Origin of the sequence: Bordetella saccharivorans, assembly GCF_045862855.1 — a bacterium.
GTDB lineage: Bacteria > Pseudomonadota > Gammaproteobacteria > Burkholderiales > Burkholderiaceae_B > Bordetella_A > Bordetella_A petrii_F.
The window spans coordinates 4,783,414-4,893,738 of record NZ_BAAFZO010000001.1; the positions used below are offsets into that span (position 1 = coordinate 4,783,414).

General features: G+C 67.2%; 108 protein-coding genes, 3 tRNA genes and 2 rRNA genes (1 of these 113 only partly in view). 46 read left to right on the forward strand and 67 right to left on the reverse strand.

The window, feature by feature from the left end; all coding sequences use genetic code 11:
• Both ACKTT0_RS22900 and ACKTT0_RS22905 read right to left on the reverse strand, forming a co-directional pair.
• Positions 1–363, reverse strand: the 5' portion of a protein-coding gene (locus ACKTT0_RS22900) for a UvrD-helicase domain-containing protein (RefSeq protein WP_407852039.1). The gene continues 1,899 nt to the left of window position 1, outside the view; only the first 363 of its 2,262 coding nucleotides appear in the window; it begins with the start codon at positions 361–363; its stop codon lies off the left edge, out of view.
• Positions 360–1,556, reverse strand: a complete 1,197-nt coding sequence (locus ACKTT0_RS22905; RefSeq protein WP_407852040.1) for a DesA family fatty acid desaturase — start codon at positions 1,554–1,556, stop codon at positions 360–362. Before ACKTT0_RS22905 ends, ACKTT0_RS22900 begins: the two co-directional genes overlap by 4 nt.
• Before the next feature lie 365 nt (positions 1,557–1,921).
• On the opposite strand from ACKTT0_RS22905, the gene ACKTT0_RS22910 reads away from it, so the two are divergent.
• Positions 1,922–2,233 carry a hypothetical protein gene (locus tag ACKTT0_RS22910; RefSeq protein ID WP_407852041.1) on the forward strand — a complete coding sequence of 104 codons (312 nt, stop codon included), beginning with the start codon at positions 1,922–1,924 and terminating at the stop codon, positions 2,231–2,233.
• Here the strand turns inward: ACKTT0_RS22910 and ACKTT0_RS22915 are convergent.
• Both ACKTT0_RS22915 and purN read right to left on the reverse strand, forming a co-directional pair.
• Positions 2,230–3,675, reverse strand: a complete 1,446-nt coding sequence (locus tag ACKTT0_RS22915; RefSeq protein WP_407852042.1) for an RsmB/NOP family class I SAM-dependent RNA methyltransferase — start codon at positions 3,673–3,675, stop codon at positions 2,230–2,232. The two genes, ACKTT0_RS22910 and ACKTT0_RS22915, sit on opposite strands and share 4 nt — an antisense overlap.
• Before the next feature lie 64 nt (positions 3,676–3,739).
• The gene (purN, locus tag ACKTT0_RS22920) at positions 3,740–4,342 is read right to left on the reverse strand and encodes a phosphoribosylglycinamide formyltransferase (RefSeq protein ID WP_407852486.1); all 603 of its coding nucleotides are present in this window, start codon (positions 4,340–4,342) and stop codon (positions 3,740–3,742) included.
• A 112-nt stretch (positions 4,343–4,454) separates the two neighbouring features.
• On the opposite strand from purN, the gene ACKTT0_RS22925 reads away from it, so the two are divergent.
• The 5 genes from ACKTT0_RS22925 (at position 4,455) to ACKTT0_RS22945 (ending at position 11,305) form a co-directional block, all read left to right on the forward strand.
• A complete protein-coding gene (locus ACKTT0_RS22925) occupies positions 4,455–5,420 on the forward strand; it encodes a bifunctional riboflavin kinase/FAD synthetase (protein ID WP_407852043.1) in 966 nt (321 codons plus the stop codon).
• The gene (gene ileS, locus ACKTT0_RS22930; RefSeq protein WP_407852044.1) at positions 5,410–8,271 is read left to right on the forward strand and encodes an isoleucine--tRNA ligase; all 2,862 of its coding nucleotides are present in this window, start codon (positions 5,410–5,412) and stop codon (positions 8,269–8,271) included. The genes ACKTT0_RS22925 and ileS overlap by 11 nt, the downstream gene beginning before the upstream one ends.
• Positions 8,272–8,275: 4 nt before the next feature.
• Positions 8,276–8,797 (forward strand): signal peptidase II, encoded by a 522-nt coding sequence (lspA, locus tag ACKTT0_RS22935; protein WP_407852045.1) that lies wholly within the window; start codon positions 8,276–8,278, stop codon positions 8,795–8,797.
• Positions 8,798–8,871: 74 nt separating this feature from the next.
• Complete coding sequence (gene coaBC, locus ACKTT0_RS22940; protein WP_407852046.1) at positions 8,872–10,071, forward strand: bifunctional phosphopantothenoylcysteine decarboxylase/phosphopantothenate--cysteine ligase CoaBC; 1,200 nt, start codon at positions 8,872–8,874, stop codon at positions 10,069–10,071.
• A 25-nt stretch (positions 10,072–10,096) separates the two neighbouring features.
• Positions 10,097–11,305 (forward strand): DUF418 domain-containing protein, encoded by a 1,209-nt coding sequence (locus ACKTT0_RS22945; RefSeq protein ID WP_407852047.1) that lies wholly within the window; start codon positions 10,097–10,099, stop codon positions 11,303–11,305.
• A gap of 39 nt (positions 11,306–11,344) precedes the next feature.
• Here the strand turns inward: ACKTT0_RS22945 and ACKTT0_RS22950 are convergent, their stop codons facing one another.
• Complete coding sequence (locus ACKTT0_RS22950) at positions 11,345–12,307, reverse strand: nucleoside recognition domain-containing protein (RefSeq protein WP_407852048.1); 963 nt, start codon at positions 12,305–12,307, stop codon at positions 11,345–11,347.
• 131 nt (positions 12,308–12,438) lie between these two features.
• Between ACKTT0_RS22950 and ACKTT0_RS22955 the strand changes: the two genes are divergently transcribed.
• A complete protein-coding gene (locus ACKTT0_RS22955; protein WP_407852049.1) occupies positions 12,439–12,897 on the forward strand; it encodes an Lrp/AsnC family transcriptional regulator in 459 nt (152 codons plus the stop codon).
• Here ACKTT0_RS22955 and ACKTT0_RS22960 read toward each other — a convergent pair.
• Positions 12,894–13,952, reverse strand: coding sequence for a metal-dependent hydrolase (locus tag ACKTT0_RS22960; RefSeq protein WP_407852050.1), 1,059 nt, complete (start codon positions 13,950–13,952; stop codon positions 12,894–12,896). The genes ACKTT0_RS22955 and ACKTT0_RS22960 overlap by 4 nt on opposite strands.
• Before the next feature lie 131 nt (positions 13,953–14,083).
• Between ACKTT0_RS22960 and ACKTT0_RS22965 the strand changes: the two genes are divergently transcribed.
• Both ACKTT0_RS22965 and ACKTT0_RS22970 read left to right on the forward strand, forming a co-directional pair.
• Positions 14,084–14,548, forward strand: coding sequence for a hypothetical protein (locus ACKTT0_RS22965; RefSeq protein ID WP_407852051.1), 465 nt, complete (start codon positions 14,084–14,086; stop codon positions 14,546–14,548).
• Between the two features lie 121 nt (positions 14,549–14,669).
• Positions 14,670–15,299 (forward strand): dUTP diphosphatase, encoded by a 630-nt coding sequence (locus tag ACKTT0_RS22970; protein ID WP_407852487.1) that lies wholly within the window; start codon positions 14,670–14,672, stop codon positions 15,297–15,299.
• Positions 15,300–15,312: 13 nt separating this feature from the next.
• Here the strand turns inward: ACKTT0_RS22970 and ACKTT0_RS22975 are convergent, their stop codons facing one another.
• The 7 genes from ACKTT0_RS22975 to ACKTT0_RS23005 form a co-directional block, all read right to left on the reverse strand.
• Positions 15,313–16,083 carry an amino acid ABC transporter ATP-binding protein gene (locus ACKTT0_RS22975; protein ID WP_407852052.1) on the reverse strand — a complete coding sequence of 257 codons (771 nt, stop codon included), beginning with the start codon at positions 16,081–16,083 and terminating at the stop codon, positions 15,313–15,315.
• Positions 16,080–16,751, reverse strand: a complete 672-nt coding sequence (gene ehuD / locus ACKTT0_RS22980; protein ID WP_407852053.1) for an ectoine/hydroxyectoine ABC transporter permease subunit EhuD — start codon at positions 16,749–16,751, stop codon at positions 16,080–16,082. The genes ACKTT0_RS22975 and ehuD overlap by 4 nt, the downstream gene beginning before the upstream one ends.
• Positions 16,748–17,389 carry an ectoine/hydroxyectoine ABC transporter permease subunit EhuC gene (gene ehuC, locus ACKTT0_RS22985; protein WP_407852054.1) on the reverse strand — a complete coding sequence of 214 codons (642 nt, stop codon included), beginning with the start codon at positions 17,387–17,389 and terminating at the stop codon, positions 16,748–16,750. The genes ehuD and ehuC overlap by 4 nt, the downstream gene beginning before the upstream one ends.
• Positions 17,390–17,404: 15 nt before the next feature.
• Positions 17,405–18,331 (reverse strand): ectoine/hydroxyectoine ABC transporter substrate-binding protein EhuB, encoded by a 927-nt coding sequence (gene ehuB / locus ACKTT0_RS22990; RefSeq protein WP_407852055.1) that lies wholly within the window; start codon positions 18,329–18,331, stop codon positions 17,405–17,407.
• Between the two features lie 188 nt (positions 18,332–18,519).
• A complete protein-coding gene (locus ACKTT0_RS22995; RefSeq protein ID WP_407852056.1) occupies positions 18,520–19,683 on the reverse strand; it encodes an ABC transporter substrate-binding protein in 1,164 nt (387 codons plus the stop codon).
• Positions 19,684–19,734: 51 nt separating this feature from the next.
• Complete coding sequence (gene lhpI, locus ACKTT0_RS23000; protein WP_407852057.1) at positions 19,735–20,697, reverse strand: bifunctional Delta(1)-pyrroline-2-carboxylate/Delta(1)-piperideine-2-carboxylate reductase; 963 nt, start codon at positions 20,695–20,697, stop codon at positions 19,735–19,737.
• 94 nt (positions 20,698–20,791) lie between these two features.
• Positions 20,792–20,977, reverse strand: a complete 186-nt coding sequence (locus ACKTT0_RS23005) for a hypothetical protein (RefSeq protein WP_038853922.1) — start codon at positions 20,975–20,977, stop codon at positions 20,792–20,794.
• Between the two features lie 236 nt (positions 20,978–21,213).
• On the opposite strand from ACKTT0_RS23005, the gene ACKTT0_RS23010 reads away from it, so the two are divergent.
• Positions 21,214–21,813 (forward strand): TetR/AcrR family transcriptional regulator, encoded by a 600-nt coding sequence (locus ACKTT0_RS23010; RefSeq protein ID WP_407852058.1) that lies wholly within the window; start codon positions 21,214–21,216, stop codon positions 21,811–21,813.
• 32 nt (positions 21,814–21,845) lie between these two features.
• On the forward strand, positions 21,846–22,880 hold the full coding sequence (locus ACKTT0_RS23015; protein WP_407852059.1) for an NADP-dependent oxidoreductase: 1,035 nt from the start codon (positions 21,846–21,848) through the stop codon (positions 22,878–22,880).
• Positions 22,881–22,892: 12 nt separating this feature from the next.
• On the opposite strand, the gene ptsP is transcribed toward ACKTT0_RS23015, so the two are convergent.
• The 6 genes from ptsP to thrS form a co-directional block, all read right to left on the reverse strand.
• Complete coding sequence (gene ptsP / locus ACKTT0_RS23020) at positions 22,893–24,602, reverse strand: phosphoenolpyruvate--protein phosphotransferase (RefSeq protein ID WP_407852488.1); 1,710 nt, start codon at positions 24,600–24,602, stop codon at positions 22,893–22,895.
• Positions 24,603–24,654: 52 nt separating this feature from the next.
• Positions 24,655–24,924 carry an HPr family phosphocarrier protein gene (locus tag ACKTT0_RS23025; protein ID WP_012249738.1) on the reverse strand — a complete coding sequence of 90 codons (270 nt, stop codon included), beginning with the start codon at positions 24,922–24,924 and terminating at the stop codon, positions 24,655–24,657.
• A 106-nt stretch (positions 24,925–25,030) separates the two neighbouring features.
• Positions 25,031–25,429, reverse strand: coding sequence for a PTS sugar transporter subunit IIA (locus ACKTT0_RS23030; protein WP_407852060.1), 399 nt, complete (start codon positions 25,427–25,429; stop codon positions 25,031–25,033).
• 13 nt (positions 25,430–25,442) lie between these two features.
• On the reverse strand, positions 25,443–26,399 hold the full coding sequence (gene gshB, locus ACKTT0_RS23035) for a glutathione synthase (protein WP_407852061.1): 957 nt from the start codon (positions 26,397–26,399) through the stop codon (positions 25,443–25,445).
• Between the two features lie 135 nt (positions 26,400–26,534).
• Positions 26,535–27,083 (reverse strand): translation initiation factor IF-3, encoded by a 549-nt coding sequence (infC, locus tag ACKTT0_RS23040; RefSeq protein WP_038853921.1) that lies wholly within the window; start codon positions 27,081–27,083, stop codon positions 26,535–26,537.
• 20 nt (positions 27,084–27,103) lie between these two features.
• The gene (thrS, locus tag ACKTT0_RS23045; protein WP_407852062.1) at positions 27,104–29,056 is read right to left on the reverse strand and encodes a threonine--tRNA ligase; all 1,953 of its coding nucleotides are present in this window, start codon (positions 29,054–29,056) and stop codon (positions 27,104–27,106) included.
• Between the two features lie 442 nt (positions 29,057–29,498).
• On the opposite strand from thrS, the gene ACKTT0_RS23050 reads away from it, so the two are divergent.
• Complete coding sequence (locus ACKTT0_RS23050; RefSeq protein WP_407852063.1) at positions 29,499–30,233, forward strand: response regulator transcription factor; 735 nt, start codon at positions 29,499–29,501, stop codon at positions 30,231–30,233.
• Entirely contained in the window at positions 30,230–30,583 is a 354-nt protein-coding gene (locus ACKTT0_RS23055; protein ID WP_407852064.1) for a hypothetical protein, read from the forward strand. The genes ACKTT0_RS23050 and ACKTT0_RS23055 overlap by 4 nt, the downstream gene beginning before the upstream one ends.
• A 15-nt stretch (positions 30,584–30,598) precedes the next feature.
• Here the strand turns inward: ACKTT0_RS23055 and ACKTT0_RS23060 are convergent, their stop codons facing one another.
• From ACKTT0_RS23060 to ACKTT0_RS23070, 3 genes are read right to left on the reverse strand one after another with little or no spacing between them, the layout of a single operon-like run.
• A complete protein-coding gene (locus tag ACKTT0_RS23060; protein WP_407852065.1) occupies positions 30,599–31,507 on the reverse strand; it encodes a LysR family transcriptional regulator in 909 nt (302 codons plus the stop codon).
• Positions 31,508–31,554: 47 nt separating this feature from the next.
• Positions 31,555–31,797, reverse strand: a complete 243-nt coding sequence (locus ACKTT0_RS23065; RefSeq protein ID WP_407852066.1) for a hypothetical protein — start codon at positions 31,795–31,797, stop codon at positions 31,555–31,557.
• A gap of 7 nt (positions 31,798–31,804) precedes the next feature.
• Positions 31,805–32,578 carry an SDR family oxidoreductase gene (locus ACKTT0_RS23070; RefSeq protein ID WP_407852067.1) on the reverse strand — a complete coding sequence of 258 codons (774 nt, stop codon included), beginning with the start codon at positions 32,576–32,578 and terminating at the stop codon, positions 31,805–31,807.
• Between the two features lie 233 nt (positions 32,579–32,811).
• Between ACKTT0_RS23070 and speG the strand changes: the two genes are divergently transcribed.
• The 6 genes from speG (at position 32,812) to ACKTT0_RS23100 (ending at position 38,408) form a co-directional block, all read left to right on the forward strand.
• On the forward strand, positions 32,812–33,378 hold the full coding sequence (speG, locus tag ACKTT0_RS23075) for a spermidine N1-acetyltransferase (protein ID WP_407852068.1): 567 nt from the start codon (positions 32,812–32,814) through the stop codon (positions 33,376–33,378).
• 9 nt (positions 33,379–33,387) lie between these two features.
• Positions 33,388–33,795, forward strand: a complete 408-nt coding sequence (locus tag ACKTT0_RS23080) for a YkvA family protein (RefSeq protein ID WP_407852069.1) — start codon at positions 33,388–33,390, stop codon at positions 33,793–33,795.
• Between the two features lie 196 nt (positions 33,796–33,991).
• Complete coding sequence (locus tag ACKTT0_RS23085; protein WP_407852070.1) at positions 33,992–34,357, forward strand: hypothetical protein; 366 nt, start codon at positions 33,992–33,994, stop codon at positions 34,355–34,357.
• Positions 34,358–34,461: 104 nt separating this feature from the next.
• Positions 34,462–35,610 carry a polysaccharide pyruvyl transferase family protein gene (locus ACKTT0_RS23090; protein ID WP_407852071.1) on the forward strand — a complete coding sequence of 383 codons (1,149 nt, stop codon included), beginning with the start codon at positions 34,462–34,464 and terminating at the stop codon, positions 35,608–35,610.
• 7 nt (positions 35,611–35,617) lie between these two features.
• Positions 35,618–37,027 carry an FAD-dependent oxidoreductase gene (locus ACKTT0_RS23095; protein ID WP_407852072.1) on the forward strand — a complete coding sequence of 470 codons (1,410 nt, stop codon included), beginning with the start codon at positions 35,618–35,620 and terminating at the stop codon, positions 37,025–37,027.
• Between the two features lie 118 nt (positions 37,028–37,145).
• Complete coding sequence (locus ACKTT0_RS23100) at positions 37,146–38,408, forward strand: hypothetical protein (RefSeq protein ID WP_407852073.1); 1,263 nt, start codon at positions 37,146–37,148, stop codon at positions 38,406–38,408.
• Between the two features lie 120 nt (positions 38,409–38,528).
• Here the strand turns inward: ACKTT0_RS23100 and ACKTT0_RS23105 are convergent.
• From ACKTT0_RS23105 to ACKTT0_RS23175, 15 genes are all read right to left on the reverse strand, one after another.
• Positions 38,529–38,605: transfer RNA gene (locus tag ACKTT0_RS23105), tRNA-Val, on the reverse strand.
• A 27-nt stretch (positions 38,606–38,632) separates the two neighbouring features.
• Positions 38,633–39,295, reverse strand: coding sequence for a phosphoribosylanthranilate isomerase (locus tag ACKTT0_RS23110; protein WP_407852074.1), 663 nt, complete (start codon positions 39,293–39,295; stop codon positions 38,633–38,635).
• Between the two features lie 4 nt (positions 39,296–39,299).
• On the reverse strand, positions 39,300–40,967 hold the full coding sequence (locus ACKTT0_RS23115) for a TRAP transporter large permease (RefSeq protein WP_407852489.1): 1,668 nt from the start codon (positions 40,965–40,967) through the stop codon (positions 39,300–39,302).
• 5 nt (positions 40,968–40,972) lie between these two features.
• The gene (locus ACKTT0_RS23120; protein WP_407849790.1) at positions 40,973–41,596 is read right to left on the reverse strand and encodes a TRAP transporter small permease subunit; all 624 of its coding nucleotides are present in this window, start codon (positions 41,594–41,596) and stop codon (positions 40,973–40,975) included.
• 205 nt (positions 41,597–41,801) lie between these two features.
• Positions 41,802–42,896 (reverse strand): TRAP transporter substrate-binding protein, encoded by a 1,095-nt coding sequence (locus ACKTT0_RS23125; RefSeq protein WP_028355578.1) that lies wholly within the window; start codon positions 42,894–42,896, stop codon positions 41,802–41,804.
• A 145-nt stretch (positions 42,897–43,041) separates the two neighbouring features.
• Entirely contained in the window at positions 43,042–43,845 is an 804-nt protein-coding gene (truA, locus tag ACKTT0_RS23130; protein ID WP_407852075.1) for a tRNA pseudouridine(38-40) synthase TruA, read from the reverse strand.
• A gap of 6 nt (positions 43,846–43,851) precedes the next feature.
• The gene (locus ACKTT0_RS23135) at positions 43,852–45,588 is read right to left on the reverse strand and encodes a type IV pilus assembly protein FimV (protein ID WP_407852076.1); all 1,737 of its coding nucleotides are present in this window, start codon (positions 45,586–45,588) and stop codon (positions 43,852–43,854) included.
• A gap of 191 nt (positions 45,589–45,779) precedes the next feature.
• Complete coding sequence (gene asd / locus ACKTT0_RS23140; RefSeq protein WP_407852077.1) at positions 45,780–46,910, reverse strand: aspartate-semialdehyde dehydrogenase; 1,131 nt, start codon at positions 46,908–46,910, stop codon at positions 45,780–45,782.
• 280 nt (positions 46,911–47,190) lie between these two features.
• Positions 47,191–48,267: a 3-isopropylmalate dehydrogenase gene (leuB, locus tag ACKTT0_RS23145; protein WP_407852078.1), complete on the reverse strand. Its 1,077-nt coding sequence runs from the start codon at positions 48,265–48,267 to the stop codon at positions 47,191–47,193.
• Positions 48,268–48,305: 38 nt separating this feature from the next.
• Complete coding sequence (leuD, locus tag ACKTT0_RS23150) at positions 48,306–48,956, reverse strand: 3-isopropylmalate dehydratase small subunit (RefSeq protein WP_407852079.1); 651 nt, start codon at positions 48,954–48,956, stop codon at positions 48,306–48,308.
• 10 nt (positions 48,957–48,966) lie between these two features.
• Complete coding sequence (gene leuC / locus ACKTT0_RS23155) at positions 48,967–50,370, reverse strand: 3-isopropylmalate dehydratase large subunit (RefSeq protein WP_407852080.1); 1,404 nt, start codon at positions 50,368–50,370, stop codon at positions 48,967–48,969.
• Positions 50,371–50,511: 141 nt separating this feature from the next.
• The gene (locus tag ACKTT0_RS23160; protein WP_407852081.1) at positions 50,512–51,354 is read right to left on the reverse strand and encodes a M48 family metallopeptidase; all 843 of its coding nucleotides are present in this window, start codon (positions 51,352–51,354) and stop codon (positions 50,512–50,514) included.
• Between the two features lie 59 nt (positions 51,355–51,413).
• On the reverse strand, positions 51,414–52,472 hold the full coding sequence (aroC, locus tag ACKTT0_RS23165) for a chorismate synthase (RefSeq protein WP_407852082.1): 1,059 nt from the start codon (positions 52,470–52,472) through the stop codon (positions 51,414–51,416).
• Positions 52,473–52,576: 104 nt separating this feature from the next.
• Positions 52,577–54,058 carry a protein adenylyltransferase SelO gene (locus tag ACKTT0_RS23170; RefSeq protein ID WP_407852083.1) on the reverse strand — a complete coding sequence of 494 codons (1,482 nt, stop codon included), beginning with the start codon at positions 54,056–54,058 and terminating at the stop codon, positions 52,577–52,579.
• Entirely contained in the window at positions 54,055–54,438 is a 384-nt protein-coding gene (locus tag ACKTT0_RS23175; RefSeq protein ID WP_407852084.1) for a DUF2069 domain-containing protein, read from the reverse strand. Before ACKTT0_RS23175 ends, ACKTT0_RS23170 begins: the two co-directional genes overlap by 4 nt.
• Before the next feature lie 17 nt (positions 54,439–54,455).
• Between ACKTT0_RS23175 and ACKTT0_RS23180 the strand changes: the two genes are divergently transcribed.
• A complete protein-coding gene (locus ACKTT0_RS23180) occupies positions 54,456–55,805 on the forward strand; it encodes a YihY family inner membrane protein (protein ID WP_407852085.1) in 1,350 nt (449 codons plus the stop codon).
• Positions 55,799–56,260, forward strand: coding sequence for a CBS domain-containing protein (locus ACKTT0_RS23185; RefSeq protein ID WP_407852086.1), 462 nt, complete (start codon positions 55,799–55,801; stop codon positions 56,258–56,260). Before ACKTT0_RS23180 ends, ACKTT0_RS23185 begins: the two co-directional genes overlap by 7 nt.
• 9 nt (positions 56,261–56,269) lie before the next feature.
• Here the strand turns inward: ACKTT0_RS23185 and dusA are convergent, their stop codons facing one another.
• Positions 56,270–57,277, reverse strand: a complete 1,008-nt coding sequence (gene dusA, locus ACKTT0_RS23190) for a tRNA dihydrouridine(20/20a) synthase DusA (protein ID WP_407852087.1) — start codon at positions 57,275–57,277, stop codon at positions 56,270–56,272.
• Between the two features lie 147 nt (positions 57,278–57,424).
• Here dusA and ACKTT0_RS23195 point away from each other — a divergent pair, with 147 nt between their 5' ends.
• Together ACKTT0_RS23195 and ACKTT0_RS23200 are read left to right on the forward strand one after the other, a co-directional pair.
• Positions 57,425–58,393: a homoserine kinase gene (locus ACKTT0_RS23195; RefSeq protein ID WP_407852088.1), complete on the forward strand. Its 969-nt coding sequence runs from the start codon at positions 57,425–57,427 to the stop codon at positions 58,391–58,393.
• Between the two features lie 57 nt (positions 58,394–58,450).
• Positions 58,451–59,266: a BPSS1780 family membrane protein gene (locus ACKTT0_RS23200; RefSeq protein ID WP_407852089.1), complete on the forward strand. Its 816-nt coding sequence runs from the start codon at positions 58,451–58,453 to the stop codon at positions 59,264–59,266.
• A gap of 20 nt (positions 59,267–59,286) precedes the next feature.
• On the opposite strand, the gene ACKTT0_RS23205 is transcribed toward ACKTT0_RS23200, so the two are convergent.
• The 12 genes from ACKTT0_RS23205 to ACKTT0_RS23260 form a co-directional block, all read right to left on the reverse strand.
• Positions 59,287–60,660, reverse strand: a complete 1,374-nt coding sequence (locus ACKTT0_RS23205; protein ID WP_407852490.1) for a replicative DNA helicase — start codon at positions 60,658–60,660, stop codon at positions 59,287–59,289.
• Between the two features lie 9 nt (positions 60,661–60,669).
• Entirely contained in the window at positions 60,670–61,500 is an 831-nt protein-coding gene (locus ACKTT0_RS23210; RefSeq protein WP_407852090.1) for a BUD32 family EKC/KEOPS complex subunit, read from the reverse strand.
• A 93-nt stretch (positions 61,501–61,593) separates the two neighbouring features.
• Positions 61,594–62,049, reverse strand: a complete 456-nt coding sequence (rplI, locus tag ACKTT0_RS23215; RefSeq protein WP_407852091.1) for a 50S ribosomal protein L9 — start codon at positions 62,047–62,049, stop codon at positions 61,594–61,596.
• Between the two features lie 15 nt (positions 62,050–62,064).
• Positions 62,065–62,337, reverse strand: coding sequence for a 30S ribosomal protein S18 (rpsR, locus tag ACKTT0_RS23220; protein WP_012249960.1), 273 nt, complete (start codon positions 62,335–62,337; stop codon positions 62,065–62,067).
• Positions 62,338–62,412: 75 nt separating this feature from the next.
• Positions 62,413–62,736 carry a primosomal replication protein N gene (gene priB / locus ACKTT0_RS23225; RefSeq protein ID WP_407852092.1) on the reverse strand — a complete coding sequence of 108 codons (324 nt, stop codon included), beginning with the start codon at positions 62,734–62,736 and terminating at the stop codon, positions 62,413–62,415.
• Between the two features lie 52 nt (positions 62,737–62,788).
• Positions 62,789–63,172, reverse strand: a complete 384-nt coding sequence (gene rpsF / locus ACKTT0_RS23230; RefSeq protein ID WP_028355558.1) for a 30S ribosomal protein S6 — start codon at positions 63,170–63,172, stop codon at positions 62,789–62,791.
• A gap of 145 nt (positions 63,173–63,317) precedes the next feature.
• The gene (locus tag ACKTT0_RS23235; protein WP_407852093.1) at positions 63,318–64,232 is read right to left on the reverse strand and encodes a DUF817 domain-containing protein; all 915 of its coding nucleotides are present in this window, start codon (positions 64,230–64,232) and stop codon (positions 63,318–63,320) included.
• An 8-nt stretch (positions 64,233–64,240) separates the two neighbouring features.
• Entirely contained in the window at positions 64,241–65,038 is a 798-nt protein-coding gene (folE2, locus tag ACKTT0_RS23240; RefSeq protein ID WP_407852094.1) for a GTP cyclohydrolase FolE2, read from the reverse strand.
• A gap of 149 nt (positions 65,039–65,187) precedes the next feature.
• Entirely contained in the window at positions 65,188–67,071 is a 1,884-nt protein-coding gene (gene dxs, locus ACKTT0_RS23245) for a 1-deoxy-D-xylulose-5-phosphate synthase (protein ID WP_407852095.1), read from the reverse strand.
• Between the two features lie 8 nt (positions 67,072–67,079).
• Positions 67,080–67,991: a polyprenyl synthetase family protein gene (locus ACKTT0_RS23250; protein WP_094806991.1), complete on the reverse strand. Its 912-nt coding sequence runs from the start codon at positions 67,989–67,991 to the stop codon at positions 67,080–67,082.
• Positions 67,992–67,995: 4 nt separating this feature from the next.
• Complete coding sequence (locus tag ACKTT0_RS23255; RefSeq protein WP_028355553.1) at positions 67,996–68,262, reverse strand: exodeoxyribonuclease VII small subunit; 267 nt, start codon at positions 68,260–68,262, stop codon at positions 67,996–67,998.
• Positions 68,263–68,344: 82 nt separating this feature from the next.
• Positions 68,345–69,169 (reverse strand): IclR family transcriptional regulator, encoded by an 825-nt coding sequence (locus ACKTT0_RS23260; protein ID WP_407852096.1) that lies wholly within the window; start codon positions 69,167–69,169, stop codon positions 68,345–68,347.
• A gap of 104 nt (positions 69,170–69,273) precedes the next feature.
• On the opposite strand from ACKTT0_RS23260, the gene ACKTT0_RS23265 reads away from it, so the two are divergent.
• The 4 genes from ACKTT0_RS23265 to ACKTT0_RS23280 all read left to right on the forward strand — a co-directional run bounded on the left by ACKTT0_RS23265 (position 69,274) and on the right by ACKTT0_RS23280 (position 73,482).
• Positions 69,274–70,239: a Bug family tripartite tricarboxylate transporter substrate binding protein gene (locus tag ACKTT0_RS23265; RefSeq protein ID WP_407852097.1), complete on the forward strand. Its 966-nt coding sequence runs from the start codon at positions 69,274–69,276 to the stop codon at positions 70,237–70,239.
• Positions 70,240–70,422: 183 nt separating this feature from the next.
• Entirely contained in the window at positions 70,423–71,430 is a 1,008-nt protein-coding gene (locus ACKTT0_RS23270; RefSeq protein ID WP_407852098.1) for an acyltransferase, read from the forward strand.
• A 142-nt stretch (positions 71,431–71,572) separates the two neighbouring features.
• Entirely contained in the window at positions 71,573–72,721 is a 1,149-nt protein-coding gene (locus tag ACKTT0_RS23275) for an aromatic ring-hydroxylating oxygenase subunit alpha (RefSeq protein ID WP_407852099.1), read from the forward strand.
• Positions 72,722–72,912: 191 nt separating this feature from the next.
• Positions 72,913–73,482 (forward strand): phosphonate degradation HD-domain oxygenase, encoded by a 570-nt coding sequence (locus ACKTT0_RS23280; protein ID WP_407852100.1) that lies wholly within the window; start codon positions 72,913–72,915, stop codon positions 73,480–73,482.
• A 9-nt stretch (positions 73,483–73,491) separates the two neighbouring features.
• On the opposite strand, the gene ACKTT0_RS23285 is transcribed toward ACKTT0_RS23280, so the two are convergent.
• Both ACKTT0_RS23285 and ACKTT0_RS23290 read right to left on the reverse strand, forming a co-directional pair.
• Positions 73,492–74,340: a sulfurtransferase gene (locus ACKTT0_RS23285; protein ID WP_407852101.1), complete on the reverse strand. Its 849-nt coding sequence runs from the start codon at positions 74,338–74,340 to the stop codon at positions 73,492–73,494.
• A 55-nt stretch (positions 74,341–74,395) separates the two neighbouring features.
• Complete coding sequence (locus ACKTT0_RS23290) at positions 74,396–75,250, reverse strand: DMT family transporter (protein WP_407852102.1); 855 nt, start codon at positions 75,248–75,250, stop codon at positions 74,396–74,398.
• Positions 75,251–75,398: 148 nt separating this feature from the next.
• Here ACKTT0_RS23290 and htpX point away from each other — a divergent pair, with 148 nt between their 5' ends.
• Positions 75,399–76,280, forward strand: a complete 882-nt coding sequence (htpX, locus tag ACKTT0_RS23295; RefSeq protein WP_407852103.1) for a protease HtpX — start codon at positions 75,399–75,401, stop codon at positions 76,278–76,280.
• Between the two features lie 42 nt (positions 76,281–76,322).
• Here the strand turns inward: htpX and ACKTT0_RS23300 are convergent, their stop codons facing one another.
• Both ACKTT0_RS23300 and ACKTT0_RS23305 read right to left on the reverse strand, forming a co-directional pair.
• A complete protein-coding gene (locus tag ACKTT0_RS23300) occupies positions 76,323–77,312 on the reverse strand; it encodes a quinone oxidoreductase family protein (RefSeq protein ID WP_407852104.1) in 990 nt (329 codons plus the stop codon).
• A gap of 78 nt (positions 77,313–77,390) precedes the next feature.
• Positions 77,391–78,338 (reverse strand): DMT family transporter, encoded by a 948-nt coding sequence (locus tag ACKTT0_RS23305; protein ID WP_407852105.1) that lies wholly within the window; start codon positions 78,336–78,338, stop codon positions 77,391–77,393.
• A gap of 67 nt (positions 78,339–78,405) precedes the next feature.
• Between ACKTT0_RS23305 and ACKTT0_RS23310 the strand changes: the two genes are divergently transcribed.
• The 5 genes from ACKTT0_RS23310 to ACKTT0_RS23330 all read left to right on the forward strand — a co-directional run bounded on the left by ACKTT0_RS23310 (position 78,406) and on the right by ACKTT0_RS23330 (position 84,151).
• A complete protein-coding gene (locus ACKTT0_RS23310; RefSeq protein ID WP_407852106.1) occupies positions 78,406–79,263 on the forward strand; it encodes a DMT family transporter in 858 nt (285 codons plus the stop codon).
• A gap of 50 nt (positions 79,264–79,313) precedes the next feature.
• The gene (locus ACKTT0_RS23315; RefSeq protein ID WP_407852107.1) at positions 79,314–79,817 is read left to right on the forward strand and encodes a MarR family winged helix-turn-helix transcriptional regulator; all 504 of its coding nucleotides are present in this window, start codon (positions 79,314–79,316) and stop codon (positions 79,815–79,817) included.
• A gap of 127 nt (positions 79,818–79,944) precedes the next feature.
• Complete coding sequence (locus ACKTT0_RS23320; protein WP_407852108.1) at positions 79,945–81,357, forward strand: efflux transporter outer membrane subunit; 1,413 nt, start codon at positions 79,945–79,947, stop codon at positions 81,355–81,357.
• Positions 81,358–81,377: 20 nt separating this feature from the next.
• Complete coding sequence (locus ACKTT0_RS23325) at positions 81,378–82,568, forward strand: HlyD family secretion protein (protein WP_407852109.1); 1,191 nt, start codon at positions 81,378–81,380, stop codon at positions 82,566–82,568.
• Positions 82,565–84,151 carry a DHA2 family efflux MFS transporter permease subunit gene (locus tag ACKTT0_RS23330; protein ID WP_407852110.1) on the forward strand — a complete coding sequence of 529 codons (1,587 nt, stop codon included), beginning with the start codon at positions 82,565–82,567 and terminating at the stop codon, positions 84,149–84,151. Before ACKTT0_RS23325 ends, ACKTT0_RS23330 begins: the two co-directional genes overlap by 4 nt.
• Positions 84,152–84,275: 124 nt before the next feature.
• On the opposite strand, the gene ACKTT0_RS23335 is transcribed toward ACKTT0_RS23330, so the two are convergent.
• Together ACKTT0_RS23335 and hemN are read right to left on the reverse strand one after the other, a co-directional pair.
• The gene (locus ACKTT0_RS23335) at positions 84,276–85,346 is read right to left on the reverse strand and encodes a tartrate dehydrogenase (RefSeq protein WP_407852111.1); all 1,071 of its coding nucleotides are present in this window, start codon (positions 85,344–85,346) and stop codon (positions 84,276–84,278) included.
• A gap of 131 nt (positions 85,347–85,477) precedes the next feature.
• Complete coding sequence (hemN, locus tag ACKTT0_RS23340) at positions 85,478–86,986, reverse strand: oxygen-independent coproporphyrinogen III oxidase (protein WP_407852112.1); 1,509 nt, start codon at positions 86,984–86,986, stop codon at positions 85,478–85,480.
• A gap of 176 nt (positions 86,987–87,162) precedes the next feature.
• Here hemN and ACKTT0_RS23345 point away from each other — a divergent pair, with 176 nt between their 5' ends.
• The 4 genes from ACKTT0_RS23345 (at position 87,163) to ACKTT0_RS23360 (ending at position 91,410) form a co-directional block, all read left to right on the forward strand.
• Positions 87,163–89,151, forward strand: a complete 1,989-nt coding sequence (locus ACKTT0_RS23345; RefSeq protein WP_407852113.1) for a ribonucleoside triphosphate reductase — start codon at positions 87,163–87,165, stop codon at positions 89,149–89,151.
• A 61-nt stretch (positions 89,152–89,212) separates the two neighbouring features.
• Positions 89,213–89,395, forward strand: coding sequence for an anaerobic ribonucleoside-triphosphate reductase (gene nrdD, locus ACKTT0_RS23350; RefSeq protein ID WP_407852114.1), 183 nt, complete (start codon positions 89,213–89,215; stop codon positions 89,393–89,395).
• Positions 89,358–90,119, forward strand: a complete 762-nt coding sequence (locus ACKTT0_RS23355) for an anaerobic ribonucleoside-triphosphate reductase activating protein (protein WP_407852115.1) — start codon at positions 89,358–89,360, stop codon at positions 90,117–90,119. The genes nrdD and ACKTT0_RS23355 overlap by 38 nt, the downstream gene beginning before the upstream one ends.
• 103 nt (positions 90,120–90,222) lie before the next feature.
• A complete protein-coding gene (locus ACKTT0_RS23360; RefSeq protein WP_407852116.1) occupies positions 90,223–91,410 on the forward strand; it encodes an NAD(P)H-dependent flavin oxidoreductase in 1,188 nt (395 codons plus the stop codon).
• Positions 91,411–91,439: 29 nt separating this feature from the next.
• Here the strand turns inward: ACKTT0_RS23360 and ACKTT0_RS23365 are convergent, their stop codons facing one another.
• Genes ACKTT0_RS23365 through ubiU form a run of 4 tightly spaced genes read right to left on the reverse strand, consistent with a single transcriptional unit; the run spans position 91,440 to position 94,167 of the window.
• Positions 91,440–91,829: a putative zinc-binding protein gene (locus tag ACKTT0_RS23365; protein WP_407852117.1), complete on the reverse strand. Its 390-nt coding sequence runs from the start codon at positions 91,827–91,829 to the stop codon at positions 91,440–91,442.
• 18 nt (positions 91,830–91,847) lie between these two features.
• A complete protein-coding gene (ubiT, locus tag ACKTT0_RS23370) occupies positions 91,848–92,264 on the reverse strand; it encodes a ubiquinone anaerobic biosynthesis accessory factor UbiT (RefSeq protein WP_407852118.1) in 417 nt (138 codons plus the stop codon).
• The gene (locus tag ACKTT0_RS23375; protein ID WP_407852119.1) at positions 92,261–93,145 is read right to left on the reverse strand and encodes a U32 family peptidase; all 885 of its coding nucleotides are present in this window, start codon (positions 93,143–93,145) and stop codon (positions 92,261–92,263) included. Before ACKTT0_RS23375 ends, ubiT begins: the two co-directional genes overlap by 4 nt.
• A 5-nt stretch (positions 93,146–93,150) precedes the next feature.
• A complete protein-coding gene (gene ubiU, locus ACKTT0_RS23380; protein WP_407852120.1) occupies positions 93,151–94,167 on the reverse strand; it encodes a ubiquinone anaerobic biosynthesis protein UbiU in 1,017 nt (338 codons plus the stop codon).
• Positions 94,168–94,332: 165 nt separating this feature from the next.
• Here ubiU and ACKTT0_RS23385 point away from each other — a divergent pair, with 165 nt between their 5' ends.
• Positions 94,333–96,141, forward strand: a complete 1,809-nt coding sequence (locus tag ACKTT0_RS23385; protein ID WP_407852121.1) for an alkaline phosphatase D family protein — start codon at positions 94,333–94,335, stop codon at positions 96,139–96,141.
• 18 nt (positions 96,142–96,159) lie between these two features.
• Here ACKTT0_RS23385 and ACKTT0_RS23390 read toward each other — a convergent pair whose 3' ends face one another.
• The gene (locus ACKTT0_RS23390) at positions 96,160–97,092 is read right to left on the reverse strand and encodes a 2-hydroxyacid dehydrogenase (RefSeq protein WP_407852122.1); all 933 of its coding nucleotides are present in this window, start codon (positions 97,090–97,092) and stop codon (positions 96,160–96,162) included.
• A 133-nt stretch (positions 97,093–97,225) separates the two neighbouring features.
• Here ACKTT0_RS23390 and ACKTT0_RS23395 point away from each other — a divergent pair, with 133 nt between their 5' ends.
• Positions 97,226–98,593 (forward strand): aspartate aminotransferase family protein, encoded by a 1,368-nt coding sequence (locus ACKTT0_RS23395; protein WP_407852123.1) that lies wholly within the window; start codon positions 97,226–97,228, stop codon positions 98,591–98,593.
• A gap of 43 nt (positions 98,594–98,636) precedes the next feature.
• Here the strand turns inward: ACKTT0_RS23395 and ACKTT0_RS23400 are convergent, their stop codons facing one another.
• The gene (locus ACKTT0_RS23400) at positions 98,637–100,154 is read right to left on the reverse strand and encodes a helicase HerA-like domain-containing protein (RefSeq protein WP_407852124.1); all 1,518 of its coding nucleotides are present in this window, start codon (positions 100,152–100,154) and stop codon (positions 98,637–98,639) included.
• A 133-nt stretch (positions 100,155–100,287) separates the two neighbouring features.
• On the opposite strand from ACKTT0_RS23400, the gene ACKTT0_RS23405 reads away from it, so the two are divergent.
• The 7 genes from ACKTT0_RS23405 (at position 100,288) to ACKTT0_RS23435 (ending at position 105,471) form a co-directional block, all read left to right on the forward strand.
• A complete protein-coding gene (locus ACKTT0_RS23405) occupies positions 100,288–101,019 on the forward strand; it encodes a YebC/PmpR family DNA-binding transcriptional regulator (protein ID WP_407852125.1) in 732 nt (243 codons plus the stop codon).
• Positions 101,020–101,110: 91 nt separating this feature from the next.
• Positions 101,111–102,418: a phosphoribosylamine--glycine ligase gene (purD, locus tag ACKTT0_RS23410; protein ID WP_407852126.1), complete on the forward strand. Its 1,308-nt coding sequence runs from the start codon at positions 101,111–101,113 to the stop codon at positions 102,416–102,418.
• Between the two features lie 17 nt (positions 102,419–102,435).
• Complete coding sequence (gene hemF / locus ACKTT0_RS23415; RefSeq protein WP_407852127.1) at positions 102,436–103,347, forward strand: oxygen-dependent coproporphyrinogen oxidase; 912 nt, start codon at positions 102,436–102,438, stop codon at positions 103,345–103,347.
• Entirely contained in the window at positions 103,344–103,931 is a 588-nt protein-coding gene (gene nadD / locus ACKTT0_RS23420) for a nicotinate (nicotinamide) nucleotide adenylyltransferase (protein WP_407852128.1), read from the forward strand. The genes hemF and nadD overlap by 4 nt, the downstream gene beginning before the upstream one ends.
• Before the next feature lie 41 nt (positions 103,932–103,972).
• A complete protein-coding gene (rsfS, locus tag ACKTT0_RS23425; RefSeq protein ID WP_407852129.1) occupies positions 103,973–104,368 on the forward strand; it encodes a ribosome silencing factor in 396 nt (131 codons plus the stop codon).
• 6 nt (positions 104,369–104,374) lie between these two features.
• The gene (rlmH, locus tag ACKTT0_RS23430; RefSeq protein ID WP_407852130.1) at positions 104,375–104,845 is read left to right on the forward strand and encodes a 23S rRNA (pseudouridine(1915)-N(3))-methyltransferase RlmH; all 471 of its coding nucleotides are present in this window, start codon (positions 104,375–104,377) and stop codon (positions 104,843–104,845) included.
• Between the two features lie 8 nt (positions 104,846–104,853).
• Entirely contained in the window at positions 104,854–105,471 is a 618-nt protein-coding gene (locus ACKTT0_RS23435; protein ID WP_407852131.1) for a Maf family protein, read from the forward strand.
• Position 105,472: 1 nt separating this feature from the next.
• On the opposite strand, the gene ACKTT0_RS23440 is transcribed toward ACKTT0_RS23435, so the two are convergent.
• From ACKTT0_RS23440 to ACKTT0_RS23460, 5 genes are all read right to left on the reverse strand, one after another.
• Positions 105,473–106,417: a glycosyltransferase family 9 protein gene (locus tag ACKTT0_RS23440; RefSeq protein WP_407852132.1), complete on the reverse strand. Its 945-nt coding sequence runs from the start codon at positions 106,415–106,417 to the stop codon at positions 105,473–105,475.
• Between the two features lie 213 nt (positions 106,418–106,630).
• Positions 106,631–106,743: ribosomal RNA gene (gene rrf / locus ACKTT0_RS23445) — 5S ribosomal RNA — on the reverse strand.
• 148 nt (positions 106,744–106,891) lie between these two features.
• Positions 106,892–109,774, reverse strand: a 23S ribosomal RNA gene (locus tag ACKTT0_RS23450).
• Between the two features lie 281 nt (positions 109,775–110,055).
• A tRNA-Ala gene (locus ACKTT0_RS23455) sits at positions 110,056–110,131 on the reverse strand.
• A 48-nt stretch (positions 110,132–110,179) separates the two neighbouring features.
• Positions 110,180–110,256 (reverse strand) — tRNA-Ile (locus tag ACKTT0_RS23460).
• Between the last annotated feature and the right edge of the window lie 69 nt (positions 110,257–110,325).

A 110,325-nucleotide genomic window follows, 5' to 3' on the forward strand; every position in this document is an offset into this window, starting at 1 on the left:
GCGCTTGATGGCGGCCAGCTGGTCGGTGGTGTCGAGTATCTGGAAAGTCTGTGGCAGGCCGGCGTCGCGATGGTGCGCGCGCAGCATGCGATTGCACAGGCCGTGGAAAGTGCCGATCCAGAGGCCGCGCGTGTCGAGCGGCAGCATGGCCGACATGCGCGCCAGCATCTCGCGCGCCGCCTTGTTGGTGAACGTGACGGCCAACAGGCCAAATGGACTGGCCTGGCCGGTTTGAATCAGCCAGGCCATGCGGGTGGTCAGCACCCGGGTCTTGCCGCTGCCCGCCCCGGCGAGGACCAGGGCATGCTGCGGTTCGAGCGTTACGGCGGCGCGTTGTTCAGGGTTGAGCTGCTCTAGCATCATGCCGCGTAGCGGCTCAGGCGTAGGGCGAATTGCTCGAGCCCGGCGATGCCGCTTTGCTGGGCGCGCTGGCACCAGGCCTGCAGGTCGTGCAGCAATTGCTCGCTGCTGGCGCTGGAGCTTTCCCACAGACGGCCGAGTTCGCGGCGCATCTGGACCAGGGTGGACAGCGAGTGGTGCTGCGCGATGGCCTGGTCGACCTCGGCGCGCTGTTCCGGTTGCAGGACTTCTTCGTTGCGGTGCAGCCAGCGGCGCACGCGCTGCAGGCGCGAGGCGGCGGCGCCGTCCTGGGCGGGCTTGAGCTTGGCCAGTTCCTCGCGCGCGGCGGTCTTGACGATGTCGGCGTAGCGCGCCATGACTTCGTAGCGGTGCGTGATGACGCCCTGCAAGGTGCGCAGGTCGATGGCCTTGACGCTGGATTCCAGCTTGAGCTTGGGCGCCACCTTCTTGACCTTGGCCAGGCCGAAGAACTTCAGCACGCTGATGTAGCACCAGCCGATGTCGAATTCGTACCACTTGGCCGAGAACTTGGCCGAGGTGCCGTGCGCATGGTGGTTGTTGTGCAGCTCTTCGCCGCCGATGATGATGCCCCAAGGGAACACGTTGGTGCTGGTATCCGGGCTGTTGTAGTTGCGATAGCCCCAATAGTGGCCGATGCCGTTGACCACGCCGGCCGCCCAGAAGGGGATCCAGGCCATCTGCACCGCCCAGACGGTCAGGCCGATGGCGCCGAACAGGGCCAGGTCGATGCCCAGCATGATCATCACGCCCAGCAGGCTGTGTTTGGAATACAGGTTGCGCTCGAGCCAGTCGTCGGGGGTGCCGTGGCCGAACTTGGCCATGGTTTCCTTGTTGGCCGATTCGAGGCGGTACAGTTCCGCGCCGCGGAACAGGACTTTCCAGACGCCGAACAGCATCGGCGAGTGGGGATCGCCCTCTTTCTCACATTTGGCGTGGTGCTTGCGATGGATGGCGACCCATTCCTTCGTGACCATGCCGGTGGTCATCCAGAGCCAGAACCGGAAGAAGTGCATGACCGCGGGATGCAGGTCGAGGCCGCGATGCGCCTGGCTACGGTGCAGGAAGACCGTCACCGACACGATGGTGACGTGCGTCAGCGCCAGCGTGTACAGGACGATCTGCCACCAGGTGGCTTGGGCAAGCCCCCCGGAAAGGAAGGAAAGGAATTGATCCATAAAGCTTTTTTAAGCCTCGCTTGAAGTTGGCAGGCAGTTTAGCCTACCTGGTTTGCATATGACAGCGTGGTTTCAAAATAGTTTTCAAATCAAGGGCTAAGCTTGCATTTTCGCACTGCGCCGACATGGCGTCCATGCACGGTAGATGGGGCCGGCCTGCCCTTTGCACACCCCCGATTGTACGTTTTGCTACACAATCGCTGGCAAAATGCTGGCTGCTTCGTCTGGGCCCGCGCACTGGCCCGCCTTGGACCATGATATTGCCGCAATACGCCCGAACTATATGTCCCTTTTTGTTCGCGGGGCTGCTTGCCGGCGCGGCCGCCCAGGAGGCCCCGGCCGCGGAAAGCCCCCGGACGATCGCCGTGGGCCAGGAGATCCTGCTGGCAAGCTACCATGAAGTCCATCCGGCCTCGTGCCGTCCTTTGCGCGCTCCGCTGGTGCGGATCACCACCCCGCCGCGGCTGGGCAGCGCCACTGTCGTACGCAGCCAACAGATGCCGGTCGACACCGGGCGCTGCCAGACAGTGGCGGCGCCGCTGGTGCAGGTACGCTACCGGGCCCGCCAGCCCGGCGCCGACTGGCTGGCCTGGGAGGTCGCCTACCAGGACCGCGCTACCGGCACGCAGCGCGTCCGCGCGCAGATCCAGGTGCGGCCGGACAACCGCGTCCGCTAGACGGGCTCCGCTTCGGTCCCGGCGGGCTCGACGGCCTGGGCCGGTTCGGCCCCCGCCGTTGCTTTCTTGCGCTCGAACACGGCCGCGAAGAACCCGTCGGTCCCGTGGATATCAGGCCGCAATTGCACATAGGGGCCGGTCAGCTCGAGGCCGGCGCAGCGGTTGGCAAGCAGCGCCGCGCCGTCGACCAGTTCAAAGTCGGGGTGGGCGGCCAGGAACTGCTCCGCCTGCACCTGGTTTTCCTCGGCCAGCAGGCTGCAGGTGGCATACACCAGGCGGCCGCCCGGGGCGACGCAGCGGGCCGCGCTATTCAGGATGCGCGCCTGCAGGGCGCCCAATTCGGCCAGGGCTTCCGGGTGCTGGCGCCACTTCAGGTCGGGATTGCGCCGCAGGGTGCCGATGCCGCTGCAAGGCGCGTCGACCAGCACGCGCTGGGCCTTGCCCGCGAGCCGCTTGACGCGCGCATCGTTCTCGCCATCGATCGCCACCGGCACCACATTGGACAGGCCGCTGCGCGCGAAACGCGGCTTGGCCCGGGCCAGCCGGGCGGCCGACACATCGAAGGCATACAGGCGGCCGGTTGAGCGCATCAGCGCCCCCAGCAGCAGGGTCTTGCCGCCCGCGCCGGCGCAGAAATCGATGATCATTTCGCCGCGGCGCGGCCCCACCAGCAGCGCCAGCAGCTGGCTGCCCTCGTCCTGGACCTCGAGGCTGCCGTTCTCGAATTGCGGCCAGCGGTTGACCGCGGGCCGGCCAGCCAGGCGGATACCCCACGGCGAATACGGCGTGGGCTGCGGGTCGAAGCGCGCCGCCGGGCCCTCGCGCAGCCCAGCCAGCACGGCGTCGCGCTCGGCCTTGAGCGGGTTGACGCGCAAGTCCAGCGGCGCCGGCCGGTTTAGGGCGGCCATCAGCGCGTCGGCATTGTCCAGGCGACCCAGGCGTTCGTCCAGCCAGTCCGGCATGCTGGCGCGCACGGCGCGCGGCAGCGCGGCCTGCTCGATGTGGCCGACGCGCTCCAGCCACTCCGCCTCGGCCGCGTCGAGCCCGTCGCCCAGGGCCTGGCCTCCCAGGGTGGCGGCCAGGCCCAGGATGGCCAGGCGCCGCGAGGCGGGACCGACGCCGCTTTCCGAGAGCCGGCGGTAGCGTCGCAGATGGCGCAGTACATCGTAGACGGCCTCGGCCACCTCGCCGCGGTCGCGCGCGCCCAGCGCCGGATGGGCGCGCAGCCAGTGCGACAGCGCGGCGTCGGCGGGATAGGTCCACTGCAGGATCTCGCCCAGCGCGCGCTGCACCTGGTCGATGCGGATCACCGCGGGCGGGGTGCGGGGCTGCGTGGCCGGCCGGCCAGCCGGCGGACGGCGGACGCCGCCGCGCGCCGGCGCGGGACGGCTGGAGGCGGAGGAGCCGGCGCTGCGTGGCCGGGAGGCAGGGTTCTTGCTCATGATTCTTCCAGTGAGGCCGGGGCCGCAGCCCCGGCCGGCAAAACTACCAGGGGATGCCGCCGGCTCAGGCCGCGGCCTCCCCCATGAACAGTCGTTGCGGCTCGCCATCGACCTCGACCCGCTGGTCGGGCGTCAGGCGCACCCGACCCTGCGCCAGCCAGCGCACGGCGGCCGGGTAGACCTGATGCTCCACGGCCAGCACGCGCGCGGCCAGGGCCTCCGGCGTATCGCCGGCCAAGACCGGCACGCAGCCCTGGGCGATGATCGGCCCGTGGTCCAGCACCGGCGTGACGAAATGCACGGTGCAGCCATGCAGGCGCACCCCGGTGGCCAAGGCCTGGGCATGCGTGTGCAGGCCCGGGAACATGGGCAGCAGCGACGGGTGGATATTCACCAGGCGACCGGCGTAATGATTGACGAAGGCCGGCGTCAGCACCCGCATGAAACCGGCCAGCAACACGTAGTCGGGGCCATGGCGGTCAATTTCCTGCGCCAGGGCCGCATCGAAGGCTTCGCGGCTGGAGAAATCCTTGTGGTACAGCGCGGCCGTGGCGATGCCCTGCTCTTGTGCCCACTGCAGCCCCGCGGCATCCGGGCGGCTGGCGATCACGGCGCCGACCTCGGCCGGCCATGCCTCGTCGCGGCAGGCGCGCACCAGGGCTTGCATATTGCTGCCGCGCCCCGAAATGAGGATGACCAGGCGGCGCGTGGACGAAGGCGATTGCGGCAAGATGAAATATTCCCAGGGCAGACCAACCCAAAATTGTAAACTCTCGGACGTGAAAACCTCGCTGCACCTTTACCGAACCGTGCCGCCGCCCGCGCGGCGCACCCCCTGCGCGCTGACCATCGGCAATTTCGACGGCGTCCACCGGGGCCACCAGGCCATTCTGGCGCGCCTGCGGCAAGCCGCCCAGGAGCGCGGGCTGGCGCCCACGGTGATGACTTTCGAACCGCATCCGCGCGAATACTTCGCCACGCTCAACCAGCGTCCGGAGCTGGCCCCCACCCGCATCACGGGCCTGCGCGACAAGCTCGAGGCGCTGGCCTGCCAGGGCGTCGCACGGGTCGTCATCGAGCGCTTCAATGCGCGCCTGGCCGATATGTCCGCCAACGCCTTCATCGAAGACCTGCTGGTGGGCGCCATGCAGACGCGCTGGCTGCTGGTGGGCGAGGATTTCCGCTTCGGCCGCAAGCGCAGCGGCGACCTGGACCTGCTGCGCGAGGCCGGCATGGTGCATGGCTTCGAAGTGCAGACCCTGGCCGACATCACCGACCGGCACGGCCACCGGGTATCCAGCTCGGAAGTCCGCACGGCCCTGGCGGTGGGCGACCTGGCCCGCGCGCAGCACCTGCTGGGCCGCCCGTTCCATATCAGCGGCCACGTCATCCACGGCCAGAAACTGGGCCGCACGCTCGGCTTTCCCACCATGAACCTGCGCGTGGCGCCGCGCTGCGCCGCCCGCTCGGGCATCTATGTCGTACGGGTCCACGGGCTGGGCGCAAGCGCCCGGCCGGCGGTGGCCAGCCTGGGCGTGCGCCCCACCGTCGAAGACCACGGGCGCGTCCTGCTCGAAGCCCACGTGCTGGATGGCCCCGTCGACGCATACGGTAAACTCGTGCGGGTCGAGTTCCTGCACAAACTGCGGGACGAAGAAAAGTTTCCCGACCTCCCTTCCCTGACTGCCGCCATCGCCGAAGACGCGCGAAACGCGCGCGCCTATTTTGCCGTTCATGGACTATAAAAAGACCCTCAACCTGCCCGACACCCCGTTTCCGATGCGGGGCGATCTCGCCCGCCGCGAACCCGCCTGGGTCGCGCAGTGGGAAGAAAACCACGTATACCAGGCCATCCGCGCCGCCAGCCGCGGACGCCCCCGCTTCGTGCTGCACGACGGGCCTCCGTATGCCAACGGCGACATCCATATCGGGCACGCGGTCAACAAGATCCTGAAGGACATCATCGTCAAGAGCCGCAACATGGCCGGCTACGACGCCCACTATGTGCCGGGCTGGGACTGCCACGGCATGCCGATCGAGATCCAGATCGAGAAGAAGTTCGGCAAGCACCTGCCCGTCACCGAGGTGCAGGCCAAGGCGCGCGCCTACGCGCTCGAGCAGATCGACCGCCAGCGCAAGGACTTCAAGCGGCTCGGCGTGCTGGGCGAGTGGGACCGCCCGTACCTGACCATGAACTACAGCAATGAGGCCAACGAGATCCGGGCGCTGGGCCGCATTCTGGAAAAAGGCTATGTGTTCCGCGGCCTGAAGCCGGTGAACTGGTGTTTCGACTGCGGCTCGGCCCTGGCCGAGGCCGAGGTCGAGTACGCCGACCGCGTCGACCCGGCGGTGGACGTGGCCTTCCCCTTTGCCGACAAGCCCGGCCTGGCCGCGGCCTTCGGCCTGGACAGCGTGGACGACGGCGCCGTGGTGATCTGGACCACCACGCCCTGGACCATCCCCGCCAACCAGGCGCTGAACATGCACCCCGAACTGGAGTACGCCCTGGTGCGCGTCACGCCGGCGCCGGCGCACGGCCCGCTGCTGCTGCTGGCGCGCGAGCGCGTCGAGGCCTGCCTGAAGGCCTGGGGCCTGCAAGGCGAGGTGATCGCCACCGCGCCGGGCGCGGCGCTGTCCGGCCTGCGCTTCCACCATCCGCTGGCGGCCGCCGATGCCGGCTACGCGCGCACCTCCCCGGTCTACCTGGGCGACTACGTCACGCTGGACGCCGGCACGGGCGTGGTGCATTCCGCGCCTGCCTACGGCATCGAGGACTTCGTCTCCTGCAAGGCGCACGGGCTGGCGGACGACGACATCATCAGCCCCGTCCTGGGCGACGGCAAGTATGCCGACAGCCTGCCGCTGTTCGGCGGGCTGACCATCTGGGACGCCAACCCGCGCATCATCGAAGCCCTCCAGGGCGCGGGCTCGCTCATGCACGTGCAGAAGCTGTCGCACAGCTACATGCACTGCTGGCGCCACAAGACCCCGGTCATCTACCGCGCCACCAGCCAATGGTTCGCGGGCATGGATGTCAAGCCGGCCGACGGCGGCCCCACGCTGCGCGAAAGCGCGCTGGCGGGTATCGACGCTACCGCGTTCTACCCGGCCTGGGGCCGGGCGCGCCTGCACGCCATGATCGCCAACCGCCCCGACTGGACGCTGTCGCGCCAGCGCCAATGGGGCGTGCCGATGGCGTTCTTCGTGCACAAGGAAACCGGCGCCCTGCATCCGCGCACCCCGGAACTGCTCGAACAGGTGGCGCAACGGGTCGAACAGCACGGCATCGAAGCCTGGCAATCGCTCGACCCGCGCGAATTGCTGGGCGACGAAGCCGACCAGTACGAAAAGAACCGCGACACCCTCGACGTCTGGTTCGATTCCGGCACCACCCATGCCACCGTGCTGGGCGGCCGGGACCAGGTGCTGGGCGGCTCGCACGGCGCCGAGTTGGCCTGGCCGGCCGACCTGTACCTGGAAGGCTCGGACCAGCACCGCGGCTGGTTCCATTCGTCGCTGCTGACCGGCTGCATGCTGTTCGGCCAGCCGCCCTACAAGGCGCTGCTGACGCACGGCTTCGTGGTGGACGGCCAAGGCCGCAAGATGAGCAAATCGGTGGGCAACGTGATTGCCCCGCAGAAGGTCTCGGACTCGCTCGGCGCCGAGATCCTGCGCCTGTGGGTGGCCTCGACCGACTACTCGGGCGAGCTGTCCATTTCCGACGAGATCCTCAAGCGCGTGGTCGAAGGCTACCGCCGCATCCGCAATACGCTGCGCTTCCTGCTGGCCAACCTGGCCGACTTCGATGCGGTCAACCAGGCGGTGCCGTACGGCGAGCTGTTCGAGATCGACCGCTACGCGCTGGCCATGACAGCGCAGATGCAGGCCGAAGTACTGGGCCACTACGAACGCTACGATTTCCATCCCGCCGTATCGCGCCTGCAGACCTTCTGCTCCGAAGACCTGGGCGCGTTCTACCTGGACATCCTCAAGGACCGCCTGTACACCACGGCGGCCGACAGCGCCGCGCGGCGCTCGGCCCAGACGGCGCTGTTCGACATCACCCAGGCGCTGCTCAAGCTGATGGCGCCGATCCTCTCGTTCACCGCCGAGGAGGCCTGGAAGACGCTCGCCGACTCGGCCCTGAAGCACCAGGCCGACGCCTCCCGCGTGACCATCTTCACCGAGGTCTATCACGTCCTGCCGCCGTTCGCCGACGCCGATGCGCTGGCCGCCAAATGGGGCCGCCTGCGCGCCATCCGGGCGGAAGTGCAGCGCAAGCTCGAAGAAGTGCGCACCGCCGGCGCGATCGGCTCGTCGCTGCAGGCCGAGGTGGACCTGTACGCGGCCGGTGCCGACCACGATTTGCTGGCCAGCCTGGGCGACGACCTGCGCTTCGTCCTGATCGTCTCGCGCGCCAGCGTGCATGCCGGCGCGGGCGAGTTGCGCATCGAGATCGCGCCATCCGCGCACAAGAAGTGCGAGCGCTGCTGGCACTGGCGCGCCGACGTCGGCAGCGATGCCGACCATCCCGAGATCTGCGGCCGCTGTGTCTCCAACCTGTTCGGCGCGGGCGAACCGCGCGCCAAGGCGTAACGCGATGGCGCCCGCCACCAGCCCGCCCGCGGACCGGCCGGGCCGCGCTCCGCGCCTGGCCCATTGGCTCGGCCTGGCGGCCGTGCTGATCGTGCTGGACCAGGTCACCAAGCTGTACTTCGACTCGGCTTTCGAGTATGGCGAGCGGCTCAATGTGCTGCCGGTTTTCGACCTGACGCTGGTGTACAACCGCGGCGCGGCCTTCAGCTTCCTGGCTTCGGAAGCCGGCTGGCAACGCTGGTTCTTCACCGCGCTGGGCATCGTCGCGGCGATCGTCATCGTCTGGCTGCTCAGGCGCAACCAGGACCAGCCGCGCTTCAGCCTGGCCCTGACCCTGATCCTGGGCGGCGCGCTGGGCAACGTGATCGACCGCGTGGCCTACGGCCACGTGATCGACTTCCTGCTGTTCTACTGGAACGACTGGTATTACCCGGCGTTCAACCTGGCCGATGTCTGCATCACCTGCGGCGCCGTCCTCCTGGTGCTGGACGAACTGCTGCGCGCGCGCTCGGCCCGCAGCCGGTAGGCGACCGTTGGCGCTTAAAATGGCGTTATTCTCCTCAACCCCTTGCTGACGGCGCCGCGCGCGCCGGCCCGCCCATGCTCGACCTCGCCCGCAAACGCATCGTCCTCGGCCTGACCGGCGGCATCGCCTGCTACAAGATCGCCGAACTGGTGCGACGCCTGACCGAACAAGGCGCCACGGTCGACGTCGTCATGACCGAGGCCGCCACTCATTTCATCACGCCCGTCACGCTGCAGGCCCTGTCCGGCCGGCAGGTGTATGTCGATGCCTGGGACGCGCGCATCGCCAACAACATGGCGCACATCGAGCTCACCCGCGGCGCCGATGCCGTGCTGGTGGCGCCTGCCAGCGCCGATTTCATGGCCAAGCTGGCGCACGGGCTGGCCGATGACCTGCTCTCCACGCTGTGCCTGGCGCGCGCCTGCCCGCTGCTGGTCGCGCCGGCCATGAACCGCGAGATGTGGGCCAACCCGGCCACCCAGCGCAATGTCGCGCAGCTGCGTGCCGACGGCATCGCCGTGCTGGGTCCGGCGTCAGGCGAACAGGCCTGCGGCGAGACCGGCGACGGCCGCATGCTGGAAGCGCACGAACTGCTGGCCGACCTGATCGCCTTCTTCCAGCCCAAGGTGCTGGCCGGCCGCCACGTGCTGCTGACCGCGGGGCCGACTTCCGAGCCGGTCGACCCGGTCCGCGTGCTGAGCAATCGTTCCTCGGGCAAGACCGGCTATGCGCTGGCCCGGGCCGCGCGCGAAGCCGGCGCCCGGGTTACGCTGGTCACGGGCGCCACCGCCCTGCCCCTGCCGCGCGGCGTGGTCGCCCTGCCTGTCACCACCGCTCGCCAGATGCACGACGCCGTCATGGCCAATGCCCACGACGCCGACGTATTCATTGCCGTGGCGGCCGTGGCCGACTGGCGCGTCAAGAACGTCAGCAGCCAGAAGCTGAAGAAGACCAGCGAAGGCGGCGGCGCGCCGGTGATGGAGTTCGAGCCCAATCCCGACATCCTGGCCGAAGTGGCCAAGCTGCCCGACGGCCCGTGGTGCGTCGGCTTTGCGGCCGAGACCGAAAAACTCGCCGAGCACGCCGAGGCCAAGCGGGTACGCAAGGGCATCCCGCTGCTGGTCGGCAACCTGGCCCACAAGGTCATGGATGCGGACACTACCGAACTGGTGCTGTTCGACGCCAACGGCACCCATCCCCTGCCGGCAGGCTCCAAGCTGGATGCGGCACGCCGCCTGATCGCCGAAATCGCGGCGCGGCTGCCTGCGGGCTGAAGTGGCGCAGGCCGAGGCTGGCCGCGTGTCCGGCGGATCGATCCGCGATCCGTACCGCCTGGCCGATGTCGACGCCCTGCGCGGTTTCGCGCTGCTTGGCATCCTGGTGGTCAACATCGGCGTCTTCGCCTCCCCCTATTACGGCACGGGCCTGGCCGACCCGGCATTCGACCGGCCGCTGGACCATGCCGTGCTCTGGCTGGTCGCGCTGCTGTTCGAGACGAAGTTCTACCTGCTGTTCTCGTTCCTGTTCGGCTACAGCTTCACCCTGCAGATCGCCGCCGCCGAACGGGCCGGCGCGCCGTTCGCGCCGCGCTTCAAGCGCCGCCTGCTCGGGCTGGCGCTGCTCGGCGCGGCCCACGCCGTGTTGCTCTACCAGGGCGATATCCTGCTTGCCTATGCGGTGCTGGGCGCGCTACTGCTGCGGTGGCGCGAACTGGAGCCCACGCGCGCGTTGCGGCGGGCCGCCTGGCTGGTGCTGGCCTGTGGCGCGGGCTGGCTGATACTGGGCGTGCTGGCGGCCATGACGCCGGCCGATCCAGCGGATCCCGCGTGGCAGCAGGCCGATGTCGCCGCGGCGCTGGCGGCTTACCGGGGCACAATTGCCACGACCGTGGCGCGCCACGTATACGAGTGGCGCGCCAGCATGGCATTCGCGCTGATCACCGTCCAGGGTCCCTGCGCCCTGGCGATGTTCCTGGCCGGGCTCGCGGCCGGACGCCGTGGATTGCTGGCGGATAGCGGCGCCCACGTCCGGCAGTTGCGCCGTACCGCACGGATCGGCTGGCCGGTCGGGCTGGCGGGCGCCGGCGTGTATGCCACCCTGTCGCTGCCGGCGGGGTCCTTCGACGGGGCCATACTGGGACTGGGCATCGGCCTGTTGAGCGCGCCGTTCCTGACAGCTGCCTACGTGGCCACGCTGCTGCTGTTCCTGCGCACGGGTCCGGGATGCCGCCTGGGCGCCGTGCTGGCGCCCGCCGGGCGCATGGCGCTGAGCAACTACCTGCTGCAGTCGCTGGCCTGCGCGGTCATTTTCAAGGCCTATGGATGGCGGCTGATCGGCCAGGTATCGCCGCTGGCCGTGCTGGGCATCGCCGCGGCCCTGTTCGCCGCGCAACTGCTTGGCTCGGCGGCCTGGCTGCGCCGCCACGACTACGGGCCGGTGGAATGGCTGCTGCGCGCGCTGACCAACGCCGCCTGGCCGCGCTGGCGCGCCCGCGCGGCCGGCCGATGAGCGGAGCCCGCGCATGCGGGCCTCTAGCGCGAGCAGCCTCTAGCCGGCGGCCGGGCTGAGCCGGGTGCCGGCCGGATCGCCGCCCCGGATGATCCGGGCCAGCGCCGCCACCACTGCCAGGGTCAGCAGCACGCGCCCCACCAGGATGATCCAGATATCCGCGCCCAGCGTCAGCAGCAGGGCAGTGTCCTCGATGAGCGAGTGCGACAGGGAAATCCAGGACAGCGCCAGGAACCGCGTGCGCGCGGGCAACTGGCGCTTGTCGGCTTCTTCGATGATCAGCGCCCCGCCATAGCTCAGCCCGAGCAGCACCCCGACCGTGGTGACCGGCGCCACGCGCGCATCCAGGCCCGACAGGCGCAGCAACGGCATCAGCACGGCTGTAATGGCGCGGGTCACGCCGGTGCGCTCGAAGATGTCCAGCAGCACCAGCAAGGCCACGATGACACCATAGGTGAGCAGCAGCGACACCGCGGTGCCGCTCAGCCAGCCCAGCAGCCCCCCGGCCTGCGTGTCGGATGCCAGCGCCGAACTCTGCAGCCATCCCAGCGATACGGGCTCCTGCAGCCAGCCAGCCCACCGGCAGGTCCAGGCCACCGCGGCGCCGTACAGGATGGCGGCCCCGACCCGCAAGCCGGTAGTGGCCCAGAAGCTGGCCCCGGCGCGCCGCACAATGGCCTGCTCCACTGGCAAGCCATGAGCGAACAGCACCATGGAGCACAGTACGCTGAGCTGGGCGGCATTCAAGTCCAGGACGGGCGCAAGCCCGATCAGCGCCGCGATCGCCCCGTAGACCCCGACGCACATCCCCGCGACCCATACGATGCCGGCCTCCGGCGGGAGGTCGAGCAGCCCCATGGCCGGCGCGATGGCGCGCCCCAGCACGTCGACCCAGCCCAGCCATTGCCCCACCTGTACCAGGACCATGATCGGCAACATGACTTTGAGCAGCACCAGGAACAGCCGGCGGCTGCGACGCCACAAGTTCAGCAGGTAGGACACGACAAGAGCTTCCGGAAAAATTAGCGCAGGTGCCAGCATAGAATGGACGGCCAGAAATAGGCATGCCTTTTATTGCTGGAAAAGAACGTTTATTGTGCAATTCACGGGCTTCCGCACACGAAAATTGCGCCATGGAACTTGATACCTTCGACCACCGCATACTGGCGTTATTGCAGCGCGATGCCGACCTGTCGAACGCCGCCCTGGCCGACCGCATCGGCCTGTCGCCATCGGCCTGCCTGCGGCGCGTGGCGCGCCTGAAACAACACGGCGTCATCCGCCGCATCGTCGCCGTGGTCGACCCCGCCCAGGTGGCCCATGGGCTGTCGGCCATCGTCACGGTGGAATTCGTGCGCCACGGGGCCGCCCACCGGCAGGAATTCATGGCGCGCGTGCGAGCCGAAGCGTCCATCACCCAGTGCTACCTGGTCACGGGCGACGTCTCGTGCGTGCTGATTGCCCATCTGCGCGACATGGATGCCTATCTGGCGCTGGCCGAGCGCCTGTTCGAGCAGGACGCCAATGTAGCGGCCTTCTACACCCACATCGTGATGCAGACGATCAAGCATGAGCCGGGCATCCGGCTCTAGAGGCCCTGCGGCACGCCCGACACTGCATGCTGCGCCCATTCGGCCAGGGGCAGCGGCGTGCCGCTGTCCAGGATACGCGCCAGCAATACCTGCATTTGCGGCCATCCGCCGCGCCCGCTGGGCCAGCGGCGCGGGGTGACGATCCGCCAGGCGCCGCCGGCATCGCGCTCGGCCATGACAAAGCGGAACGTATAGTAGCCGGCCACTCCCATGCGCAGGTCGGTGACCACCAGCGCGTCGTCCAGCACGTCATAGCGCAGCCAGTCGTTGGTGAACCAGCGCAGGCGCTCATGCAGGAATGCTCCCGCCAGCACGCCGGCCTGCTCGGAATGCAGCGGCAGGCGCAGCATTTCGGGCGGATCGCGGTCCAGCCAGCCGCTGGCCGCTTCGTAGTAATGGCCGTCGCCGGTCTTGGCAATGACGCGCCAAAGCAAGGTATTGAAGGGCATGGGCGTGGCCAGCACGGCGGTGGGCTGTACCCCCTGCTGGCGCAGCGCCTGCTCGACGCGCCGTTCGGCATGCCAGCGGCCGGCCAGCGACACGCCCAGGTAGGCGGTACTGACGAGCAGCGTCGCGGCCAAGGCCAGGCAGGTCCGGCGCGTGCAACCGGCCAGCGCCGCGACCGTCACCGCGGCCAGCAGCGGCAGCGTGTAGACGGGATCGATGATGAACACCGCCGACCAGCTCTCGGGGACGCGGTCCAGCGGCCAGAACAACTGCGTGCCATAGACCGTGAAGGCATCCAGCAGCGCGTGCGTGACCAGCACCAGCCACAGTGTCAGCAGCAGGCGCGCGCCGCTATAGGGCGCGTCCGGCCATCGCTTGCGCACCAGCCAGGCCAGCACGGCCGCCAGTGCGCTCAGGACGAACAAGGAATGGGAGAAGCCGCGGTGATAGGTCATCAGCGACACGGGATCGGGATAGCTGACCAATACGTCGAGATCCGGCACGCTGCCCAGCAGCGCGCCGTACAGGAGCGCCTTGCGGCCCTGATGGCGCCCCAGCAGCGCGCCCTGAATACCGGCGCCCAGCACCGCCTGAGTAAGAGAATCCATGTGGTCCGGCCGGCTCCGAGAGAATGGCTGCGTTCGCGCCGCCGCCCGCGCGGCGCCCGGGCCGGGGATGGCGACAGGCGTTAAGATACCGCATCGGCTGCCAGCCGTTTTCCCGACAGGACCCCGATCCCATGGCCATCGACGGCGAACCCAAGGACGGCGATTTCGTCCGCTACATCGAGATGCTGAACCGACAGGCCGGCGGCTCGCCCGGCCAGGTGCCGCCGCGCCAGCCACGCGAGGCCCGCCGGCGCCAGCCGGCCGCCGTGCCCGTGCCCGCGCCAGCCGCGCCGGATCCTGCCGTGCCGGACGACAAGCCTGCTCCCACGATGGCCGCGCGCAGCGGACAACGCCGCATCGCCCTGGGCCTGACCATCGCCGGCCTGGTCGCGGCCTGGCACGCGGCGCGCTTGTTCGGCGCAGCGCTGGAACAGCGGCCCGTCGAGATCGACGAGCTGATCCCGGCGATTTTCCTGGCCGTGTGCGCCTTCATGCTGTTCAAGGGCGGCAGCCGCCTGCGCGCCGCCCAGCGCAAGCCGCTGCCCGCGCTGCCGCCGCTGTCCACCCTGCCTGGCGGCCGGAATCGCTCCACCTGAACGGCGCGGCGATCCGCCGCGCGGTGCTAACATTTCGGCCCACGGCGTGCCGGCCCATCCATATTGCGGAGTAAAAGTGAGCGACATCCAGCCCGGATTGACACCAGCCCAGGCGGCGACCATGCTGAAATTGCAGGACCGCCTCAACAGCATCATCAACCCGGACTGGATCGGCGGCGGGGCGCGCTTCCTGCGCGCCGCGTTCGTGGAATCGGCCGAGGCGCTCGAGCACCATGGCTGGAAGTGGTGGAAGAAGCAGTCCATCGACCTGCCTCAGGTGCAGATGGAACTGGTCGACATCCTGCACTTCTACCTGTCGCACACCCTGGTGTCGGCCGGCGGGTCCGCCGAGGATGCGGCGCACCTGCTGGTGGCCGACCTGGCTTCGCCCGACGCGATCGCGCTGGACGGCAACACTTACAGGCTCGGCGAGCTCGACGTGCCGATGCTGCTCGAGCTCATCGGCGGCCTGGCGGTCTGCGGCCGGGCCAGCTACAAGGTGCTGGAATGCACCATGGCGCGCTGCGACCTGTCGTGGAACGACGCCTTCACGCAATACGTCTCCAAGAACGTCCTGAACATCTTCCGCCAGGAGCACGGCTACAAGGACGGCACCTACGTGAAGATCTGGCAGGGCGAAGAAGACAACGTCGTGCTGGCGCGCCTGATGGCCGGCCTGGACCCGGCGCGCGCCGATTTCGCCGAAGCACTGCACGCCGGACTGCAGCAGGCCTACGCGCAGGCGCGCTGAGCCCGCGAGGCCGCTAGGCGGCCTCGATCACCGTCTGCAGGAATTGCTGGGTGCGCTCCTCGCGCGGGCTGGAAAACAGCACGCTGGACTCGGCATCTTCGACGATATTGCCCTGGTCGAAGAACAGCGTACGATCCGAACTGCGCTCGGCGAAGGCCATCTGGTGGGTCACGATGATCATGGTCATGGTGCGCTTGGCGGCCAGGTCGCGCAGGATCTGCAGAATGCCGCCCACCAGTTCCGGATCGAGCGCGGAGGTCACTTCGTCGAACAACATGATCTCCGGATGCATCGCCAGCGCCCGCGCGATGCCCACGCGCTGCTTCTGGCCGCCCGACAGCTGCGCCGGATAAGCATCCAGCTTGTCGCCCAGCCCCACCAGTTCCAGGTATTCGCGCGCCCGCTGGGCGGCTTCATCGCGCGGCACCCGCGACACATGCACCGGCGCTTCCATCACGTTGCCCAGCGCGGTCTTGTGAGGGAACAGGTTGAAATGCTGGAACACCATGCCGATCTTGCCGCGCACGCGCCGCACGTGCGCCGAGTTCGGCCCCATCGCGCGTCCCTGGGCATCGACCCACATGGACTCGTCGTCGATCAGGATCTCGCCGCTGGTGGGTCGGTCCAGCGTCATCAGGAGACGCAGCAGGGTCGACTTGCCCGATCCCGACGGACCGATGATGGAGACGGTCTGGCCGGCGGGTATCTCCAGGTTGATGCCGCGCAGCACTTCCAGCTCGCCATAGCGTTTGCACAGATTGTTCAGGCGAATGCTCGCGCTCATCGTGTACCTCCGAATTGTTTCAACCACGCCTCCAGGCGGCGCACGCCCCAGGCCGCCGCCAGACTCAACACCAGGAACAGTGCGCCCACCAGGGTCAGCGGCTCGGTATAGCGGAAAGTGGTCGAGCCGATGATCTTGCTTTGCTGCAGCACCTCGACCACCGTGATGGCCGACAGCAACGGCGTATCTTTGAACATGGCCACCAGATAGTTGCCCAACGCCGGCACCACCGGCGGAATGGCCTGCGGCAGCACCACGCCCACGGCCGTGCGCCAGGGCGACAGGTTCAGCGCGGTGGCCGCCTCGAGCTGGCCGCGCGGCACGGCCTCGATGCCGGCGCGGTAGACCTCGGCGCAATAGGCCGCATAGTGCACGCCCAGCGCCAGGATGCCGGTGGCCAGCGGCGACATCTGCAAGCCGGTCTGCGGCAGCACGTAGAACAGGAAGTACATCTGCACCAGCAGCGGCGTACTGCGCACGAACTCGACCAACACCGCCACGGGCGCCGATATCCAGCGCAGCCGCACCCGGCGCAGCATGGCCAGCACCAGCCCCAATGTCACCGCGACCAGCATGCCCAGCAGCGTGGCCTGGATGGTGATCACCAGCGCCGACCCCAGGGCCGGCAGGATTTCCCAGGCGAAGGCCCAGTCGAAAATAGGCTTCATCGGACTCGGAACCTCCGCTCCAGCAGGCGGATGCCCGCCGTGATGACCAGCGCCACGGCGAAGTACAGCAGCAGCAGCAACAGGAAAATCTCAGTCGTGCGCAGCGTCTCGGCGCGCAGCATCTGGCCGCGGAAAGTCAGGTCGGTAATAGTGATCAGCGACACCAGCGCGGTGTTCTTCAACAGTTCGATGAACAGGTTGCCGGCCGGCGGCAGCATGGCGGGAAACGCCTGCGGCAACACGATGCGCCGCATGCACTGGGCCGACGTCATGTTCAGCGCCACGGCGGCTTCGCGCTGCCCCGGCGCGACCGCCAGGATCGCGCCGCGCACCACCTCGGCGCCATAGGCGCCGAAATGGGCCGCCAACACCACGATACCCACGGTCACGGCCGGCAGCTTCAGGCCGAACAGCGGCAGTACGTAATAAAACCAGAATAGCTGCACCAGCGCGGAAGTGCCGCGGAACAATTCGACATAGACCAGCGCCGGCCAGCTGACCCAACGGTGGGACGACAGGCGCGCCAGGCCGGCGGCCAGCGCCAGCGGCACCGCCAGCACGGCGGCGCCCGCGGTAATGCGCAGCGTCACCCATAACCCGTCCAACAGTGGCGGCAGCAGCGTTGCTAGACCTTGCATCGTGGTCGCCGCGCCTTACTGGCCGTTCGTCGCGCACAGCTTGGCGGCGGTCACGTCGCCGGGCAGCTCTTCCTTGGTGAAGCCGAATGGCTGCACGATCTTGGCGTGCTCTTCCGTGCCGATGAACTTGGCCAGCTCGGCGTTGAACGCATCCACGAATTCCTGGTCCTCGGTGCGGAACGCGAACGCGCCATAGCCGCGCACGCTCTTGCCGTCGACGACGGGATCGGTGAACGGGTCGGCCTTTTCCAGGTCGCCGGCGGCGGTCTTGTTCATCAGGTCATTGACGGTCAAGGCAGTGGCCGCGTACGCATCGGCGCGGCCGGCCTGCACCCCCGACAAGGCGCTGACCACGTCGGGGAACACCACCACGCGGTCGACCGGGATCTCCGACTTGCGGGCGTATTCGCCTTCGATGGCGCCCACCACCACGCCCAGCTTGGCGTCATCCTGCTTGGCGATGTCCTCGTAGCTGTGCAGGTTCTTGGGGTTGCCCTTCTGCACCAGGAACGACTGGCCGACGCCATAGGTGGGGTTCGAGAAGGCGACCTGCTGGCAGCGCTCGGGCGTCACATACATGCCGGCGGCAATGATGTCGAACCGCTTGGCCTGCAGGCCCGGGATCAGCGAGCCGAATTCAGTCAACACCCCTTCGACTTCATTGATGCCCATCCGCTTGAGCACCACCCGGGCAATCTCCACCGCCTCGCCCGTGATCTGGTTCTTGCTGCTGTCCATATAGGCGTACGGCGCTTCGTTGGCATAGCCGATGCGGATCTTGCCAGCCGCCTTGGCGGCGGCCAGGGTGCTTTGCTCGGCGGGAGGATTGCTAGCGGCGGGCTTGGCCGCCTCATCATCGGACCCCGAATCGGAGCATGCCGCCATCAGCCCGAGACTCAGTGCCAGTACGGCCCATTTCGTCGTGTTCAGAATGCGTGTCATGCGCCACTCCCTATCAAAATATTTATGTACAGAACTAATTCACGCGAAATAGTACGTCAATTAATCATTTCAACACAAAGTATATAGCGACAAAAAAGGCAGGCTCGCGGCCTGCCCCGAATGAACGCGCAGCTTCGTTGCACGGACAGGCCCGGCACCTGCAGCCGGGCCCCGATGTAACGGCGACCTTACTTGCCCGCGTAGGAGAAGCGGCCGTCGCGTATTACGCCCATGACGCGCGCGCGCTCGTCGAAGCCCTGGTGATCGGTCTTGGAAATGTTGAGCACGCCGTTGGGCACCACCAGGTCGCGGGTGTTTTCCAACGCATCGCGCAGCGCCGCGCGGAACTCCGGGGTGCCCGGCTTGGCGCCGGTCTTCAGGGCGCGGCCCACGGCCGAATCGAGCAGCATCCACGCGCCATAGGCGTCGCCGGCGAACTGGGTCAGCGTGTGCGGGCCATGTTCGGCCTCGTACTTGTCGGCGAAAGCCACCGCCACTTGCTTGACCGGATTGCTGTCGGGCAGTTCGCGCGCCACCACGCCTGGCCCCGTGGGAAACAGCGTGCCTTCCACGTCCTTGCCTCCCACCTGCAGGAATTCCAGCGTCCCGATGCCATGTGTCTGGTAGACCGGGCCCTTGTAGCCACGCTCCAGCAGGGTCTTCTGCGGCAATGCGGCCGGCGTGCCCGAGCCCGCGATCAGCACCGCGTCGGGCTTGGCGGCCATGGCCTTGAGCACCTGCCCCATCACCGACGCGTCGTTGCGCTGGAAGCGCTCGTGCGCCACCACCTCGATGTCGTTGCCCGCCGCCTTGTTGAATTCGCTCCACCAGCTGTCGCCATAGGAATCGGCGAACCCGATGAACGCGACGGTCTTGATGCCCTTGCCGCGCATGTCTTCCACCAGCGCGGTGGCCATCAGCGAATCGTTCTGCGGCATCTTGAATGCCCAGCGGCGCTTGGGATCGTCCGCCGGCTCGACGATGACGGCCGAGGCGGCCAGCGCCACCATCGGCGTGCCGGTCTCGGCCAGCACGTCCAGGCCGGCCAGCGCGGCCGCGGTGATGTTGGGGCCGACGATGGCATCGACCTTGTCCTCGGAGGTCAGCTTGCGCATGTTCTTGACCGCGCGGCTGACGTCGGTGCCGTCATCCAGCACGATGTAGCGGGCCGGCTGCCCGCCCAGCGTGGGCGGCCACAGGCGCAGCGCATTGTTGGTCTGGATGCCGATGGCGGCGGCCGGGCCGGTGGTCGAGACATCGACTCCGATCACGACTTCGGCGCGCGCCGACCAGGACAGCAGGGGCAGGACGACGGCGGCGAGCGCCGCCAGGCGTGGCAGGGAAATGGGCATGGCAAATGTCCGCTGGAAGAAGAAGATGGCGACACGTTACTGCGCCAGGCGCTATTTTGCCCCACCGGGGCGGCCCGCGTCGCGCGATTGCGCCTCGTAGACCATGGCGGCCAGGGTCAGGTCCTCGAGCGCGCTGCCCACTGCCTTGAACACAGTGACCTGGCTGCCGGCGGTGCGGCCCGGCGCGCGGCCCGAGATCAGGTCGACCAGCGTCCCGCGTATGGCGGCCGGCGCCAGCACGCCCGCCTCGAAGGCGGCCAGCAGGTCGCCCGACTTGGTGGGAGCTTCGTCCGTGTCCACGTAGACCTCGGTGCCGTCGAAACAGGCCGGGTCGGTTTCCTTCATGTCCGGCTTGAAGCTGCCGATCAGGTCCAGGTGAGTGCCGGGGCGCAGCCAGGCGCCGCGCACCAGCGGCTCGGTGGACAAGGTGGCGCAACTGACGATGTCGGCCTGCCGCACCGCCGGCTCGAGCGCCTCCACCGCCTGGGCATCGAACCCCTGGGCCGCGAGCGCCGCGGCCAGCGCCCGCGCGCCGGCCGGACGCACATTCCACACCAGCACGCGTTCGATCGGGCGCACCGCGCGCATCGCCGGCGCCAGCAGGCTGGCGATCCGGCCCGAGCCCACGATGAGCAGCACGCGCGCATCCGGCCGCGCCAGGTAGGAGGCGCCCAGCGCGGCCGCGCCGGCAGTGCGCCAGACCGTGACCACATCGCCGTCGACCTGTGCCAGCGGCACGCCGGTGCGCGCGCTGTACAGGGTATAGACGGCGTGCAGGCCCGGCAGGCCCTGGCGCGTATTGTCGGGAAAGATATTGATGACCTTGACGCCGAAATAGCCCTGCCCGTTCCAGGCCGGCATGATCAGCGACGTGCCGCGCGCATCGCCCGACTCAATACTGTGCACGTGGCGCGGCGGCACGCTGGCCCCCGCCTGGAAAGCATCGCGCAACGCGGGGATGACATCGGGAAACGCCAGCGCGCGGCGGGTCTGCTCGGTATCGATGATCAGCATTCAGGGCCTCCGTTGGGAGGCCTATTATCGCCCTGCCGCCGCACAGCAAAATGCCAGCCCGGAAGCTGGCATTTTGTTCGGTCCCGGGACCGGATCAGCGGCGGCGATCGTGGTAAGCGGAGATGGTGGGATGGACGCGCCGGCCTTCATCCATGGCATGCAGCACTTCGCCGACGGATTCCAGAAAGCGGGTGACACCCTGCCTGAAGCGCCGCCAGCCACCCGGCGCCCCGCCCGACGGCTTGCCCGATGCCGCGGCCTTGCGAGTGGAATCTTCCATGACCAACTCCTTGAGAAGAATGAAAGGGAACCACGTCAAACCATGTTAGACCTCAAATTGCTGCTTCACAACATCTATCGTCATTCAGACAGATTCGTTGCTTATTGGGCACATGGCAACCAACAGCCAGCCGTGGCCGGCCTCGATTTTTGCGTTGCAACATACCAAGTCCGGAACACCTTCCCGTCCGTGAGGTATTACTAGACGACCGGTCTAATAGCGGCTAGAGTAGCATCATGGATACGCATCCTCCTGCCGACGTGCGTCGGCACATCTTCGACATCGCCCGCCCGCTACTGCTGCAAAAGGGCTATACCGCCGTCGGGCTGGCCGAGCTCCTGGCCGCGGCGCAAGTGCCGAAAGGCTCGTTCTATCACTACTTCGGCTCCAAGGACGCATTCGGGCAGGCCGTGCTGGAAAGCTATTTCGCCGAATACCTGGCCCACATGGACATCCTGCTGGCACAGCCCGGCACGGGCGCGCAGCGATTGATGGCCTACTTCATGGACTGGCTCGAGTCCCAGACTGGCGATGCGGCACAAAGCCGCTGCCTGGTAGTCAAGCTGGGAGCCGAAGTCTGCGACTTGTCCGAAAACATGCGTTCGGCGCTCGAATACGGCACGCGGGCCATCACCGGGCGCCTGGCGCGCGCCGTAGCCGGCGGCCAGGAGGACGGCTCGCTGGCCGCCGTGGCGGACGCGGCGGCGCTGGCCGTCTCGCTGTACCAGACATGGCTGGGCGCCAGCCTGCTGGCCAAGATCACGCGCGACCGCGCGCCACTGGCCACGGCCCTGGCCGACACCCGTCAAGTGCTGGGCCTGGCATCCAGCGCATGACTTCCTTTGCTTCTCCTCTTGGAACCGACCCGATGCCGCAAAGCGACAACCTGAACCGCCGCATCGTCCTCGCCGCCCATCCGCGCGGCCTGCCGACGCCGGCGGATTTCCGCCTCGAGCAAGCCGCCGTTCCGGCACCCGCGCAAGGCGAGGTGCTGCTGCGCACCCTGTACCTGTCCCTCGACCCGTACATGCGCAACTTGATGGATGAAGTCGGCCCCGCCTATGCCGACGCGGTGCCGCTGGGCCAGCCCATGGCGGGAGGCACGGTCAGCCGCATCGTCGAATCCCGCAATCCGGCTTTCCGAGTCGGCGGACTGGTGCTGGCCAACGCCGGCTGGCAGGACTTCGCGCTGTCCAGCGGCGCGGACTTGCTGCCGCTGGATGGCATGGCCGAGCCCTCGCTGGCGCTCGGCGGCCTGGGCATGCCGGCCTTCACCGCCTATGTCGGCCTGCTCGATATCGGCCAGCCGCAGGCGGGCGAAACGGTGGTGGTGGCCGCCGCCACCGGCGCGGTCGGAGCGGTGGTCGGGCAGATCGCCCGGATCAAGGGCGCGCGCGTCGTCGGCATCGCCGGCGGCGCCGACAAGTGCCGCTATGCCATCGAGGAGCTCGGCTTCGACGCATGCCTGGACCGCCGTGACCCGCAACTGGCCGAACAGCTGCGCGCCGCCTGCCCGGACGGCATCGACGTGTATTTCGAGAACGTCGGCGGCACAGTATTCGACGCAGTACTGCCTCTGCTGAATATCGGCGCCCGCGTGCCGGTTTGCGGGATCATCGCGCATTACAACGACGAGGCGCCGCCCGCCGGCCCGGACCGCCTGCCGCAGACCATGGCGATCGTGCTGCAACGGCGCATCCGCGTGCAGGGGTTCATCATCCTGGACCATTACACCGGCCGCTTCGAAGCATTCCGCCGCGACATGGCTGGGTGGCTGGACAGCGGCCGGATCAGGTTGCGCGAAGACCGCGTGGACGGCCTGGAGAACGCCCCCGCCGCCTTCATCGGGCTGCTCGAGGGCCGCAACTTCGGCAAGCTGGTCGTGCGGGTGGCCGACGCCTGACGCCGGCCCTGGCTAGCCCTGCCCCAGCAGGTCGAGGTCGACCGGCAGGGCGCGGTTCAGGGCGGTCGCCACCTTGACCCGCAGGTCATTGGTGTGCGCGCGGCGGATTTCGCGCTTGACGTCCAGCAACTGCTGGGGGTGCATGGAAAACTCGGTCAGCCCCAGGCCCAGCAGCAACCGGGTCAGACGCGCGTCGCCGGCCATTTCGCCGCACACGGCGACCGGCTTGCCGGCGCGCACGCCTGCATTGATGGTATTGGCCACCAGGCGCAGCACCGCAGGATGCAGCGGATCATACAGGCTGGCCACGTCATGGTCGCCACGGTCGATGGCCAGGGTGTACTGGATCAGGTCGTTGGTCCCGATGGAAAGAAAATCCAGCGCCTGGGCGAACGGCTCGATGGCAATCGCGATGGCCGGCACCTCGACCATGGCGCCCACCTCCAGGCGTTCGGCATAGGCCTGGCCGCGCGCATCCAGTTCACGGCGGGCGGCCTCGATGGCGGCCAGGGCGGCCGTGACCTCGTGCATGTGCGTGACCATGGGCAGCAGCAGCCGCACATGGCCATGCGCCGAGGCGCGCAGGATGGCGCGCAGCTGCGTGGCGAACATTTCGGGCCGGGCCAGGCAATAGCGGATCGCGCGCTGCCCCAGCGCCGGGTTGGTGGCGACCGTGGCCTCGTCATCCAGGGTCTTGTCGGCGCCCAGGTCCAGGGTGCGGATGGTGACCGGCCGGCCGCCCATGATGCGCGCCACCGACGCATAGGCCTGGTACTGCTCTTCCTCGTCGGGCAGGGCCTGGCGCCCCATGAACAGGAACTCGCTGCGGAACAGGCCGATGCCGTCGGCGCCCGCGGCGAGGGCGGCCGCGGCCTCGTCGGGCAGCTCGATGTTGGCATTGAGCACGATGTCGATGCCGTCGAGCGTGACGGCGCGCTCGTCGCGCAGCAGCGCCAGCTCGGCGCGCTCTTGCGCGTACGAGACCTGGCGATCGCGATATTCCTGCAAAATGCGCGGCGCGGGGTTGACCAGCACGACCCCGGCGGCGCCGTCGACCACCAGCGTGTCCCCGTCGCGCACCAGGTCGCGCACGTTGCCCAGCGCGACCACGGCTGGCACGCCCATGCTGCGCGCCACGATCGCGGTATGCGAGGTGGGCCCGCCCAGGTCGGTGACGAAGGCGGCGAAGCGCCCGCCGCGCAAGCGCAGCATGTCTGCCGGCGAAATGTCGTGCGCCACCACCACCAGCGGGTCGTCGCCATCCAGGTCGCCGGCGTCGGGCAGCATGGCGGAGCTGCCGGACAGCACCTGCAGCACGCGTTCGATGACCTGGCGGACATCGGCGCCACGCTCGCGCAGGTATTCGTCTTCCATGGCGTCGAACTGCTCGCCCAGGATCTGCCCCTGGGTGGCCAACGCCCATTCGGCGTTGTAGTGGCGTTCGGCGATCAAGGCGGCGGTCTGCTCGGCCAGCAGCGGGTCGGCCAGCAGCAGGCGGTGCACGTTGAGCATGGCGCCCAGCTCGCGCGGCGCGTCGGACGGCAGGCTGTCGGCCAGTTGCAGCAGGTCGGCCTGGGCGGTCGCCAGCGCCTGGGTCAGGCGCGCGCTTTCGGCGGCGACATCTTCGGGCGCGATGCGATAGTGGGCAACTTCGAGCGAGGCGGCCCCCATGACGACCGCGCGGCCGATGGCGTAGCCGCGCGCCACGCCCTTGCCGTGCAAGGCCACCACGGCGCAACCCGCCCCCGCCGGGGCGGCCGGTTCTGCTGGCGCGTTATTCGTGCTCACCGAATTTGCTGTCGAACAGGTTCTGTATCTCGGAAAGCGCCTGGTCGGCGTCGCCGCCCGAGGCTTCCAGGCGGACGGTGACGCCTTGCCCGGCGGCCAGCATCATCACGCCCATGATGCTCTTGGCATTGACACGCTGCGCGCCGCGGGAAATGAAGATTTCGCTGCCGAACTTGCTGGCCAGTTGCGTCAGTTTGGCGGCCGCCCGCGCATGCAGGCCCAGCTTATTGGAAATGACGATGTCTGAAATAGGCATAGAAATAAAGTGATCACGGCCCGGCATGGCCATTCCCGCCGCGGCATCCGCATGCCGCCTTACGGCTCGTGCCATGCACCGACATAATAGGGCAAAAAACGCCCCGTCAGTCTACCCGCAGACAGCCCTGCACGCCGCCCGCCAGCGCCTTTTCGCGGGTCTCCGCCAAGGTCAGGTGGCGCGAGGTCAGCGCCCGCAGCAGCATGGAGGTATTCAGGCCCGCCACCACGCAGCATTGGGTGCCCAGGGCCTGGGCCTCGGACACCGCGCGCTTGGCGGTATTGGCCGGCGTGGCGCCGATCAGGTCGGTCAGCACCAGCACGCCGTCGCCGCTGTCGGCGGCCCGGATATCGCGCAACAGGGCCGGCGCGGCGTCCTCGGGGGAGTCGTCCGGCTGGATGTCGTGCACGGCCATCTGCACCGCGCCCTCGCCCAGCACGTGTTCGGCGAATTCGCGCATGGCCTGCCCCAGCGGGGCGTGCACGACGATGACAATCCCGGTCATGGAAGCTCCGCCTTCACGCCGTGGCGCGTTCCAGTGCGATGGCGAACATGCCGGCGACATCGAAGCCCGTCTGTTCGGCGATCTCGACGAAACAGGTGGGACTGGTCACATTTACCTCGGTGACGTAATCGCCGATGACATCCAGGCCCACCACCAGCAGCCCGCGTTCGGCCAGGCGCGGCGCCACGATGGCAGCGATCTCGCGGTCGCGCTCGGAGAGCGGCTGCGCCACGCCCCGGCCGCCCGCGGCCAGGTTGCCGCGCGTCTCGCCGGCCAGCGGAATGCGCGCCAACGCATAGGGCACGGCCTCGCCGCCGATCAGCAGAATGCGCTTGTCGCCCTGGACGATCTCGGGAATGTAGCGCTGCGCCATGATCGTGCGCGCGCCGTCGTCGGTGAGGGTTTCCAGAATGGCGTTCAGGTTGGGCTCGACGGCCTGCAGGCGGAAGATGCCGGTGCCGCCCATGCCGTCCAGCGGCTTGACGATGACGTCCTGGTGGCGCGCGTGGAAGGCCTTGAGGCGGGCCATGTCGCGCGTGACGAGCGTCGGGGCGGCCAGTTCGGCGAACTCGGTAATGGCGAGTTTCTCCGGGTGGTTGCGGATCGCCGCCGCGTCGTTGAAGACCTTGGCCCCCTGCGCCTGCGCATATTCGAGCATGTGCGTCGAATAGACATACTCCATGTCGAACGGAGGGTCTTTGCGCATCAGCACGGCGCCATACTGCGACAACGGCGCATCCTGGGGCGCGCCAGTGTCGCGCCACCAGTCGTGGCCGTGCAGGTCGGCGCCCTCGACCAGCTCGATGGGCGTGGCACGCACCTGCACCACGCCGTCGTCGATGAAGAGATCGCCCTGCAAAGCCACGCTGAGCGTATGGCCGCGCGCGACAAGCGCGCGCATCATGGCGACCGAACTATCCTTGTACGCCTTCAGCCGCGGCAAGGGATCGATAACGAATAAGACGTGCATTGTGATATCCCGGACGCGCGCCGTGCGGGAACATCGGCGCGCCGAACCGACATCGTAGCGTAAATGGGCATCGGCCGCCGGCCAGCAATACGGCCCGGCCCGCCGGAAGCGGACCGGGCCTGCCGCAGCGGCGCGTCAGCTCGCCGAGTCGCCTTTGCCGGGGCTGCTCTTCTTGCGCGGCGCCAACACCATGACCATCTGGCGGCCTTCCAGCTTGGGCATCGCCTCGACCTGGGCCAGTTCGGTCAGGTCGTCGCGCACGCGCTCGAGCACGCGCATGCCCAGTTCCTGGTGGGCCATTTCACGGCCGCGGAAACGCAGCGTGACCTTGGCCTTGTCGCCCTCTTCCAGGAAGCGGCGCAGGTTGCGCAGCTTGACCTGGTAGTCGCCCTCGTCGGTGGCGGGACGGAACTTGACTTCCTTGACCTGGATGACCTTCTGCTTGGCGCGGGCTTCAGCCTGCCGTTTTTGTTCCTGGTACTTGAACTTGCCGTAGTCCATCAGACGGCACACCGGGGGATCGGCATTGGGCGCGATTTCCACCAGGTCCACGTCGGCTTGTTCGGAAAGACGGAAAGCTTCGGCCAGCTTGACGATGCCCAGTTGCTCCCCGTCCAGACCTATCAGGCGCACCTCGGGGACGCGGATTTCACCGTTGATGCGATTGGCTTTTTCAGTGGCGATGTTGACGACTCCTAAAAGATTTAAGTAGCACTGCTTTCGGGTTGAACGACATTGCGGCGCGCGGCGACGTCTTCGGCCAGGCGGGCGGCGAAATCATCGAGCGCGATGACGCCCAGATCGAGCCCCCCCAGGCCGCGGACGGCAACCGTGCCATTCTGCTTTTCCTTGTCACCCACGACAAGAATGTACGGAACCTTTTGCAGGCTATGTTCGCGGATTTTACGAGTGATTTTTTCCCCGCGCAAATCCGACTGCACTCTAAAGCCTTGTTTTTTCAGGGTTTGTGTGATTTGCGCCGCATAATCGGCGGAAGGCTCGGAAATGCAGCACACCACCGCCTGCACAGGGGCCAGCCACGGCGGCATCGCGCCGGCGTGGTTTTCGATCAGCATGCCGATGAAACGCTCCAGCGAACCCAGGATGGCCCGGTGCAGCATGACGGGCGCGCGCCGCTGGTCATTGGCATCGACATACTCGGCACCGAGCCGCACCGGCATGGAGAAGTCCACCTGGATCGTGCCGCACTGCCAATGCCGGCCGATGGCGTCCTTCAGCGTGTATTCGATCTTCGGGCCGTAGAACGCGCCCTCGCCCGGCGAAATCTCGAATTCGCAGCCGGTGCGCCGCAGGCTTTCCATCAGCGCGGTCTCGGCCTTGTCCCAGATCTCGTCGCTGCCGATCCGCTTGTCCGGGCGGGTCGCCACCTTGTAGAGGACTTCGGTGAAGCCGAAATCACGGTAGACCTTCTGCAGCAGCGCGGTGAAGTCGGCGCATTCGTCCTGCAGCTGGTCCTCGGTACAGAAAATGTGGCCGTCATCCTGCGTGAAGCCGCGCACCCGCATCATGCCGTGCAGCGAACCCGACGGCTCGTTGCGATGGCACTGCCCGAATTCGCCGTAGCGCAGCGGCAGTTCGCGGTACGAATGCAGCCCGGCGTTGAAAATCTGCACGTGGCCGGGGCAGTTCATCGGCTTGAGCCCGTACACGCGGTTCTCGGACTCCGTCGTGAACATGTTCTCGCGGTAATTGTCCCAGTGGCCGGTCTTTTTCCAGAGCGAGATATCGAGGATCTGCGGCGCCTTGACTTCCTGGTAGCCATTGTCGCGGTAGACGCCACGCATGTACTGCTCGACCTGCTGCCACAGCGTCCAGCCCTTGGGGTGCCAGAAAATCAGGCCGGGCGCCTCATCCTGGAAATGGAACAGGTCCAGGTCGCGGCCGATCTTGCGATGGTCGCGGCGCTCGGCCTCTTCGAGCATGTGCAGGTAGGCCTCCTGCTCGTCCTTGGTGGCCCAGGCGGTGCCGTAGATGCGCTGGAGCATCTCGTTGTTGCTGTCGCCGCGCCAGTAGGCGCCGGCCACCTTCATCAGCTTGAAGACCTTGAGCTTGCCGGTCGACGGCACGTGCGGGCCGCGGCACAGGTCGATGAAATTGCCTTCGCGGTACAGGCTCAAGGTTTCATTGGCCGGGATGGAGGCAATGATTTCCGCCTTGTAGTGCTCGCCGATGCTCTTGAAATACGCCACCGCGTCGTCACGCGTCCATTCCTCGCGCGTCACGACCTCGTCCTTGCGGGCCAGCTCGGTCATTTTCTTCTCGATGGCGGCCAGGTCTTCCGGGGTGAACGGGCGCTTGTACGAGAAATCGTAGTAAAAGCCGTTCTCGATGACGGGGCCGATCGTGACCTGGGCGTCCGGGAACAGCTCTTTCACTGCGTATGCCAGCAGGTGGGCGGTGGAATGGCGGATCAGGTCGAGCCCATCCGGATCCTTCGCGGTGACGATGGCCAGCTGGGTATCGCGCTCGATGCGGAAGCTGGTGTCGACCAGCCTGGCCTCGCCGCCGGGCGGCGTGACGCGGCCGCCCAGCGCGGCCTTGGCCAGCCCGGTGCCGATGGACTGCGCGACCTCGGCGACCGTGACCGGCCCCGGGAACTGACGCTGCGAACCATCGGGCAATGTGATCTGTACCATCGGATATTTCCTGGCGAAAAAACGACAAACGCGGCTGTCAGCCGCGTTTCGTCTGGTTGCTTGTTGAGCCTTACCGTCTGCCTGACACGGCGAAACCCGACACTGGATAAAACTAACGCGACAAGGGGCGGAAGTTTCCGGTCGTAGTTCGGGTCGGGCGAAGCATCATGCTTGGGGGGTCATCCGGACGCGGCACGCAACACGCGCGCCGATCGTCAAACATTGTAGCACTACCCGGCCGGCCGTTGCCGGCGCGGCAGTCCGGTGCGCCGCTTGCCTATACGCCGATGGCTCGACCCTGGCAATTGTGCGGGCCCCAAGTCCGAAATGTCTGACACAAGACCAGTCTTATTTATTCGATACTGCCTTAAAACCACCCCCGTTCTTCAGTAGCCTGCGGGTAACACCGCGCCGACGGCGCGGCCGTCTTCTGCCACACGCCATGATCCACCCCTCTGTTTCCACGGCCTCGGCTCCGCCCCTGGTATCCGCCCCGCTCCCCGCGGCGCGGCGCTACCTGCTGCTCTCGCGGCCACGCCAGCGCCTGCGCATCGCCATCCTGGACGACCACCCCGTCATCACCCTCGGGGTGGCGGCCTATCTGCGGGCCCAGCCCGATTTCGACATCCTGCACGCCGAGACCACCGCCGACGGGCTGCTCGACGGCCTGAAACAGCAACCCTGTGATGTCGCGGTGGTCGATTTCTACCTGCCCAACCAGACCTGGGACGGCATGAACTTCATCCGCCGCCTGCGCCGCCTGTACCCGGGCATGGCCGTCATCACCTTCTCGGCCGGCAGGCCGGCCGAAACCGAGTACGCCGCCTTCCGGGCCGGCGCGGCCGGCTATCTGCCCAAGACCGCGTCGATGGCGGCGCTGGCCGACGTGATCCGCGCCGCCGCCCAGCGACCACGCGGTTTCGTCGCCTACGAAGACGGCGCCCTGCGCACCTCTCCCCCGCGCCACCCCGACTCGCGCCTGACCACCGCCGAGATCGAAGTCCTGCGCCAGATCGCCCAGGGACGCTCGGTGACGCAGGTCGCCGCGCGCCTGCTGCGCAGCAAGAAAACCATCAGTACCCACAAGCGGCGCGCCATGCGCAAGCTCGACCTGGCCGACGACCTGGCGCTCGCCCTGTACCTGAACGAGAAGTTCGACCAGAACACCGGCCCGTGAAGCCCATGCTCAACCTGCCCACCGTCCTGGCGCTGTATCCCGACGCCGCCGGCCGCCGGGCGTTTCTCGAAATGTCGGTGGCCCACGCCCGCGCCGACCTGGCCGCCATTCGCCAGGCGGTCGAAACCGGCGATTACGTCCAGGCGCGGCAGCAAACCCACCGCGCCAAGGGCACCGTCGGCTTCCTCAGCACCGACCCCGATGCCACGCGGCTCCTCGACGCCCTGACCGAAGCGCTGCGGGCTGGCGACGCCGCGCGCATAGCCCTGGCGCATGCCCCGGTCGAGGCAAGCCTGGCGCGGCTCGAAGCCGAACTGCTGCGACAGATCTCCGACCTCCCGGCCGCCTGACACCGCCCTCCCAGGTCAGGCTTCCAGGTGCGGCCGCATCAAGGTCCCGAACCAGTCCAGAAACACGCCCAGGCGCTCGGACCTCTGGCGCCTGTGCGGATACAGCAGCGATATCGGCATGGAGGGAGGCCGATGATCCGGCATGACCTCGACCAGGTCACCCGATTCCAGCAAATGCCTGACATCGAAGCGCGGTATCTGGATCATGCCCGCGCCCGCCAGGCAGCAGGCGATGTAGCTCTCGGCATTATTCACAATGACCCTGCTGGGCACTTCCAGTGCGTGCAGGCCGCCATTGCCCGCCAGGTACTCCCAGGGCGACTCCCGGCCTGTTCTGGCGGAGGCGTAGCCCACCGACCAGTGTCCCTTGCGCAGGTCCGCCGGCCGGACGGGTTCGCCATGCTCGCGCAAGTAGCCCGGGCTGGCGCAGTTGATCAAGCCCACCTGCCCCAGCGGCCGCACCACCAGGCTGCTGTCATGCAGCGCGCCAACCCGCACGGCGCAATCGACGCCCTCGCGCACCAGGTCGATGGCCCGGTCGGATGAGCCCAGGCATATCTGCAGCCCGGGATGGCTGCGCAGCAGTCCGGGCAGTGCCGGCGCGATCAGCCGCCGGGCGATGCGGCTGGGCACATCGATATTGAGCCGGCCCGACACCTGGCGCTGGCCACCCTGGAACAACTGGTCGATATCCTCCACGTCGGCCAGCAACGGGCGCACGCGCTCGAGCAATTGCATGCCATCGGCGGTCAGGCGCACCTGGCGCGTCGTACGGTGCAGCAGGCGCACACCGAGCTGCCCCTCCAGTTGCTGGATGGCGGCGGACACGGACGCGCGCGGCAGATCCAGCCGGTGGGCCGCCTTGATGAAACTGCCCATCTCCGCCACCTGCGCGAAGACGCGATATTGCTGGAATCTGTCCATGCGTTCCGATTATGCGCGGCCGGGCCCATGCGGGCCCGGTTTCGACGCTACCTCCTGCGCCACAGCAGCCAGGCCGCCGCCACGGGAATGCCGAACAGCACCGCGTGAATGGGCAGCTCTTCGGCCAGTGTGTAGCCATGCGACAGGCCGGTGGCCAGATTCCAGCACGACGCACCCAGCCAGACCACCGTGAACGCGCCGGCCGCCAGCGTGCGGCGGCTGGCCGGGGCCAGCCGCAGGAACAGCACCGCCAGCACGATTCCCACTGCGATCAGGACCAGGGTGCGCATGTCAACCTCACTTGGTGGTGTAGCCACCGTTGATCAGGATGGTCTGGCCGGTCATCCACCACGTATCGCTGACCAGGTGCCGGATGAACGGCACGACGTCCTCGATGTGGGTCAGGCCGGTCGGCGTGAAGGGCGACAACGCCGCCGCAGTCTTGTGGTATGCCACCGCGTCGTCGCTCTCGGCCGGGTAGAAGAAGGGAGTGTCCATGGGACCGGGGCCCACTGCATTGACCGAAATGCCGCGCGCGCCGAACTCCTTGGCGGCGGCGCGCGTGTAGTGCTCCACCGGCGCCTTGGTGCCGGCATAGGCGGAATAGAACGGCGTGAAGGCGCCCAGCAGCGACGTGACCAGGGTCACGATCTTGCCATTGTCATTGACGTGCTTGCCCGCTTCCTTCAGGAAGAAAAACGCCGACTTGCTGTTGATGGCGGCCATTTCGTCGTACTCCGCCTCGGTGATCTCCGTGAAAGGCTTCTTGAGCACCTTGCCGACCGTATTGATGGCGATGTCGGGTCGGCCCACGGCGGCGATGGTATCGGCGAACAGCTGCTCGACCGCGCCCGCGGTGGTCAGGTCGCCCTGCAGCGCGACGGCTTGCGCCCCGGCCGACTTGACCGCCGCCACGGTTTCATCGGCGGCGGCCTTGGACCCATTACTGTTGTAATGGACGACGACCGCGCGGGCGCCCTGCTCGGCAAGGTCGCGGGCGATCAGCCCGCCCAGATTCTTCGCGCCGCCGGCGATCAGCGCCACTTTGCCCTTGATGGAATGGTCAGCCATGGAAAGCCTCCTTCAGGTATCGATGGAGCTGCCAGATTAGGCCCCGGCGGCGGCTCGATAAACCAGTGAAGCCTGGATAGATTATCCAGAAACGGCGAACAATGAAAGCGCCGGACCGGTTCGTGCGCCGCGGCGATTCCCTGTCCGCGCGCGGTGGCAGTATTCTTGCATGGCAGGCCATGCGCGGCCATGCAACACCGTTCAGCGATCCTCTGCAATATTTGAAGAATCCCATGGCAAGCATCTCCGACATCAGGCTGCGTCCGCTGGAACGCGGCGACCTGCACTTCGTGCATACCCTCAACAACAACGACGCCATCATGCGTTATTGGTTCGAGGAACCCTATGAGGCCTACGATGAGCTCGCCGCGCTGTACGACCGCCATATCCACGACCAGTACGAGCGCCGTTTCATTATCGAACACGAAAGCGGCGAGCCCGCCGGGCTGGTCGAGCTGGTCGAAATCAACTATATCCACCGGCGCGCCGAATTCCAGATCATCGTCGCCCCGGCCTTCCAGGGGCGCGGCTACGCCAAGCGCGCGACCCGCATCGCCGCCGGCTACGCCTTCCGGGTGCTCAACCTGCACAAGGTCTACCTGGTCGTGGACAAGGACAACCAGGCCGCCACCCACATCTACCAAGGGTGCGGTTTCCAGATCGAGGGCGAGCTGAAAGAGGAATTCTTCTCCAACGGCCGCTATCGCGACGCCTATCGCATGGCGTTGCTGCAGCAGGATTACCTGGCTGCGTACGGCCCGGCGCCGGACGAGGCCTCGGTGCTGCATGACCGCGGCTAGCCGGCGGACATGGGCCTGGCTGCCACCTGCCGCGCCTGGGCCGCGCGCCTGAAGCGCGATGCCCTGACTCTCTGGTTCGCGGCGCGCCACCCTCGCACTCCCTGGTACGCCAAGGCGCTGGGGGCATTCGTGGTTGCGTATGCGCTCAGCCCCATCGACCTGATCCCCGATTTCATTCCGGTGCTCGGCTTCATCGACGACGCGTTGCTGCTGCCTGCGCTGATCTGGCTCGCGGTCCGGCTGACCCCGCCGGACGTGCTGGCGGCATGCCGGGCCCAGGCCGCCGAGTGGCTGGCAAGCTCGCGGCAAAGCCCCAGGAGCCGCGCCGGGGCCATCGTCATCGTGGCGCTCTGGCTGGCCGCGGGGTTGGCGATGCTGTGCGGGATCTCCTCCTGGCGCGGCCAGCCCCTGCAATAGGGCCGACGCCTCACTGCACGCACCCGGCTGGCGCCGGCAAATCTAAAGAATCGTCAAGAATGGCCAATTCTTGCGAATTCAGACACGTTCTGTGGCATTCGGCGGTCGTGTGCATTATCTGATTGCATATGGACGCCGATTTATCGATGCCGGCTTCATTAGACTGGGTCAGGTCGAAACTTCCATTGGCAATCCGATGAAGCTGCTCAACGATTCTCAGCGCGTCCAGAGCCTGCGTCCGCGGGTCATCGAAATCGACTACGGCCTTTTCCGCGGGTACGTAGACGTCCAGGAACACAGCGCGAACGCCGGCACGTCATGTAAAGCCCGATATTGCCGCGCGGCCGTCCCGTCACGCGAACTGGCCGAGCGCCAGGCGCTGGAACTGGCCCGGAGGCTCGGCGCACAGGCCAGGCAAGCCGGCGCGTCCACACAACTGATGTGCGACAGCCTGGGCGACGGCCTGGCGGGCCGGCGCGAACTCGACGGCATCCCCGCATCGCTCCTGCGGCACGAGACGAGCCGCGCGACGGCACGCAAGCACTTGCGCGCGGTCGCCTGATTTCCGGCGCCGGGGCACCGGCGTTTGTCGTTCCGGCACGCCATTTGCTGCATCCTGCGTCAAGCGGACATTGAACCGACCGCGGTACGACAGGGAGCATGAAAATGGCGAAACAGCGCCCTTGCCGGATCGGTATTTCGGGCTCATACGGCGGCCTCAACCTGGGTGACGAGGCCATACTCGAAAGCATCGTCGCGCAGCTGCGGGCCAGCACGGCGGCGGAGATCACGGTGTTCTCCCGCAACTGCCAGGACACCGAGGCGCGCCACCAGATCGACCGCGCCGTCCCCGTGCGTGAACTGAGCCGCGAGCAGGCCCGCGAAGAAGTGTCGCGCCTCGATGTATTCATCCTGGGCGGCGGCGGCATCCTGTTCGATGGCGAGGCCGATATCTACCTGCGCGAGGTGCTATTGGCCAATGAGCTGGGCGTGCCGGTGATGGTCTACGCCGTCAGCGCGGGACCGCTGTCGCGCACCTCCAACCGCGAACTGGTGTGCGAGGCGCTCCGGCCCGCGGCGGTGATCAGCGTGCGGGACCGCCAAGGCTTTCGCGTGCTGGAGGAGGCCGGCCTGCAACGGGAAATGCACATCACCGCCGACCCTGCCTTGCTGATGAAAGCGCGCCCGCTGCCCAGGACCGCCTTGACGCGCGAAGGACTGGACCAGTCCAGGCGGCGGATCGGATTCTCCGTCCGCGAGCCGGGACCAGCCGCGCCCGGGATCAGCGTCGACCACTATCACGAGCTGCTGGCGAACGCGGCCGATTTCATGGTGCAGCGTTTCGACGCGGACGTGGTGTTCATTCCGCTGGAGCGCGGCAACCAGGACCTGCAGCACAGCCATGCCGTGGTGGCGCGCATGCAATACGCCCAGCACGCCACGGTGCTCAAGGGCCAGTACAGCGCGGGACAACTGATGACCATCATGGGCGGATTCGAGTTCTGCGTCGGCATGCGGCTGCACTTCCTGATCTTCGCCGCGCTGCAGGGCGTGCCGTTCGTGGCGCTGCCGTATGCGTCCAAGGTGACCGGCCTGCTGCAGGCCCTGGACATGGAAACGCCGCCCTTGCATGACGTCAGCCCCGGCCAATTGCTCGCCTCGATCGATCATTCCTGGGACTTCCGCGCCAAGATCCAGAAGCACATCCGCCAGCGGCTGCCAGCCCTGCAGGAACGGGCGCGCGAGAACCATACCCTGCTCATGGACCTGCTCGGCGGCCTGGCGCCGGCGGAACCGGGCAGGAAAAAGGACTGACATGCCCATGCTCCAAAAACCCGCCGCAATGCCGGAACTCACCCTGCCCGCGCGCCGGGCCGGCCTGGCCGCCGAGACCGATGTCCTGGTAGTGGGCGGTGGACCGTCCGGCATCGGCGCTGCGCTGGGCGCCGCGCGCGCCGGCGCCGATGTGATCCTGGTCGAGCGCTACGGTTTCCTGGGCGGCAATGCCACGGCGGCGCTGGTCATGCCCCTGATGTCCTTTCATACCCAGCGCCCCGTCTTCGAAAAGCTGGGTGTCACCAACCTGCTGCCCAACGACCATGGCCCTGGGCATCCGGTCATCGCCGGCGTGCTCAAGGAACTGCTCGAGCGGCTGGTGCAAAGCGGCGGCGCGGTGGCGCCGTCGCTCGACACGGGGTACGTGGTGCCCTTCGACCCCGAGTTGTTCAAGTGGGTGGCGCTCGAACTCCTCGACCAGGCCGGGGTGCGCATGCTGTTCCATGCCTTCGCCAGCGGCGTGGTCGGCAATGGCGGCGTGGCGGGCGCAATATTCGAAACCAAGAGCGGCCCGCTCGTCGTCAAGGCAAGAACCGTGGTCGACTGCACGGGCGATGGCGACATCGCGGCGCTGGCCGGGGCCGATTACGAAATCGGCCGTGCCGCCGACGGCCTGGTGCAACCCATGACGCTGATGTTCCGCATGGCGGATTTCAACTCCGCCTCGTTCCAGGAATATGTCCGCCGCAACCCTGCCCAATGGCGCGGCGTGCATGGCCTATGGGACCTGGTCCAGCAGGCGTCCGCCAATGAGGAACTCGACCTGGCCCGGGAAGACATCCTGTTCTTCGCGACGCCCCATCCGCGCGAAGTCAGCGTGAACTCGACCCGCGTGACCCGGGTGCTGGGCACGGACGTCTGGGACTGGAGCCTGGCAGAATGGGAAAGCCGGCGGCAGATGAACCAGCTGGCGCGCTTCCTGCGCAGATATGTGCCTGGCTTCGAAGAAAGCTACGCGGTGCAGAGCGGCGTCCACGTCGGCGTGCGGGAAACGCGCCGCATCGTCGGCGAATACCAGCTGACCGCGGACGACCTGCTGAATGCGCGCAAATTCCCGGACGCGATCGCGCGCGGCACGTATCCGGTCGACATCCACAACCCCGCCGGCAAAGGCACCACGCTCAGGCGCATTCCGGAAGAGGACGCCTACGACATTCCGCTGCGCGCACTGATTCCCCAGCGCGTCGAGGGGGTGATCATGGCCGGGCGCTGCATTTCGGGCACGCACGAAGCGCACTCTTCATACCGGGTGATGCCTATCGCGATGGCCACCGGCCAGGCGGCGGGAGCTTGCGCCGCGGCAGCGTCGCGCGCAGGCGTCGTGCCGCGGGATGTGCCGGCCGGGGAGGTGCAGGAAGAGTTGCGGCGCCAGGGGGCGAATCTGGATCGGACGTGATAGGTCCCCGTGCGGGCGTAGGCCGGCAAGCGTGAACCATCGGAAGGATTGCCGGTCAATCACATCGGCTGTCTTGCTATAACGGTAAGCCCGCAGGCCCACTCGAACCTCCTGCCCCATGGACATCTACACTGATTACCAGCAGTGGCACACCGCCCACTACCAATACGAAGAAGCCGAAAAGCGCCCTGCCGACATGCTGCGGGACGGCGTTCATTCCGTACCGCTGGGACGCGGCTTGACCCTGGATTTTCTCTCTTCGGGATTTGGCAACCCGTCGCTCGACCAGCGGCATTTCCTGGTGGTATTCAGGGGCACGCTGCCTGACAAGACGCGCAAATCGCTCGCGCCGTTCTTTTCCGGAATGGAGTTGGGCAAGAAAAACCGCCTTCCCTTGCTGGCGGTTTCCGACCCTACCCTGGCGCTGGACCGCAGGTTGACGCTGGCCTGGTATGCCGGCAATGCCATTGCCCCCGACCTGTACGACCGGATCGCCCGCAGCATCGATGCGATTTCCCGCGCAACAGGCAGGACGCCCATCATCGTCGGCGGCAGCGGCGGCGGATACGCCAGCCTGCAGGCGCTGTCGCGCATCACCACGACGGGCACCGCCATCGTCTGGAACCCCCAGACGTCCATCGGCGGCTATTACGCCCGCCACGTCATGCGCTACATCAGCGTCGCATATCCCGGGCAGGCGTGCCAGCCTGGCAATCCGCCAAACCGGCAAGCCATCCAGGACTGCCTGGAAAAGTTCATGCCGGCCACGGTCCATCGCCTGCCGCCCGCGGCGCGGCTCGGCGCGGGCAAGCAACTTGTCTATCTGCAGAATTTCACCGATGCATTCCACCGGCGCGAGCATGCCGGTCCCTGGCTCAATGCGCTGGCCTTCACCAGCATAGGCAATGACAAAGTCTTCTTGTCCAAGGATCGCAATATCGTCTTTCTGCCGGGTGCATGGGGCAAGGGTCACGTCGGGCCGCCCGGCGCTGCGCTCGATACGCTCATCCAGAAGATATCGAACGGGGCAACGCTGCCCGCGGTCGCCGAAGGCTACCTGGCCCATGCCCCGTTTGCAGCGAGCCATCGGTGGCTCGCGGTGGCGCCTCCGCGGCCGTCCGAACTCGACGTGAAATTCACCCGCCATGGCACAGAGCTGACGGTCAGCGCCACGCCATCGGCCAGCCTGGGAAAACCCGGGGACTTCCAGTATGCGTTCTCGTTGTCGGCGGGCCGGAAAATCATCTCGCGAACCACCTACACGCCCGCCGCCTCGGCGACCTTCACAGTGCCCGGGAAAACCGGCGACCTGGCGATTCGCATCGGCTTGAAGGATCCGTTCTCGGCCGAGGGGTCGGTGACGGTCCCGGTTCCGCAGTGATCCGAGGACCCCTGCCCTGAATCGGCTTTCGACGGGTTTGCGTGCCTGCAAACAAAAAGCCGCCCAGTCAACGACTTAAGCGGCTTTCTTGGCCGTGCCGGGCACGGCTTGCAAGTATTCTGGTAGGCGGTATTGGAATCGAACCAACGACCTCTACGATGTCAACGTAGCGCTCTAACCATCTGAGCTAACCGCCTGCAAAGAAGAAAGATTATATAGGGCTTTTATTCGTCGCGCAAGCGCTCGTCGGCCTGGCGCACGGCGTCGAGCAGCGCGCGGATCTTGTCGGCCGACTTCAGGCCGGGCGCTGTTTCCACGCCGCTGCTGACGTCCACCGCCCAGGGACGGATTGCCTGGATCGCGGCGCCCACATTGGCGGCATTCAGGCCGCCGGACAGGACGAGCGGCCGTGCCGCCGGGTCGGCTTGCACGCCGGCCAGGAGCGCGTGGTCGAAGACCAGGCCGCTGCCGCCGTAGCCCGCACTGTAGCTGTCGAACAACCAGGCGGCCGCCTGCCCATAGGCCCGGCACGCGGCCGCCAGCGTGTCGGGGGTATCCAGCCCCGGCGCGCCGGCCCGGAACGCCCGCATGTAGCGGGCGCCGTGGCGCTCGCAATCCTGCGGGGCCTCGTCGCCATGGAACTGCAGCAGGTCTGGCCCGACCTGGTCCAGCACCGCCCGCACGTCGGCCGGCTCGGGATTCACGAACAGGGCCACCACGTCGACAAAGGCCGGCACCGTGCGGCGCAACTGCGCGGCCCGGGCCGGCGTGACATAGCGCTTGCTGCCCGGATAGAAAACGAAGCCGACCGCGTCCGCCCCGGCCTGCACGGCCGAGGCGATGTCTGCTTCGCGGGTCAAGCCGCAGATCTTGACGCGTGTGCGCATGATGCTATTTGAAGGCGGCGGCGGGATCGGCCGCGCTGTCGCCGTAGATGCTGGTGCCGTAGGTGGTGTCGATCTCGATCTTGATAGTACTGGGATCGACGGTGGACTGGCCAGCCTTGTAGTGCATGACCAGGCCGGGAAACAGCATGACCGCGGCCACCATCGCCAGCTGGATCACGATGAACGGCACCGAGCCCCAGTAGATCTGCCCGGTGGTCACCGGCTCGATGCGCTGGCCGGTGACCTTGTCGCGGTACGCGTCCTTGGGCGCGACCGAGCGCAGGTAGAACAGCGCGAAGCCGAACGGCGGGTGCATGAACGAGGTCTGCATGTTCACCGCCAGCAGCACCCCGAACCAGATCAGGTCGATGCCCATCTTGTCGGCCACCGGCCCCAACAGCGGCACGATGATGAACGCCAGCTCGAAGAAGTCCAGGAAGAACGCCAGCACGAAGGTCAGCACGCTGACCACGATCAGGAACCCCCACTCCCCGCCCGGCACGCTGGTCAGCAGGTGCTCGACCCACAGGTCGCCGCTCACGCCCCGGAAGGTCAGCCCGAACACCGTCGAGCCCACCAGGATGAACACCACGAAGCACGACAGCTTGGTGGTCGTGTCCATCGCCTGGCGCAGCAGGTCCAGCGTCAGCCGCCGGCGGATCAGCGCCATCACGATCGCGCCCACCGCTCCCATCGCCCCGCCCTCGGTCGGCGTGGCGATGCCGATGAAGATCGTGCCCAGCACCAGGAAGATCAGGAACAGCGGCGGGATCATCACGAAGGTCACCCGCTCGGCCAGCGCCGACAGCATCTTCAGCCGCAACAGCTTGTTGGCGATGGCGATCACGAACGCCGTCAGCCCCCACAGCAGCAGGCTGAGCACCACCTTCTCGTCGACCGGCGCGTCGGCCTTCTCGATCCACTGCGTGATCAGGTAGGCCGACAGCGCCGAGAGCAGCATCAACACCAGCAGCGAGCGCCCCCCGCGCGAGCCGTTCGGCTCGCGGAAGGCCCGCGCCTCCTCGGGCAGCGCCGGCGCGGCCGACGGCTTGAGCACCGACACCACCACCACGTACAGGATGTACGCCCCGGCCAGCAGGAACCCCGGCAGCATCGCCCCCCGGTACATGTCGCCGATCGAGCGGCCCAGCTGGTCGGCCAGGATGATCAGCACCAGCGACGGCGGGATGATCTGCGACAGCGTGCCCGAGGCGGCGATCACCCCCGTGGCCAGCCGCCGGTCGTAGCCGTAGCGCAGCATGATCGGCAGCGAGATCAGCCCCATGGAGATCACCGAGGCCGACACCACCCCGGTGGTCGCCGCCAGCATCGCGCCCACCACCACCACCGCGATGGCCAGCCCCCCGCGCAGCGGCCCGAACACCTGCCCGATCGTCTCGAGCAGGTCCTCGGCCATGCCCGAGCGCTCCAGCACCAGCCCCATCAGCGTGAAAAACGGCACCGCCAGCAGCGTGTCGTTGGCCACGATCCCGAACACCCGCTGCGGCAGCGCCTGGAACAGCGAGGCGTTGAACAGCCCCAGCTCCATGCCCACCAGCCCGTACAGGATCCCGTTGGCCGCCAGCGCGAACGCCACCGGAAAGCCCAGCAGCAGGAACACCACCAGCGTGCCGAACATGATCGGCGCCAGGTTCGCCAGAAAGAATTCCATCATGATCAGCGGCCCTTGTCCTGTTGGTGTTGCAGGGCCGCTTCGCGCGCCTGCGCTTCACGGGCGATCTCCTCGGCCAGTTGCTCCTCGGCGCTCTTGCCCTCGGCGCGCGCCAGCGGGTCCGGCGCCTGCCCCAGCAGGTACCCCACGCACTTGATCAGCCGCGACACGCCCGCCAGCACCAGCAGCCCGAACCCCACCGGGATCAGCAGCTTGACCGGCCAGCGCACCAGCCCGCCCGAATTCGACGACTGCTCGTTCGACACGTACGAGTCCATGAACATCGGCCACGACAGGTACATGATCAGGATCGCCATCGGCAACAGGAAAAACAACACGCCGAAGATCTCGATGTAGATCTGCGTGCGCTTGGACAGGCGCGAGGACAGGATGTCCACCCGCACGTGTTCGTTCTTGAGCAGGGTGTAGCCGGCCGTGAGCAGGAACATGGCACCGAACATGTACCACTGCAGTTCCAGCCACGCGTTCGAGCTCGTCTCGAACACCTTGCGGACCAGGGCGTTGCCGGCGCTCACCAGCACCACCAGCAGCGTGATCCACGTCACGGCTCGCCCCACCCGCAGGTTCAGCGCGTCTATGCCGCGCGAGATAGCGAGTAATGCTTTCATGATGGGAATAATGACCTAGAGTGAATTCGCCGCGCGCCCGATGTGGCGCGGGACATGGCATGCAATGGGTTCCCGGGGTGGCCGCGGTGCCGTCGGCATGCGAGGCCCCCGCCAGGCCGGCTTGTGGCGGGCGCCGCGGGGGCTGAATCGGACGATTTTATCGCGTCGTCGATCCAGCCCGCCCGGGGCCGCCCGGCACTGCCTGTTACTTGCGGCCGCTGACCGTGCCCATGAAGCCGTCGAAGCTGCCTTCGGCCACGCGGAACCACGGGATCTCGTTGTCGCGGAAGGCCACCATGTCCTCATAGATTTTCTTGAACATGGGATCCTTGGCCGAGAACTCCTCGTATACCTTGGTGGCCTCGGTGTAGCAGGCATCCATGACGGCCTTCGGGAAGGCCTTGAGCTGGGCGCCCTGCGACACCAGCCGGCGCAGCGCCGCGGGATTCTCCGCGTCGTACTTGGCAATCATGTCGGCAGTCGCCGCGGCGGCGGCCTGCGACAAGGCCGCCTGGTAATGCTTGGGCAGCTTGTTGTAGGCCTCCTGGTTGACATACAGAGAGACCTGCAGCGTGCCTTCCCACCAGCCGGGGAAGTAGTAGTTCTTGGCGACCTTGTGGAAGCCGAGCTTCTCGTCGTCGTAGGGGCCGATCCACTCGGCCGCGTCGATGGTGCCTTTTTCGAGCGAGGGGTAGATGTCGCCGCCGGCGATCTGCTGCGGCACCACGCCCAGGCGCGACAGCACCGCGCCCGCGAAGGCGCTGGCGCGGAACTTCAGGCCCTTGAGGTCGTCGACAGACTTGATCTCGTTGCGGAACCAGCCGCCCATTTGCGTACCGGTATAGCCGCAGGGAAAATTGACGACGTTGTACTTCTGGAACAATTCGCGCGTCAGCTTCAGGCCATTGCCATGCCGCATCCAGGCATTCATCTGGCGGGTATTCAGGCCAAAGGGCACGGCGCCGTCGAAGCACAGCGCCGGGTCCTTGCCGAAGTAGTAATACGAAGCGGTGTGGCCGCATTCGATGGTGTTGTTCTGCACCGCATCCAGCACTTGCAGGGCCGGCACGATCTCGCCGGCCGGGAAGGCGCGGATATTGAACTTGCCGTCCGTCGCCTCGGACACGTACTTGGCCAGGTTCTCGCCGCCGGTATAGATGGCGTCGGCGCTGCGCGGGAAACTGGAGGCCAGCCGCCAGTTCAGGGTCGGGGAATCCTGCGCCAGGGCTGGCGCGGCGAGAGTGGCGCCGCCGGCTGCGGCGCCCAGGGTGGCCTTTTTGAGGAACGAACGGCGTTGCATTACTGAAGTCTCCTGTTTGGAAGCGATGCAGAGCGTGCCGTTCGTGTGGAACGGCCGCGAAAACGGCAGCTCGTGTAGAGGCTGCCGTTTTTTTCGTTCGCAATAATATCGGGATTCCCGATTGCCGCGCTCCTGCTGATAACCCTTAAGTAAATGTAAAAGGTGACAGCAGTCGCGGCCCGCCATCGGTCTCGTTCAGCTGGAATTCAGCCGGATATTCGATCGCAGACAGATAGAGCCCGTCGGGCGAAAACGTCGGAGCGGCCAGCCGGCGGTCGCGCGCCGCCAGCACCGCGGCCATCCAGGCAGGCGGTTGGCGCCCCTGCCCCACCTGCAGCAAGGCGCCGATCAGGTTGCGCACCATGTGATGCAGGAAGGCGTTGGCGCGCAGGGTGAACACCAGGAACGGGCCGCGCTCGATGATGTCGAGCTGGTGCAGGGTGCGCACGGGATGGCGCGCCTGGCATTGCGATGAGCGGAAGCTGGAAAAGTCGTGCTCGCCGAGCAGCGCCCGGGCGGCCTGCCGCATGGCGTCGACATCCAGGGGCTGGAAACACCAGCCGGCACGCCCGGCCCACAGCGGCGGACGCACCCGCCCGCGCCACAACAGGTACAGGTAGGTGCGCGAACGCGCGGAGAAACGGGCGTGGAAAGTGTCCGGCACGCCCTGCGCCCACTGTACGGCGATACTGGGCGGCAGGAAGGCATTGACGCCGCGCACCCATGATTCGGGGCGGCGCGCCAGGTCGGTGTCCAGGTGGACCACCTGCATGGCGGCGTGGACACCCGTATCGGTGCGGCCAGCGCAGATGGTGGCCAGGCTGCCACCGCCGGCAAAGCTGGCCAGCGCGGCCTCCAGGGTATCCTGGACCGTCTGCCGGTGCGGCTGGGTCTGCCAGCCTTGCCACGGGGAGCCATCGTAGGCCAGCCCCAACGCCATGCGCGGCATGGGATGTCAGGCGCGCGGCCTGCCGGCGGGCGGCTCGTCGGAAGGCGGCTGGTCCAGGTCCAGGCTGATGCCGTCCAGCTTGCGATTGAGCGCGGCGGTGTCGAGCACCGGCTCGCCATACGACGCTTCGTCCTCGTCCGCGCGGCGCGCGCCGGCCCGGCGCAGCAACCAGGCGATGACGAGCACGATGAACGCCAGCGCCGCGGTGACGATGACCAGCAGGTTGTCGGCTAGCCAGCCGGGCATGCTGCTGGCGGATGCCGCGCGCGCGGGATCTGCCGCGGCCTTCCCCGGGCCGGCCTGGTCTTGCCCGCCAGCGGCGGCGGGCGCACCCGCCGCGCCCGAACCAGCCGTGCCGGCGCCTGGAGCGGCATCGGTCGTGCCCGAGCCATTCGTCCCGGCCGGGCCGTTCACGCCGGCGGCGCCCGGCGCCGCGGCGGATCCGCCTGCCGCGCCAGTGCCGTTGGCTGCGGCATCATTGGCACCAGCGGACGCTGCGCCCTGCTGGGCATTGGCGCCCGCAGCGGCACTCCCGGCCGCGTCCGCTTTGGCGCCGTTGGACGCGCCGGCGCCTGCCTGGGTGCCATTGGAAGAGGAGGCATCCGCCGTGCCGGGCGAACCGGCCTGGCCGGCTGCGCCAGCCGCCTGGGTACCAGACTGGCCCGCCCCGGCCCCGGTAGCAGCGGCGCCGGCCGCGCCCCCTGCCGCTGCGCCGTCCTGTCCGCCCTTGCCGCCGGCCGCCTGGCTCAGCGCATCGACGTTGCCCTGCAAAGTATCGACACGTTGTTGCGCGTCCTGCATGGCACGCTCGCCGGAAGTGCGCGCGTCGGCCTGCGCATCGGCGGACGAGGCCGCGCTCAGGCGCAGCCGGTCTTGCGGCGTCGAAGAGGCGCCGGGCCCGGACGAGCTGCCCTGGCTCACCTGGCCGGATGCGGCTCCGCGGGCGCCGGCCACCGCCGCGCCTGTCGCGGCATCCGCGCCGGCGCGGCCACGATAGCGCTCGAACGCCGCCACTTGCTCGGCGAAAATGCGGCGCGCGTCGGTGGGGTCGATGGCGCGCACGGTGGCCGCGTCGGGAATCGACAGCGTCTCGCCGGCGCGCACCAGGTTCATGTTGTTCTGGATGAAGGCCTGGGGATTGGCGCGCCACAGCGCCACCAGCATCTGGTAGACACTCGCGTCCGGCACCGCGTTGCGGCGGGCGATGCGGAACAGGTTGTCGCCCTGGCGGACCGTGACCGCGCCGGCCGGGGCGCCGGACGAGGCAGCGCCAGTGCCCACGCGCGCCGGCTGTACGTCGGCGCCCGAGCCTCGCGGCGGCACCAGGATGGTGACTTGCACCTGGCGTTGCCCGGCGCTGGAGCGCACATCGAGCAGCAAATCGACCGCTTGCGTGGCAAGCGGCCGGGTCGACACGATGCGTATGTTCTTGCGGGCGGCATCGGCGCCGTCCTGGATGCTGACCTGGGCGCTGTCCAGCGGCACGGGCGGCGTCAAGCCGGCACGCTGCCATGCCGCCGCATCGGCGAGCGATACCTGCAGCGAGGCGGCCTCTTCCGGGCTCAGGCCCTGCAGCGGCACCACCACTTGCAGGGGCGCGCCGGGCGCCGATACGACGCGCGAATGGCCCACGCTGGCAGCCTGGGCCACGGTGCCGAGCGACGCGCCGAGGGCCAGGGCCACCGCCCATTGCAGGGCTTTGGTACGAGGGGCGTGCAAGGGATGGCGCGAGCGCAAGGTCATAGTGGGAATCCTGCTGTACGAATCAAGTTACCGGCCAATGCTGGGCGAAAGTTTAATGTATGGGCCGTGATTCACAAATCTGCAAGCCCGCGCGGCACGCGCCATGCGCAACCGCGCCGGCCAGATAGCGCGAAGGCACCCGCAGGTGCCTTCGCCGCCGGCCCCGGCCAGCCCAAGTGGCCGGACGCCCGTCAGGCCTCGGCCAGGGCGATGCGCAGCATGCGCCGCAGCGGCTCGGCCGCGCCCCAGAGCAGCTGGTCGCCCACCGTGAAGGCGCCCAGGTATTGCGGGCCCATCGACAGCTTGCGCAGGCGCCCCACCGGGATGTCCAGCGTGCCGGTCACGGCGACCGGCGTCAGCGCGCGGATGGTGTCTTCCTTGGTGTTGGGCACGACCTTGGCCCATTGGGTGCCCTGGGCGATCAGCGACTCGATCTCGTCGAGCGGCAGGTCGCGCTTGAGCTTGATGGTCAGCGCCTGGCTGTGGCAGCGCATCGCGCCGATGCGCACGCAGAAACCGTCGACCGGGGTGGCCGGCGTGCCGAAGGCGGCGCCGCGACCGAGGATCTTGTTGGTCTCGGCCTCGGCTTTCCATTCCTCGCGCGACATGCCATCGCCCAGGTCCTTGTCGATCCAGGGGATCAGGTTGCCGCCCAGCGGCACGCCGAAATGTTCCTGCGGCAGCGCCGGATCCTGCTGCGCCGCGAGCACGCCACGGTCGATTTCCAGGATGGCCGAGGCCGGATCATCCAGCAACGGCTTGACGGCCTGGTTGAGCAGGCCGAACTGCGTCAGCAGTTCGCGCATGTGCTGCGCCCCGCCGCCCGAAGCGGCCTGGTAGGTCATGGAGGTCATCCACTCGACCAGGTCGTTGTTGAACAGGCCTGCCAGACCCATCAGCATGCAGCTGACCGTGCAGTTGCCGCCGACGAAGTTGCGCACGCCGCGCTTGAGCGCCGCGTCGATGACCGGGCGATTGACCGGGTCGAGCACGATGATGGCATCGTCTTTCATGCGCAGCGTGCTGGCGGCGTCGATCCAGATGCCGTTCCAGCCGGCCCCGCGCAGCTTGGGGAAGACTTCGGAGGTGTAGTCGCCGCCTTGCGCGGTGACGATGATGGGCAGTTTTTTCAGAGCATCGATATCGTAGGCGTCCTGCAACGGGCCCGCGCCGTCGGCCCAGGCGGGCGCCGCGCCACCGGCATTGCTGGTGGAAAAGAATACGGGATCGATCAGGGCGAAGTCGTTTTCGTCGCGCATGCGCTGCATGAGGACGGAACCGACCATGCCGCGCCAGCCGACCAGGCCTACTGCTTGCGTCATGTTCAATGCTCTTGAGGTAGATAGATGAAAAAAGCCTTCGATTCCGACAATTTATCAGAATGCAGGCTTGAATGTTGCGCTGCACGCTAAAAAATCGGGGCCGGATGTGAGCGCATATCGGGGGAAACCGGCGCCTGGTTGCCGTCAAAAGGTGCCAGGCACCCTCGGCGCGAAGGTGTCAGACACCCTGGAGACGCAGTGACAATCCGACGCTCGTCTCCGCAGGGTGTCTGACACCTCCCGAACACTTCCCGGCCCACGCCGGGCGCGCGAACGCGCGTCAGCCCAGCGCCTTGAGTACCGCGTCGCCCATCTGCGCGGTGGACACCTTGGTGGTGCCAGGTTCGTGAATGTCCGCGGTGCGCAGGCCCTGGGCCAGCACCGCGCGCACGGCGGCCTCGATGCGGTCGGCCTGCGGCGCGAGGTTCAGCGAATAGCGCAGCAGCATGGCGGCCGACAGGATGGTTGCCAGCGGATTGGCGATGCCTTGCCCGGCAATATCGGGCGCGGACCCGTGGCTCGGTTCGTACAGGCCCTGCCCCGAAGCGTTCAGCGATGCCGAGGGCAGCATCCCGATCGAACCGGTCAGCATGGCGGCTTCGTCCGAGAGGATGTCGCCGAACAAGTTGCCGGTCACGATCACGTCGAACTGGCGCGGATTGCGCACCAGTTGCATGGCGGCATTGTCGACATACATATGCGACAGCTCCACGTCGGGATAGTCGCGCGCCACTTCAATGACGATGTCGCGCCAGAACTGCGAGGTCTCCAGCACGTTGGCCTTGTCGACGCTGCACAGTTTCTTGCCGCGCTTGCGCGCCGATTCGAAGCCGATCCGCGCGATGCGGCGCACCTCCGTGTCGGCGTAGCGCATGGTATCGAAGCCTTCGCGCTCGCCGGCAAACGGCCCGTCGACCGCATCGCGCACGCCGCGCGGCGTGCCGAAGTAAATGTCGCCGGTCAGCTCGCGGATGATCAGGATATCCAGCCCTGAAACGATCTCGGGCTTGAGCGACGACGCGCTGGCCAGCTCGGGGTACAGGATGGCCGGGCGCAGGTTGGCGAACAGGCCCAATGCCTTGCGCAAGCCCAGGATGGCCTGTTCGGGCCGGAACTCGCGCGGCAGGCTGTCGTACTTCCAGTCGCCCACGGCACCGAACAGCACGGCATGCGAGTTGCGTGCCAGGTCCAGCGTGGCCGGCGGCAGCGGGTGCTCGAACTGGTCGTAGGCGGCGCCGCCCACGGGCGCATGCTTGATTTCCAGCGGCAGGCCCAGCGCGCCCAGCACGCGCACGGCCTGCTCGACGATCTCAGGCCCGATACCGTCGCCGGGCAGCACTGCGATGTTATGCGTCATGAAAAAACCTATGAATGAATGTCAGAAAAACTGGACGGTCACACGACCGGCCGGCTTTCCAGCCAGGGATGGCGGGCCAGGCGCTCGGCCTCGAACGCCCGGATCTTGTCCGACTGGCGCAGCGTCAGGCCGATATCGTCGAAGCCATTGAGCAGGCAATACTTGCGGAATGGCTCGATGTCGAACTTCAATTCGCGCCCCTCGCCGGTAACCACGACCTGCCGCTCGAGGTCGATGCGCAGCTTGTAGCCCGGGAATGCCTTGACCTCGTCGAACAGCCGCGCCACCTCGAGCTCCGACAGCACGATGGGCAGCAAGCCGTTCTTGAAGCTGTTGTTGAAGAAGATATCGGCGTAGGACGGCGCGATGATGGCACGGAACCCGTACTGGGTCAGCGCCCACGGGGCATGCTCGCGGCTCGAGCCGCAACCGAAGTTCTTGCGCGCCAGCAAAATCGATGCGCCCTGGTAGCGCGGCTGGTTGAGCACGAAATCCGGGTTCAGCGGCCGCTTGCTGTTGTCCATGCCGGGCTCGCCATGGTCCAGGTAGCGCAACTCGTCGAACAGGTTGGGACCGAAGCCGGTGCGCTTGATCGATTTCAGGAACTGCTTCGGAATGATGAGGTCGGTGTCGACGTTCTCGCGGTCGAGCGGGGCCACCAGGCCTTCGTGAGTGGTGAATGCTTGCATGATGAGGCTCTCAGCGGAAATTGCGGACGTCGACGAAATGGCCGGCCACGGCGGCCGCGGCGGCCATCGCGGGGCTGACCAGGTGCGTGCGTCCGCCCTGCCCCTGCCGGCCCTCGAAATTGCGGTTCGAAGTCGAGGCGCAGCGTTCTTCGGGTTCGAGGCGGTCGGCATTCATGGCCAGGCACATCGAACAGCCAGGCTCGCGCCATTCGAAGCCGGCCTCGATGAAGATCTTGTCCAGGCCTTCGCGCTCGGCCTGTTGCTTGACCAGCCCCGAACCGGGCACCACCATGGCCTGCCGCACATTGGACGCCACGCGCTTGCCGCGCGCCACGGCTGCCGCCGCGCGCAGGTCCTCGATACGCGAGTTGGTGCACGAACCGATGAAGACGCGGTCGACGCGGATGTCGGTCAAGGGGGTGTTGGGCTTGAGCCCCATGTACTGCAGGGCGCGCTCCATGCCGCTGCGCCGCACATCGTCTTTTTCACGGTCGGGATCGGGAACGCGCGCGTCCACCGGCAGCACCATTTCGGGCGAGGTGCCCCAGGTGACCTGCGGCTTGATGTCCTGGGCATTGACTTCCACGACGCGATCGAAACTGGCGCCGGGGTCGCTGTGCAGCGTGCGCCAGTAGGCCACTGCCTGGTCCCACAGCACGCCGCTGGGCGCGAACGGACGGCCGCGGAAATATTCGATGGTCTTGTCATCGACCGCCACCATGCCGGAACGGGCGCCGGCTTCGATGGCCATGTTGCAGACCGTCATGCGCCCTTCGATCGACAGGTTGCGAATGGTGCTGCCGGCGAACTCGATGGCATGGCCCGTGCCGCCGGCGGTGCCGATGATGCCGATGATGTGCAGCACCACATCCTTGGCCGTACAGCCGAAAGGCAGTTCGCCTTCCACCTTGATCAGCATGCTCTTGTTCTTTTTCATGAGCAGGGTCTGGGTGGCCAGCACGTGCTCGACCTCGGACGTGCCGATGCCGAACGCCAGCGCGCCCAGCGCGCCGTGCGTGCTGGTATGCGAATCGCCGCACACCACCGTCATGCCGGGCAGCGTGGCGCCCTGCTCCGGCCCGATGACGTGCACGATGCCCTGGCGCAGGTCGGCCATGCGGAACTCGGTAATGCCATACTTCTCGCAATTGGCGTCCAGCGTGTCGACCTGCAGTTTCGAGATCGGGTCGTCGATGCCGCGCGCCCGGTTCAGCGTAGGCACGTTGTGATCGGCCACGGCCAGGTTGGCGCCGGTACGCCAGGGCTTGCGGCCGGCCATGGCCAGGCCCTCGAACGCCTGCGGGCTGGTGACCTCGTGCAGCAGGTGGCGGTCGATGTACAGCAGACAGGTGCCGTCGGATTCCTGGTGGACGACGTGCGCCTCCCAGAGTTTGTCGTAGAGAGTTTGGGCCATGGGTAGACTCGCGGAAAATCCGGCCATGCCGGATGGGGACATCGGAAAGCGATGCCCTGATTATGCCCACGCTCCCAACCTAGTACAACGAGACTTGTTATCCTAGTATTGGAAGCACCACCCTGACCCGGCGCCCGCGCTCTACTTGGCCTTGCCGCCCGCCTGCTCGTACAGGGGCATGACGCGCTGCGAGGCCGCCTGCAACTCGGAAATCCGGGAAGCCGCGGACGGGTGGGTGGAAAGGAACTCGGGCGGCGCATTGCCGCTGTCCGCCGCCCCCATCTTCTGCCATAGCGTGACGGCGGCCCGCGGATCGTAGCCCGCGCGCGCGGCCAGCTCGACGCCCATCAGGTCGGCCTCGGTCTCGTGCGTGCGGCTGTTGGGCAAGGTGAACATGACGTCGGTGAGCTTGCTGCCCAGGTCGGCCGACACGCCGGTCGCGATGGACAGCACCGACAGCCCCAGATTGGTGACCATCTGCTGCGATACGCGCTCGCGCGCATGTTCGCGCAATGCGTGGGCGATTTCATGGCCCAGCACGGCGGCCAGCTCGGCGTCGGTGGGCTTGATCTGGTTGAGCAGGCCCGTATAGACGGCGATCTTGCCGCCCGGCATGCACCATGCGTTGACTTCGTTCAGCGACAGCACGTGGACTTCCCATTGCCAGTTCGCGGCATCCGGGCGGAATGTGCCCGCCTGCGCGATCAGGCGCTGCGAAATGGCCTTGACCCGCGCCACCTGCTTGGGATCGCGGTCCAGGGCGCCCTGGGCGCGCGCCTTCTGGATGATGTCGGCATACTGCTGGCCGGCTTCCTGCTCGAGCTCCTGCTCGGGCACCATGCTGGACATGTATTGGGTGCGCTCGATGCCGATGGCGCCCGACTGGGTCGTCTGCACGCTCGAGCAGCCCGCCAGCGCCACGGCGCCGGCCAGCGCCGCCGTGCGTAGCAACGTCCGCAAAACCAGTGGAATTCCAGCGTTCATCAGCGCTCCTCCCGTCGTAGGCATTGTCGAACCGGCGCCTGGCGCCGCGAATGGGTGTCTCAGCCGCATTGCCCCCGGTGGCGCAGCGCGTGGTCGATCAGCACGAGCGCCAGCATGGCCTCGGCAATGGGGGTGGCGCGGATGCCCACGCAGGGATCGTGGCGTCCGAGCGTCTGGACCATGACCGGCTCGCCCGCGCGGTTGATCGAGCGGCGCTCGACACGGATGCTGGACGTAGGCTTGATGGCCAGCGATACGGTGACCGGCTGCCCGGTCGAAATGCCGCCCAGCACGCCGCCGGCATTATTGCCGACGAAGCCTTCGGGCGTGATCTCGTCGCCGTGCTCGGAGCCGCGCTGCTCGATGCAGCCGAAGCCGGCGCCGATGGAAACGCCCTTGACGGCGTTCAGGCCCATCATCACGTGGGCGATATCGGCATCCAGGCGGTCGTACAGCGGCTCGCCCCAGCCCGCTGGCAGGTTCTCCGCCACGACCTCGATGCGCGCGCCAACCGAATCGCCATCGCGCCGCAACTGGTCCATATAGGCTTCGAGTTCGGGCACGATGCCCGCATTGGGCGCATAGAACGGATTGCCCGGCACGTCGTCCCACGATGCGAAAGGAATGACGATGGGGCCGAGCTGGCTCATGTAGCCGCGCACCCGCACGCCGTAGGTTTCGGCCAGCCATTTCTTGGCAATGGCCCCGGCCGCCACGGTAGGCGCGGTCAGGCGCGCCGACGAGCGCCCGCCGCCGCGCGGGTCGCGCAGGCCGTATTTGCGCGTATAGGTGAAATCGGCATGGCCGGGCCGGAAGGTATCGGCAATATTGGAGTAATCCTTGCTGCGCGCGTCGGTATTGCGGATCAGCAGCGCGATGGGGGTGCCCGTGGTGACCCCCTCGTACACCCCGGACAGGATCTCCACCTGGTCGGGCTCCTGGCGCTGCGTGACATGGCGCGACGTGCCGGGACGGCGGCGATCCAGTTCGGCTTGGATATCCGCGGCATCCAGCGCCAGGCCGGGCGGGCAGCCGTCGACCACGCAGCCGATGGCCGGGCCGTGCGATTCGCCGAAATTAGTGACGCAGAAAAGGGTACCGAGAGTGTTGCCGGACATAGACGGGTCGAGAAGCCAGTGGAGCAGGCTCGATTATGACACCGAGTGGGCCGCCGGCCGCTACCAAACGTATGCGGCGCGCCCGACCCGCGCCTGCGCCGTGCTCAGGAAGAGCAGCTGACCTCGATGCCGCCGGCCCAGTCGGGCGGCAGCGCGGCATAAGCCTCGCGGCCCGGCCGCTCGGTGTACGGATCGCGCAGCAGCTCCAGCAGGGTGTCGATCTCGCCGGCATCGCCCGCCTTGGCGGCCTGGATGGCCTGTTCGGCCAGGTGGTTGCGCAGCACATACAGCGGGTTGACCCCGTCCATGGCGCGGGCCCGCGCCTCGGGTTCGGGCGCCCCGCCCTCCTCGGCATGGCGCGCCGCCAGGCGCTCGAACCATGCCAGCGCCGCCGCGCGGTCGATGAACAGGTCCTGGAAACCCTGCGGCCGCCCGCGTACCGCGTCGGCCAGGCGGCGGAACGCCAGGGTGAAATCGGCGCGGTTGTCGTGCATGAGCCGCAGCAGGTCGTCGAGCAGCGGCTCGTCGTCGGCGCGCCAGCCGCAGAGGCCCAGCTTGGCCGCCATGCGCTGGTGGAAGGCCCGGGTGAACGTCGTCTCGTAGGAATCCAGCACGGCCCGCAGTGCCTCGACGTCGGGCACCAGCGCATGCAGGCTGCCCCCCAGCCGGTAGAGGTTCCACAATGCCACCGAGGGCTGGCGATTCCAGGCGTAGCGGCCTTCGGTATCGGAATGGTTGCAGATGTGGTCGAGCCGGAAGGTGTCCATGAAACCATACGGGCCGTAGTCGAGCGTGAGCCCCAGGATGGACATGTTGTCGGTGTTCATGACGCCATGGCAGAAGCCCACGGCCTGCCAGTCGGCCATCAGCAAGGCCGTGCGCCGCGTCACCTCGGCCAGCAGGCGTAGCAGCGGCTCGTGGGCGCCGTCGCCGGGCTGGCGGCAGTCCGGATAGAACTTGTCGATCACGTAGTCGGCCAGCACGCGCAGTTCGTCCGGCTGGCGGCGCGACGACCAGTGCTCGAACGAGCCGAAGCGCACGAAGCTGGGCGACATGCGGGTGACGATGGCGGCCGTCTCGACCGTCTCGCGCATGACGAGGTCGTCCGACACGACCAGCGCCAGCGCCCGCGTAGTGGGAATGCCCAGCCCGTGCATGGCCTCGCTGGCCAGGTATTCGCGCACCGACGAACGCAGCACCGCGCGACCGTCGCCCATGCGCGAATATGGCGTCATGCCCGAACCCTTGAGCTGCAATTCCCAGGAGCCGCGCGGGCCGGCCACTTCTCCCAGCAGGTGCGCGCGGCCATCGCCCAGCTGCCCTGCCCACACGCCAAACTGGTGGCCGCTGTAGACCGCGGCCAGCGTCTGCCCGCCGGGCAGCGGCTGCTGGCCCGAGAACACGCGCAGGAACTCGTCGGACTGCAGCGCCGCGGCCGACAGGCCGATCAGCGCCGCCGCCTGCTCGTTGGCGTGCAGCAGGCGTGGCGCGGTCAGCGGCCGGGGCTCGAGCCGCGAATAGAACACGGGCGGCAGCGCGGCGTAGGAATTGCGCACCTGCAGTTGCCCCAGGGTGGCGACGCTCATGACGGACCTCCGGCGCGCCGGGCGCGGGCGGCGCGCTTGGCGGGCCGCACATAGAAGATGGCGGCCAGGAAGAAGACCAGCGACAGCGCCGCCTCCATGCCCGCCAGCGCGGCCGACAACGGCGCCGGGTCCGACATGGCGCGCACCACGCCTTCCATCAGGTACAGCAGCGCCAGCATGGACGCCCACTGGTAGGTGTACACGTTGCCGCGCAGGATGCCGCGCAACGGGAAAGCCAGCGGCAGCGCCTTCAGGAACAGCCACGAACCGCCGGGCCGGATGGGCGCCAGCACGGTTTCCCAGGCTACGCACAGCAGGATCAGGCCCAGCAGCGAGGCCGACGCGAGGCGCCGCAAGGTGGGGTTGAGTTCGGGATTCATACTGCTATTATCGCCTGATGAGCCATTCCGCCGAGCCCGCCGCTCAGCCGGCGGCGGCCGCCGCCTCCCGCCCGCGCGCGCCCTGGATCGCGCGCGTGGGCAAGGTGTTCCGTTTCGCCGCGCAGCGCGCCGACGAAGAAAAACTGCTGCAAGTCGCTTCCAGCCTCACGTTCACCACCGTGCTCGGCATCGTGCCGATGCTGGCCGTGGTGCTGTCGCTGTTCACCGCCTTCCCGGTCTTCCAGGATTTCCGCGTGGCGCTGGAGGACTTCCTGGCCCATAGCCTGATGCCGCCGGCCGTGTCCGACAACATCATGGACTACCTCAACCAGTTCGCCCGCCAGGCCTCGCGCCTGACGGCAATCGGCGGCGCCTTCCTGGTGGTCACGTCGCTGCTGCTCATCATGACCATCGACAAGACTTTCAACGACATCTGGCACGTGACGCGCCAGCGCCCCCTGCCCCAGCGCGCGCTGGTGTATTGGGCGGTCGTGACGCTCGGTCCCGTGGTGGCCGGGGCCAGCCTGTGGGCCACCTCGTTCCTCGCGCGCGAATCCATGGGCCTGGTGCGCGACGTGCCGGAAATCGTCAGCCTGGCGATCTCGTTCGTGCCGCTGGTGCTCACCGGCCTCGGGTTCGCGGCGCTGTTCGTGGTGGTGCCCAATCGCCATGTGTACTGGCGCGACGCGCTGGCGGGGGGCTTCGGCACGGCGATCGTGCTGGAACTGATGAAGGCCGCCTTTGCCTATTACCTGACGCGCTTTCCCACCTATACCGTCATTTATGGCGCCTTCGCGACGCTGCCCATCTTCCTGCTCTGGATCTACCTGTCGTGGCTGGCGGTGCTGTTCGGCGCCACCGTGGCGGCCAGCGTGCCGTTGATCCGGCTGGGCCGCTGGGAAATCAACCGCAGCCCTGGAGCGCCCTTCATCGACGCGCTGGCCGTGCTGCGCTCGCTGCACGCCGCGCAGGGCATGCGGCCGTCCGGCCGCAGCACCAGCGCGCTGGCCAAGCGCCTGCACCTGCACCATGATGAACTGAACGCCGTCCTCGACAAGCTGGAAAGCCTGGGGCTGGTGGCCCGCACCGCCGGCCAGCGCTGGCTGCTGGCGTGCGACCCGCGCCAGACCACGCTCGAGCCGGTGTTCGACCATTTCCTGCTGGACCGGCACCAGCCCCGCCTACGCGACGACCCGCAGGTCGCCGCCGTGGCGGCCGCCGTGCTGGGCGCCGGCAAGGCGCCCACGCTGGAAGAACTGGCCGGGCTGGCGCACAATACACCTGACGGACTCGCGGCGATCGTGCCGCTCGAGGCGGGCAAGCATAGTAGAAGGGGGCCGCGGGCCCCGGGAGAATCATCATGTTGAAGGTCAGCGAAATTCTTCGTGTGAAGGGCGACACGCTCTATACGGCCTCGCCGGACATGCCGGTGGCGCAGGCGGTGCAAACCATGAGCGAGCAGGACATCGGCTCGCTGGTCATCATGGAGTCCGGCATGCTGACCGGCATGCTGACCTTCCGCGAGATCATCCGCCACCTGCACGATCATGGCGGCGAATTGGGCCAGACCACCATCCGCGCCATCATGGATGACGCGCCGGTCAGCGTGTCGCCCAATACCAGCGCCGACGAAGTACAGCGCCTGATGCTCGAAAAGCACGCGCGCTACATCCCCGTCATGGACGGCCCCACCCTGATGGGCGTGATCTCCTTCTACGACATGGCGCAGGCCATCGTGGCCGCGCAGCAGTTCGAGAACAACATGCTCAAGGCGTACATCCGCGACTGGCCGATGGACGGCAGCGCGGCCAGCAAGGCCTGAGCCACCGCCTCAGGATGCCGCCGGCAAGGCCTCGGCGCGCTCACGCGGCGCGCCCTGCAGGCTGCGCCACGCCTCGTAAATAAGTGTCGGATCATTGCCGGCCAGCCGCGCCGGGTCCGACAACAGGCGCCGCCAACGGCGCGCCCCCGCTTGCCCGTTCACCAGCCCCAGCAGGGGACGCACGATGACCCGCAACGGCACGCCCTGCGCGACTTGCGCAGCCGCATAGCGCACCATGGCGTCCACCACCTGGGCGTCGGTGGGCAGGCGGACAGCCGGCCACAGGCGCAGCGAGGCCTCCGACAGCACTCGCGGCGTATGCCAGGCTGCCCGCCCCAGCATCACGCCATCGAACTCCGCAGCCGCCGCCACCGCCTGGGCGGCGTCGGCCAGCCCGCCATTGAGCACGATGGTGCTGTCGGGAAAATCGGCCTTCAGCCGCTGCGCGACCGCATAGCGCAGCGGCGGAATCTCGCGGTTGTCCTTGGGCGACAGGCCCTTGAGCACGGCATTGCGCGCGTGCACGATGAATACCCGGCAGCCGGTATCGTGGATGGCGCCGACGAAGTCGCGCACGAAATCGTATGACTCGTCATAGTCCAGGCCCAGCCGGTGCTTGACCGTGACCGGCACATCCACCGCGTCCTGCATGGCCTTCATGCAGTCGGCCACCAGGGCCGGCTCGGCCATGAGGCAGGCGCCGAAGGCGCCGCGCTGCACCCGTTCCGAGGGGCAGCCGCAATTCAGGTTGATCTCGTCGTAGCCCCACTGGCGCCCCAGCCGCGCGGCATGCGCCAGCGCCTCGGGTTCGCTGCCGCCCAGCTGCAGCGCGACCGGATGTTCGGCGCCGTCGAAATCCAGGTGGCGCCCCACGTTGCCATGCAGCAGCGCCCCCGTGGTGATCATCTCGGTGTACAGGCGCGCGCGCGGCGCCAGCAGCCGGTGAAAGTAGCGGCAATGCCGGTCCGTCACGTCGATCATGGGGGCGACGCACAGTCGCCAGTCGGGAGAACTCAAAAATCGCTCGGGCAAGATGGTGAATCCGGTATTTTACGGTGCGCGCGCGGCGGCGTCCGGCCTCGCGGCGGCGGTAGACTAAAATTGGGGCCCGCCCGGGCAACCGCCGCCTCGGCATGCCCGGCCCCCCACCCCATCTGCTGATCAATGGCCGTATTCACCCCTGTTTCCGACGACGATGCCCGGGCCCTGCTGGCCCACTACGACCTGGGCGAGCTGGTGTCCCTGCGCGGCATCACCGCCGGCATCGAAAATACCAACTACTTTCTGGCGACCACGCGCGGCGAATACGTGCTGACCCTGTTCGAGGTGCTCACCCAGGCGCAACTGCCGTTCTACATCGAACTGATGCACCACTTGGCGGCCCGCGGCGTACCCGTGCCCCAGCCCCAGACCCTGCACGACGGCAGCCGCCTGACGGTCCTGCACGGCAAGCCCTGCGCCATCGTGACGCGCCTGCCAGGCGGCTACGAGCCAGCACCCGGGCCCACTCATTGCCGGCTGGCGGGGGACACGCTGGCGCGGGCCCACCTCGCCGCCCGCGATTTCCCGCTGCGGCAGCCGAATTTGCGCGGCCTGGCCTGGTGGACGGAAACCGCCCCCAAGGTGCTGCCGTTCCTGGCCCCCGCGCAGGCCGACCTGCTGCGGCGCGAACTGGCCGAGCAACAGCGCCTGGCGGGCACGCCAGCCTGGCAGGCGCTGCCGTCGGGCCCGGCGCACTGCGACCTGTTCCGCGACAATGTCCTGTTCGCCGGCACGTTCGAAGACCCGCTGATGGGCGGCATCATCGATTTCTATTTCGCGGGTTGCGACAGCTGGCTGTTCGACGTGGCGGTCAGCGTCAATGACTGGTGCATCGAACGCGATACCGGGGCTTTCGTGCCCGAATTGCTGCAGGCATGGCTGGCGGCGTATGCGGCACGGCGCCCCTTTACCGCCGAAGAGCGCCAGGCCTGGCCGCACATGCTGCGCGCGGCGGCGCTGCGCTTCTGGCTGTCGCGCCTGTACGACTATTACCTGCCCCGGCCGGCCCAGACACTCAAGCCGCACGATCCGCGCCACTTCGAAAGAGTGTTGCAAGCACGCCACCGCCCCGGGTTGGCGGCCTTGCCCTGACGGCCACGGCCCCCATAATTGAGTGTGAGCCCCCGTTTTCAATCCGTAACGAGACCTATGCAAGCAGCATCCCTACCCGCGTCCTACGGCTGGCAATGGGTACGCGACGGCCTGCGACTGTTCATGAAGCAGCCGCTGGCCATGTTTACCTGGGCCCTGGCCATCAGCTTGCTGGTGCTGTTCGCGACCTTCACGCCGCCGATCGGGCCGCTGTTCTTCGTCGCCCTGATGCCCGTGGTGACCCTCATGACCCTGTCCGCCTGCAAGCATGTCGAGGCCGACCGGATCATGCTGCCGTCCATGTGGCCCCAGCCGCTGACCCGCCCGGGCGTGTTCAAGAAACTGCTGATCCTCGGCGTGCTCTACGCGGCGCTGTGCATCACCGCCGGCCTGGTCTCGTTCCTGCCGTTTTCCAGCGCCCTGACCGAAGGCATGCGCATCGCCTCGGTCGAGCAGGACATCACGCCATTCATCAGCGCCATGCGCGTGCCGCTCGCGCTGTTCGGCATTCTCTACGTCATCATCGCGGCGCTGTTCTGGCACGCGCCCGTGCTGGTGGCCTGGCATGGCCTGCGCATCGGCCAGGCGCTGTTTTTCTCGGGCGTTGCCTGCTGGCGCAATAAATGGGCCTTCCTGGTCTACGGCACCGCGTGGGTGCTGGTGTTCCTGTTCATCGACCTGTGCGCGGGCCTGCTGGTCAGCGCGGGGCTGTCGCCGCAACTGGCCGGCACCCTGCAGATCCCGTTCAACATCGCGGCGGGCGGCGTGCTCTATTGCAGCTTTTATCCAGCCTATACCTCGGTCTTCGGCATCGAGGACTCCCACGCGCACCTGGACGGCGGCTCGAACGACCGCAGCGAATCCGAGGCCTGAGCGCGGCCCCGGAAAGGCGCCTAGTATTGCGGCGCTGCGGTGAAGTTCAGGAAGCGCGTGCTCGACCCCTGGAAAGTCAGCCGCACCGTGCCGATCGGGCCGTTACGCTGCTTGCCCACGATGATCTCGGCGGTGCCCTTGTCGGGCGAGTCCGGGTTGTAGACTTCGTCGCGGTAGATGAACAGGATCAAGTCGGCATCCTGTTCGATGGCGCCCGATTCGCGCAGGTCGCTCATCACCGGCCGCTTGTTGGGCCGTTGTTCGAGACTGCGGTTGAGCTGCGACAGCGCGATCAGCGGGCAATTCAGCTCCTTGGCCAGGCCTTTCAGCGAACGGCTGATTTCCGAGATTTCGGTCGCCCGGTTCTCGCCACCGCCATTGCCCGCCATCAGCTGCAGGTAGTCGATGATGATCAGGCCCAACTGCCCGCACTGGCGCGCCAGCCGGCGCGCGCGCGCGCGCACTTCCATGGCGCTGAGCGCCGGCGTCTCGTCGATGTAGACCTGGGCATCCTGCATGAGCTGCACGGCATGGGTGACGCGCGGCCAGTCGTCGGCGATCAGCTTGCCGGTGCGCATGCGATGCTGGTCCAGCATGCCGACCGAGCCCAGCATGCGCATGGCCAGCTGCACGGCGCCCATTTCCATGGAAAACACGGCCACCGGCAGGCCCTGCTCGATGGCCACGTGCTCGCCGATGTTCATGGAGAACGAGGTCTTGCCCATCGAGGGGCGGCCGGCCACGATGACCAGGTCGCCCGGCTGCAGGCCGGAGGTCATCTTGTCCAGATCGGTGAAGCCGGTGGGCACACCGGTGACGTCGGAGTCGCTGTCGCGGTGATACAGCTCGTCGATGCGTTCGACCACCTGGGTCAGGAGGGGCTGGATTTCCTGGAAGCCGGCCGAGCCCTTCTCGCCTTCCTGGGCGATCTTGAACACCTTCGACTCAGCCTCGTCCAGCAGCTGCCGCGCCTCCTTGCCCTGGGGGTTGAGCGCGGCCGCGGAGATCTCGTCGGCGATCGACACCAGCTTGCGTAGCATCGCGCGCTCGCGCACGATCTCGGCATAGCGCCGGATGTTGGCCGCCGACGGTGTGTTGTGGGCCAGGGCGTTCAGATACGCCAGGCCGCCGGTGTCCTCGGCCTTGCCCGCGCTGACCAGCGACTCATTGACGGTAATGACGTCGGCCGGGCGTGCCAGGCCCACCAGGCGGGCAATGTGATGCCAGATCAGCCGATGGTCGTGGCGGTAGAAATCCTCTTCGCCCAGCACGTCGGCGATGCGGTCCCAGGTGCTGTTGTCCAGCAGCAAGCCACCCAGCACCGACTGCTCGGCCTCGATGGAATGCGGCGGCACGCGCAAGTACTCTAGCTGGGAATCGGCGGGTGTATTCATCATGGACTACTAGTAAAGTGTACGCAGGGTGTCGGCCACCCGGAAAAAGCCTTGGATATCGCGCCCCGGCAGACGTCCGGCCACGGGGCGCAACACCGCGGCGCATGCGCCCACCACGCGCCCCAACCGGGCCAGGCGTGCCCGGACGGCCGGCGCGGGGCGGGCCTGGAAATACACATCGAGCATCAGCGTGCCCAGCCCCGGCAGATTATCATCCTCCAGCTTGCGCAGGGACAGCAGCGACGCCACGAGCTGGAATAGATCGTAAGCCTGCGCCAGCGGCAAGGACAAGGCGCCACCGATGTTTTCCTCGAAATCGATGCGCCACAGTTCGCCGTCGCGCAAAGTGATGTTGCGCACCTGGGCGCCCCCGTGCCAGTGGCCGCGCGCGTGAAAGGCCGCAAGGTCGGCCGCCAGGGCCCGCACCCAGTCGGCGCGCTGCGGCGGGCTGGCATGGCGGATCAGGTTGGCCAGGTCTTCGCCCACGTGCTCGAGCACCAGCAGCCCGGGTTCTTCCCACCACACATGCGGCACCCGGCAACCGGCCTGCGCCAGCCGGCGCAGCCGCTCCCCCTCGTACGCCAAGCCATTGCGCAGCAGCACGCCGGGCCGCGGGAACTCGCCCAGGAACAACTTGCAGCCCAGTGCCAGCCCGAGGGCGCGCACGTACCGCAGCGCATAGCCCAGGCCCTGCAAGAGGCCGGCGCGGCGGCGTTTCACCACGCAGGCAACGCCGTCGATGACGACCTCGCGCACCGACGGCTCGCGGGCGCCGTCGACGCTCTCGAGCCAGGCGCGCAAGCCGGCGGGCGCTTGTTGATGCTGAGGCGGCTGGCTCAAGAATATCCTCCGGTGCTGACTGGACACGAATCGGCGCGCCAACAAAAAAGCCGGCACCTGCGCCGGCTTTTTTGCGGTGCGAAAGCGGCAAGCTTAAGCGATGTCGCCTTCCACCACCACGGTCACGTCCGTCACGACATCGGCGTGCAGCGCAACTTGGATCGGGTATTCGCCCACGGCCTTCAGCGGGCCGGCGGGCAGGCGCACCTGGCCCTTTTCGACGGCGTCGAAGCCGGCCTTCTTCAGACCCTCGGCCACGTCGGCGTTGGTCACCGAACCGAACAGGCGGCCGTCCACGCCGGCCTTTTGCACCACCTTCAGCTGGAAGCCGGCCAGGCGGTTGCCCAGCGCTTCGGCGGCGGCCAGCTTCTCGGCCTGGATCTTTTCCAGTTCGGCGCGGCGCGCTTCGAATTCCTTCAGGGCGGCGTCGGTCGCGCGACGGGCCTTTTTCTGGGGGATCAGGAAGTTGCGGGCGTAACCGTCGCGCACCCGGACGATTTCGCCGAGGTTGCCCAGGTTGACGACTTTTTCGAGCAGGATGACTTGCATTTCAGTGCCCCCGGATCAGTTGTGGTTGTCGGTGTAAGGCAACAGGGCCAGGAAGCGCGCGCGCTTGATGGCGGTGTCCAGCTGGCGCTGGTAGTGTGCCTTGGTGCCGGTCAGGCGGGCCGGGATGATCTTGCCGTTTTCCTGCACGAAGTCGCGCAGCGTGTCGAGATCCTTGTAGTCGATCTCTTCGACGCCGGCGGCGGTGAAGCGGCAGAACTTGCGGCGCTTGAACAGCGGGTTCTGCTGCGTGAATTTGCGTTTCTCTTTGCGTTTTCCGAAGAAAGCCATGATGTGCCTCTTAGTCTAGCCGGGCCGGGGGTTCATCCCGTATGCCCGAAATCTGTGTCTGGGTCCGGTAGCCTGTCATCCCACCAACGGATCGTGCCCTGCGCTGCCGCCGACTTTACGGGCCAGCTGCATGTGCAGCTTGACCTTCACCGAATCCTTGCGTGCCGCGGCCAGAAAGCCCTGCACCTGCAATTCGGTCCCCAGCGGGGTGCCGGCCAGCAGTTGTGCCAGATCGCCCAGGGCCACGGCGGAAATCGTCACTTCGACGCGGCGCGGATGCCCCGCTTCGATGACTTCCGATTCGTGGGCCAGCAGCATTTCCAGCGCTGGCACGCCGGCGGGAGTGTGGCGCAAAGGCTCGCATTCGAGAACGCGGGCGCTGAGTTCCAGCTTGTTCATCCGGCCGGGTACTGATGTTTCAACGTCGGGTGGAACGACGGCGCTGGCCGGGTTACTGGGCCTGAGCCTGGGCCGGCGCGGCCGCTTCCGTGCTGGCCTTGCGGGCCTCTTCGCGCTCGACCGACTTCATCATGATCGAGGGCGAGGTCTGCGCTTTCTTGGTCTTGATGACCAGGTGGCGCAGCACGGCGTCGTTGTAGCGGAACGAATGCTCGAGCTCGTCGAGCGTGGCCTGGCCGCACTCGATGTTCATGCAGACGTAGTGCGCCTTGACAAGCTTCTGGATCGGGTAGGCCAGTTGGCGGCGGCCCCAGTCTTCCAGGCGGTGCACGGCACCGCCCTGGCCCGTGACGAGCGACTGGTAGCGCTCGACCATGGCGGGCACCTGCTCGCTTTGGTCCGGATGGACAATGAACACTACTTCGTAGTGACGCATGGGTAAAACTCCTTGAGGATGTCTTGCGGCAGGGGCGCCCGAGGAAAACCAGCAACGTCCGCGCCCGCAAGGGGCAGCCCGCCGCGTCCTTTCCGCGCCCTTTCACAGGCGGCAAAAGACGGCAGTCGAGCAAGAAAGCTCTCGATTATCGCCGATCTTGTACGGCAACGCAAGCCAAAGCCGCCGCCGAAGCCTGTCCGGGGCGCACGGGCCGGTTCACCAGGCTGACCATCACGTAGCTGATGATCATCAGCAGGAACCATGACCCCAATTTCGCGGGAGCGACCCAGTCCCAGCCCTGCGACTGGTTCGGGTAGCGCCAGGCATGGGCGAATGTGCCGATATTTTCGGCCAGCCAGATAAAGAGCGCGACCAGCACGAAGCCGAACAATAGCGGCATGCGCCGGTGCGCCCGCCAGATCCGGTAGTGGACCCAGGTGCGGCCGAACAGCAGCGCCGCCAGTGCGAACAGGGCGCCGCGCAGGTCGGCCATATAGTGGTGGGTGAAGAAATTAGCGTAGATCAGCGCCGACAGCACCAGCGTGGCGCCCAGCGGCGGATGCCGGGTGAAGCGGAAATCAAATAGCCGCCAGACGCGCGCCAGATAGCTGCCCACGGCTGCGTACATGAACCCCGTGAACAACGGCACGCCGCCCAGCCGCAACACGCTGGCCTCCGGATAGATCCAGGAGCCGACAGCCGTCTTGAACAGTTCCATGAGGGTACCCACCACATGGAACATCAAGATCACCTTGGCCTCGGCCAGGGTTTCCATGCGCAATGCCAGCAGCAAGGCCTGGATGGCCAGCGCGGCCAGTGTCAGGAAATCGTAGCGCGCCAGCCCGGCGCCGGCAGGGTACCACCAGTGCGTGGCGAGCAGCAGCGCGCACATCAGGCCGCCGAACAGGCACGCCCAGGCCTGCTTGACGCCGAAGCGGAAGAATTCGTAGCAGGCGGCCGCCAGCCGCCCCCGCGTCGTGAGCCGCTGCGCAAACCCCGACTCCCAGCCTTCCAGCCGGGCGATCAGCGGCCAGTCGCGCGCGGCCGGGGCGGGCGCCATGGCGGCGCTCAGCCCTCGACGACAGCGTAGGCGGAGTGGTTGTGGATGGACTCGAAGTTCTCGGCCTCGACGCGGTAGCGCGCCACGCCGGGGTGGGACGCCAGCCGCGCGGCCACGTCGCGCACCAGGTCTTCGACGAACTTGGGATTGTCGTAGGCGCGCTCGGTGACGAATTTCTCGTCGGGCCGCTTGAGCAGGCCCCACAGTTCGCACGACCCTTCATCCTCGACGAGCCGGATGATGCGGTCCATGGAGACCTCGCCGTCCAGCACGGCCGACACGGTGACATGCGAGCGCTGGTTGTGCGCGCCGTACTCGGAAATGGCCTTGGAACACGGGCACAGGCTGGTAACAGGCACTTGCACGACCAGCTCGAACTCGACCTGGTCGCCGGCGGCCCGGGCGATCCACTGCACCTCGTAATCGAGCAGGCTCTGCACGCCCGAGACGGGCGCCGACTTGTTGATGAAGTACGGGAAGGCCGCCGTGATGTCGCCGCGCTCGGCGTGCAGCAGCGGCAGCATGTCGCGCGCCATGGCCGCGAACAGCGCCGGCGTCATGGGCGTGCTGCGGTATTTCTCGAGCAGCGCCACGAAACGCGACATGTGCGTGCCCTTCTCTTCGGCCGGCAGCGCGACGGTCAGCGTCCAGTTGGCCACGGTGGGCTGCGCGGCACCGTCGGCGCCCGCCACCAGCATGGGATGCCGCACGCCGCGGATGCCCACGCGCTGAATCGGGATGTGCCGCGTGTCAGCCGAACTCTGGACGTCGGGCATCACGATGGCGGGATCGATCGGAGAATTCATAGGAGATTACCTGTCAGGGCGGAAAGAAATGAGAATCGCTGTGCCCTGAAATATGTTAGCGGAGCCATTATTACCGAAAAGGCGGGCCGGGAGGGCGGAAAACCCTCCTACTAGTAGGTTGGGAACCACACCCCGCCCCACCCCGCCGGTCAGCCGGCGGCGGCAGGGCCGCTGCCCGGCTGCGGGTCAAAACGGGTCCGGATCGACCGCTCGATGCCCGCGGCATCCAGCCCCACCCCGGCCAGCAACGCGGCCTGGTCGCCATGGTCGATGAACTGGTCGGGCAGGCCCAGCTGCAGCACGGGCACGCCGACGCCCTCCTGGTGCAGCACTTCGGTGACGGCGCTGCCGGCGCCGCCCATGACGGCGGCCTCTTCCAGCGTAACCAGCGCCTCATGGCGCGCCGCCAGCTCGAGAATCAGCGCACGGTCGATCGGCTTGACGAAGCGCATGTCGGCCACGGTGGCATCCAGCGCCTCGGCGGCCGCCAGCGCGGGCTGCAGCAGCGTGCCGAACGCCAGGATGGCGATGCGCCGGCCCTCGCGCCGCACCACGCCCTTGCCGAGCGGCACGGTGTCGAGTCCGGGCGAGACGGCGGCGCCGCAGCCGGCGCCGCGCGGATAGCGCACCGAGGCCGGGCCAGGATGGGCATAACAGGTGGACAGCAGCAGCCGCGCCTCGTTCTCGTCGGAAGGCGTGGCCACGACCATGTTCGGGATGCAGCGCAGATAAGCGATGTCGTAGTTGCCGGCATGGGTGGCGCCATCCGCGCCGACCAGGCCGGCGCGATCGAGCGCGAACGTCACGTCCAGGTTCTGCAGCGCCACGTCGTGGATCAGTTGATCGTAGCCGCGCTGCAGGAACGTGGAATAGATGGCAACCACCGGCTTCTGGCCCTCGCAGGCCAGGCCCGCGGCAAACGTGACGGCATGCTGCTCGGCGATGCCCACGTCGAAATAACGGCGCGGAAAGCGCTTTTCAAAGTCCACCAGGCCGCTGCCCTCGCGCATGGCCGGGGTAATGCCCACCAGCCGCTCGTCGCGCTCGGCCATGTCGCACAGCCACTGGCCGAACACCTGCGTGAATGTCTTGCGCGCCGAGGGCTTGCCCTGCTGGATGCCGACCGCCGGGTCGAACTTGCCCGGGCCGTGATACAGCACCGGATCGGCTTCCGCCAGCTTGTAGCCCTGCCCCTTGCGCGTGACCACGTGCAGGAACTGCAAGCCCTGCAGCGCCTTGAGGTTCTGCAGCGTCGGGATCAGCGCATCGAGGTCGTGGCCGTCGATGGGACCGACATAGTTGAAGCCGAACTCCTCGAACAGCGTGGCGGGAGTGACCATGCCCTTGGCATGCTCCTCGAAGCGGCGCGCCAGTTCCAGCACCGGCGGCACGTGCTGCAGCATGGCGCGCCCGACATTCTTGGCCGCGGCATAGAAGCGGCCCGACATCAGCCGCGCCAGGTAGCGATTGAGCGCTCCGACCGGCGGCGAGATCGACATGTCGTTGTCGTTCAGCACCACCAGCAGGTTGATGTCGGGCGTGACGCCGGCGTTGTTCATGGCCTCGAAGGCCATGCCGGCGGACATCGCGCCGTCGCCGATGACGGCGATGTGCTGGCGCTGCACGCCGGCGTTGCGCGATGCCACCGCCATGCCCAGGGCGGCCGAGATGGAGGTCGACGAGTGCGCCGTCCCGAAGGCGTCGTACTCGGATTCGCTGCGTTTCGGAAAGCCCGAGATGCCGCCCTCCTGGCGCAGGCGCGCCATGCCTTCGCGGCGCCCGGTCAGGATCTTGTGCGGATACGACTGGTGCCCGACATCCCAGACGATGCGATCATGCGGCGTGTCGAAGACGCGATGCAGGGCCAGGGTCAGCTCGATGGTGCCCAGGTTGGAGGACAAGTGCCCGCCCGTCCGGGATACCGATTCCAGCACGAAGCCGCGCAGCTCTTCCGCCAGCGTCTTGAGCTCGCGGCGGTCCAGCTGCCGCAGGTCGGCCGGGGTGTGAATACGGTCCAGTAATTCTGTCGTCATGCTCGATATCAGCGATCTCTGAGTACGATGTAGTCTGCCAGGCGGGCCAGCATGGCGCCGGAGTCGCCCAACGGCGCCAGCGCCCCGTGCGCCGCCGCGCGCAGCTCTTCGGCCAGCGCGCGGGCGCCATCCAGGCCCAGCAGCGAGACATAGGTGGGCTTGTTGCCAGCGGCGTCCTTGCCGGGTGTCTTGCCCAGGCTGGCGGAATCCGCGGTGACGTCGAGAATGTCGTCGACCACCTGGAAAGCCAGGCCGATGGCCTGCGCGTAGTCGTCCAGCGCCTGCCGCGTGCTGGAGCTCGCCCCCGACACGATGCCGCCCAGCGCGACACTGCAGGCCAGCATGGCGCCGGTCTTCATGGTGTGCATGGTCTGCAGTTCGTCGCGCGACAAGGCGCGGCCCACGCTGTGCAAATCGATGGCCTGCCCGCCCGCCATGCCCTGGCTGCCGGCCGCGCGGGCCAGGGCCTGCGTGGCCTGCACCACCAGCGCCGGCGCGATGGGCATGTCGGCCAGCAACTCGAAAGCCAACGGCTGCAACGCATCCCCGGCCAGCATGGCGGTGGCCTCGTCGAATTGCACGTGCGTGGTGGGACGGCCGCGCCGCAGCGTATCGTCGTCCATGCATGGCAGGTCGTCGTGCACCAGCGAATAGGCATGGATCAGCTCGACCGCGGCGGCGGCGCGGTCCATCGAGGCCTGGATGGCCACGGCGCTGCCGTTGACCGGACATGCCTGGCCGGCCGCATAGACCAACGCGGCGCGGACCCGCTTGCCGCCGCCCAGCACGGCGTAGCGCATGGCTTCGTGCAGGCGCGCCGGCAGTGCATCGGCGGCCGGCAGGAATTCGTCCAGGACGGCTTCGATGTGCTGCGCGCGGCCTTGCAACCAGTCCGCGAACGCAAGGTGATGTTGCTTCATCCGATTATTCGTCGTCGAGCGCGCGCGGGTCCAGCGGCCGCAGCAGGCCGTCTTCCAGGATCTTGACCTGCTGCTCGGCCTGCGCGAGGCGCTCCTGGCAGACGCGCGTAAGCTCGACGCCGCGGCGATAGGCGGCCAGCGATTGCTCGAGCGGCAGCGATCCGTCCTCCATGGCCGCGACCAGCGTCTCGAGTTCGGCCAGCGCCGTTTCGAAGTCCTGGGGCAAGGGGCGGTCGTCGTGCTGCGGATCGGTTTGCGGGGAAGTGGCCAAACGTGGCTCCGGGCGCGGGGTAGTTGAGTCGATCCGTGAATTGTACGAGATGCCGGCCCCGGGGCCGACGACGCAATGACGATCAGCGCGCCGCGCCCGATAGCAGGCCGGCGGCCGCACGCAGCGCCGGAGCCACGCGCGCGCGCAATTCCGCTTCCGGCAACAGCGACGCCGGCCCGCCGCAACTCATCACAAACAGGCCTTCGCCGGTCGCGGCCTGGAACGGCACGGCCACCGCATTGATGTCCGCGCGCCACTCGCCGATGGCAAAGCAACAGCCTGTCTCGCGCAGATCGGTGCAAGCCTGCTCGATGGCGGCGGCGCCTGGCGCTGGCTGCACCAGGCGCGCCAGCAGCGCGGCGCGCTGCGAGCCGGGCAACGCAGCCAGGTAGGCCCGCCCCATGGCGCTGTCCAGGCTGGCGCGGTAGCCCACCGGCAGGCGCAGGTAAAGCTCGGACGAGCCGTGCAGGGCTTCGATATAGACCATGGCGTCGCCATCGAACGCGCCGAGCGCCACGGCCCCGCCGGTGTCGCGCGCCAGTTGTGTCATCGAGGCCCGCGCCAGCTCGCGCACCTCCAGGCCCGCCAGCAAACCGAAGCCCAGCGCCAGCACGCCGTAGCCAGGCGAATACTTGCCGGTGTCGGCGTGGTAGCGCAGATAGCCAAGCCCGGTCAGCGTATGGGTAATGCGGCTGATGGTGGGCTTGGGCAGGCCGGTCAGGTTGGCTAGGTCCTGATTGCCCAGCGTGGCGGCGCCGGGACCGAAGCAGCGCAGCACCTCCAGCCCGCGCGCCAGCGCGGTGATGAAGCCCGGCCCGCCGCTGTCGGCGCCGCGGCGCCGGCGGGCCGGGCCGCTGCGGACAGTGGGGGCCGGCTTTGGAGACGGCGGGGTAACCGGGGGTTGCATCGTGTGCGCTTCGTTTTTATAGTTGATTTCGATTAACAAAATTAAATTCCATACAACGGAATTTACAACACGTCCACCGTCTTCACAACGCCCCAGGGGAAACCATGTTCAAACGCGTATCCACCCTCGCCGCCGCCGTGGCGCTCACGGCCTGCGCCAGCCTGGCCCAGGCCGCCTTTCCGGAACGGCCCATCACCATCATCTCGCCCTTTCCCGCCGGCGGCGCCACCGATGTGCTGACCCGCATCCTGGCCGAGCGCATGGGCAAGGCGCTGGACCAGACACTTATTGTCGAGAACAAGGCAGGCGCCGGCACCACCATCGGCGCGGCCTACGTGGCGCGCGCCCAGCCGGATGGCTACACGATCCTGATGGCCACCAATTCCACGCTGGTCACCAATCGGTTCCTGTACAAATCGCTGCCGTACGACCCGGACGGCTACGCGCCGATCGGCATGGTGGGCATCGGCCCGCTGGTACTGCTGTCGAATGACAAGCATGGCTTCAAGAGCACCGCCGACGTGGTCAAGCAGGCCAAGCAGCAGCCGGGCAAGCTGACCTTCGCCACCTTCGGGCCGGGCACGTCGTCCCACCTGGCCGGCGAACTGTTCAAGAAGGAAGCCGGCGTCGACCTGTTGCACGTACCCTTCAAGGGCGCCACGATGGCCCTGCCCGCCGTGATCAATGGCGACGTGGACATATTCTTCGACATGGTGGCCACCGGCATGCCGCAGGTGGAAGCCGGCAAGCTCAAGGTGTTCGGCATTACCAGCAAGAAGCGGCTGTCGACCCTGCCCGACCTCCCCACGCTGGCCGAGCAGGGCTATCCGGCGTTCGACCTGACCGCCTGGTTCAGCTTCGTCGCGCCCCAGGGCACGCCGCCCGAGGCGCTGGCGGCCCTGCAGCAGGCGCTGGCCACCACGCTGCAGGATCCGCAAGTACGCGACAAGCTGCTGGCCATGGGCATCGAGCCGCGCAGCGGCACGGCCCGCGAATTGACCGAGCAGATCCGCACCGAACAGCCGGTAATCGAACAACTGGTCAAACAGGCCGGGCTGGAGCGCCAATAACGGTCTGGCTTTGCAACAAAATGCCCCCGCAGCGCGGGGGCGACGGCGCATGTTTGCGTTTACATGCCGTACCTAACGGTTCGAAACATGCCGCCGGTGAGGCGCTGATAAGGTAAGGGTATACCCGCATCGCGTTGCCAGCCAGGCTGCGCGGCGGGCTCCCGAAACTTGCTACACCGCCTCATGCCTCATTCCCAGGAACGTCTCGACCGGCTCGACGCCGCCCGCTGGCTGGCGGCGCTGGCTGTCGTGCTGCTGCACAGCGCCGCCCAGGCCGTCTCGGATGCGGGCGCCTATGGCAGCAGCGACTGGCTGGCCGCCAACCTCTACGATTCCGCCGTGCGCTGGTGCGTGCCGGTTTTCGTCATGGTCAGCGGCGCCCTGCTGCTCGACCACGAGCGCCCCACGGACGCGCGCCACTTCTATCTGCGGCGCGCCACCCGCATCTGCGCGCCGCTGGTGTTCTGGACGCTGTTCTACCTGGCCTGGCGCACGGGGCTCGACTGGTGGGACGACGGCCGGCTCGACCTGTCGTTCTGGCCTCGCAAAGTGGCCGAAGGAGCCCCCTACTATCACCTGTGGTACTTGTACATGATCGTGGGGCTGTACCTGTTCGCGCCATTGGTGCGCGCCCTGTATGAGCGCAGCCAGCCGGCGGCGCGCCGCCTGTGGGTAGTCGGCATATTGGGCATCGCAATCCTGGATGCGCTGTACCGCCAGGCGCTGGGCGCCGGCCAGGGCTTCTTCCTGACGTGGTTCCTGCCGTACCTGGGCTATTTCGTGGCGGGCCGCATGATCTACACCGGCGAGCTGCGCATGCCGCGCCCCGGCCTGGTGCTCATGCTGAGCGTGCTGGCCACCGCCTGGGGGGTGTCGGCACTGTCCGACACCGGCCGGCTCAACCTGTATTTCTATGATTATTTCAGCATTACCGTGCCGTTCATGTCGCTGGCCGCGTTCCAGTGGATCATGAACACGCCGCGCGTCCCGCCGCTGTCGACCCTGGCGCCGCTGACATTCGGCGTATATCTCATCCACCCGTTGTTCCTGGACCTGGCCGATCGCGCCGGCGCCAAGGCCGGCCCGGGCGCGGCATGGAACGTACCATTGATGGCGGCGGCGGTGTTCGGGCTGTCGGCTGCCAGCAGCTGGCTGTTGCGCCGGCATCCGGTGACGCGCCGGCTGGTATAGGCCGCCGCCGCGGCGCAGCGCATGGGGTGCCCCGATGCAAGGGATGGGGTACAATTCACTGTTTGATCGGCCAGACCGATTTTTCTTCGCGCCAGAACGGGAACCCTGCCGTCCTGGCTTTTTTATCCGAGCGGAGGGAATCATGACCGACATTGGTCGGATGGCGCACCTGGCGCCAGCTCGCACCCAGCTACCCGTCAGCGCCTATTTTGACGAAGCCCGCTTCGCGCGCGAGCAAGAACTCATCTTCAAGCAATCCTCTTTGTACGTCGGCCACCAGAAGCTGGTGCCCGAGGTCGGCGACTGGCGCACCCTGCCCCACGAAGACGGCGGGCGCGTGCTCGTGCGCAACCCCCACGGCGTCGAACTCATCTCCAACGTCTGCCGTCACCGCCAGGCCCTCATGCTCGGCGGCGAAACCGGCAACGTCGCCAGCCCCGCCCACGGCCACGGCAACCTCAGGGACTCCGGCGGCAACATCGTCTGCCCCCTGCACCGCTGGACCTACAACAACCGCGGCGAACTGCTCGGCGCGCCCCAGTTCGACAGCACCCCCTGCATGAACCTGCAGCGCTTTCGCCTGCGCGATTGCCACGGCCTGCTGTTCGAGGGACCGCGCGACCCCGCCGCCGACCTCGCCCCGCTGTTCGCCCGCCCCGAGTTCGACTTCGGCGACTACGTCCTCGACCACGTCGAGGTCCACCAGTGCAACTACAACTGGAAGACCTTCATCGAGGTCTACCTCGAGGACTACCACGTCGGCCCCTTCCACCCGGGCCTGGGACGCTTCGTCACCTGCGACGACCTCGCCTGGGAATTCGCCGACTGGTACAGCCTGCAGCGCGTCGGCGTGCACAAGGCCCTGGCGCAGCCCGGCTCCGACGTCTACAAGCAGTGGCACGACCGCGTGCTCGACTACCGCGCCGGCGACGCCCCCGACTTCGGCGCCGTCTGGGTCACCTACTTCCCCACCCACATGATCGAGCTCTACCCCCACGTCCTGGTGCTCTCCACACTCTACCCCAAGAGCCCCCAGGAAACCCTCAACGTGGTCGAGTTCTACTACCCCGAGGAAATCGTCGCCTTCGAGCGCGACTTCGTCCACGCCCAGCGCGCCGCCTACATGGAGACCGCCGTCGAGGACGACGAGATCGCCGAACGCATGGACGCCGGACGCAAGGCCCTCATGGCCCGCGGCGTCAACGAGGCCGGACCCTACCAGTCGCCCATGGAAGACGGCATGCAGCACTTCCACGAGTGGTACCGTCGCATCATGCAGGAACCGGCCTGAACGGCGACCACGCCCGGGCCACGCAGGGCGGACCTCCGGGTCCGCCCTGTGCTTTTTGGGGGCCCGCCATACGCCATGGGCCACGGTCATCAAATCGTCAAATGCCGGCGGTCTACTGATCCCCCTGCCCCGTCGCGGCCCGGCCCGCGCGGCGCAGCACCGGGGAGGGGAACACCCCGAGGGGCATTGCCATGGCTTTTACTCTGCAAGATATCGAACGCCTGTTCCTGGAGCGCGGGCACCGCGCCTATGACGGCGAACCCGTCACTCAACTGCAGCACGCGCTGCAGACCGCCGCCCTGGCCGAGGAAGCGGGCGCCACGCCGCAGCTGATCACGGCCTGCCTGCTGCACGACCTGGGCCACCTGATCGCCGACCATCCCGCCACGCCGACACTGCGCGGCCTGGACGACAAGCACCAGTATTTCGTGCTGCCCTTCCTGCGCGGACTGTTCGGCGCCGCCGTGCTCGACCCGATCCGGCTGCACGTCGAGGCCAAGCGCTACCTGTGCTTCGTGGAGCCGGAATACGAAACCATGCTGTCGGCCGATTCGCGCCGCAGCCTGGCGCTGCAGGGCGGCAGCTTCGACGCCGGGCAGGCGGTCGATTTCGCCAGCATGCCGGGCGCGCCCGACGCCATACGCCTGAGGCGCTGGGACGACTTGGCCAAGTCGCCGGACCGGCTCACCGAACCGCTGGACTACTACCTGGACATCGCCGAGCGCGTCTCGAGCCGCGCCCGCCTCGCCGCCGTCTGGTAGCGCGCCGGCTCAGGCGCCGGTCGCCACCGGACGGGCCGGGTCGCTGCACCACTCGCTCCACGACCCCGGATACAGGCGCGAGCCGCTCAGCCCGGCGATCTCCATCGCCAACAGGTTGTGGCACGCGGTAATGCCCGAGCCGCATTGGTGCACCACGGCCTGCGGATCACGCTCGCCCAGCAGCGCGGCGAACTCGGCGCGCAACTCGGCCGGCGACTTGAACTGGCCGTCGGGCCGCAAGTTCTCGCCATTCGGACGGTTCAACGCGCCCGGGATATGCCCCGCCACCGGATCCATGGGCTCGACCTCGCCGCGGTACCGGTTGGCAGCGCGCGCGTCCAGCACCGTGAAAGCCGGCCGCGACAGGTTGGCCAGCACGGCGTCGGCGTCCACGGTTTCGACCAGCGGAGCGCCCGCCGCCGCCTGGCCGGCCGGCACGGCCGGCGGCGCATCGGTGCCGACCGGCAAGCCGGCCGCCGTCCAGGCCTGCCAGCCGCCATCCAGCACGGCGACGCGCTCGTGCCCCAGCCAGCGCAGCATCCACCACAGGTGCGCGGCGAACATGCCGCCGCTCGCGTCATAGGCCACCACCAGGGTCTGGGGGCCGACCCCGTGCGCGGCCATCAGCGCGGCCAGGTCGGCGCGCGCGGGCAGCGGATGACGGCCGTTCTTGCCGGTGCGCGCGGCGGCCAGCTCGGTTTCGTGGTCCAGGTAGCGCGCGCCGGGAATATGGCCCTGCTCGTAAGCGCGCCGGCCGGCCGCGTGGTCCGCCAGGTCGTGGCGCACATCGAAAATGCGCAAATCCGGCGCCTGCAGCCGGGCGGCCAGATCGGAAGCGGAAATCAGCGTCGTCGTCATGCGAAGGCTCCTTGCGGAAACGGATTGGGGAAACCGGCGCCCGGCCGGCGCGGCGTCAGGTTCCTGCGGGCGAGCGCATGGTGCGCCACACCGACAGCAGGCCGGCCGCGATGATCAGGCCGATGCCCGCCCAGGCCAGGCCGTCGAGGTGGTCGCCCCACAGGCCCATGCCCAGCAGGGCGGCAAATATGATCGTGGTGTACTGCAAGGCGGCCGTCAACAGGGCAGATCCCGCTCCAAATGCGCGGGTCATGGCCAGTTGCCCGAACAGGCCCGCCACCCCCACCCCGCCCAGCGCGGCATAGCCGAGCAGGTCGGCATAGCCCCAGCCTTCCAGGGCGAATCCGGCCAGGCTGCTCAGGCACACGCCCAGGGAAAAGAACAGCACGGTGCGCCATTCGGGCTCGCCGATGCGGCCGAGCTGGCGGATCTGCATCATCGCCACCGCCGACATGGACCCGGCACCCAGGCCGAACAGGGCCGCCAGCCATTGATCGTCATTGATGCTCGGCCGGAGCACGGCGATGACGCCGCCGAACCCGAGCGCCACCGCCGCGATGCGCACCGGATCGCGCTGCGCGCCGCCCCAACCGAGCATCCAGCAGGCAATGAACAGGGGCGCGGTGTAGTTCAGGCTGGTGGCGGTGGCCAGCGGCAGGTGCGACAGGGCAAAGAAGCCCAGCCACATGGAGGTCACCCCCGCCACGTTGCGCCACAGGTGCAGGCGCCAACTGGTGGGCACGATGGACTGGCGCGCGGCGCGGGCCCAGACCAGCAGCAGGATCACCGAGGGAAAGCCCCGGAACAATACGATCTGGGGCAGCGAAGCGCCGTGCTCGGTGGCCAGCTTCACGAACGACCCCATTACGGCGAACATGGCGGACGCCAGCAACATCCAAAGAGCCTGCATGGGGCGGAGAGACGAAAAAAGAGAAGGGAAATAGGGGAAAGCGATACTATACTCCGGGTCCGGAAAGCCTACCGTCCCCGACGGGGAACCGCCCCGCCGCGCGCCGGTCGAAACAGGCGCTCATCGCTCGCAGAGGAACACAACAAGCATGAAACGCATCTTTCTGTTCATCGTCACCAACCTGGCCGTCGTGGTGGTGCTGTCGGCTACGCTGCGCATCCTGGGGGTGGACCGCTACATCACGGCGCAAGGCATCAACATGCAGGCGCTGCTGATCATGTCCGCCGTCATCGGCTTCACCGGCGCCATCATCTCGCTGCTGATCAGCAAGCCCATGGCCAAGTGGAGCACCGGCGCCCAGGTCATCGACCCGAACGCCCCGCGCGGCCAGCGCGAGGCCTGGCTGCTCGACACGGTGCATCAGTTGGCCGATCGCGCCGGCATCGGCCGTCCCGAGGTCGCCATCTACGAAGGCGCTCCCAACGCCTTCGCCACCGGCGCGTTCAAGAACGACTCGCTGGTCGCCGTCTCGACCGGCTTGCTCGACAGCATGACCGAAGAGGAAGTCGCCGCCGTGCTGGGCCACGAGGTCGCCCACATCGCCAACGGCGACATGGTCACCCTGACCCTCATCCAGGGCGTGGTCAACACGTTCGTGGTGTTCCTGGCGCGCCTGGTCGGCTATTTCATCGATCGCGCGGTGTTCAAGAACGAACGCGGCGTGGGTATCGGCTACTACGTCACCGTGCTGGTCTGTGAAATCATCTTCGGCATCCTGGCTTCGATCATCGTGGCCTGGTTCTCGCGCCAGCGCGAATACCGCGCCGACGCCGGCTCGGCCCAGCTGATGGGCTCGCGCGAGCCCATGATGCGCGCGCTGGCGCGCCTCGGCGGCATCGAGGCAGGCGAGCTGCCCAAGTCGTTCGAGGCTTCCGGCATTGCCGGCAAGGGCGGGCTGGCAGCCATCTTCGCCTCGCACCCGCCCATTCCGGCCCGCATCGCCGCCCTGCAGCACATGCGCGTGGCCTGACGGCCATGCCGGGGCGGCCGCGCGGGGCCGCCCCATCCCGCCTCAGTCCAGCGTCAGCACCGTGGCGCCCGTGGTCTTGCGGGCGGCCAGCGCGGTCTGGGCCTGGCCGGCCTCTTCCAGCGGGTAGCGCTGGTCAATGCGCACCTTGATCTTCTTTTTCAACACCAGGTCGAACAGCTCGCTGGCCGCCGCGTTCAGTTTCTCGGGCGTGTTCACGTGCAAGCCCAGCGACGGGCGCGTGACGTACAGGCAGCCCTTCTGGTTCAGCGTGGCCAGGTTCACCCCGGACACCGGCCCGGAAGCGTTGCCGAAGCTGACCATCAGCCCGCGCGGCTCGATGCAGTCCAGCGAGGTTTCCCAGGTGTCCTTGCCCACCCCGTCATAGACCACCGGCACTTTCTTGCCGCCGGTCAGCTCGAGCACGCGCTCGACCACGTTCTCGCGCGAGTAGTCGATGGTCTGCCAGGCGCCGTTGGCCCGTGCCAGCGCGGCCTTCTCGGGGCTGGAGACGGTGCCGATCAGCTTGACGCCCAGCGCCTTGGCCCACTGGCAGGCGATCAGGCCCACACCGCCGGCGGCCGCGTGAAACAGGATGGTCTCGTTGCCCTGCAGGCGGTAGGTCTGGCGGAACAAATACTGGACGGTCAGCCCCTTGAGCATCAGCGCGGCGGCCTCGTCGAAAGCCACGCCCTTGGGCAGCTTGACCACCTGCGCCGCGGGCACGTTGCGCGCCTGCGCATAAGCCCCGATGGGGCTTTGCCCGTAGGCCACGCGGTCGCCCTTCTTCAGGTGCTTCACGTCGGCGCCCACCGCCTCGACCACGCCGGCGGCCTCGAATCCCAGGCCGTGCGGCAACGGATGCGGGTACAGCCCGGTCCGGTAGTAGATGTCGATGAAATTCAGCCCCGCCACGTGCTGGCGGATGGTCACTTCGTTGGCCGCGGGCGGCGGCACCTCGACCTCGACCACCTTGAGAACTTCGGGTCCACCGTGCTGCTCGATGCGTACTGCCTTCACGAGATTGCTGGCCATGCCGGCCTCCTTTTGTGTGTTGAATACCCAGACTGACTGAGCGGCTCGACGCCGCAGAAACTGTTTGCCATCCCGCCCTCAACTGCCGGCGGCGGCCGGCCGGCCCATCAGGACGAACACGCCCGACAGCACCAGCGCCGTGCCGGCAAGCTGCCAGATCGTGATGGGCTCGTCCAGCAGCCAGGCCGCCAGGAACAGCACCGATACCGGCCCCACCATGCCCAGCAGCGACGCGGTGGGTGCGCCGATGAGGGCCACCGCCCACATCAGCATGAATACCGGCACCACCGTATTGAGCGTGGCATGCAGAATCGAATAACCGTAGACGCCGGCCGGCTGCACCAGCATCGACGGCGGATGGACGATGAAGAACTGGATGACACAGGCCACGCACGAGACCAGCATCGCATAGGCCACCAGCCGCGTAGCGCCAACCCGCTTGACCAATTCGCCGGAGCAGATCAGGTACACAGCATAGCTGAGCGCCGAGCCGAAAATGAACAAGGCCCCGAGCGGCACATGGGAACCGGCGCCCTCGGCCAGGTCCTGGGCGAACACCAGGATGACGCCCAGGTATGACGCCACCATCGCCACCCACTGGCGCGGCGTCACCGGCCGCTTCAGCCACCAGGCCGACAGCAGCACCACCAGCGTGGGCGACAGGAACAGGATGAGCCGCTCGAGGCTGGCCGAGACATAACGCAGCCCGAGGAAATCGAGAAAGCTCGAGAAGTAGTAGCCCAGCAGGCCGAGCAGACAAAGCTGCACCCGCTCGCGCGCGGTCAGCACCGGCAATTCGCCGCGCGCGGCACGGCGCGCCTCGCGCCAGGCCACCAGCGCGAAAAAGGGCATGGCGAAGAGCATCCGGAAGGCGATCAGCGTGACAGCGTCGATACCGTACTGGTAGGTGAGCTTCACCACGATGGCCTTGGCGGCAAAGAGCACGGCGCCCAGCGTCGCCAGGAAGAAGCCGAGTGCGCGCGTGGAAAGGAAAGCGAAGGGGCGGGACTCGGCGGCGCGATTCATGCGATGATTTTATATTTTCCAGCGCCGGCCGGCTGGCCGCACGCCCCGTCTCGCACCTGCCTCTCGCATGACCCGCCAACGCGCCCTAGCCTATATCCATATTGCAGCCGTACTGTTCGGCCTGACCGGCGTTTTCGGCGAACTGATCCAGGCCGGCGCGGCCGTGATCACCCTGGGGCGCGCGGCTTTCGCGGTCATCGCCCTGGCGGGGTTCGCCCGCCTGCAGCGCCGCCCCCTGTTCCGCGCGCTCACCCCGGCCCAGTTGTTCGTGCTGGTCGTCGCGGGCGGCCTGCTGGCCGCCCACTGGGTCACCTTCTTCATCTCGGTCAAGACCGGCGGCATCGCCATCGCCACGCTCGGCTTCGCCAGCTTCCCGGCATTCATCACCCTGCTCGAGGGCCTGCTGTTCCGCGAGCGCGTACGGGCCGCGGAATGGCTGCTGCTGGGCCTGGTGAGCGCCGGCCTGGTGCTGGTCACGCCGTCGTTCGATTTCGCCGACCGAGGCACCATCGGCCTGGCCTGGGGCATACTCTCGGGCCTCTCTTTCGCCTTGCTGGCGCTGACCAACCGGCGCTCGGCGGTCGGCCTGGACGCCATGCAGGTCGCCTGCGGCCAGAATATCGTCGTCGTACTGGCCCTGCTGCCCTTCGCCGCCGCCCAACTGCCCCTGCTGCCCGCGCTGGACTGGCTGTGGCTGGCACTGCTGGGCATTTTCTGCACCGGCCTGTCGCATTTCCTGTTCGTTTCCAGCCTGACCCGCCTGAATGCGCGCAGCGCCGGGCTGGTCATCGCCCTGGAACCAGTCTACGCCATCGGTTTCGCCTGGCTGCTGTTCGCCCAGCAGCCGACCCTGCGCATGATGCTCGGCGCCGCGCTCATCGTCGCCGCCATCGTCTGGTCCGGGTTGCGCAAGGCGCCGCACTGAGCGCGCCAAGATGCCTTGACAATATCTGCCTAGGCAATAAAATGGCGGGCATGAATCCGCCCCGCCCTCCCGCTACGTCCGATGCGCCGGTCCATTATCGCGGCAATTTCCGCTGCATGACGGACGACAACGTCGGCTTCGTCATCAAGCAGGTATACAACTCGCTCAACCGCATGCTTGACCTGGAGATGGCGCCGCTCGACCTCACCGCCATGCAATGGCGCCCCATCGCCATGGTGGCGCGCGGCAGCGCCGACACCCCCGCCGAACTGGCGCGCCTGCACGGCGTCGACACCGGCGCCATGACGCGCACGCTGGACCGCCTGGAGGCCAAGGGCCTGCTGCGCCGCGTGCGCAGCCAGGAGGACCGCCGCGTAGTCAAGATCGAGCTCACCGAACTGGGCCAGGAAAAGGCCAGGGCCATTCCGGCCAATATCGCGCGGGTGCTGAATCACCACCTGCGGGGGTTTTCCGCCGACGAACTGGCCCAGCTCAAGCACCTGCTCGGCCGCATGCTGGCCAACGGCTCGGCCGGCGGCGTGCCCGATTCCTGAGCGCCGCGGCGCGCGTCCGCCCGACCCTGCGCCCAGCCGGGGAATTCCCGGTCCTTGCCCGGCATTGCGCCATAATAATTGCCTAGTCAAATACAGTTTGATCAACCATTTTCAGCAAATCGTCAGGATGAAACTTGCAATCCCCGTGATCCTGCTGCTGGCCCTGGGGGGCTGCGCATCGATGGACCCCGCCTCCGAGCCGGTGGCCCAGCTCGACGCGGCCCGGCTCGGGCTGCACGGCCAGTCGGTCACCTGGCCCGACACCCAATGGTGGCGCCGCTACGGCGATCCGCAACTGGACGCGCTGATGGAGGAAGCGCTGGCCAGCAATCCCTCCATGACGGCGGCCCAGGCGCGGCTGGCGCAGGCCAACGCGGCGGTGCGCGGCGCGCGCGCGCCCCTGTTCCCCCGCGTCGACGCCAATTACGACCTCACCCGCCAGCACCTGCCCGAAAAATACATCTACCAGCCGCCCATGGCCGGCGGCGTCAGCTCCGACAACCGGCTGGCGCTCGATTTCAGTTACGAGCTGGACTTCTGGGGCAAGAACCGGGCGCGCCTGCGGGCAGCCGTATCGCAACAGGCCGCCGCCGAAGCCGAAACCCAGGCTGCCCGCAACGTGCTGGCCCGCGGGGTAGCGCGCAGCTATCTCAACCTGCAGAACGCCTTTGCCCAGCATCAGGTGCTGCAGCGGATCCTCGAACAGCGCGCCGATGTCCTGAAGCTCACACGTGGCCGCCAGAACGCCGGCCTGGATACGCAGGTCGAAGTCAAGCAGGCCGAATCGTCGCTGGCGGCAGCCAAGGTGGAACTGACCCAGACCGAGACGACCATCGCACAACTGCGCAACCAGGTCGCGGCCCTCGCCGGCGCGGGTCCCGAGCGCGGCCAGCAATTACAGCCGGTCGCCTTGACGGCGCCGGCCGGCGTGCTGCCCGACTCGGTGCCGCTCGACCTGCTCGGTCACCGTGCCGACGTCACGGCGGCGCGGTGGCGCGCCGAAGCCGCCCGGCACGAGATCGAGGCCGCCCGCGCGGCGTTCTACCCCAACGTGAACCTGGTGGCCTTCGCCGGCTTCCAGGCCATCGGCACGGGCAACCTGCTGGAGGCCGGCAGCCGCACGCTGGGCATCGGCCCGGCGATCACGCTGCCGATCTTCCATGGCGGCGAACTCAACGCCAACCTGGCCGGCCGGCAGGCTGACGCCGACCTGGCCGTTTCCGACTACAACCAGAGCGTCCTGGACGCCGTGCGCCAGACGGCCGACGCGCTCGATGCGCTGCGCCTGCTCGACCGTGAACAGGTCCAGCAGCACGAGGCGCGCGCGGCGATCGACGCCGCCTATGAGCTGGCAGTGCAGCGCTATCGCGCCGGCATGGGCAACTACCTGACCGTGCTGGTCGCGCAGACCGGCGTGCTGACCCAGGCGCGGCTGGACACAGACCTGCGCTTCCGCGCCTACCAGCTCGACGCCGACCTGGCCTATGCGCTGGGCGGCGGCTATGCGCCGCCCGCCCCGGCCCCCTCTTCTTCACACTGACCGACCCGGACCCCGAAGTCATGACCGCAACTCCCGTAGCCAATCCCGCACGCAAACGCATGCTGCTGATCGCCGCCGGCGTCTTCATCGCGCTGGCGGTCTTGTATGCCATCTGGTGGGCGCTGTTCGGTTCCCGCGTGGAAAGCACCGACGATGCTTACGTACACGGCAACCTGGTGCAGATCACCCCGCAGGTGCCCGGCACCGTCATCGCCATCGAGGCCGGCGACACCGAACACGTCGAGGCCGGCCAGCCGCTGGTCCGGCTCGACCCGGCCGACGCCGAGGTGGTGCTGCAGCAAGCCGAGGCGCAACTGGCCCAGACGGTGCGCCAGGTGCGCACGCTGTACGCCCAGAACGACTCCCTGGCGGCCGACGTCGAAGTGCGCCAGGCCGACATCGAGCGGGCCCAGGCCGACCTGAACCGCGCGCAAACCGATTTGCAGCGCCGCCAGGCCCTGTCCAAATCGGGCGGCGTCAGCGGCGAAGAACTCACCCACGCCCGCACCGCCCTGAAATCGGCCCAATCCGGCCTGGCACAAGCCAAGGCGGCGCTGGCCGCCGCCCAGGCGCGCCTGGTGACCAACCAGGCGCTCACCGAAGGCACCACGGTGGCCGACCACCCCGACGTGCGGCAGGCGGCCGCCCGCCTGCGCGACGCCTGGCTGGCGCACTCGCGCACCGTGCTGCCGGCGCCGGTCGACGGCCTGATCGCCCGCCGCAGCGTGCAGGTGGGGCAGCGCGTGGCGCCGGGCGCCACGCTGATGAACGTCGTGCCGCTCGACCAGGTCTGGGTCGAGGCCAACTTCAAGGAAGGCCAGCTGCGGCGCATGCATCCTGGCCAGGCCGCCACGCTGACGGCCGACATGTACGGCAGCTCGGTCACCTACCACGGCACGGTGGTGGGGCTGGACGCCGGCACCGGCAGCGCCTTCGCGCTCCTGCCGGCGCAGAACGCCACCGGCAACTGGATCAAGGTCGTGCAGCGCGTGCCGGTGCGCATCGAGCTCGACCCCGAGGAACTGAAAGCGCACCCGCTGCGCGTCGGCCTGTCGATGGAAGTCGAGGTCGATGTCAGCCAGGACGGCGACCAGCTCGCGCCGCTGCCGCAGCGCCATGAGCCGGCCTGGTCCACCAAGGCCTTCAGCGACACCCAGGCCGAGGCCGATGCGCTGATCGCCAAGATCATCCGGGCCAACCTGGCATCATGAGTACCGCCGCCCGATCCCAGGCCGGCGGCGCCCCGCCGCCGCTCGAGGGCGCGACCCGCATCATCGGCTCGGTCGCGCTGTCGACCGCGGTGTTCATGAATGTGCTGGACACCTCGATCGCCAACGTCTCCATCCCCACCATTTCGGGCGACCTGGGCGTCAGCACCAGCCAGGGGACCTGGGTCATCACCTCGTTCGCGGTCGCCAATGCCATCACCGTGCCGCTGACCGGCTGGCTGACGCAGCGTTTCGGCCAGGTGCGGCTGTTCCTGGCCTCCACGCTGCTATTCGTGCTGGCCTCCTGGCTGTGCGGGTTCTCGCCGTCGCTGGAGGCCCTGATCGCATTCCGCGTGCTGCAGGGCGCCGTGGCCGGGCCGATGATCCCGCTGTCGCAGGCCCTGATGCTGGCCAGCTTTCCCAAATCCAAGGCGGGCATGGCCCTGGCGGTGTGGTCCATGACCACCCTGGTCGCGCCCGTGGCCGGGCCGCTGCTGGGCGGGTGGATCTCGGACAACTACACCTGGCCGTGGATCTTCTACATCAACGTGCCGGTGGGCCTGCTGGCCGCCTGGATCAGCTGGCGCGTCTACCGCGACCGCGAATCGGCCACCCACAAGCTGCCCATCGACAAGCTCGGCCTGGTGCTGCTGGTGGTCTGGGTGGGCGCCCTGCAGATCATGCTCGACAAAGGCAAGGAGCTGGACTGGTTCGCCAGCCCCGTCATCCTGGCGCTGGCCATCGTGGCGTTCGTGGCGTTCGTGTTCTTCCTGATCTGGGAGCTGACCGACGCCCATCCAGTGGTGGACCTGCGTTTGTTCAAGCAGCGCAACTTCACGGTCGGCGCGCTGACGCTGGCGGTGGCCTATGGCGTATTCTTCGGCAACGTCGTGCTGCTGCCGCTATGGCTGCAGAGCAACATGGGCTACACCGCCACCTATGCGGGCCTGGTGACCGCCCCGGTAGGCCTGCTGGCGATCCTGCTCACGCCCATCGTCGGCAAGATGCTGGCCACGCGCGACCCGCGCCAACTGGTCACCGTGGCGTTCCTGATCTTCGCGGTGGTGTGCTTCATGCGGGCGGACTTCAATCCGCAGGTCGACATGCGCACGCTGATGATCCCCACCATTGTGCAGGGGGCGGCCATGGCGGCCTTCTTCGTGCCGCTGACCTCGATCACCTTGTCCGGCCTCGAGCCGTGGCGCATCCCCGCCGCATCGGGCCTGTCGAACTTCCTGCGCCTGACCGCCGGCGCATTCGGCACGTCGATCGCCACCACCGTATGGGAGAACCGGGCGTCGCAACACCACGCCCGCCTGACCGAGATCGCGGCGCCGGGCCACCAGCCGTTCGACCAGGCCATCGCCACGCTGCAGAACAGCCTGGGCATTTCGCACCAGGAAGCTATCACGCGGCTGGATGGCATGATCAACACCCAGGCCTTCACCATGTCGGCGCTGGATGTGTTCTATGCGTCCGGGGTGATCTTCATCCTGCTTACCGGCCTGGTCTGGTTCGCCCATGGCCGCGACAAGGCCGCGAGCGGCGGTGGCGGCGCCGCCGAAGCGGCGGCCGGCGCGCATTGACCCGTCGCCAGGCGCCGCCAACAGTCGGCCCGGACGTAGATTGCGATGTCGCAGGCGTGGCTGCGATGGTGCAGGTGCCAGACACCCTCGGGGTGTCTGGCACCTTCTTAGGGCAAGCAGACAGTCAGCCCCGCGCCACGACTTCGGCGATGGCCTTGCCGACGTCCACCGTCGAGGCATTGCCCTTCATGTCGCGCGTGCGCGGCCCCTCGGCCAGCACTTTTTCGATGGCGCTCACCACGACTTGCGACGCTTCGGGGTAGCCGAGGAAGTCCAGCATCAGCGCACCGCTCCAGATCTGGCCGATCGGGTTGGCAATGCCCTTGCCATAGATATCGGGCGCCGAACCGTGCACCGGCTCGAACAGCGACGGGAACTTGCGCTCCGGGTTCAGGTTGGCCGACGGCGCGATGCCGATGGTGCCGGTGCACGCCGGCCCCAGGTCCGACAGGATGTCGCCGAACAGGTTGGACGCCACCACCACATCGAACCAGTCGGGGTGCTGGACGAAATGGGCGCACAGAATGTCGATGTGGTACTTGTCCCAGCGCACGTCGGGATAGCGGCTGGCCACATCTGCCACGCGCTCGTCCCACCACGGCATGGAAATCGAAATGCCGTTCGATTTGGTCGCCGCGGTCAGGTGCTTGCCGCGCTTCTGGGCCAGCTCGAAGGCGAATTTCAACACACGGTCGGCGCCCACCCGCGTGAACACGCTTTCCTGGATGACGACCTCGCGCTCCGTGCCGGCAAACAGCCGGCCGCCGCTGTTGGAATACTCGCCCTCGGTGTTCTCGCGAACGATGAAGAAATCGATGTCGCCCGGCTTGCGATCCGCCAGCGGCGACGGCACGCCCGGCATCAGGCGCACCGGACGCAGGTTGATGTACTGGTCGAAATCGCGGCGGAAGCGGAACAGCGAACCCCACAGCGCCTCATGGTCGGGCACCGTGGCGGGCCAGCCGATGGCGCCGAAGAAAATCGCCTCGTGGCTGCCGATCTGCGTGGCCCAGTCGTCCGGCATCATCTTGCCGTGCTTGGCGTAGTAGTCGCAACTCCAGTCGAAATGGTCCCATTGAAAGTCGATGCCGAAGCGCGTCGCCGCGGCGTCCAGCACGCGCAGCCCCTCGGGCACCACTTCCTTGCCGATGCCGTCGCCGGGAATCACGGCAATCTTGTGCTTGTTTCCTGCCACCAGTATTCTCCAAATGAGTCTGAACCGATTCAGCGCGGCCGCGCGCCGGGAGGGTGATTCCCGGCGCGCGGCCTCGGCGTCAGTTTATCTCTGTATACCGGTCGGCGCCGAGCGCCCCCTGGACGCCCGCCCTACACGATGCGCGAATACTGCGCCTGCGTGGTCCGTTCGCGCAGGTGCCGGTCGAAGACCATGGCCACGGCCCGCACGAAGTACCAGCCCATGTCGCTGACCCGCAGGCCGTCCGGCGTAAGGTGGACCAGGTCCATGGCTGCAAGGTCGGCCAGCCCTTGCAGCTCGGTGGAGAAATACTGCTCGAAGACGATGCCATGGGCCCGTTCGGTCGCGCGGAAATCCAGCCCGCCTTGGCACATGATGGCCATGATGACCTCGCGGCGCAGCAGGTCGTCGGCGTCGAGCTCCAGCCCGCGTTCGACCGCGAACCGGCCGTTCTCGATGTGCGCGTAATAGTCGTCGAGGTTTTTGGCGTTCTGGCTGTAGGTGGCGCCGACCCGTCCGATGGCTGACACGCCCAGCGCGATCAGGTCGCAATCCGGCTGGGTGCTGTAGCCCTGGAAGTTGCGATGCAGGCGCCTCGCGCGCCGGGCCTGCGCCAGCGTGTCGTCATGCAGCGCGAAGTGGTCCATGCCGATGTAGTCGTAGCCCGCATCCAGGAACCGGCCGATGGCCAGGCCAAGCAGGCCGACGCGGGTTTCGCCGTCGGGCAGTTCCGCCGGCAGGATGCGCCGCTGCGGCTTGAAGCGCTGCGGCAGATGGGCATAGCCGTACAGCGCGATGCGGTCCGGCCGCAGGCCGCATACCTGTTCGAGCGTGCGGGCGAACGAAGCCAGCGTCTGCAATGGCAGCCCGTAGATCAGGTCCATGTTGATCGAGGCGAAACCCGATTCGCGCGCGCTGAGCACCAGGTCGCGCACGCTGTCGTAGGACTGCACGCGATGCACGGCGCGCTGGACGGCGGGGTCGAAATCCTGCACGCCGAGGCTCAAGCGGTTGAACCCCAGCCCGGCCAGGTGCGCCAGCCGCTGCGCCGTGGCCGTGCGCGGATCGACCTCGATCGAGATTTCGGCATCCGGCAGCAACTGGAAATGGCGGCGCAGCACCGCCATCAGGCGCTCGAGCCCGGCGTCGGACAGGAACGTGGGCGTGCCGCCGCCGAAGTGCAATTGCGACACCGGCTCGGCATGGCCGATCAGGCGCGCATGCAGGGCCATTTCGCGCTCGAGGGCGTCCAGGTAGCGGGCGGCGCGCTCCTTGTGGCGCGTGATGACCTTGTTGCAGGCGCAGTAGTAGCACAGCGATTCGCAAAACGGGATGTGCACGTACAGCGAAAGCGGCCGCGCCCCGGTGGTGGCGACCTCCTGGGCGCGCCGGGCCAGGGCCTGCCGGTATTGCGCCTGGCCAAAGCCTTCGTGGTAGCGGTCGGCGGTGGGGTACGAGGTATAGCGCGGCCCGTTCTTGTCCAGCCGGGCGAGGATATCGCGCGATAAAGGCAGTTTTCGGGAGTTCGGCCCCGGAGCGTGGCGCGCCGTGGAAGATGGCGGGGCGGGCGGTTCGGACGGCGGCTGGGAGGAACGGGACGGAAGACCCGGACAGGCGCCGGCGGAAAGAGGGGATTGCATGCCTCCCATTATCGGAAACCGCCCTCGCCAAGAGCTTGATTTAGCGCAAATATTTGGCAATTGAACGCTGCGCTTGCGTCGCATCAAGCACCGGCGGATTGCCCGGCCGGCACGCTTCCAGACCACATCATGTAGTAGTAGGCTACCAGTACCCACACTACATGAAGTATATCGACATGATTCCCCAGCAAATCCTCAAGCGCGACGGCCGGGTCGTCGATTTCGACGCATCCAAGATCGTCCAGGCCATCGCCGCGGCAGGCAACGCCACCGGCGAAATCGATGCAACGCGCGCCGGCATGCTGGGGGCCCGGGTGATCGACCGCCTGGCGGACCAGCCCAGCCCCGGCATCGAAACCATCCAGAACCTGGTCGAGGACACCCTGGTCGATGCCGGCCACTGGCGCACCGCGCGCGCCTACATCGTCTATCGCGAAAGCCACGCCCGCCTGCGCTCGCTGCGGCATACGCTGGTCGACGTCGAAAGCGCCATGGAAGAATACCTCGACCAACGCGACTGGCGCGTCAATGCCAATGCCAACCAGGGCTATAGCCTGGGCGGGCTGATCCTCAACGTGGCGGGCAAGGTCACGGCCAACTACTGGCTTTCGCACGTCTACAGCCCGCAGGCCGGCCAGGCGCATCGCGACGGCGACATCCACATCCACGACCTGGACATGCTCAGCGGCTACTGCGCCGGCTGGTCGCTGCGCCAATTGCTCACCGAAGGGTTCAACGGCATCCCCGGCAAGGTGGAGGCCACGCCGCCGCGCCACATGTCGGCCGCCATCGGCCAGATCGTCAATTTCCTCGGCACCCTGCAGAACGAATGGGCCGGCGCCCAGGCGTTCAGCTCATTCGATACCTACATGGCGCCGTTCGTGCGCCGCGACCAGATGCGCTACGCCGAGGTCAGGCAAGCCATGCAGGAACTCATCTACAACCTCAACGTGCCAAGCCGCTGGGGCACCCAGACGCCCTTCACCAACCTCACCTTCGACCTCACCTGCCCCGCCGACCTGCGTGAGCAGGTCCCCTACATCGGCGGCGAGGAAATGCCCTTCAGCTACGGCGACCTGCAAGCCGAGATGGACATGATCAACCGCGCCTACATGGAAGTCATGATGGCCGGCGACGCCAAGGGCCGCGTCTTCACCTTCCCCATCCCCACCTACAACATCACGCCCGACTTCGACTGGAACCACCCCAATACCGAGCTGCTGTTCGAAATGACGGCCAAGTACGGCCCGCCCTACTTCCAGAACTTCCTGAACTCGGACCTGGAACCGCACATGGTGCGCTCCATGTGCTGCCGCCTGCAGCTGGACCTGCGCGAACTGCTCAAGCGCGGCAACGGCTTGTTCGGCTCCGCCGAGCAAACCGGGTCGGTGGGCGTGGTCACGGTCAACTGCGCGCGGCTGGGCTACCTGCATGCCGGCGACGAAGCGGCGCTGCTCGAACGGCTCGACACCCTGCTCGAGCTGGGACGCGACGTACTCGAAATCAAGCGCAAGGTCGTCCAGCGCTACATCGACCAGGGCCTGTATCCATATACCCGGCGCTACCTGGGCACCCTGCGCAACCATTTCAGCACGCTGGGCGTGAATGGCATCAACGAAATGGTGCGCAATTTCAGCGGCGACGCCTACGACCTCGCCTCGCCCGAGGGCCACGCCATGGCGGTCCGCCTGCTGGACCACGTGCGCGCCCGCATGACCGAATTCCAGGAGTCCACCGGCCATCTGTACAACCTCGAGGCCACGCCGGCCGAAGGCACCACCTACCGCTTCGCGCGCGAAGACCGCAAGCGGTGGCCCGACATCCTGCAAGCCGGCACCGACGCGCAGCCGTACTACACCAACTCCAGCCAGCTTCCGGTGGGCTACACCGACGATCCCTTCGAGGCGCTGGCCATGCAGGAAGCGCTGCAGGGCAAGTACACCGGCGGCACGGTCCTGCACCTCTACATGAACGAAGCGGTGTCGTCCGCCGCGGCCTGCCGCCAACTCGTGCGGCGCGCCCTGGAGAACTTCCGGCTGCCCTACATCACCGTCACCCCGACGTTCTCGATCTGCCCGACCCACGGTTATCTGTCCGGCCGGCACGAGTTCTGCCCGAAATGCGATGCCGAATTGCTCGCCAGGCAAGCGGCATGCTGCAGCTAGGCGCCGTCCGGCGCCTGTGCGGGCCGGCCGGCCCGCACACCCTCTCATCCAAGGAGCCACCATGCAAGTCCTATCTCCCGAAACCCCCGCCCGCACCGCGGTCCAGCTCGACGACAGCCAGCGCGTGCGCTGCGAAATCTGGACCCGCGTCATGGGGTATCACCGCCCGGTCGCCTCGTTCAACACCGGCAAGCAAGGCGAATTCAATGAGCGCCGCTTCTTCAGTGAACGGCACGCCGCCTGAGCCCCTCGGCGCGCGCGCGGGGCGGCCTTCGATACCGCTCGCCGTGGCGGGCGTCCCGCATGGCGCCCCCCGCATCGGCGGCCTGGTGCCCTACTCCAGCGTGGACTGGCCGGACATGCTGGCCGCCGTCGTCTTCATCGCGGGATGTCCCTGGCGCTGCAGCTATTGCCACAATCCGCACCTGCAGTCCCGCGCCGGGCGCTACGCCTGGAACGATGTGCTCGGATTCCTGCGCGGGCGCCAGGGCCTGCTCGATGCGGTCGTGTTCTCCGGCGGCGAGCCGCTGGCCGAGCCGCGCTTGCCGGACATGGTGCGCGCCGTCCAGGCCATGGGGTTCCGCGTCGCCCTGCACACGGCCGGCATCTATCCGGCGCGCCTGCGCGCTCTCCTGCCACGGCTGGACTGGGTCGGACTCGATATCAAGACCGATGCCGCTGGCTACGACGCCCTGGTCGGACGCTCCAACAGCCATGCCACGACGCAGGCCTGCCTGGACGCGCTGCTGGCGGGCGCGGTCGAATTCGAATGCCGCACCACCTGGAGCCCGGAATGGCTTGGCGAACCGGAACTGCTGGCATTGGCGCGTGCGCTCGCCGCCCGCGGCGTGCGCCAGTATGCCGTGCAGAATCATCGCGCCACGCCGGACGCCCCGCCCACGGCGCGATTGAGCGCCGCCGCGCTGGGCGAGCTCGAGGCGCTGTTTCCGTGCTTCTCCTATCGCTAGGGCATCGTAAATAAGTCCTAGGTTTCCATTGATCTCGCGCAATACAGGGCCGCACAGCATGCCCTACCGTTGCGCCATTGCCCAGAATAGGGATTTCTTTTCCATGTGGTTCAAGACTCTGACGCTCGCCGGCCGCGAGCTGCTGCCTATCGTCCAGGGCGGCATGGGCGTGGGCATCTCGGCTCACCGCCTGGCCGGCGCTGTCGCGCGGGAGAACGCCGTCGGCACCATTGCCAGCGTCGACCTGCGTCATCATCACCCGGACCTGCTCGAACAAACCATCAAGTGCCGCGACCGCACCGCCATCGACCAGGCCAACTGCGTGGCGCTCGATCGTGAAATCCGTGCCGCGCGCCAACTGTCCGGCGGCCGCGGCCTGATCGCCGTCAACGTCATGAAGGCGGTGCGCGATCATGCGGCCCTGGTCCAGCAAGCCTGCGAAAGCGGCGCGGACGCCATCGTCATGGGCGCAGGCCTGCCCCTGGACCTTCCCGAAATGACGGCAGGCCACGACAAGGTCGCGCTCATCCCCATCCTGTCGGAAGCCCGCGGCGTCGGCATCGTGCTCAAGAAGTGGCTGAAAAAAGGTCGCCTAGCCCCGGCAGTCGTCATCGAGCATCCCGGCCATGCCGGCGGGCATCTGGGCGCCACCAAACTATCCGAACTGCGCGAAGAACGCTTCAGCTTCGGCCGGGTATTGGCCGAATGCCGGGCCATATTCGACGAGCTCGGCCTGAACCGCGACGCGCCCAAGCTTATCGTGGCGGGTGGCGTCGGCAGCCATGAAAAAGTACGGCATTGGCTGTCCAACGGCGCGGACGCGGTGCAAGTGGGCACGGCCTTCGCCGTCACCGAAGAAGGCGACGCGCACCGGAACTTCAAGCAAGTGCTGATCGATGCCGATCCCTCCCAATTGAAGGAATTCATCAGCGTGGCAGGCCTGCCCGCGCGCGCCGTCGCGACCCCATGGCTGACACGTTACCTGCGCCAGGAAAAACGCCTGCAGGAGCATGCCAAGGCCGATCCGCGCCGCTGCACCCAGCGCATGGACTGCCTGACCCAATGCGGCTTGCGCGACGGCATCGCCAAGTTCGGACAGTTCTGCATCGACCTGAAACTGGCTGCCGCGGTCCGGGGGGAAATCGACCGGGGCCTGTTCTTTCGCGGCGCTTCCAAACTGCCTTTCGGCAATGCCATACGTCCGGTGCGCGAGCTCATCGATTACCTGCTGCATGGCAGCATGCCGGCGCATCCCTCCGCGGTTGCCGATGCATCACTGGCCGCTCCTTGAGGCCCGGCGCCCCGCCACGGGGCGCCGTGTCATTCACGCCGTGCAGCGGCGCCCTGCCGCAGGTTTTGCGCGGCATCCAGCACGGCCTGCCACACGGCGGCATTTTCTTCTTCCGTGCAGTCCCGGTGATACCGTTTGACCGCGCCGTGCTCGTTGAGCAACAGGTGGCGGTCCGGGCGAACACCAGCTTGCGCCAGGCATGCCTTCACGCATGCGAGCACGCAACCATCGAGCGCCAGGATGGGCCGCCCGCTGCGCGCCCGTTTCACCAAGGACGGCACGCCGCCGCCCACGCCGCTGATGCAGGACATTTCGGCCATGCCCGAGCGGTCCAGCGTGACGGCGAGCCGATTGGCCAACTGCGCCACGCTGGAGCAGCCGGAACACGCGTACACGAGGGGCAGCGACGCTTTCGACATGGAAGCCGCGATCAGCGATCAAGCCGGGCCGCTGGCACGGCGCAACCACGCAGGGCGGTCGGCGGCGTCCAGCCAGTTCTTCACGATAAGGCCGAGCTCGGTGTCGCCGGCGATCCGCAGGCGCCTTTGAAAGAACAATGTGTCGGCATCGGAAGTGCCCCGCATGAGAGCGAGGAAGTCGCCGAACACCGCGCCCAGCTCCAGATCGGCGTCGGTTGTCCATAGCGGCCGGAAACGGCCATGCCGGCACGTAAAGCAGCTGCGCAACCCGAGGTCGTCGACGCTGATGGCAAAGCGCTTGCCTTCGATTTCGGACGGCGGGACCAGCCACTTGAACAGGCGGGCCACTTCCAGGCCCAGCACGAAATGCGCCGAGACCAGCGGCGGCGGCAGCAGGCGGTCGAGCGCGGGCAGGAGGGAGGAATGGCGTTTCATCGTGAGGTGCCTATCAAATCGATACCGGCCTGCCCATGCCAGTAGCCGTTGCAGCGACCGATGCCGGCGGGCGGCGAAACCGGCCGGGGCTGCCGGCCATGGCGGATGTCGTCCAACGCGGCGATGGCGTCCAGGGTGCCCTGCGAATGAGGGCTGACGCGCAGGACGTCGACCTGCATGTCGGCCAGCTCGGCGCCATGATCGAGCAAGTCCAGGCAGGCCGCGGATTGGGTCTGGATGCCGTTGATCGCGAGAAAATCCTGGGATTCCCGCGTGCGCACGCACAGGCCGTCCGGGTAATCGATGCAGCGGAACTCGCAGGCATCCTTCTTGAGCCGGAAATGCCGCGCCGTGAAGCAACGCGCCGAGAAGGCCAGGGGCAGGCGGCCCCAGACCATCACCTCGGCCTGCATCCCGGCCGGCCGATCCTGCAGCAGGCGCCGCAGGGATTGCCGGTCCATTTCGATCGGGGCGACAAAGCGCATCGCCCCTTGCGCCGCCAGCCAGGCCAGCGTGTCGCCGTGGTAGACATTGACATGCGGGCCAGCCACGAAATGGCGTCCTTTCAGATGGCGCAAGGCGCCGATCTCGCCGGCCTCGACCAGGAAATCATCGTTTTCGCACCAGCGCCGCAGCGCGTGCGCATCGGCACTGGTTTCGATCAGCGTCTGGCTCGACAGGACTACCGTCTTGCCGGCATCGCGCAGCGCCCGCGCCAGCTCGAGCCAGTCGGCGGCGCGCAGTTCGTGGCGCCGGCTGCAGACCGTTTCGCCCAGGTAGACGACGTCCACCGGGGTGTCGATGAGCCCGGCGTAGAAATCCAGCACGGTTTGCCTGGGCCAGTAATACAACAACGGGCCCAGCGAAATTTGGTACGGCATGGTGGTCATTTCCAGGGACGATCGAAAGCGCCTTGCGTGACCTGGGACCCTTCGGCGTGGCGGGCCAGCGCGGCCAGCCAGTCCGGCTTGACGGAGTAGCGGGCGGCGTCGGCGTGCACGGCATCCAGGGCAGCCCGCAATGTACTTACCACCTGGGCCACATAGGCCGGGCTGCGCTGGCGGCCTTCGACCTTGAGCGCTGCCACGCCCATGGCGTGCAGCGCTGGCAACAGCCCCAGGGCGTTCAGGCTGGCGGGTTCCTCGAGGGCGTAATCGGCCGTGCCTTCGACCTCGAAACGCCCCTTGCAAAGCGTGGGGTACGCTGCCGGCTCACCGGGCGCGTAGCGGTCGATGAGAATGCCGTTGAGGCGGGCATCCATGCGGCCGCCGGTGTCGACCCAGCGAACGGCGTGCGCCGGCGAACAGACTCCCTTGTTGTTGGGAGAATCGCCCGTCGCGTAGGACGACAGCAGGCAACGGCCCTCAGCCATGACGCACAGGCTGCCGAAGCCGAACACTTCGATCTCGACAGTGGTCTGGGCGCAGATCTTGCCGATCTCGGCCATGGTGAGCACGCGTGGCAGGATGACCCGGCTGATGCCGAATTGCTCGCGCATGAATTCGATGGCGTCGACGTGGGTCGCGGAGCCCTGCACCGACAGGTGCAGGCGCAGTTCGGGATAGCGGTCGCGCGCGTACGCCAGCAGGCCCGGGTCGGCCATGATGACCGCATCGGCCTGCAGCGCATGCGCGGCGTCGACCGCAGCGCGCCATTCCTGGCTGCGCCCGGCCTGCGGGAAGGTATTGATGGCGAACAGCACCTGGCGGCCCATGACGTGCGCCTGGTCGACACCGGCGCGGATATCGCTTTCGGTGAAATTGAGCCCGGCGAAGTTGCGCGCGTTGGTGGCATTCTTCAGCCCCAGGTAGACCGCGTCGGCACCGGCGTTCAGCGCAGCCTTCAGGGCCGCCAGGCTGCCGGCGGGCGCCACCAGGCCGATGGGGGTCGTTCGGATTTCCATGCCCGGCAGTGTAGGAGGTGGTCCTACTTTTTTGCCTTGTCGCAGATCAAGCCGGCTCGGCCGCCCGTCCCCAGGGACCAGCACTGGCCCGCCGGGATCCATTCACAGCACTGTCACCCTTGTGACCCAGACTGTGCGCACTGCAAACGTCCGCGTCCATTGAACATGGCCAATCGAATTTCCCGCCGTCGCTTCCTGCGCAATGCCGCGGGCTCCCTGACCGCCGCCTCGACCCTGGGGCTCGCCGCTTGCAGCAGCGGCGATGACGACGATAACCAGCCCGGCGTCGCCTTCAACCACGGGGTAGCCAGCGGCGATCCCATGGCCGACCGCGTGATGCTCTGGACGCGCGCCACGCCGAGCCGCGACGGCACGCTGACGCTGGCATGGGAAGTGGCCGAAGACGAAGCCTTCAGCCGCATCGCCGCCAGCGGCGAAACCACCACTGACAGCATGCGCGACTACACGGTCAAGGTCGATGCGCAGGGTTTGCAGCCGGCAACGACCTATTGGTATCGCTTCGCGCACGGCGATACCCTGTCGCCCACCGGGCGCACCCGCACGCTGCCGACGGGCTCCGTGGCGCAAGTCCGGCTGGGCGTGTTCTCGTGCTCCAATTTCCCGGCCGGCTACTTCCACGTCTATGCGGAGGCCGCCAGGCGCGGCGACCTGGATGTCGCCGTGCATTTGGGCGACTACATCTATGAGTATGGACGAGAGGGTTACGCCTCGGGGCAGGCGGCCGACATGCAACGCCAGGTATTGCCCGAGCGGGAAATCCTCTCCCTGTCCGACTACCGCCAGCGCTACGCGCAATACCGCGGCGATCCCGATTTGCAGGCCCTGCACGCGGCCATGCCCATGATTGCAGTGTGGGACGACCATGAAGTCACGGACAATACCTGGAGGGATGGCGCGGCCAATCATCAGCCCGATACTGAGGGCGACTTCGAGTTGCGCAAGGCGGCTGCCATCCGCGCCTACCATGAATGGCTGCCCACGCGCGAGCAGCAGCCGCTGAACCAGGTGTTCCGCCGCTTCGACTTTGGCGATCTGCTGTCGCTGCATATGCTCGATACCCGCATACTGGCGCGTGACCGGCAACTGGCGCTGGAGGCTTATTTGCCCGAACTGCTGGGCAATCCCGATGCGCAGGCCGGCCTCGACCAGTTCATCACCAAATTCAGCGCCGACGTGGGCGCGGCGGATCGCCAGTTGCTGGGCGCCCGGCAGGGGCAATGGCTGCGCGCGGGCCTGGCCGAATCCCGCGCCACCTGGCAGGTACTGGGCCAGCAGGTATTGATGACGCCAGTGCAGTTGCCGTTGCCGGTATTGCTGGGAATGCTCTCGGCGGCAGGCAGGCTTGGCGACGTGGCGGTGCCCGCCCATCTGCTGGCCAGCCCGGCCCAATACGTCAACCTGCTGCAACGCCAGGCGGCCGGCGATCCGACCCTGACCGAGGCCGAGCGGGCCTTGCTGGCCCTGCCCTGCCTGCCCTACAACCTGGATTCCTGGGACGGCTACTGGGCGGCCCGCGAGAGCGTCCTGGCCGCGGCGCGCGACCTGGACCGCAACCTGGTGGTGCTGGCCGGCGATACGCACAACGCGTGGGCCGGCGAGCTGCGCGACATGGCAGGCACGCCGGTGGGGGTCGAGTTCGCGACCGCGTCTGTCTCGTCGCCGGGCTTCGAGGAATACCTGGCCGGCGCGGGTACGCCGGCCGAGCTGGCGGCGCTCGTGACGGGGCTGACCAACCTGGACAATCTGCCGCCCATCGGCCGGAACTGGGCAGGCAGCCTGAAGTATGCCGAAACCAGCCTGCGCGGATATTTGGTGCTTACCGTCACACACGAGGCGGTGCGCGCCGACTGGCACTATGTCGACACAGTCAAGCAGCCGCAATATACCGCCACGCCCGGGCATGGCCTGCGCAGCCTGCCCGGCCGGGGCAACCGCAAGCTGCTGCCGGCCTGATCGGGCGGGCAAGCCGGCTCAGTAGCCGCGGTCGCGCTCCACCACGCCGGTGAGCGGTTCGCCGCGCATGAAGCGGCCGATCTTGTCGGCAACCTGCGCGATGGTCTGGCGCCGCAGGCTCAGCGCGGCCACATGCGGCGTCACGGTCACGCGCGGATGGCTCCAGAAGGGATGTCCCTGGGGCAGCGGCTCCTGGCGGAACACGTCCAGCGTCGCGCCGCTGATATGCCCCGAGTCGAGCAACGCCAGCAGGTCCTCCTCGACCAGATGGTCGCCGCGCCCCATGTTGACCAGGTGGGCTCCGGGCAAGAGTTGCCGCAGCGTATCGCGGCGCATGATATCGCGGGTTTCGGGCGTGAGCGGCAGCGTATTGACCAGCACTCGGGTGCGCGCCAGGAACGCCGGCAATTGATCCGCGCCGGCAAAGCCTTCGACGCCGGCCGGCACTTTGCCGCTGCGGGACCAGCCCGCCACCGGGTAATCGAGCGCGGCCAGGACCTGGGCGACGCGCGTGCCCATCACGCCGGTTCCCAGCACGCCAATGGGCCACTGGGCGCGATCGAGCTCCGGCAGGGGCTGCCACTGGCCGGCCCGCTGCTGCGCGACATAGGCATCGAACTGGCGGCTGGCCCGCACCACCGCCCAGACGGCGTACTCGGCCATCTGCACCGCCATGCCCGCATCCTCGAGCCGCACAACCGGCAAGCCGGGCGGCAGCGAAGGCAGCCGGAACAACGCGTCGACGCCGGCGCCCAGATTGAACACCGCGCGCAGCTTGCGTTCGCGCTGGAACAGCGCATCGGGCGGCGTCCAGACCACCGCCACGTCGGCATCCTGCACGGGCAGGTCCGGCCGCCACAACACGACTTCGGCGCCCGGCAGTGCCGCCGCCAACGGTTCGATCCATTCGTGCTGGGAAATTTCATGGCTGGAAGCAAAGACGATTTTCATGCGCGCAGATCCCCCGGCGGTCGTGAACCAATGAAAGCAGGCGTGCGCCGCCGCGCACGCCTGGACCCGTTGATGATATAACAGCCTGACAGGCGCCCGGCGCATCGCCCCGCCGCTTTCTCAGGTCGAACCCATGAGCTCACTGACCCAGACCCAGCAACGCGACGTCCAATACCAACTGCATCCCTACACCAACGCCGTCACGCACCAGCGCACCGGCCCCATCGTCATCGACCGGGGCGAAGGCGTGTATGTCTACGACGACCAGGGGCAACGCTACCTGGAAGCCATGGCGGGCCTGTGGAGCGTGGCCGTGGGCTTCGGCGAGCAGCGGCTGGTCGACGCGGCCGCGCGCCAGTTGCAAAAGCTGCCTTATTACCACACGTTCACGCACAAATCGCATGCACCGGCCATCGAGCTCGCCGAACGCCTCATCGGCTATACCGGCGGCCGCATGGCCAAGGCGTTCTTCACCAACTCGGGGTCCGAGGCCAATGACACCGTGATCAAGCTGGTGTGGTACTACAACAATGCACTGGACCGCCCCGACAAGAAAAAGATCATCGCGCGCCTGCGCGGCTACCATGGCGTGACGGTCGCATCCGCCAGCCTGACCGGCCTGCCGGGCAACCACAAGGGCTTCGACCTGCCGCTGCCACGCATCCTGCATACGGCGTGTCCCCACCATTACCGCCACGGCCAGCCCGGCGAATCGGAAGAAGACTACGCCACCCGCCTGGCCGGCGAGCTGGAGGCGCTGATCCTGCAGGAAGGGCCGGACACGGTGGCGGCTTTCATCGGCGAGCCGGTCATGGGCGCGGGCGGCGTCATCGTGCCGCCGCGCACCTATTGGCAGAAGATCCAGGCGGTGTGCCGCAAATACGACGTGCTGGTGATCGCCGATGAAGTCATCACCGGTTTCGGCCGTCTGGGCCAGCGGTTCGGCAGCGACGTCTTCGGCATCGAGCCGGACATGATGGTGCTGTCCAAGCAGATCACGTCCTCATACCAGCCCCTGGGCGCGGTATTGCTCAATGCCAAGGTGGCCGACGTCGTGTCGGCCCACAGCGGCAAGCTCGGCACGTTCGGTCACGGCTACACCGCCAGCGGCCATCCGGTGGCCACCGCGGTGGCCCTGGAAAACCTGGCCATCATCGACGAACGCGGCCTGATCGAGCACGCCGCCGAAATGGGCCAGCTGATGCAACAGGAATTGCGCGCGCTGGCCGGCCATCCGCTGGTGGGGGAAATCCGCGGCGTGGGCCTGATCGCGGGCGTGGAGTTGGTAGCGGACAAGAACACCCGGCAGCCATTCGACCCGCTGGGCAAGGCCGGCGCCCATGCTTACGAACGCGCCCATGCGCACGGGCTGATCGTGCGCGGCATCCAGGACACCGTGGCTTTCTGCCCGCCCCTGGTGATCGAGGCCGACCAGGTGCGCGACATGGTGCGGCGTTTTGCCGCCACGCTGGACGACGTCAGCGCGTTCGTCGCGGCCTGAGGAGTTGCCCGGCGGCCCGTCCGGCGCCGCCGGCCCGCCTTCCCTAGCGCCGCCGCGACCCCAGCAAGGATCCCAGCACGCCGCGCACCAGTTGGCGCGCGAACGTGCGGGCCGTGCTCTTGACCACCGACTGCACCACGCCGTCGCGCCTGCCGCCGCGCGGGCCGGTGGAGCCGAACAGCACGTCGTTCAGGCCATCCATCAGGCCGCCGGATCCGGCCGGCTGGGTGGGCGTCTGCCCGGCCTGGCCCGGCGCCGAAGCGCCCGCCTCGGCCGGCGCTTCGGCGCTGGCGCGAGCGGTCAGTACTTCGTAGGCCGACTCGCGGTCCACCGACTGGGCGTATTTGCCCGCCATGGCAGGGTCCTGCAGGGCCTGACGCTCGGCGGCTGTGGCCGGGCCGATGCGGCTGCCCGGCGGCAGGATCCAGGCCCGCTCGGTCGGCGCGGGCCGCCCCTTCGCGTCGAGCAGCGACACGAGCGCCTCGCCCACTCCCAGCTCGGTGATGGCGGCCTCGATGTCCAGCCCGGGGTTTGGCCGCATGGTCTGGGCCGCAGTCTTGACGGCCTTCTGGTCGCGCGGCGTGAACGCGCGCAGTGCATGCTGGACCCGGTTGCCGAGCTGGCCCAGGACCGAATCCGGAATGTCGAGCGGATTCTGCGTCACGAAATACACCCCCACGCCCTTGGAGCGCACCAGCCGCACCACCTGCTCGATCTTGTCCAGCAAAGCCTTGGGCGCATCGTCGAACAGCAGGTGCGCCTCGTCGAAAAAGAACACCAGCTTGGGTTTGTCGGGATCGCCGACTTCGGGCAGCTTCTCGTAGAGATCGGCCAGCAGCCACAGCAGGAAGACTCCGTACAGGCGCGGCGACTGCATGAGCTTGTCGGCGGCCAGGATACTGACGATACCGCGTCCCTGGGCATCGGTGCGCATCAGGTCGGCCACGTCCAGCATGGGCTCGCCGAAGAACTGCTGCGCGCCCTGGGACTCCAGCGTCAGCAGGCTGCGCTGGATCGCGCCGACCGAGGCCGAAGACACGTTGCCATAGCGCGTCTTCAGCTCGGCGGCCCGGTCGGCCACATTCTGGAGCATGGCGCGCAGGTCCTTCAGATCCAGCAGCAGTTGCCCTTCGTCGTCGGCGACGCGGAACACCAGCGTCAGCACGCCCTCCTGGGTGTCGTTGAGCTCGAGCATGCGCGACAGCAGCAAGGGCCCCATGTCCGATACCGTGGCTCGCACCGGCAGGCCCTGCTCGCCGAATACGTCCCACAGCACGACCGGGCTGGCGCCCCAGGCGGGCTCGGGCAGCCCCAGCGTGGTCAACCGCTCCTGCAGCTTGGGCGAGGCGGCGCCCGCCTGGGAGATCCCGGTCAGGTCGCCCTTGACGTCGGCCATGAACACGGGCGTCCCGATGCGGGAGAACGCCTCCGCCAGCACTTGTAATGTAACGGTCTTGCCGGTGCCCGTGGCGCCGGTGATACAGCCGTGGCGGTTGGCCAGCGCGGGCAGCAGCGCCAGGCTGGCCTTGGCGTTCTTGGCTATGACGAGGGGGTCGGGCATGGCAGCTCTCCAGGCAGCGCAAAAAAGGTGCCCCAAGTGTAGAGCGAGCGACGCCGATTGTGCGCGCGGCCGCAACCAGGGGGGCCAAGCACGGTAAAATGCCATTTTTGCCGACATCATCTTCTGGGAAACCATGGCCGGACACAGCAAATGGGCCAATATCCAGCACCGCAAGGGGCGTCAGGACGCCAAGCGGGGCAAGCTCTGGACCAAGATCATCCGTGAGATCACCGTCGCGGCACGCGCCGGCGGCCCGGATCCCGACAGCAATCCGCGCCTGCGCATGGCCTGGGACAAGGCCACCGACGCCAACATGCCCAAGGACAACATCCAGCGCGCCATCCAGCGCGGCGCGGGCGGCGCCGACGGCGACAACTACGAGGAAGTCCGCTACGAAGGCTACGGCATCGGCGGCGCGGCGGTCATCGTCGACTGCATGACCGACAACCGCACCCGCACCGTGGCCGAGGTGCGCCATGCCTTTGCCAAGAACGGCGGCAACCTGGGCCAGGAAGGGTCGGTCGCCTTCATGTTCAAGCATTGCGGCCAGTTCGTGTTCGCCCCGGGCACCTCCGAGGACGCGGTCATGGAAGCCGCCCTGGAGGCCGGCGCCGAGGACGTCGCCACCGATGACGAAGGCGTCATCGAAGTCATCAGCGCGCCGAGCGATTATGCTGCGGTGCGCAACGCATTCGAGGCGGCCGGCCTGAAAGCCGAGGTCGAAGGCATCGTCATGAAGCCGCTGAACGAAACCGAACTCACCGGCGACGACGCCGCCAAGATGCAAAAGCTGCTCGACGCCCTGGAAGCCCTGGACGACGTACAGGAAGTCTATACCACGGTCGTATTCGACGAAGCGCAATGACCCGTCACCGGCGCGGCGGAAGGCGCCGCGCCGAACCTGTACGCCATGCGTGCTGCGGCATCGTCATGGCCATTTTAGAAAGCAACCCGACATGAAACTCCTGGTTATCGGTTCCGGCGGCCGCGAACACGCCCTCGCCTGGCGACTGGCCCGCTCTCCCCGCGTGCACAAAGTGTTCGTCGCGCCCGGCAATGGCGGCACCGAGCACGGCGACCTGCTGCAGAACGTACCGCTCACCAGCCCCGAGGACCTGGCCGATTTCGTGCAGCGCGAGGGCGTATCGCTGACGGTGGTCGGCCCCGAAGCGCCGCTGGCGGCCGGCGTGGTCGACCTGTTCCGCGCCCGCGGCCTGAAAATCTTCGGCCCCACCAAGGCGGCCGCCCAACTGGAAAGCTCCAAGGACTACGCCAAGGCCTTCATGGTGCGCCATGGGATCCCGACCGCGCGCTATGAAACCTTCACCGACCCGGCCCAGGCGCACGCCTACATCGACCAGCAAGGCGCGCCCATCGTCATCAAGGCCGACGGCCTGGCCGCCGGCAAGGGCGTGGTCGTGGCGGCCGACCTGGCGCAGGCGCACGCGGCCGTGGATGCCATGCTGGGCGACGGCAGCCTCGGGCAGGCCGGGGCCCGCGTGGTCATCGAGGAATGCCTGGTCGGCGAAGAAGCCAGCTTCATCGTCATGTGCGACGGCCGCAACGTGCTCGCCCTGGCCACCAGCCAGGACCACAAGCGCCTGCAGGACGGCGACGCAGGCCCGAACACCGGCGGCATGGGCGCCTATTCGCCGGCGCCGATCGTCACGCCGGAGCTGCACCACCGCATCATGCGCGAGATCATCCTGCCCACCGTGCAGGGCATGGCGCGCGACGGCATCCCATACACCGGCTTCCTGTACGCGGGCCTGATGATCGCGCCGGGCGACGACCCCGACCGCCCCATCAAGACACTGGAATTCAACTGCCGCATGGGCGACCCGGAAACCCAGCCCATCATGATGCGGGTCAAGAGCGACCTGCTCGACGCCCTGGAACACGCCGTCGACGGCACACTGGACCAGGCCGATATCGTCTGGGACCGCCGCACCGCCCTGGGCGTGGTGCTGGCGGCCCACAATTACCCAGGCACGCCGCGCACCGGCGACGTCATCAGCCCGCTGCCGGCCGAAACGGAAGACTGCGCCATTTTCCATGCGGGCACCCGCCTCGAGGACGGCCAGCTCAAGACCGCCGGCGGACGCGTGCTGTGCGTCACCGCCCTGGGCGACTCGGTGCGCATGGCGCGCGAGCGCGCCTACGAGGCCGTCGACGGCGTCCACTTCGACGGCCGCCAGTATCGCGGCGACATCGGCTGGCGCGCGCTCAAGCCCTCGCAGCAGAAGGCCAAGCCGCAGGCCTGACCATGCAGGCAGCATCGATGAACGCGATCCCCGTTTCCGACGTCCGCGCCTACCTGGCCGGCCTGCAAGCGCGCATCGTCCAGGCCCTGGAACAGGCCGGCGGGGAAAGCTTCCGCACCGATACCTGGCAGCGGCCGGAAGGCGGTGGCGGAGTGTCGCGCCTGATTGAAGGCGGCCAGTTCCTGGAACGTGCCGGCGTGCTGTTCAGCCACGTGCAGGGCACGCGGCTGCCTCCTTCGGCCAGCGCCCACCGCCCGGAACTGGCCGGGCGGTCATGGCAGGCCATGGGCGTGTCCATGGTGCTGCACCCGCGCAACCCATACGTGCCCACTACGCACATGAACGTGCGCATGTTCGTGGCCGCCGCCCGGCCGGACCACGACGAAAGCGACGTCTTCTGGTTCGGCGGCGGGCTCGACCTCACCCCGTACTACGCCTTCGAGGACGATGCCCGGCATTTTCACCGGGCCTGCCGCGCCGCGCTCGAGCCGCACGGCGCGGAGTACTACCCTCAATACAAGCGCTGGTGCGACGACTACTTCTACCTGAAGCACCGCAACGAAATGCGCGGGGTTGGCGGCATCTTCTTCGACGATCTCAACGAACCCGGGTTCGACGCCTCGTTCGCGCTGATGCGCTCGGTCGGCGACGCCTTCCTGCCGGCCTATCTGCCTATCGTCGAGCGTCGCCGCGACATGCCGTACGGGCAGGCGCAACGCGACTTCCAGGCCTACCGCCGCGGCCGCTACGTGGAATTCAACCTGGTGTTCGACCGCGGCACCCTGTTCGGGCTGCAGTCCGGCGGCCGCACCGAATCCATCCTGCTGTCGATGCCACCCATGGCGCAATGGCGCTACGACTGGCATCCGGCCCCTGGCACGCCAGAAGCCGCGCTGGCCGATTTCCTGCAGCCACGGGACTGGGCATGAAGCGCATCGGCCTGCTGGGCGGCAGCTTCGACCCCATCCACCTGGCCCATATGGCGCTGGCGCGTACCGCGCTGCGCGAACTGCGACTGGCTCAGGTGCAGTTCATTCCGGCGGCCAACCCGTGGCAGCGGGCCCCGTTGCGGGCCGCGCCCGAGCACCGGCTGCGCATGATCGAGCTGGCCATCGACGGCGAAGCCGGCCTGGCCGTCAATCCCATCGAGCTCGAGCGCGGCGGCGCCACCTATACCATCGACACGCTGCGCGCCCTGCCCGCGGACGTCCAGTATGTGTGGCTGCTGGGCGCGGATCAGCTCGCCAATTTCTGCACCTGGAATCAGTGGCAGGAGATCGCCGCCCTGGTCGACCTGGCCGTGGCGACCCGGCCCGGCTCTCCGCTGGCGCCGCCCGGCGAGCTGGCGCAGTGGCTGGCCGCGCACGGGCGTGGCCTGCAGGCGCTGCCGTTCGCGCCAATGGACGTGTCGGCGTCCGACATCCGCGCCCGTCTGGCGCGCGGCGAATCCACCTCCGGCCAGTTGCCGCCCCAGGTCGCTCGCTACATCGCCGACCACGGCCTGTACCAGTGAATCGGCCGGCCGGCTGTCCTGGCCGGGTTATATTTGAGAACATGGATATACAAAAACTGCAACGCGCCGTCATAGACGCCCTGGAAGACGTCAAGGCGCAGGACATCCGGGTCTTCAACACCACGCACCTGACCAGCCTGTTCGACCGGGTGGTGATCGCCAGCGCCACCTCGAACCGCCAGACCCGCGCGCTGGCTTCCAGCGTCGCCGACCGCGGGCGCGCGCTCAAGCTGGCCGGCATCACCGTCGAAGGCGAGGATACTGGCGAATGGGTCGTGGTGGACCTGGGCGATATCGTGGTGCACATCATGCAGCCCGCCATCCGCCAGTATTACAACCTGGAGGAAATCTGGGGCGACAAGCCGGTGCGCGTCAAACTGCTGCCCGGCTCGACTCGTCCCGGCGCGGCGGACAGCGGATTCGACGACGAGGACTGAGCCGGCGTGAAGCTGATCGTCATCGCCGTGGGCAACCGCATGCCGGCGTGGGTCGAGACGGCCTGGAACGACTATGCCAAGCGGCTGCCCGCTGACTGCGCCCTGGAACTGCGGGAAGTCAAACCCGAGCCCCGCACCTCCGGCAAGACGCCGGCACAGATGATGGCGGCGGAAGCGCGCCGCATCGAAGCGGCGGTTCCCGCCGGCGCCTTGCGGCTGGCGCTGGATGAGCGCGGCCGCGACCTCACCACCATGGCCTTGTCGCAACGGCTCGAGCAATGGCGCGCCAGCGGCCGCGATGCCGTATTCCTGGTGGGCGGGCCCGACGGCCTGGACCAATCGCTGAAAAACGCCTGCGATGGCCAGATCCGGCTGTCATCGCTGACCCTGCCGCACCCGATGGTACGCGTCGTGCTGGCCGAACAGCTCTATCGCGCCTGGGCCATCCTGGCCAACCACCCCTATCATCGCGCCTGAGGCTGCCCATGGCCCCTGTCACGGATCCCGCGCCGCTGCTCTATCTGGCCTCGGCCAGCCCGCGCCGGCACGAGCTGCTGACCCAGATCGGCCTGCCCCACATCGTCCTGGACGTGCCGGCCCCGCCCGGCGAGGATGAGCCCCAGCATCCGGGCGAGGCAGCCGCCGACTATGTCCGGCGCACCGCGCGCGAAAAAGCCGAACGGGCCGGCCTGTGGCTGGCGCACCGGCAATTGCCCATCCTGCCGCTGCTGGCCGCCGACACGAGCGTGATCCTGCAGGGCCAAGTCCTGGGCAAGCCGGCCGACCGGGCCGATGCCATCGCCATGCTGCGGCGCCTTTCCGGCGCCACGCACCAGGTGCATACGGCAGTCGTGCTGGGATACGGCGGGACGCTGCGCGAGGCAGTGTCGATCTCCGAAGTGCGCATGCGGGAGTTGTCCGCCAGCGATATCGAGCGCTATTGCGATAGCGGCGAGCCATACGGCAAGGCCGGCGCCTATGGGATCCAGGGTCTGGCCGGCGCTTTCGTGGCCCATCTGTCCGGCAGCTACACCGGAGTCATGGGCCTGCCCCTGTTTGAAACCGCCAATCTATTGCGTCTGGCGGGCGTCCATATACCCTGAATCAGCGCGGCCGCGGTGCCTGCAGTACCCGAAAGCAGGCCTGCGCCACCTGGGACGGCGAGACCAGCTGGATATCGACCTGCCCCGAGTCCGGATACACGGCCTCCGTGTAGGGTCGCGCCCAGAACCATTCGGGGTTGGCTTCATTGAACACCCCGACATAAGGCACGCAGGCCCCCTGCCCGATATGCGACGGCCCGCAATCGTTGGCCACGATCAGCCGCGCGTCCAGCATCAGCGCCGCCAGCTCCGCCACCGAGCGGCCGCTGACCAGTTCGAAGTCCGGCCGGTTGAGCGCCTGCAAGGCCGCCTGCTCGACAGTTTCCGCCGGGCCCAGCACGAAGCTGAAACGGGTCTGGGGGCCAAGCCGGGCCTTGAGCAGGTCGGCCAGCGCCACGAAGTTGGCCACTCCCCAGCGCTTGAATTCGCCATCGCCGCCACCGGGGATCATCACGATATCCGCTGGCGGCGACGGCTGCTGCGCCAGGGTCGCGATGCGCTCGAAGCAGGCGCGCGCCGCAGCTTCCGGCTGCACTGGCCGGTAGGTGCCAAGCATCAACAGATTGGCCAGCCCGATGTATTCATTGATGTCCTTGCGCCAGGCGTGCGACCAGGCAAAATCGAGCATGCGGCCATTCTGGAAACCCAGGCGCACCTTGGGCCTGCGCAGCAGGCTGATAATGCCGTAGCGTTCACTGCTGTGGTGCAAATACACCGCCATGTCGGCTCGCCAGGGCATGGCCCTGGCGGCGTCAAGCAGGCTTTCGGCCTGGACGTACTCGTCTACCCAGGGCAGCGCCAGATAATATCCCGACACCGCGTGCTGTCCGACTACCCGCAGCGTGGCTTGCGGCCACCATTGTTTTAATTGATATAGCGCGGGAAACGAGACGATCTGGTCGCCAAACTTGGCCCGGCTGCGAATATAGACAACGACGTCTTCCATAGGCACCGTATTAATTTCCGGTAATGGAAATCCGGATGGTGCGCGATTCTAGCCCAAGGGCGGCAGGGTAATTCTAGGGAATTATGAACAAATGGTTAGATTTTTTTCAGCCATCGACGCGCCGCCCCTGTCTGCTGGATCGTTTTCGAGGCCTGCCCCCCCCAAAAGCAAAACCCCAGTGAGGGATGCTCACTGGGGTTTTGGGGGATAAGAGCCTGACGATGACCTACTTTCACACACGGATGTGCACTATCATCGGCGCGAAGGCGTTTCACTGTCCTGTTCGGGATGGGAAGGAGTGGGACCACCTTGCTATGGTCGTCAGGCGTAGCGGGTTGGGCGCAGGCCTGTGGCCGGCGCCCCAATTCGGAAGAAGCACATCGCGCCCGGGATGGGGCGAGGGTTATGAAGTTTGTTTGAACGGCACTTGAATGCTACGCGCTCATACCAGGTCTATAAAACCCGCAGAGTTATAGGATCAAGCCGCACGGGCAATTAGTATCGGTTAGCTCAACGCATTACTGCGCTTCCACACCCGACCTATCAACGTTCTGGTCTCGAACGACCCTTCAGGGGGGTCAAGCCCCCGGGATACCTAATCTTCAGACGAGTTTCCCGCTTAGATGCCTTCAGCGGTTATCTCTTCCGTACTTAGCTACCCGGCAATGCCATTGGCATGACAACCGGTACACCAGAGGTACGTCCACTCCGGTCCTCTCGTACTAGGAGCAGGCTCCGTCAAGTATCCAACGCCCACGGCAGATAGGGACCAAACTGTCTCACGACGTTTTAAACCCAGCTCACGTACCTCTTTAAATGGCGAACAGCCATACCCTTGGGACCGGCTACAGCCCCAGGATGAGATGAGCCGACATCGAGGTGCCAAACACCGCCGTCGATATGAACTCTTGGGCGGTATCAGCCTGTTATCCCCAGAGTACCTTTTATCCGTTGAGCGATGGCCCTTCCATTCAGAACCACCGGATCACTATGTCCTGCTTTCGCACCTGTTCGACTTGTCAGTCTCACAGTCAAGCACGCTTATGCCATTGCACTATCAGCACGATTTCCGACCGTACCTAGCGTACCTTCGAACTCCTCCGTTACGCTTTGGGAGGAGACCGCCCCAGTCAAACTGCCTACCATGCACTGTCCCCGATCCGGATAACGGACCAAGGTTAGAACCGCAAACAAACCAGGGTGGTATTTCAAGGACGGCTCCACCGAATCTGGCGACTCGGTTTCTGCGCCTCCCACCTATCCTACACAGGCCGGTTCACAGTCCAATGCAAAGCTACAGTAAAGGTTCATGGGGTCTTTCCGTCTAGCCGCGGGTAGATTGCATCATCACAAACACTTCAACTTCGCTGAGTCTCAGGAGGAGACAGTGTGGCCATCGTTACGCCATTCGTGCAGGTCGGAACTTACCCGACAAGGAATTTCGCTACCTTAGGACCGTTATAGTTACGGCCGCCGTTTACCGGGGCTTCGATCAAGAGCTTGCACCCCATCACTTAACCTTCCGGCACCGGGCAGGCGTCACACCCTATACGTCGACTTTCGTCTTGGCAGAGTGCTGTGTTTTTAATAAACAGTCGCAGCCACCGATTCTCTGCGACCCCATCGAGCTTGGCGCGCAGGCGCCTCACCCTACCGGGGTATACCTTCTCCCGAAGTTACGGTATCAATTTGCCGAGTTCCTTCTCCTGAGTTCTCTCAAGCGCCTTGGAATATTCATCCCGTCCACCTGTGTCGGTTTGCGGTACGGTCTCGTACAGCTGAAGCTTAGAGGCTTTTCTTGGAACCACTTCCAATCACTTCGATCCACATGGGATCTCGTGCCACACCCTTGAATTACGCGCCCGGATTTGCCTAAAGCGCCTTCTCCAATGCAGCAACAGGGACATCCAACACCCTGATGACCTTCCGCGATCCGTCCCCCCATCGCACTGTACGACGGTGCGGGAATATTAACCCGCTTCCCATCAGCTACGCATCTCTGCCTCGCCTTAGGGGCCGACTCACCCTGCGCCGATGAACGTTGCGCAGGAAACCTTGGACTTACGGCGAGGGGGCTTTTCACCCCCTTTATCGCTACTCATGTCAGCATTCGCACTTCTGATACCTCCAGCAGCCTTTACAAGCCACCTTCGCAGGCTTACAGAACGCTCTCCTACCGCGTGTACAAAGTACACACCCGCAGCTTCGGTTTATCGCTTGAGCCCCGTTACATCTTCCGCGCAGGACGACTCGATCAGTGAGCTATTACGCTTTCTTTAAAGGATGGCTGCTTCTAAGCCAACCTCCTGACTGTCTATGCCTTCCCACTTCGTTTCCCACTTAGCGATAATTTGGGACCTTAGCTGGCGGTCTGGGTTGTTTCCCTCTTGAGTCCGGACGTTAGCACCCGGTGCTCTGTCTCCCAAGCTGGACTTGCGGGTATTCGGAGTTTGCCATGGTTTGGTAAGTCGCCATGACCCCCTAGCCATAACAGTGCTCTACCCCCCGCAGTCATACTTGAGGCACTACCTAAATAGTTTTCGGAGAGAACCAGCTATTTCCAGATTTGTTTAGCCTTTCACCCCTATCCACAGCTCATCCCCTAGTTTTTCAACACTAGTGGGTTCGGTCCTCCAGCACGTGTTACCGTGCCTTCAACCTGGCCATGGGTAGATCATCTGGTTTCGGGTCTACACCCAGCGACTGATTCGCCCTGTTCGGACTCGCTTTCGCTACGCCTTCCCTATCCGGTTAAGCTCGCCACTGAATGTAAGTCGCTGACCCATTATACAAAAGGTACGCCGTCACCCCATTAAGAGGCTCCGACTGTTTGTATGCATACGGTTTCAGGATCTATTTCACTCCCCTTCCGGGGTTCTTTTCGCCTTTCCCTCACGGTACTGGTTCACTATCGGTCGATCACGAGTATTTAGCCTTGGAGGATGGTCCCCCCATCTTCAGACAGGATTTCACGTGTCCCGCCCTACTTCTCTTACGCCTAGTTCCACCAGCCAGATTTCGTCTACAGGGCTATCACCTGCTACGGCCGGGCTTTCCATCCCGTTCGACTATCTGATTGGCTAAATCGTAAAGGCTACTCCGATTTCGCTCGCCACTACTTTCGGAATCTCGGTTGATGTCTGTTCCTCGAGCTACTGAGATGTTTCAGTTCACCCGGTTCGCCTCCACTGGCCTATGTATTCAGCCAGGGATACCGCTTGCGCGGTGGGTTTCCCCATTCGGACATCTGCGGATCAAAGCTTGTTTGCCAGCTCCCCGCAGCTTTTCGCAGGCTACCACGTCCTTCTTCGCCTGTGATCGCCAAGGCATCCACCATATGCACTTAGTCGCTTGATCCTATAACACTACCGTCTTATAGGACGCTGATATGTTTCGCGTTTGTGCCGTTCATAAGTTTCAAAGCTATCCCGATCCAACTGCGACCGGAATCTTGAGACTTGGAACTAAATCTATGCAATCACAACCCGTGCTCATTTTCATCGGCTCGCGCCAACTACTACATGAACACACTTTCGTTGTGCTTCTTCCTAATTGTTAAAGAACGATGTATAGCTTGCATTGGGCAAAACCCAACGCACAGGGCCGACTCGCAACCCTGGGCGTTGAACTCTAGCGCGTGGTGGAGGTGAACGGGATCGAACCGATGACATCCTGCTTGCAAAGCAGGCGCTCTCCCAGCTGAGCTACACCCCCGTATCCCCTCATCCGCGACCACTACCGGCCGCCGCCACAGGAAATACCTGGTGGGTCTGGTTGGATTCGAACCAACGACCCCCGCCTTATCAAGACGGTGCTCTAACCGACTGAGCTACAGACCCAAAAACCCTCTTCGGATCAGCAGTCAGGGTCGCGGCCCAGGGAGGACTCCCCCATCACCCAACGCCCGC

What these genes read in the sequence shown, in the direction of transcription:
- leuD (WP_407852079.1), bottom strand. Translation starts at nt 48,956, where the DNA reads ATGCAAGCATTCACCACTCACGAAGGCCTGGTGGCCCCGCTCGACCGC.
- folE2 (WP_407852094.1), bottom strand. Translation starts at nt 65,038, where the DNA reads ATGAATTCTCCGATCGATCCCGCCATCGTGATGCCCGACGTCCAGAGT.
- priB (WP_407852092.1), bottom strand. Translation starts at nt 62,736, where the DNA reads ATGAACAAGCTGGAACTCAGCGCCCGCGTTCTCGAATGCGAGCCTTTG.
- ACKTT0_RS23280 (WP_407852100.1), top strand. Translation starts at nt 72,913, where the DNA reads ATGGCTTTTACTCTGCAAGATATCGAACGCCTGTTCCTGGAGCGCGGG.
- ileS (WP_407852044.1), top strand. Translation starts at nt 5,410, where the DNA reads ATGGACTATAAAAAGACCCTCAACCTGCCCGACACCCCGTTTCCGATG.
- ACKTT0_RS23345 (WP_407852113.1), top strand. Translation starts at nt 87,163, where the DNA reads ATGATTCCCCAGCAAATCCTCAAGCGCGACGGCCGGGTCGTCGATTTC.
- aroC (WP_407852082.1), bottom strand. Translation starts at nt 52,472, where the DNA reads ATGTCCGGCAACACTCTCGGTACCCTTTTCTGCGTCACTAATTTCGGC.
- ACKTT0_RS23180 (WP_407852085.1), top strand. Translation starts at nt 54,456, where the DNA reads ATGAGCCATTCCGCCGAGCCCGCCGCTCAGCCGGCGGCGGCCGCCGCC.
- ACKTT0_RS23170 (WP_407852083.1), bottom strand. Translation starts at nt 54,058, where the DNA reads ATGAGCGTCGCCACCCTGGGGCAACTGCAGGTGCGCAATTCCTACGCC.
- thrS (WP_407852062.1), bottom strand. Translation starts at nt 29,056, where the DNA reads ATGGTACAGATCACATTGCCCGATGGTTCGCAGCGTCAGTTCCCGGGG.
- ACKTT0_RS23010 (WP_407852058.1), top strand. Translation starts at nt 21,214, where the DNA reads ATGGATACGCATCCTCCTGCCGACGTGCGTCGGCACATCTTCGACATC.
- rplI (WP_407852091.1), bottom strand. Translation starts at nt 62,049, where the DNA reads ATGCAAGTCATCCTGCTCGAAAAAGTCGTCAACCTGGGCAACCTCGGC.
- ACKTT0_RS23175 (WP_407852084.1), bottom strand. Translation starts at nt 54,438, where the DNA reads ATGAATCCCGAACTCAACCCCACCTTGCGGCGCCTCGCGTCGGCCTCG.
- rsfS (WP_407852129.1), top strand. Translation starts at nt 103,973, where the DNA reads ATGGATATACAAAAACTGCAACGCGCCGTCATAGACGCCCTGGAAGAC.
- ACKTT0_RS23290 (WP_407852102.1), bottom strand. Translation starts at nt 75,250, where the DNA reads ATGCAGGCTCTTTGGATGTTGCTGGCGTCCGCCATGTTCGCCGTAATG.
- ACKTT0_RS23110 (WP_407852074.1), bottom strand. Translation starts at nt 39,295, where the DNA reads ATGCGCACACGCGTCAAGATCTGCGGCTTGACCCGCGAAGCAGACATC.
- ubiU (WP_407852120.1), bottom strand. Translation starts at nt 94,167, where the DNA reads ATGGAAATCCGAACGACCCCCATCGGCCTGGTGGCGCCCGCCGGCAGC.
- ACKTT0_RS23200 (WP_407852089.1), top strand. Translation starts at nt 58,451, where the DNA reads ATGCAAGCAGCATCCCTACCCGCGTCCTACGGCTGGCAATGGGTACGC.
- ACKTT0_RS23265 (WP_407852097.1), top strand. Translation starts at nt 69,274, where the DNA reads ATGTTCAAACGCGTATCCACCCTCGCCGCCGCCGTGGCGCTCACGGCC.
- ACKTT0_RS23135 (WP_407852076.1), bottom strand. Translation starts at nt 45,588, where the DNA reads ATGACCTTGCGCTCGCGCCATCCCTTGCACGCCCCTCGTACCAAAGCC.
- ACKTT0_RS23315 (WP_407852107.1), top strand. Translation starts at nt 79,314, where the DNA reads ATGAATCCGCCCCGCCCTCCCGCTACGTCCGATGCGCCGGTCCATTAT.
- ACKTT0_RS23250 (WP_094806991.1), bottom strand. Translation starts at nt 67,991, where the DNA reads ATGAAGCAACATCACCTTGCGTTCGCGGACTGGTTGCAAGGCCGCGCG.
- ehuC (WP_407852054.1), bottom strand. Translation starts at nt 17,389, where the DNA reads ATGCAAGGTCTAGCAACGCTGCTGCCGCCACTGTTGGACGGGTTATGG.
- truA (WP_407852075.1), bottom strand. Translation starts at nt 43,845, where the DNA reads ATGCCGCGCATGGCGTTGGGGCTGGCCTACGATGGCTCCCCGTGGCAA.
- leuC (WP_407852080.1), bottom strand. Translation starts at nt 50,370, where the DNA reads ATGGCCCAAACTCTCTACGACAAACTCTGGGAGGCGCACGTCGTCCAC.
- ACKTT0_RS23185 (WP_407852086.1), top strand. Translation starts at nt 55,799, where the DNA reads ATGTTGAAGGTCAGCGAAATTCTTCGTGTGAAGGGCGACACGCTCTAT.
- lhpI (WP_407852057.1), bottom strand. Translation starts at nt 20,697, where the DNA reads ATGCTGATCATCGATACCGAGCAGACCCGCCGCGCGCTGGCGTTTCCC.
- ACKTT0_RS23260 (WP_407852096.1), bottom strand. Translation starts at nt 69,169, where the DNA reads ATGCAACCCCCGGTTACCCCGCCGTCTCCAAAGCCGGCCCCCACTGTC.
- ACKTT0_RS23235 (WP_407852093.1), bottom strand. Translation starts at nt 64,232, where the DNA reads ATGGCGCCCGCCCCGGCCGCGCGCGACTGGCCGCTGATCGCCCGGCTG.
- asd (WP_407852077.1), bottom strand. Translation starts at nt 46,910, where the DNA reads ATGACGCAAGCAGTAGGCCTGGTCGGCTGGCGCGGCATGGTCGGTTCC.
- ACKTT0_RS23195 (WP_407852088.1), top strand. Translation starts at nt 57,425, where the DNA reads ATGGCCGTATTCACCCCTGTTTCCGACGACGATGCCCGGGCCCTGCTG.
- hemF (WP_407852127.1), top strand. Translation starts at nt 102,436, where the DNA reads ATGAACGCGATCCCCGTTTCCGACGTCCGCGCCTACCTGGCCGGCCTG.
- nrdD (WP_407852114.1), top strand. Translation starts at nt 89,213, where the DNA reads ATGCAAGTCCTATCTCCCGAAACCCCCGCCCGCACCGCGGTCCAGCTC.
- lspA (WP_407852045.1), top strand. Translation starts at nt 8,276, where the DNA reads ATGGCGCCCGCCACCAGCCCGCCCGCGGACCGGCCGGGCCGCGCTCCG.
- ACKTT0_RS23365 (WP_407852117.1), bottom strand. Translation starts at nt 91,829, where the DNA reads ATGTCGAAAGCGTCGCTGCCCCTCGTGTACGCGTGTTCCGGCTGCTCC.
- ACKTT0_RS23440 (WP_407852132.1), bottom strand. Translation starts at nt 106,417, where the DNA reads ATGGAAGACGTCGTTGTCTATATTCGCAGCCGGGCCAAGTTTGGCGAC.
- ACKTT0_RS23300 (WP_407852104.1), bottom strand. Translation starts at nt 77,312, where the DNA reads ATGGCCAGCAATCTCGTGAAGGCAGTACGCATCGAGCAGCACGGTGGA.
- ACKTT0_RS23115 (WP_407852489.1), bottom strand. Translation starts at nt 40,967, where the DNA reads ATGGAATTCTTTCTGGCGAACCTGGCGCCGATCATGTTCGGCACGCTG.
- ACKTT0_RS23435 (WP_407852131.1), top strand. Translation starts at nt 104,854, where the DNA reads ATGGCCCCTGTCACGGATCCCGCGCCGCTGCTCTATCTGGCCTCGGCC.
- ACKTT0_RS23005 (WP_038853922.1), bottom strand. Translation starts at nt 20,977, where the DNA reads ATGGAAGATTCCACTCGCAAGGCCGCGGCATCGGGCAAGCCGTCGGGC.
- ACKTT0_RS23060 (WP_407852065.1), bottom strand. Translation starts at nt 31,507, where the DNA reads ATGGACAGATTCCAGCAATATCGCGTCTTCGCGCAGGTGGCGGAGATG.
- ACKTT0_RS23275 (WP_407852099.1), top strand. Translation starts at nt 71,573, where the DNA reads ATGACCGACATTGGTCGGATGGCGCACCTGGCGCCAGCTCGCACCCAG.
- leuB (WP_407852078.1), bottom strand. Translation starts at nt 48,267, where the DNA reads ATGACGCATAACATCGCAGTGCTGCCCGGCGACGGTATCGGGCCTGAG.
- ACKTT0_RS23405 (WP_407852125.1), top strand. Translation starts at nt 100,288, where the DNA reads ATGGCCGGACACAGCAAATGGGCCAATATCCAGCACCGCAAGGGGCGT.
- ACKTT0_RS23285 (WP_407852101.1), bottom strand. Translation starts at nt 74,340, where the DNA reads ATGACGACGACGCTGATTTCCGCTTCCGATCTGGCCGCCCGGCTGCAG.
- ACKTT0_RS22960 (WP_407852050.1), bottom strand. Translation starts at nt 13,952, where the DNA reads ATGGATTCTCTTACTCAGGCGGTGCTGGGCGCCGGTATTCAGGGCGCG.
- ACKTT0_RS23375 (WP_407852119.1), bottom strand. Translation starts at nt 93,145, where the DNA reads ATGCCGTACCAAATTTCGCTGGGCCCGTTGTTGTATTACTGGCCCAGG.
- ACKTT0_RS22965 (WP_407852051.1), top strand. Translation starts at nt 14,084, where the DNA reads ATGGCCATCGACGGCGAACCCAAGGACGGCGATTTCGTCCGCTACATC.
- ACKTT0_RS22905 (WP_407852040.1), bottom strand. Translation starts at nt 1,556, where the DNA reads ATGGATCAATTCCTTTCCTTCCTTTCCGGGGGGCTTGCCCAAGCCACC.
- ACKTT0_RS23065 (WP_407852066.1), bottom strand. Translation starts at nt 31,797, where the DNA reads ATGCGCACCCTGGTCCTGATCGCAGTGGGAATCGTGCTGGCGGTGCTG.
- purN (WP_407852486.1), bottom strand. Translation starts at nt 4,342, where the DNA reads ATGCAAGCCCTGGTGCGCGCCTGCCGCGACGAGGCATGGCCGGCCGAG.
- ACKTT0_RS23390 (WP_407852122.1), bottom strand. Translation starts at nt 97,092, where the DNA reads ATGAAAATCGTCTTTGCTTCCAGCCATGAAATTTCCCAGCACGAATGG.
- ACKTT0_RS23015 (WP_407852059.1), top strand. Translation starts at nt 21,846, where the DNA reads ATGCCGCAAAGCGACAACCTGAACCGCCGCATCGTCCTCGCCGCCCAT.
- ACKTT0_RS23355 (WP_407852115.1), top strand. Translation starts at nt 89,358, where the DNA reads ATGAGCGCCGCTTCTTCAGTGAACGGCACGCCGCCTGAGCCCCTCGGC.
- ACKTT0_RS23095 (WP_407852072.1), top strand. Translation starts at nt 35,618, where the DNA reads ATGCTCCAAAAACCCGCCGCAATGCCGGAACTCACCCTGCCCGCGCGC.
- hemN (WP_407852112.1), bottom strand. Translation starts at nt 86,986, where the DNA reads ATGCAATCCCCTCTTTCCGCCGGCGCCTGTCCGGGTCTTCCGTCCCGT.
- ACKTT0_RS23325 (WP_407852109.1), top strand. Translation starts at nt 81,378, where the DNA reads ATGACCGCAACTCCCGTAGCCAATCCCGCACGCAAACGCATGCTGCTG.
- ACKTT0_RS22995 (WP_407852056.1), bottom strand. Translation starts at nt 19,683, where the DNA reads ATGCCCATTTCCCTGCCACGCCTGGCGGCGCTCGCCGCCGTCGTCCTG.
- purD (WP_407852126.1), top strand. Translation starts at nt 101,111, where the DNA reads ATGAAACTCCTGGTTATCGGTTCCGGCGGCCGCGAACACGCCCTCGCC.
- ACKTT0_RS22955 (WP_407852049.1), top strand. Translation starts at nt 12,439, where the DNA reads ATGGAACTTGATACCTTCGACCACCGCATACTGGCGTTATTGCAGCGC.
- ACKTT0_RS22970 (WP_407852487.1), top strand. Translation starts at nt 14,670, where the DNA reads ATGCTGAAATTGCAGGACCGCCTCAACAGCATCATCAACCCGGACTGG.
- ACKTT0_RS23100 (WP_407852073.1), top strand. Translation starts at nt 37,146, where the DNA reads ATGGACATCTACACTGATTACCAGCAGTGGCACACCGCCCACTACCAA.
- ACKTT0_RS23270 (WP_407852098.1), top strand. Translation starts at nt 70,423, where the DNA reads ATGCCTCATTCCCAGGAACGTCTCGACCGGCTCGACGCCGCCCGCTGG.
- ACKTT0_RS23160 (WP_407852081.1), bottom strand. Translation starts at nt 51,354, where the DNA reads ATGAACGCTGGAATTCCACTGGTTTTGCGGACGTTGCTACGCACGGCG.
- rpsF (WP_028355558.1), bottom strand. Translation starts at nt 63,172, where the DNA reads ATGCGTCACTACGAAGTAGTGTTCATTGTCCATCCGGACCAAAGCGAG.
- ACKTT0_RS23400 (WP_407852124.1), bottom strand. Translation starts at nt 100,154, where the DNA reads ATGCCCGACCCCCTCGTCATAGCCAAGAACGCCAAGGCCAGCCTGGCG.
- ubiT (WP_407852118.1), bottom strand. Translation starts at nt 92,264, where the DNA reads ATGAAACGCCATTCCTCCCTCCTGCCCGCGCTCGACCGCCTGCTGCCG.
- ACKTT0_RS22915 (WP_407852042.1), bottom strand. Translation starts at nt 3,675, where the DNA reads ATGAGCAAGAACCCTGCCTCCCGGCCACGCAGCGCCGGCTCCTCCGCC.
- htpX (WP_407852103.1), top strand. Translation starts at nt 75,399, where the DNA reads ATGAAACGCATCTTTCTGTTCATCGTCACCAACCTGGCCGTCGTGGTG.
- ACKTT0_RS23070 (WP_407852067.1), bottom strand. Translation starts at nt 32,578, where the DNA reads ATGGCTGACCATTCCATCAAGGGCAAAGTGGCGCTGATCGCCGGCGGC.
- ACKTT0_RS23080 (WP_407852069.1), top strand. Translation starts at nt 33,388, where the DNA reads ATGGGCCTGGCTGCCACCTGCCGCGCCTGGGCCGCGCGCCTGAAGCGC.
- ACKTT0_RS23050 (WP_407852063.1), top strand. Translation starts at nt 29,499, where the DNA reads ATGATCCACCCCTCTGTTTCCACGGCCTCGGCTCCGCCCCTGGTATCC.
- ACKTT0_RS23320 (WP_407852108.1), top strand. Translation starts at nt 79,945, where the DNA reads ATGAAACTTGCAATCCCCGTGATCCTGCTGCTGGCCCTGGGGGGCTGC.
- gshB (WP_407852061.1), bottom strand. Translation starts at nt 26,399, where the DNA reads ATGCACGTCTTATTCGTTATCGATCCCTTGCCGCGGCTGAAGGCGTAC.
- ACKTT0_RS23090 (WP_407852071.1), top strand. Translation starts at nt 34,462, where the DNA reads ATGGCGAAACAGCGCCCTTGCCGGATCGGTATTTCGGGCTCATACGGC.
- ACKTT0_RS23085 (WP_407852070.1), top strand. Translation starts at nt 33,992, where the DNA reads ATGAAGCTGCTCAACGATTCTCAGCGCGTCCAGAGCCTGCGTCCGCGG.
- ACKTT0_RS23120 (WP_407849790.1), bottom strand. Translation starts at nt 41,596, where the DNA reads ATGAAAGCATTACTCGCTATCTCGCGCGGCATAGACGCGCTGAACCTG.
- ACKTT0_RS22975 (WP_407852052.1), bottom strand. Translation starts at nt 16,083, where the DNA reads ATGAGCGCGAGCATTCGCCTGAACAATCTGTGCAAACGCTATGGCGAG.
- ACKTT0_RS23385 (WP_407852121.1), top strand. Translation starts at nt 94,333, where the DNA reads ATGGCCAATCGAATTTCCCGCCGTCGCTTCCTGCGCAATGCCGCGGGC.
- ACKTT0_RS23310 (WP_407852106.1), top strand. Translation starts at nt 78,406, where the DNA reads ATGACCCGCCAACGCGCCCTAGCCTATATCCATATTGCAGCCGTACTG.
- ACKTT0_RS23030 (WP_407852060.1), bottom strand. Translation starts at nt 25,429, where the DNA reads ATGACCGGGATTGTCATCGTCGTGCACGCCCCGCTGGGGCAGGCCATG.
- rpsR (WP_012249960.1), bottom strand. Translation starts at nt 62,337, where the DNA reads ATGGCTTTCTTCGGAAAACGCAAAGAGAAACGCAAATTCACGCAGCAG.
- ACKTT0_RS23395 (WP_407852123.1), top strand. Translation starts at nt 97,226, where the DNA reads ATGAGCTCACTGACCCAGACCCAGCAACGCGACGTCCAATACCAACTG.
- ACKTT0_RS23330 (WP_407852110.1), top strand. Translation starts at nt 82,565, where the DNA reads ATGAGTACCGCCGCCCGATCCCAGGCCGGCGGCGCCCCGCCGCCGCTC.
- ACKTT0_RS23025 (WP_012249738.1), bottom strand. Translation starts at nt 24,924, where the DNA reads ATGCCTATTTCAGACATCGTCATTTCCAATAAGCTGGGCCTGCATGCG.
- ACKTT0_RS23125 (WP_028355578.1), bottom strand. Translation starts at nt 42,896, where the DNA reads ATGCAACGCCGTTCGTTCCTCAAAAAGGCCACCCTGGGCGCCGCAGCC.
- ACKTT0_RS23305 (WP_407852105.1), bottom strand. Translation starts at nt 78,338, where the DNA reads ATGAATCGCGCCGCCGAGTCCCGCCCCTTCGCTTTCCTTTCCACGCGC.
- speG (WP_407852068.1), top strand. Translation starts at nt 32,812, where the DNA reads ATGGCAAGCATCTCCGACATCAGGCTGCGTCCGCTGGAACGCGGCGAC.
- ehuB (WP_407852055.1), bottom strand. Translation starts at nt 18,331, where the DNA reads ATGACACGCATTCTGAACACGACGAAATGGGCCGTACTGGCACTGAGT.
- dxs (WP_407852095.1), bottom strand. Translation starts at nt 67,071, where the DNA reads ATGACGACAGAATTACTGGACCGTATTCACACCCCGGCCGACCTGCGG.
- nadD (WP_407852128.1), top strand. Translation starts at nt 103,344, where the DNA reads ATGAAGCGCATCGGCCTGCTGGGCGGCAGCTTCGACCCCATCCACCTG.
- ACKTT0_RS23360 (WP_407852116.1), top strand. Translation starts at nt 90,223, where the DNA reads ATGTGGTTCAAGACTCTGACGCTCGCCGGCCGCGAGCTGCTGCCTATC.
- coaBC (WP_407852046.1), top strand. Translation starts at nt 8,872, where the DNA reads ATGCTCGACCTCGCCCGCAAACGCATCGTCCTCGGCCTGACCGGCGGC.
- ACKTT0_RS23205 (WP_407852490.1), bottom strand. Translation starts at nt 60,660, where the DNA reads ATGAATACACCCGCCGATTCCCAGCTAGAGTACTTGCGCGTGCCGCCG.
- ehuD (WP_407852053.1), bottom strand. Translation starts at nt 16,751, where the DNA reads ATGAAGCCTATTTTCGACTGGGCCTTCGCCTGGGAAATCCTGCCGGCC.